Below are 113157 nucleotides of genomic sequence, written 5' to 3' on the forward strand. Positions count from 1 at the left end.
GCAGCACGGATGCCATCGGGCCGGGAAGGGTCGCACGGTGGGCGAGATCGCCCGCCGCGAAGACCCCGGGGATCGAGGTGCGTCCGAACTCGTCGATCTCGATGCAGCCGGACTCGTGCATCTGCAGGTCGAGCTGCGCGACCAACGGTGACCGCTGGCGCATCGATCCCGCCGCGACGAAGATGCCGTCGGCCACGCGCTCATCGTCGTCCGTGCGGATGCGCACTCCTCCGTCGACCTTCTCGACGGAGGCGACCGGGCTGGTGCTCACGCGCACGCCCTTCGCCTCGAGCATCTGGATGTCTTCGTCGGCGAACATCTCCCCGACGGGGAACACGGTGATGTCCCCGACGATCCGACCCAGCAGCCCGATGAGGTGCGCGGCCCGAGGTGCGGCGCCGAGGATGGCGATCGGTCTTCCCGCGTGCTCGTGTCCGTCGCAGAACGGGCAGCTGAACGCGAGTGTGCCCCACAGGTCCTGCAGGCCGGGGACGTCGGGAAGGTCGTCGGCGACGCCCGTGGCGAGGATGACCCGGCGCCCCTCGACCTCGGAGCCATCGGAGATGCCAACGACGAACGCGTCCTCGTCGCCCGAGACGCTCATCGCTGCGGCGTCGCGGATCTCTACGTCGTCGTAGGCGGAGAGCTCTGCCCGTGCGGTCGCGCGGAGCTGGGCGGGGGCGGTGCCGTCCGCGCCGATCATGTTGTGCATGTGCAGGACGGTGCCGTTGCGGTACTCGCCCGAGTCGAGGAGCAACGTGGAGCGGTGCATCCGCCCGAGGGTCAGAGCGGCCTGCAGTCCTGCCGGTCCTGCGCCGATCACGATGGCGTCGTACATGGTGGTCCTTCCGATGGCGTTGTTGCGTTCCCGGTCAGTCTGTGACTTCATGTCAACATGAAGTCAAGCCATGCGCACCCCTGGTCCGTCGGCGAAGTGGCCGCCCGCGTCGAACTGCCCACGAACGTGCTGCGGCACTGGGAATCGGTGGGTCTGCTCCGGCCGCCTCGAGACTCCGCGGGGCGACGGCGCTATGGCGAAGACGAGGTCGTGCGCATCGCCGTGATCCAGCGCAGCAAGGCCGCGGGGATGACGCTCGAACAGATCGGGGTGCTGCTCGACGACGGCAGCGCCGGGCGCCACCAGGTGCTGCAGCAGCACCTGGACGACATCGATCGGCGCATGGAGGAGATGCGCCGATCCCGCGAGATGACCGAGCACGCGATGGGCTGCCGGGCGCACGACATCGCCACCTGCCCGCGGTTCCGTGCGGGCGTGGACGACGTTCTGGCGCGCTTCTGAGGCCCTCGGCGAGGCGTCCGTTTCCGGCTCGCGCATAGGATCCTCTGCGTAAACTCGGAGTCGTGCCAAGCGATTCGACGGTCCGTCAGATCCGCAGCGGCCGCTCCTCCCGCACCCGGCGTTCGCGCCGTGCGGTCGGTGCCGCGCTCGCTGCGGTGCTCGCCATCGGTCTGAGCGCCTGCGCTCCCGATCCGGTAAGCGAATCGTTCCTGAACGGCGAGAACACCGGTTATGTCGCCGCCGACGGTGCCATCGTCGAGATCCCGGTCTCCGAGCGCGGCGAACCCGTCGTCTTCAGCGGGGTGACCGAGGAGGGCGAGAAGTTCGACAGCGCCGACATCGCCGGACAGGTCGCGGTCGTGAACTTCTGGTACGCCGGCTGTGCACCGTGCCGCCTCGAGGCCGCCGATCTGGAAGCGCTGTGGCAGGACTTCAGCGATGAGGACGTCGCGTTCGTCGGCATCAACACCCGCGACCAGGCAGACACCGCTGTGGCCTTCGCGAACGAGTACGGCGTCACCTACCCCAGCCTGATCGATGTCGACACCGCCCAGGCCAAGCTCGCCTTCGCGAAGGCGGAGGCCACGCCGATCACTGCGACGCCGACGACCCTCGTGCTCGACAAGCAGGGCCGGGTCGCTGCCCGCATCATCGGCCCGATCGACGGCAAGTCGATCCTCTCCACGCTCGTCAAGGACGCCCTGGCGGAGGACTCGTGACCATCAGGGGAGCCTTGTGAACCCCGAAGCGATCATCGGCTCCGGGGCCCTCTGGATCGCGATCCCGGTCGCGATGCTCGCGGGACTCGTCTCTTTCCTCTCCCCGTGCGTGCTCCCCCTCGTTCCCGGCTACCTCGGCTTCCTCGGCGGTGCCGTCGCGCCTCGGTCGACCGCTGCTGCCGGTGCGGAAGGCGGGACGACGACGCAGACGACCGAGACCGCGACGCGAGGGCGACTCGTCGGGGGCGTGCTGCTGTTCATCCTCGGGTTCACGATCGTCTTCATCCTCTACACCGTGCTCGGCGGAACGGCCGGGGTCTTCCTGCTGCAGTGGGGCGACCTGATCACGCGCATCCTGGGGGTCGTGATCATCGCGATGGGGCTGGTGTTCCTCGGGCTCTTCGGTTTCGCGCAGAAGGAGTTCCGCTTCCACGTCGACTCGAAGGTCGGCGTCGTCGGAGCCCCGCTCCTCGGTATCGCGCTCGGCATCGGATGGGCTCCCTGCATGGGCCCGACGCTCGCGGCGATCCTCGCGCTGTCGTTCAACGCCGGTGATCCTGTGCGGGCGGGCTTCCTCGGTCTCGCCTACTCTCTCGGCCTCGGCATCCCCTTCCTGCTCGTCGCCCTCGGCTTCGGCTGGGCCACGAAGGCGATCGGTTTCCTCCGTCGGCACATCCGGGTGGTCAACATCATCGGTGGCGTGATGCTTCTCCTCCTCGGCGTGCTGATGGTCACCGGGCTCTGGACCGACATCATGTCGAGACTGACGGCGGTGATCGGCAGTGTCATCCTCCCGCTCTGACGACCCGGAGGCGGGCGCGCGACCCGATTCCCGCTCCGACAAGCCCACCCGTCCCGAGAAGAACACCCGCACTGAGAAGGCCATGACCAAGAACAAGGGTGCCGCGAACAGCGACTCCAGCGATCCGCTCCGTCCGTCGGACCACGTCGACGGCGACGACTCGATCACCCAGCCGCGGCTCGGGTTCGTCGGCTGGCTGCGCTGGGGCTGGCGTCAGCTGACCTCGATGCGCACGGCGCTCATCCTGCTGCTCGTGCTCGCGATCGCCGCGATCCCCGGCTCGATCTTCCCGCAGCGGATGGCCGACCCGAACGGCGTCACGCAGTGGGAGCGCGACAACCCCGACCTCTTCCCGGTGCTCGACGGGCTGAAGCTGTTCGACGTGTACCTGTCGCCGTGGTTCTCGGCGATCTACCTGCTGCTGTTCGCCTCGCTCGTCGGTTGCGTGATCCCGCGCATCAAGCACCACGCCAAGGCGCTGCGTGCGCGCCCGCCGCGCACCCCCGCGCGACTGCAGCGGCTCGAGGACTACCGCGCGGTCACTCGGGACCCTGCGGCAGACTCCGGCACGAAGACCGGCGATGCCGAAGCCGAGGCCGCCGCATCGATCGACGTCGCCACGAAACAGCTCAAGGCTCTCGGCTACCGTGTGGAGCGCTACGACCGCGGCCGCACGTTCTCGGTCTCCGCGGAGCGCGGCTACTGGCGCGAGACCGGCAATCTGCTCTTCCACCTCGCGCTCGTGGGGGTGCTGGTCACCGTCGGTATCGGCGGCGGGTTCTCCTACACCGGTCAGCGCGTACTCGTCGAGGGCGAGACGTTCGCCAACACGCTCCTCGACTACGACTCGATGAACCGCGGTCGCTTCGTGGGTGACGATGCGTTCGCTCCGTACTCGATGCGCCTCGACTCGTTCGATGTGACGTATCAGCCGTTCGGTGAGCCCGGCTCCGGACAGGCAGGAGACTTCTCCGCCAACGTCACGGTGCAGGAGAACGGCGAGGAGCGCACCGGCTCCGTCAAGGTCAACGAGCCCCTCGGTGTCGCCGACGACGACGTGTTCCTCCTCGGCAACGGCTACGCGCCGACCGTGACCGTGCGTGACCCCGAGGGCAACGTGGTGTTCACCAACAGCACGCCGTTCCTTCCTCAGGACAACAACATGACCTCGCTCGGTGTGCTCAAGGTGCCGGACGGGCTTGCGGAGCAGGTCGGACTCGTCGGGTTCTTCTACCCGACCACGGGCGTGCTCGAGAGCGGTGCGTTCTTCTCCGCCTACGGCGACCTCACCAACCCGACGCTCACTCTCGACGTGTACACCGGAGACCTCGGGATCAACGAGGGGGTGCCGCGTTCCGTCTACGTGCTCGACACCACGGGGATGACCAAGCTCACGGGCCGCACCACCGACGTCGAGTCGATCGAGCTGGCACCGGGGCAGACCGCACAGCTGCCGAACGGCCTCGGCTCGGTGACCTTCGAGGACGAGTCTCCGGCCGGCGCCGCGGACGCCTCCCAGTCGGTGAAGCGCTTCGCGTCGCTCCAGATCCACCGCGACGAGTCCGGCGTGTGGGTGCTCGGCTTCGCGCTGCTCGCCCTCGGCGGTCTCATGATCGCGCTGTTTGTGCCGCGTCGCCGTGTGTGGGTCAAGGCCACAGCGCACGACGGCGAGATCGCCCTCGAGTACGCTGCGCTCGCCCGAGGCGAGGACCCGACCCTCGCCGCAGCCGTGGAAGACCTCGTCGCCGGGCACGCCCGACTGCTCGACGCGGCCGGAGGCACCACGGCGCGCCCCACGATCGATGACACCGCGGATGAGTCCGCCGAGCCGGAAGCCCCGGCAACCGACACCCGGAAAGTAGACTGACACCATGCTCGAGCTCAACGTGATCTCGCCTGTCCTGCTCTGGACGGCGATCGCGATCTACGCGGCGGCCTTCGTTGCCTACGCCTTCGATCTCGCACGGCGCTCGCAGGCGACAGCCGATGCGCAGAACGTCCGCGAGTCGGTGCTCGTCGGAGCAGGTGGCGGGGGCGTCGCCGCATCCTCAGGCACGTCCGGTGCCGGTTCCGCCCCGCAGCGGTTCGTGATGGCCCGGATCGGCACCTCGCTGACCGTGCTCGGGTTCCTCTTCCACCTCGCCGCTGCGATCACCCGTGGCATCGCGGCCGGGCGAGTCCCGTGGGCCAACCTGTACGAGTTCGCCATGATGGGCACGCTGCTCATCATCGCGGTGTACCTCGTCGTGCTCACCCGCATCGACCTGCGGTTCCTCGGCACGTTCATCACGGGCCTCGTCGTGGTGCTGCTCGGCCTCGGGGCGACCAACTTCTACGTCGACGTCTCGCCGCTGATGGACCCGCTCAAGAGCGTGTGGCTCGTCATCCACGTGTTCGTGGCCTCGCTCGCGACCGCGTTCTTCGCTCTCGCGTTCGCACTCTCGGTGATCCAGCTCATGCAGTCGCGCCGCGAGCGACTCCTCGGCGAGAATGCCACGAAGACCGGTCCCGGCTTCCTCCGCACCTTCCCGAACGCGGTGCGCCTGGAGAGCCTGGCGTACATGTTCACGATCATCGGCTTCATCCTCTGGACCTTCACGCTCATCGCCGGGTCCATCTGGGCCTACTACGCCTGGAGCCGCTTCTGGGGCTTCGACGTGAAGGAGACCTGGACCTTCGTGATCTGGGTCATCTACGCCGGATACATCCACGCCCGCGCGACGCGCGGCTGGCGCGGGAACCCCTCGGCGTGGCTGGCGATCGTCGGCTTCTCGGCCGTGATCTTCAACTTCACGATCGTGAACGTCTTCTTCAAGGGCCTGCACGCCTACTCCGGCCTGAGCTGAGCTGAGCTGAGCCGAACCGCGGCGCCGTCAGCGTCGCAGAGAGGGCCTACCGGGGTCAGCCCCGCAGCGGGATGACCTCGGCGTGCTCGATACCGCCCTGGTACCAGACCAGCTCGGCTTCCGCGATGACCTCGGAGGGCGCGGGTGAGAGCGGGCGGACCTCGGCTTTCGCGAAGCGCGACCACTCGGCCCCAGCGAGAGTCTTGCCGTAGAGCACCGACAGGTGGAACGTCCAGTCCTCCAGCGGCAGCTCACCGATACGACGGAAGTCCGTGGCATCCAGTGCGGCGGTCAGCGACGAATACGCCGAGACGAGCGAGGGGCTGCGGGCGAGGCGCACGATCAGGATCTGCCAGGGCACGGGGAACTCGTCGACGGCTTCGGCGGCGACCTCGATCGGGGCCTGCTGCTCTGCCCATGAGCGGATCAGCTCGGTGAGTGCCTCGCGTCGCTCGGGCTCGTAGAACCCTCGCAGTGTGACGTGCCCGGTGTGCGGGCGCCGTGCCGGGACGCCGAGGCGGGAGACGGCGGCATCCTGGACATCGCGATAGACCGTGCCGACCGCCGCGGTGGGCCGGAGCACGAGGTACTGCTGTCCCTCCAGGCTCGCGAGTTGGTCGGGGGTGTCCATGAACGGCCGGCGCATGTCAGGAGCCTAGGACGCGTCGTGAGGATGCGAAACCGGAGGCTGACACACGAACGGCCCGGTGCGTCATACTTCGACGCGCCGGGCCGGTGTGGATGGTCTTCGCTGCGGGACGAGGAGTCAGGCCGTGGCGAGGACCGCCTTGGCCGAGGTCGTGCGCCGCAGCGTCACGGCGAGGGTCGTGGCCACGAGAGACAGCACACCCCAGACGACCAGAGCGGCGACCGCCGAGCCGCTGGCGGTGATCAACCCCGCGAAGGCCGGAGCCGTCGGGAGGGCGGCCCCGATACCGGCGAGCCAGCCGGGCACCGTCGAGATCAGACCCGTCGCGACCGCGAGCACTCCGACCAGGGCCGAGATCCAGCGTCCGATCCCGCCGAACAGGGCGACGAGCGCCTGGTTCACGGCGGCGAACACGACACCGGCGAGCACGGCGGTCCCTGCGAAGGCCCACCAGGTACCCGCATCGTAGCTGGCCACGACCTGCACGATCAGTGAGACCAGCAGTCCCTGACCCGCGCCGATCAGAGCCGCGGGAGCGAACGCCCGCAGCGTGAGCGTCGCCGACGACCGGCGAGAGGTGAGCGTGCGTGCCGTGTGGGCGCGCATCACCACGAAGGTCGCGAGTCCGCCGAACCAGAGCACCACCGCAGCGAGCAGCGGGATCGCGGTCGGGCCGAAGATCGTGTTCATCGACGAGTTCGACGACACCGGGTCGGCGATCACCGAGGCGAGAGACTTCGACTCGGTGTCGGTGAACGAGGGGAGCGAATCGGATGCCGTGCGCAGCCCACCGGCGAGGTCGCCCGTACCGGTCGCCAGGGTGTCGAGACCGGTCGTGAGCTCGGTGGCACCATCGGCGAGAGCGGTCGCTCCGCTGGAGAGCTGGGTCGCACCGGAGGCGAGGCCACGGGCGCCGGTGGCGGATGCGCCGATGCCCTGGTCCGCGAGCTGAGTGAGGCCGGAGGACAGCTGGGTGGCGCCGGCGCCGGCCTGCGTCATGCTGGACACCAGGGTGTCGAGCGTTCCAGGGATCGCGGCGACTCCGGGGGCGGCGCCCGTGAGGTATCCGGAGGCCGTTCCGGCGGAGGTCGCCAGAGTCTGCGAAGCCGTAAAGGCATCGGCGACGCTCTTGCAGAACTCCGGGCCGGAGACGGCGGGATCGCAGGATGCAGCGAGCGTGCCGAGGCTTCCCGCGAGAGCCTTCGACTGGGTAGCGGCGTCCTGCGCGGAGGCGGTACCGGTCTGAACCGCGCCCATGGCATCCTTCAACCCGCCGACGTTCTCTCCGAGCGCGGCACCCCCGGCGGTAAGCCCGGATCCGATCTGCGCGGCACCGGCGGCCGCCTCACGCGTCTTGCCCGCGATCGTGTCGAGTCCCGAGGCGAGCGACGATGCACCCGTCCCGAGCTCACCTGCTCCGGATGCCAGCTTCGCAGCGCCGTCGGGGATCGCGGCGGCTCCGGTGGCGGCATCCCGCGCCCCGTTCGCGAGCTTGAGCGCGCCGTCTGCTGCATCGCCGATCTGGTCGCCGATCGTGGTGAAGCCGACCAGGATGTTCTCGGTCGTCGCCTCGGAGAGCATCGTGCCCATGGTCGACGCGGCGACATCGGCGAGCTGACCCGTGATGAGGTCGTCGGCGACGAGTCCGTCCTTCGGCGTGGTCACCGTGATGGTGGCCTGCTCGGCCTTGCCTCCGCCGTCGGAGATCGCGGTGCCGGCCGACGTGGCCGCTGCGGAGAATTCTTCGGGAATCGTGATGACGGCCTGGTAGGAGCCGTCGGCGAGTCCGTCTGCCGCGTCGTCCTTGTTCGATATCACCCAGGTGAGGTTCGAATCCAGATCGTCCGACCCCTCCACGAGACCCGCGGCGAGCTGGCGTCCGAGCGGAGTCATCTGCCCGTCGATGGTCACGGGCTCGTCGAGATTGACGATGGCCGCGGTCATGGAGTCGAGGCGCTCCGTCGGGTTCTGCAGGGCCGCGACCAGGATGCCGCCGACCGCCGCCGGCAGCAGCAGCACACCGAGGATGGTCAGCCACGTGATGGGCTTGCGGGAGCGCGCGCGCTCGATGGGGAGGGTCATGCGGTCACCTCGGGGGATTCTGCGGTGCTCCGGCGAGGAGCACGCGTGTCGAGAGTCTGTGCGTCGGGCCATCCGGCCTCGGCGAGGGTGGTCCGTGCCGAATCGGCGTCGGAGGCAGTGGCGAACACCGCGAGCGTGCGGGAGGCCGCGGCATCGCGCAGCATCGCCGTCGCCTGGTCGCGCTGTCCGCCGCTGAGGCGGTCGATCCCGTCGATCACGACGATCTGCGACCTTCCGCGCAGGGCTTCGGCGAGGTCGCCGAGCGCGGCATCCGCATCGTCGACCAGCACGCAGCCGATGTGAGAGCGTACCCAGGCTGCGCGTCCGGGGAGCAGATGCCCCGCGACTCTGAGCTTGCCGTCCGCGGGGGTCAGGCGTCCCGCGATCGTCAGGGCCAGAGCCCGGCGGGTGCGCAGGTCGCCACCGGTCGCGATCACGGCACCGCCCTCGGGGATCCTCATCGAGAGACCCTCGATGAGCGGCGCATCGGCGCTGATCTCGAGGTCGTCGGCGGCGACGATCGATCCATCACCCGGCCACGGGGCCAGGTGTCGTTCGCGTTCGACGGCCTCGCCCTCGACGTCGACGCGGGGGAGGATCTTCTCCAGCCAGCGCGGGAGCTCCCAGGCACGTTCGCCCAGGATCGCCATGAGCGCGGGGATCAGCGTCATCCGCACCAGGAAGGCGTCGAAGGCGATGCCGGCGGCGAGGCCGAGCGCGATCGGCTTGAGCGACGAGTCGCCCTCGGGGACGAACGCGACGAACACCGCGAACATGATGAGCCCGGCTGCCGTCACGACCTTCGCCGAGCCGGTGAAACCGCTGCGCACGGCCCGGAGCGCGGCGGCCCGCCGGGTGGCACGGTTCGGGCTCGTCGCATCCTTGTCGTGCACGAAGTCCTCGCGCATGCGGGAGACGAGGAAGACCTGGTAGTCCATGGCGAGACCGAACAGCACGCCCATCAGGATGATCGGCATGAAGCTGATGATCGGCCCGACCTTGGCGACGTGCAGCAGGTCGGCGAACCATCCCCATTCGAACACCGCCCCGACCACGCCGAAGGCGGCGACGATCGAGAGCAGGTATCCGGCGGCAGCCGTGATCGGCACCCACAACGAGCGGAACACGATGGTCAGCAGGATCAGCGAGAGGCCGATCACGAAGATGCCGAACGGCAGCAGCGCGTTGCCGAGCTGGTCGGAGATGTCGATCCCGACGGCGGTGAAGCCGGTGACCTTGAGGTCGATGCCGAATTCGTCGAGCCACTCGTCGTGGTGGCTGCGCAGCTCACGCACGAGGTCGGCCGTCGCCGGATCGTCGGGTGCGGTCTCGGGGATGATCTGCACGATGCCGGTGTCGGCGGTCTCGTTCGGCGTCGCGAGCGCGACCTCCTTGACACCGGGGACCTTCGCGACCGCGTCGCCGAGGTCTTCCATCAGGGTGAGCGGGTCGGTGGAGGTGACGATCGTGCCGGTGAGGATCAGCGGACCGTTGAACCCGGGTCCGAACTGCTCGCCGACGAGGTCGTAGTTCTGCCGGGCTTCGGAGTCCTTCGGGAGCACACCGGCATTCGGCAGCGCGAGGTCGAGGCTCAGTGCGGGCACGGCCACGATCCCGAGTCCGAGGACGACGGCGAGCGACACCAGCACCGGGTGCTTCATGACGCCCCCGACCCAGCGGGCGCTGCCCTTCGCCGGGGCCGCGACGGGCTTCGGCTCCTCCGACGCATCGGATGCCGCGCTCTTCTTCGCCTTCGACGCCTTGACCTTCTTCGGGCGACCGACGACCTTGCCCTTCATGAATCCGAGCAGAGCGGGGGTCAGGGTGACGGCGATCGCGACGGCGACGGCGACGGCGGCGGAGGCCGCGATACCCATGGTGGTGAGGAACGGGATGCCGGCGAAGCCGAGGCCGATCAGCGCGATGAGCACGGTGACGCCGGCGAAGACGACGGCCGATCCGGCGGTGCCGACGGCACGGGATGCCGATTCCTCCGGATCCACGCCCTCGCGCACCTGGTCCTGATGTCGCGCCATGATGAACAGCGCATAGTCGATGCCGACCGCGAGTCCCAGCATGAGCGCCAGCAGCGGGGTGGTCGAGGAGACGGTGGCGAAGGCGGTCGCGGTGAAGATGCCGGCCATCGAGATGCCTACGCCGAGGATCGCGGTGAGCAGGGGGAGCCCGGCCACCACGAAGGAACGGAACGTGACGATGAGCACGAGGAGCGCGATCAGGAGCCCGACCGCCTCGGTGAGGGTGACGCCGGGGATCGAGATCGCGAAGAGGTCGCCGCCGAGCGAGGTCTGCGAGCCCGAAGGAAGCACGGAGTCGAGGTCGCTCACTGCCGAGCGCAGCGCATCCTTCGTCGTGTCCGAGACGTCGGTGGCCTCGCCGTCGAACTGCACGCGCACGATGGCCGCCGTGTCGTCCTCGTTGATCATGCCCTTGACCATCTCGTCGTAGGGCGAGGTGGCAGCGAGCACGCCGTCGAGGTCGCCCAGCTCGTCGACGGCATCCTCGATGTGCTCGCGGTAGTCGTCATCCGTGATCTTGTCGCCGTCGGCGGCGACCACGATGAACTGCGCATTCGTGCCGCTCACCTGCGGGAACGAACGGGAGAGCTGCTCGAGACCGGCCTGCGATTCGGTTCCGGGGATGGAGAACGTGTTGTCTGTTCCCGCTCCCAGCACGAGTGCCCCGGCGCCGGCGATGCCGAGCGCGAGCAGCCAGGATACGAGGACTCGCCACGGATGCCGGAAGGACCAGCGTCCGAGCGAGGACAGGAGTGTGGACACGCGATCCTCCGAGGGGTGCGGGGTGGATACACAGGTGTATCCGATACATAGATGTATCGTAAGGTGACCCGCCCGGCCAAGCCTGTGTGCGGGGTGTGAATCATGCGAGAGTGAAGGGTCAGGAGGTTTCGATGTCGACACCCGCAACCCGCAGCCGTGAGAACACGCGTGCCCGTCTGCTCGAAGCGGCGGCGCAGGTCTTCGCCGAGGTCGGGCTCGACGGAGCCTCGGTCGAAGCGGTCTGTGAGCGAGCCGGCTTCACCCGCGGCGCGTTCTATTCGAACTTCGAGTCCAAGGACGAGCTGTTCCTCATGCTCGCCGCCAGCGTCTCCGAGGTGCGGGTGAACGCGGTGCGCACCCGTGTCGAGGAGCTGACCGCCGCCGGTGCCCTGGTCGAGGGATGCGATCCGATCGATCTCGTGCAGCAGATCATGGAGCTCGGCGGAGACGACCGCCTCGGCGTCATGCTGCTCAGCGAGATCCGCATCCGCGCCCTGCGCGACGCGAGGTTCGGCGAGGCGTATCTCGCGCAAGAGCGCGAGATGGTCTCGAGCATCGCGCACATCGTCGACGACATCATCTCGGCAGGCCTGCTGCGGCTGCGGCTCCCCGCCGAGATCGCCGCGCGCATGCTCATGATCATCTGGGAGGGCATGACCGTGCGAGGAGCGATGGCCGGCCAGGATGACGCGCAGCTTCGGCACTCCGGTGGCGAGGAGCTCGGCCGCCTGGTGCAGCTGCTCATCGAGCCGTAGTCGGCGTCGCCGTTCCCCGAGCCCTCGCGGTGTGACGACTCGCTGCGAGGGAGAGCAGTGCGGCACCGGCCAGGAGCGCAGCCGTCACGAGGAACGTCACCTTCAGTGCTGCGGTGAGCGCCTCCGGAGACGCTGTCGCGATCTCTGCTGCGCCGGAGGCTGCGGCGAAGAGCGCCGCGAGCACGGAGGCGCCGGTGACGAGCCCGAGGTTGCGGGACAGGCCGAGCAATCCTGATGTGACGCCGCGGTGCTCTGTCGGCGTCGCACTCAGGACTCCGGTGTTGTTCGCCGCCAGGAACAGCTGGTACCCGGGGGCGAGCAGCACAGTGCCCGTGATGTAGCCGATGAGCCCCCACCAGGAGGGCAGCAACGCGAGCGCGAGGGCTCCGACGACCATCGCCGAGAGCCCCGCTGTGGTCATGAGCCGCGTGCCGAACCGGTCGACCGCGCGGCCGGCGATCACACCGGTGCAGATGGAGGCGAGTGGTCCCGCGGCCATGGTCGCCCCGATCGCGGCCGGAGCGAGGTGCAGCCCTCCCGCGAGGAAGAAGGGGCCGACCACGAGAGTGCTCATCATGACGGTGCCCACGATCAGGTTGAGCACCGCCCCGATCGAGACGTCGCGAGTGCGGAGCAGAGCCGGCGGCAGGAGCGCAGAGGAAGCGCGGGCCTCCCGGAGGGTGAACAGAGCGGCAGTGACGATCGCGCCGCCGAGGAGCGGCATCGTCGGCCAGGATTCGTCGGCACCGGGCGAGGTCACGCCGAGCGTGTAGAAGGTGACGGCCGCCGTCAGCAGCAGCACGCCGCCGATGTCGAACCCGCGTCGGGGCCCGCTCGCCGCGGACGTATCGCGATCGGTCATGCCGGTCAGAACCGCGACCAGCACGCCGAGCGGCGCCATGGCTGCGAAGATCGTCGGCCACCCCGCCACCGTGATCAGGAGGCCGCCGAGCGCGGGACCGGAGGCGGTGCCCACGGCGGCCGTCGTCCCCAGCAGACCCATGACGCGCCCCAGGCGCTCCGGCGCGACCACGTCGCGGGCGCGGGCGAGAGGGAGTGCCATCATCACGGCAGCGCCGACGCCCTGCAGAGCGCGGGCGCCGATCAGCACCCCCAGCGTCGGAGCGAGCGCGCAGAGCACGGCGGCGAGGGTGAAGATGACGACGCCGATCCCCAGGATGCGTCTTCGCCCGAGGAGGTCGCCCAGGTATCCCACCGTGAGGCTGGTCGCTGTCATCGCCAGCAGGTACGCGAGCGCCACCCACTGTGTCTGGGAGAAGGTGCCGTCCAGGTCTCGGGCGATCGTGGGGAGCGCCATGTTGGCGGCGCTGGTGCCGAGGGACGCGACCAGAACGCTGAGAGCGAGCCCGGCCGTGCCTGAGCGAAGGGGGGAAGTCGTGGCCACGGTCATGTCCTCAGCATCGATCGCGCCATCGCTGAACAGCAACTCAGGTTGCCGAAAGCGGGATGGCGGTGATGGGATGAGGCCATGGACGAACACGAGGCGGTCATCGACGCGACGCTGGAGCAGATCGGTCCGAGGCTCCAGGCGCTGCGCCTTCGACGAGGAGCGACACTCGCCGAGGTCGCCTCGGCCACGGGAATCTCGAAGAGCACTCTCTCGCGCCTGGAGACGGGTCAGCGGCGCGCGAGCCTGGAGCTGCTCCTGCCGCTCGCGCGCATGTACCGGGTGTCGCTCGATGACCTCGTGGGCGCTCCCGAGACCGGCGACCCGCGGGTGCGGCTGCGTCCGCGGCGCGTCAACGGGCGCACTGTGGTGGCGCTCACGCGCCAGCCGGGTGAGAGGCACGCGTGGAAGATCATCGTGCCTTCCGAGGCCTCGGAGCCGAAGCTCACCTCGCATGAGGGGTCGTCATGGATGTACGTGCTCACCGGCCGCATCCGGCTCATCGTTGGTGACCGCGACATCGTGCTCGAGGCGGGGGAGGTCGCGGAGTTCGATACGCGCACGCCGCACTGGTTCGGCGCCGATGGGGAGCACGACGCCGAGATCCTCACGATCTTCGGCGCGGAAGGCGGCCACGGTCCGCGCAGCACCGACCTTGCGACGCGCCACCTCGCCGAGGTGCTCGGCGGGCCTCCGCAGTGACGTGCGAAGGGGGCCACGCCGCGGCAGTCGGCCTCAGTGTGCGGCGGTCGAGAGCTCATAGTGGCAGCGGGCGAGGCGCGCGAGCCACCATTCGCGTCGTTCGTCCGATGCGGCGAGACGACTGAGTGCCTCCGCATCGGGTGTCACTCGGCCGACCGGGATCGAGCCGTCGACCGGGCGCAGGTCGGCCACGTCGTCGAGGAACAGTGATGCCGTGCCGAGCCCGCAGTCGTAGTCGAGTGTCGGGAGGGCCGCAGCGAGGGCGGCTCCTTGAGACAGGCCGATCGCGGTGTCGAGGGCGCTCGAGACCACGACGGGGAGCCCCGCGGCGGTGACGATCTGCAGCGCGTGAGTGATGCCGCCGAGGGGCTGTGCCTTGATCACGAGCAGGTCGGCCGCGCCGGCACGGGCGACCGCGAGCGGATCGGACGACTTGCGCACGCTCTCGTCGGCGGCGACCGGGATGCCCATGTACTTCACGCGCCGACGGAGATCCGCCAACTCGGGCACCGTCGCGCAGGGCTGCTCCACGTATTCCAGGTCGTACTCGCCCAGCGCGTGCACGGCGTGCTCGGCCTCGTCGACGTTCCAGGCTCCGTTCGCGTCGATCCTGATGCGGCCCTCAGGGCCCATCGTCTCGCGCACGGCGCGAACGCGCGCCACGTCGTCGGAGAGGGTCTGCCCCGGCTCGGCGACCTTGACCTTCGCCGTGCGGCATCCGGGGAATCGCGCGAGCAGCTCGGGCACGCGCGACGCCTCGATCGCGGGCACCGTGGCGTTCACGCCGATCCGATCTCGCAGCGGCTCGGGCTGCTCGCGCCAGGCGAAGTCGATGGCGGCCGCGAGCCATGTGGCTGCCTCCGCATCGTCGTACTCCGCGAACGGTGAGAACTCCGCCCACCCCTTCGGTCCCTCGAAGAGCAGGGCCTCCCGCACGTCGACGCCGCGGAAGCGACTGTGCATCGGGAGGGCGACGACCCTGGCCGAATCGAGCAGGTCTGAGAGCGGCGGGATCATGTCAATCGTTCTCCAGGATCTTGGGGAGATGCCCCAGTTCGTTGAGGCGGCGGATGAGGCGTGAAGCGAGTGGCCCTCTGCTCAGTGAGAGCTGATAGAAGCGGGGACCGTCTTGCGCCTGGCGGAGCAGCCCGCGATCGAGGAGTGCGCGGATGACCCGGGAGCGTTGGGAGGCGGTGCCGGGGATCACCGATTCGAGATCGCCGGCCTTCACGACGCCGGCCGCGAGAACCGCGCGTAGCACCGTCTCGTCGGCGCGGCTGAGGATCCCGTCCCGCGTCAGCTGCGCCAGCGCCGGGCCGACGAGCGCGGCCTCGACGAACTCATGGTCTTGTAGCTGGACGAGTCGGGCGAGGTCGTCGCGGATGCCGCGTGCGAAGAAGGTGATCCACGAGACGGTTCCCTCGTCATCCAGCGCATCGGCGGATTCGAGGGCCGCGATGTAGGCCGACCGATCGTTGCCGAAGACCGCGGCCGGATTCAGTGCGCTGTAGCCGCGCGTGGCGAATACCGTCTTGCGGAGCATCGCGTATGTGAAGAGCCGGGATACGCGTCCGTTGCCATTGCGGAACGGGTGAATCCAGACGAAGCGGTGATGCGCGAGCGCGATCTGCATTATCTGCTCGTGCATCGGACGGTCATGGTTGGCGAAGGCGAGCAGGTCTGAGATCTCGGCGTGCACCGTGACCCAGGATGGAGGCACGTGGCCCGAACCGGAGATCGCCACATCTTGCTCCCGGTAGGCCCCCGGGGTGGGATCCCCTTCTCTGATGAGCCCGTCGACGGTGCGTGCGTGCAGATCTCGAACGAGCCCATGTGTGAGCGGAAGGGAAGGATCGAGGGTGTCGAGGTATCGCACTGCCTCGACGATGTTGGAGATCTCGCTGAGATGATCATCGAATGATCGCGCTTCTGCCGCGCCGATGGTCTCGACGGCTTCGTACACGGTTGTGTGATTGCCTTCGATGCGCGCGGAGATCACACTCATCACCGTGTCGAAGAGGAGATGCAGTTCAGTGACGATCTCACGGTGAGTCGTTCCGGTGCCGATGTCGGCGCGGAGCCGCTCCACTTCGAAGAGGAGCGGCACGAGGTCGGAATCGAATGCGGGCTGCGGGAGTCGATAGAGGTTGTTCATCGATGCTCCTCCGATCCACTGCGAACTTCTTTGATTGTGTCAGACTTATTGCCGAAGTTGCGGTCAAGAACCTTGATTCAGGTGGGATCTGACGAGTTTCTCCTCTTTAGGAATTTGCGCCTGCAGCGCAGGCCTTCTTGCGCGAGAGGCCTGCGACCGCTGCACGTCAGGCCAGGTGTTTCTGCAGCTCGCCCATCCGCTCGGTGGGAACGAATCCGAGCAGCGTGTTCACGGCGAGCATGTGTGCGTTCGATTCCGCGTTGTACGTGTAGACGGCAGGTGCGTGAGGAGCTCGGTGCTGCAGCAGGCGGAGGTTCGCGATCTTCACTGCCGTGCCGAGGCGGTGTCCACGGTCGGCCCGGCGCACGAGCGTGCCCCATTGGTACGCATTGCCGTCGTCGCCCGACACGACGAGCTGGGTGTAGGCGGCGACCTGGCCCTCCGGCGTCAGCGCGACGGTGCCGATCGGAAGACGGTTCTGCCGGACGAGGAGCTCCTCCTGCTCGCGGATGCTCTCCACATCGGGCTTCGCGGGTGCGATGTCGAGATCGCCGCTGGGGGCTTCGGTATCGATCGAGGCGTCGAGGATCGCCCAGCCTTCGACGACGTCATCCGGCACCGGTCCGATCCAGCTCCGGACCGAGTAGCCCCTGGTCGCCGCAGCGATGTCGGCGTCGATCCGGTCGAGCACCTCGAGGTCGAGCGGGAGTGCGAGCCGGTTCTGCACGTCCCCGAGCGCGAGCGCGTAGCCGTGGCGGCGGGCGAACTCGCGACCGGGTGCGCCCTTGCCGTCGGATCCGAGCTCGTACGGCCACGAGGTGTCGCCCTGCGCGGTGGTGCGTCCGGCCTCGGCGGCTTCTGCCTCGAGGAAGTCCAGGGCGGTGCTGCCGACTCCGCGTCGTCGATGCGCCGGCGGCACATGGACGGCGAGGTGCGCGACGTGTGTGTTGTCCTTGAGAGGGAGTGCGAGGCCCGCTGCGCCGACGACGGTGCCGCCGTCGCGCAGCAGGAGGGGGCGTCGCTCGAGGGTCCGGGACTGCTGCTGCATCGCGTTGCGCGTCTCCTCGCGGGACCAGACCGGGATGTCGGCTCCGCGGTCGGCACGTTCGGCGGCTGCATAGGCATCCCACCAGGCGTCCACCTCCGCGGCGTCGAACGGGTCGATGCGCGTGATCTCGAGCGTCATGACTCCACGCTACTTCCCCCTTCCCGTCCGTCCGGGACTGTCCCAAACGTACGCTGGACAATAGCGTGTGACGCACAGTAATGTGGGCTGCATGAACGAGACGCTCGACACGCATCTGCAGGAGCTGCGGCGCGGCACCGTGGTGCTGGCCTGCCTGCAGCTGCTGCGCACGCCGGGCTACGGCTATTCGCTGCTCGACCAGCTCGAGAAGCGCGGCTTCGCGACGGATGCGAACACCCTGTATCCGCTGCTGCGCCGCCTGGAGAAGCAGGAGTACCTCACGAGCGAGTGGAACACCGAGGAGGCGAGGCCGCGCAAGTTCTACCGCACCTCGGACGCCGGCGTCCGCCTCGCGGACACCCTCACCGACGAGTGGCGATCGCTCACCACGGCGATCGCGTCCCTCACTGCAGAGGAGAACTGACATGACCACCACCGCCACGCTCACCGAGCGGTACATCAGCGCCACGATCCGCAGTCTTCGACCGGATGCGCAGGACGATGTCCGCGCCGAGCTCGAAGCCTCCATCACCGATGCGGTCGAGGCGCGAGTCGAGCAGGGTGAGGCGCCGGAGGCCGCCGAGCGCGCGGTCCTCACCGATCTCGGCGACCCCGGGATCCTGGCCGCCGGGTATGCGGATCGCCCGCTGCACCTCATCGGCCCCCGCTACTACCTGACCTGGTGGCGGCTGCTCAAGCTGCTGCTCATCATCGTTCCGGCCTGCGCCGCCGTCGGTGTCGCGATCGCGAAGTTGATCGAGGGGGCACCGGTCGGAGACGTGATCGGTGCGATCGTCGCCGTCACCCTCTCGGTCGTCGTTCACATGTGCTTCTGGGTGACGCTGGTGTTCGTCGTGCTCGAGCGCACCGGTGCCGACGCGGGGGAGGAGTGGGACGTCGATCAGCTGCCCGTGCCGACCGAGAACGGCGCCGCGCGCAGCGACATGATCGCCACTCTCGTCCTCCTCGGCATCGGCATCGCCGCGGTGGTGTGGGATGCGACCCGCGGGTTCTTCCCGACCGGCGGCGATCCGATCCCGATCCTGAACCCCGGGCTCTGGCCGTGGGGGATGACCGTGCTCATCGCCATCATGCTCGCCGACGCCGTCCTGGCGGTCGCCGTGTACCGCCGACGCCGGTGGACGGTCGGTCTCGCCGTCGTCAACACGGCGCTCTCGATCGCGTTCGCCACCTGGGCGGTGACACTTCTCGTGCGGGACGAGCTGCTGAACCCGGAGTTCGTGCAGTTTGTGTTCGCCGACAACGGGGTGGACGCCGACACGTTGCGCATCCTCGCGGTGATCACCGGAGTCGGCATCATCGCCGTCCAGACCTGGACCATCATCGACGGCTGGGTGAAGGCCTGGCGCGCTCGCCGCGGGCGCGAGGAATAGGCTGGATGCCGTGACCACCGCATTCGTCTCCGACCTCTTCGACCCGGCCGAATGGGTGCTCGCGCCCGGTGCTGAGGACTACACCGACATCACCGCGCACGTCTCACGCGACGGCGGAGTCGCACGCATCGCGTTCAACAGGCCCGAGGTGCGCAACGCGTTCCGTCCGCACACCGTGGATGAGCTCTACCGCGCGCTCGACATCGCTCGTCAGGATGCGCACATCGGTGCGGTGCTGCTCACGGGCAACGGCCCGAGCCCGAAGGATGGCGGCTGGGCGTTCTGCTCGGGCGGTGACCAGCGCATCCGCGGTCGCGACGGCTACAAGTACTCCGACACGGAGACCGCGATCGTCGACGGCGCGGGCCGTGCCGCCGTCGGCCGCCTGCACATCCTCGAGGTGCAGCGGCTCATCCGCTTCATGCCGAAGGTCGTCATCGCGGTCGTGCCCGGATGGGCGGCCGGCGGCGGACACTCCCTGCACGTGGTCTGCGACCTCACGATCGCCTCCGCAGAAGAGGCGCGTTTCAAGCAGACGGACGCCGACGTGGGCAGCTTCGACGCCGGCTACGGCTCCGCCTACATGGCTCGCCAGACGGGGCAGAAGTTCGCCCGCGAGGTGTTCTTCCTCGCGGAGGAGTACTCCGCCCAGCGTGCGTACGAGATGGGGGCGGTGAACCGCGTGGTGCCGCACGCCGAGCTCGAGCGCGAGGCGCTGAAGATGGCGCGCACGGTGCTGACCAAGTCGCCGACGGCGATCCGCATGCTGAAGTTCGCCTTCAATGCCGTCGACGACGGGCTGGTCGGTCAGCAGGTCTTCGCGGGAGAGGCCACCCGTCTCGCCTACGGCACCGACGAGGCCGTCGAGGGTCGCGACTCGTTCCTCGAGAAGCGCGACCCCGACTGGTCCTCCTTCCCCTGGCACTACTGAGTCGGAGACCCGCATGACCGCCCTGATCCCCACGGATGCCGAAGATCCGGTTCTGCTGCGGGAAGCCCTGCGGCGTGCGCTCGACGGGGGCCCTGCTCTGGGGCTCGGGATGGTGGACGGCGCCCCGGAGAACGTGGCGGACGGCCTCGCCGCCGTGATCGCCACGTCGGGATCGAGCGGCATCCCGAAGCGGGTCGCCCTGAGCGGGGAGGCCCTGCGGGCGAGTGCCGAGGCCACGGCGGCGCGCATCGGCAGCGGACGCTGGCTTCTCGCGCTGCCGGCCGGCTATGTCGCGGGGCTTCAGGTGCTGGTGCGGTCGATCCTCGCCGACACGCGACCGGCGCGGATAGAGGGCCGGTTCTCGCCGGTGTCGTTCGCCGAGGCGACTCTCGAGATGCTGCGGCCGGCGTCGAGCGCGGGGATCCCCGACCTGTACACCTCTCTCGTCCCCGCTCAGGTCGCGACCCTGCTCGACGCGGCGGATGACACCGCCGTGCGGGCGGCGCTGCAGGCCTATCGGGCGATCCTGGTGGGCGGCCAGTCCCTCCCGGAGCCGCTGCGGGAACGGGCGGCCGACCTCGGCGTGCGGCTGGTGCGCACCTACGGTTCGACCGAGACCAGCGGAGGATGCGTCTACGACGGCGTGCCCCTCGACACGGTCGGCGTGCGAACGGTCGACGGGGAGCTGCGCATCGCCGGTCCCATGCTCGCCGAAGGGTATCTCGGCGACGGGTCGCTGACCGCCCGCACGTTCGTGCGCGATGAGCACGGCATCCGCTGGTACCGCACGGGCGATCTCGGCCTCGTCGAAGACGGTGTCGTCCGTGTGCACGGCCGCGCCGACAACGTGATCGTGTCCGGGGGGATCAACATCTCCCTCGATCGGGTGGAGCGGATCGTCCGGCGGATCGCGGGCCTTCATGAGGCCGTGGTCGTCGGTGTGGAGGATGAGCGCTGGGGCGAGGCGTCCGTGATCGTCGCGGCTCGGGGCGAGGTGCTCCGCCGCAGCGAGTCGGAGCAGCTCGCGCACGCTCGCGACGCCGTCGAGGACGAACTCGGCAGACACGCCCGTCCCGTCCGGCTGATCATGGTGGACGAGATCGAGATGCTCTCCTCGGGCAAGCCCGACCGCGAGGCCATCCGTCGCATGGTCGCCGACCTGCGCTGAGCGCACGCTCTGCCAGACTGGGCCGCATGGCCTCGTACACGCATGGACATCACGAATCCGTCCTCCGCTCGCACAACGTGCGCGACATCGCGAACTCCGCCGAGTACCTTCGCCCTCATCTCACCCCCACGACTCGTCTTCTCGACGTGGGCGCGGGGCCCGGCAGCATCACGGCCGACTTCGCCGGCATCGTCGCCCACGTCACGGCCACCGAGATCGATGAGAGCGCCCTGTCGCTCTCGCAGGGGCTCGTGGCCGAGCGAGGCCTCACCAACCTCTCGTTCTCGATCGAGGACGTGCACGCGCTGAGCTTTCCCGACGACTCGTTCGATGTCGTGCACGCGCACCAGGTGCTCCAGCACGTCGGCGACCCGGTGACGGCCCTGCGCGAGATGCGCCGCGTCGCCGTTCCCGGGGGGATCGTCGCGGCGCGAGACGCGGACTACGCGGGCTTCGTCTGCTTCCCGGAACTGCCGGAGCTCGATCGCTGGCTCGCCCTGTACCGTGCGGCGGCGCGGGCCAACGGCGGGGAGCCGGATGCCGGACGCCGGCTGCTGTCGTGGGCGCGCGCGGCGGGCTTCACGGACGTCACCGCGACGGCATCCACGTGGTGCTACGCGTCTCCCGCCGAGCGGGCTTGGTGGGGTGGCATGTGGGCCGACCGCATCCTCGAGTCGGCGCTCGCGCGGCAGCTCGTCGACAGCGACATGGCGACGCGGGCCGATCTGCACGAGATCAGCGACGCTTGGAAGCGCTGGGCCGATGACGGCGACGGGTGGTACCTGGTGCCGCACGGCGAGATCATCGCCCGGGCCTGACGCGGCGGAGATACATCCCGCGACGGATGCCCGCGGCCAGGCCCTCGCGTAGCGTGGGGGAGTGATCCGCCCGCTCTCCCGCACCGCGCTGATCCTCGACATCGTCGGGGCGGCGCTGCTGTTCCTCGTACTCGTGCCGACCTCGCTCGTGTTCTACGGGCCGGGGACGGGCAACGACGCGATCGGGGGGTTCGCGGTCGTGGGCGTCTTCATCGCGAGCGTGCTGATGTGCGGTGGCGTCGCGATCGGCCGGCTCGCCCCGGGGTGGGCTCTCGCCGCGGCGTGGGCCGGTGCCGTACTGCAGATGCTGTCCGGCTTCGGGCCGCTCCCGGTGAACTTCGCGATCCTGCTCGTGCTCTACGCCACCTCCGCGTGGGGCACGCGCCGCGTGCTCTGGTGGGGCTTCGGATCCGCGTTGTTCGGAGGGTTCGTCGCGGCCATCTTCATGATCATCGTCAACGGTGTCGCCTTCGGAACCGGATCCGGCTGGGAGAAGGTCACCGCGGGCACGCTCCTCCTCGTCATCTCGGTCATGGCGCTCGGTTTCGCCTGGGTGTGCGGACTGCTGTGGCGTGTGGTGCTGCGCGCTCGCCGCACCAGGTCGGCCCAGCTGCAGGCGGAGGCGCTCGCCGCGGAGGAGCAGGAGCGCGTGCGCATCGCGCGCGACATGCACGACGTCGTCGCGCACTCGCTGGCGGTCGTGATCGCGCAGGCCGACGGCGCCCGATACGCCGCCGCCGTGAAACCCGAGGTCGCGACCGAGGCACTCGGGACCATCGCCCAGACGGCACGCGGCGCTCTGAGCGACGTGCGGATGCTCCTCACGCAGCTGCGGCACCGGCAGGGCGACGGTCCGCAGCCGACGCTCGCCGATCTCGAAGCGCTGTTCGCGCAGGTGCGGCAGGCGGGTATCGAACCGCGGGTCACGGTCGATCCGACGCCGCCGGGGGAGCCGCCCGCCGCCATCCAGCTCGCGGTCTACCGCATCCTGCAGGAAGCCCTCACGAACGCGATCCGACACGGCGACGGCGCGGTCGACGTGAACCTCGCCTGGCTGCCGGATCGTGTCGACGTCGACGTGCGCAACACGGTCGCAGGCGAGGCGACAGTCGCGCCGGGCGGACACGGAGTCATCGGCATGCGTGAACGCGCGCAGCTCGTCGGCGGTAGTCTGCAAGCCGAGCGCCGAGGGACACAGTTCGTCGTCCACGCCACGCTCCCGATCGGAGTCTCCGAATGATCAGAGTCGTGCTCGTCGACGACCAGGCGCTCTTCCGTGCCGGCATCCGGATGCTCGTCGCCTCCCAGCCCGACCTCGAAGTGGTGGGGGAAGCCGGCGACGGGAAGGAGGCGCTCGACGTCGTCCGCATGACCCGGCCGGACGTGGTGCTGATGGACATCCGGATGCCGGTCATGGACGGGCTCACCGCGACCGCCGAGATCCTGGCACGTCCGGAGCCGCCGCGCATCGTCATGCTCACCACGTTCGACCTCGATGAGGCGGCGGCGCGGGCCATCCGTCAGGGGGCGAGCGGCTTCCTCCTCAAGGACGCCGACCCCGAGTTCCTGCTCGCCGCGATCCGCACCGTGCACTCGGGATCGAGTGTGATCGCCGCCTCGGCGACACGCGACCTGTTCGAGCACTTCGCCGAGGCGCCCAAGCCCGTGCCCGCGCAGTACACCGAGCTCACGGACCGTGAGCGGGAGATCTTCGCGCTCGCCGCCCGCGGGCTCTCGAACTCCGAGATCGCCGCTCGCGAGTATCTGAGCGAGGCGACCGTGAAGACGCATATCAGTCGCATTCTCAGCAAACTCGCGCTGCGCGATCGCGTGCAGCTGGTGGTCTTCGCCTTCGAGCACGGCCTCGCCTGATCCCCCGCGCGCTCCGGCGGGCCCCGCAGATCATCCTTGCGATGTATGCCGAAGGGTCCCCGGGAGCGATGACCCGCGCGGGCCCGCGGAAATAACGTCGGAGTCATGGAGATCACGACCACCGACCTGGGGCTCGCCGCCCGCGTCCAGCACCTGAAGAAGACCTACGGCTCCGGCGAGGGCACCGTCCGCGCGCTGGACGATGTGAGCGTCGGCATCCGCCGCGGGCAGTTCACCGCGATCATGGGGCCGTCCGGTTCCGGCAAGTCCACACTGATGCACATCATGGCGGGACTCGACAGTCCCACCGAAGGGCGTGCCTGGATCGGAGACACCGAGATCACCGGCCTCGGTGACATCGACCTCACGATCCTGCGGCGTCGACGCGTCGGCTTCATCTTCCAGGCGTTCAACCTGGTCCCGACGCTCGATGCGCTCGGCAACATCATGCTTCCGTTCGAGCTCGACGGTCGTCGGCCGAGTGCGATCGAGCGGGCGCGCATCGACGGACTGGTCGAGACGCTCGGGCTCGGTTCGCGTCTCGCTCATCGTCCGCACCAGCTGTCCGGCGGTCAGCAGCAGCGCGTGGCGATCGCCCGTGCCCTCGCCACCGCACCGGATCTGGTCTTCGCCGACGAGCCCACCGGCAACCTCGACTCGAAGACCGGGCGCGAGGTGCTTCGACTGCTCGCCACCGCGAGCCGCGAGCACGGCCAGTCCATCGCGATGGTCACGCACGACGCGATCGCCGCGAGCCACGCCGACCGCGTGCTCTACCTCGGCGACGGCCGCATCGTCGCCGACCACCCGCGCCAGAGCGCCGAGGAGATCTCGGCCTACATGCTCGCTGCCGAGGTGGCGGCATGACCGCCGTCGCCACGGTCGTCCCCGAATCGCGGGCGACCGGCCCCCGGCTGGCGTGGCTGCGCGACCGGGGGATGGGCGCGAGCATCCTGGTCGCTGCGTTGTCCGCCGCGTTCGGTGTGCTCCTCGTCGAGATCACCGCCTACATCGGTGCCGTGCTGCAGGCTGACCCCTTCATCGGTGACAGCGGGACGCTCGCCTTCGTGGTGGCCCTGCTGTCGGTGCTGCTGACCGTGGTCGCGATGTATGTCGCCGCCATCGTCACCGCGAACACCTTCTCGACGATCATCGCCGGACGCACCCGTCAGATCGCGCTCATGCGTCTGATCGGGGCGACCGCGCGTTCGCAGCGGTCGGAGGTCGGAAAGCAGGGACTCGTCGTCGGGCTTCTCGGCGCGGCGATCGGTCTGCTCGCCGGCCTCCTGCTCGCGGTGATCGGGGTGCAGATCGGCGGGCAGCTGATCGACAACGCCCCCTCCGACTTCTCGCTCGCCCAGCCGTTCGTGGCGCTGCCGGCGATCGGTGTCGCCCTCACCACCTGGGCGGCGGCGTGGGCAGGCTCCCGGCGCGTGCTGTCGGTGACCCCGCTGCAGGCACTCGGCGGTTCGGTCGAGCGCACGCACGACGAGGTCTCCGGCAAGGCGGGGCGGCACATCGGCGCCTGGGTGCTGCTGATCGCCGGCGCCGCGCTCCTGGTGGGCGGCGTGCTGGTCGGACTCCTCACACCGCTCGGTGTCGTGGTCGCCTTCTTCGGAGGCGTGCTCTCGTTCACGGGCCTCGCTCTCGGATCCGTCCTGTTCATGCCGCCGGTCCTGCGCCTGGTGGGACGCATGTTCGGCTCGAGTGCGACCGCGCGCCTCGCCGCCGAGAACGCGCTGCGCTACCCGGAGCGCTCGTCGCGGATGGCGATCGGCGTGGTGATGGGGGTGACCCTGGTGACGATGTTCGCCGTGGCCCTCGAATCGGCCAAGCGTCTGATGATGAGCCAGGTCACGGGCGAGGTCCCGGAGGAGTTCTTCGCCCCGATGGACGCGTTCGCTGCGGTGATGATGGTGCTGGTCGCCGTCTCGGCCGTGATCGCCGCGGTCGGTCTGGTGAACCTGCTCACGATCGGGGTGGTGCAGCGGCGCCGGGAGCTGGGACTGCTGCGCTCGATCGGTCTGTCCAACCGCCAGGTGCGACGGATGGTGCTGCTCGAAGCCACGCACATCACGGTTGCGGCGACTCTGACGGGGCTCGTGCTGGGCGTCGTGTACGGCTGGATCGCCGCGCAGTCGCTGCTGGGCTCGGTGCCGACCCTGCCGGAGTTCACCCCGGCGGGGCTCGTGGCTCCGCAGATCCCGTGGATCCCCGTCGCCATCATCGTCGTCGCGACGGCGGTGCTCACGCTGGTGGCGGCGGCGACGCCCACGAGGCTGGCCACCAGGGTGGCTCCGGTCGAGGCGCTCGCAGCGGATTGACGCCTCTAGGCTGGTCGGATGCCGTCGCCGTTCGATCAGTCCACGTACCAGGTCCGCCTCGACTGGGGCACTGCGGGTCTCGCCCGTCTCGCCACCGCCGATGTCGTCGTGGTCGTCGATGTGTTGCGGTTCTCCTCCACGGTCATCGATGCCACGGCCTCGGGTGTCATCGTCGCCCTGGAAGAGGCGCAGCGCTGGTCCCGCAACGGTGCAGCCGTGGTCGCCGCGGCCTCCACGGACTCGACGGTGCTCGTGGGAGGCCTCCGCAATGCGGCGGCTGTCGCGCGGGCGGTGCAGACCATCCAGGAACGACGGCAGGCACGCACTTCGGTCGCCGTCATCGCGGCGGGTGAGCTCGACTCCGCGGGGACGCTGCGGTTCGCGGTCGAGGACCAGCTCGGAGCCGGAGCGATCGTGTCGGCGCTGTCTGCGCGGGGCATCGATCACACGGCTCCGGATGCTGCGGTGGCCGCGGAGGGGTTCCACGCGCTCCGTGGCGCCGTGCGGCACATTGTCGGTGCGAGCGGTTCCGGCCGCGAGCTCGCCGACGAAGTCACAGCGACCGCCCGCATCGAAGCGTCGGGGCTGGTGCCCACATCGGTGGCGGACGCCGCGGTGCTCGACGCGGTCGATCTCGTGCCGGTACTGCGCGACGGATCGTTCACGCGTTTCGAGTGACGCCCGCTTCGTGTGCGGTTATTCCGCCGGATGCCGCGGGGCGGGCGCTGCTTCGGTTCGAGGCACGTAGGGTCGTGGCATGAGGTACCTTCCCGCTGTCGTCGTCGATGTCGTGCTCGTGCTGATCTTCGCCGCGATCGGCCGCGCCTCCCATGATGAGAACCCTGCCGGGTTCCTGCTCACGGCGTGGCCCTTCCTGATCGCCCTGCTCATCGGGCATCTCCTCGCCGCGCTGCTGCCCGGTCGGCCACGCCGCCCCTGGTCCGTGCTGTGGGGTGCCGTGGTCTGGATCGTGACGGTGGCGGGAGGAATGCTCATCCGGGTGCTCAGCGGCGATACCGCCGAGGTGCCGTTCATCGTCGTGGCGACGCTCGTGCTCGGGACGTTCCTGGTGGGCTGGCGCGCGATCACCGCGCTGCTGCGTCGCCGGCGCAGTTCTCCTGATGCGGCCGAGGCCACACGGGCCGAAAGCCTCGACGAGCCGAACGACTGAGTCGCCGTCAGCGCGGCATCTGCGCGGCGAGGCGCACGTCGGTCGAGATCTCGCGTCGGGTCCAGGCGAACAGATGCCGGGAATCGAACGTCCGTGAGCAGCGCGCGCACGATGTGGGTCTCGTGGGGCGACGGTGCCGGTAGGTCACGTGCCCCGCGGGGCAGCTGCCCACCCAGGGAGCGAGCTCCACGGCCGTCTCACCGTGATGGGTCGTGCCGCCGACGTAGCCGAGGTCGCGGGCGACGCGCTTCCATACCGGTCCATGCGCTGCCGCGTGGCCGGCGAGGGCGTGCGCGACCTCGTGCAGCAGCACCTGGTGGATGTCGTCGTCTTCGAAGCGTGCGGCGAGGTAGCGCGACACGGTGATGCGCTTCTTCGTGTAGTCGCATTGGCCGGCCCGACGCTTGGCATTGTCGAAGCCGAAGGACCAGCTGTCGTCGAGATGCAGCGTGATCAGTGCTTCGCCCCAGACGCGCACACGGTCAAGTTCCGCCATGCGATCAGGCTAAGCCATGCCGCCGACATCGTCGCGGCACGGATCAGCCCGCGATGAGCTGCGGCGGGCGACGTCGCTCGACGGCCTCGATGGCCAGGAGCGCGGTCTCGAGCTCGCTGTCCTGCGCGCCGGACTCGCGCCGAAGGAACAGCGACTGCTTGAAGCTCTCCCTGGCGGTCTCGTAGTCGCCCGCGTCGTAGGCGTTCTTGCCGTGGTGCTGGTAGGCGAAGGCGGCGATCGAGAGCCAACGCTGCCCTTCCGCCTCGGTCGCGCAGGTCGAGAGCTCCTGCTCGGCCGCGGCATGCGCGCCACGGTACTGCAGGATCGTCGCGTGCAGCACGCGGGCGCGCAGAACGTCCTTGCGAGTGCCGGCCATGCGTGCCTGGCGCACCGTCTCATCTGCCAGATCGAGCGCCTCGTCGAGGCGGTCGAGCACCTTCAGCAGCCACACGCGCTCCAGCAGAGCGGGCAGGCTGCGCTGCGAATCGATCTCCGCGAGACGTGTCTCGCACTCATCGAGATCGACCTTTTCGCGGAGGGTCTCCTGGTCGTATCCCCGGATGAAACTCATTGCTCTCCTTCCGCAGCGTCCCCCACCAGTCTGCCTTCCGGTCGCGGGCTCGTCGGGGCGGCGCGCCCTGGTCTCGGCATCCTGTCCGCGACACGCCGTCGCCCCGCTGCGTCGGTTCTTCCCGGGGTGCCGGATGACCGCGTCGTGGCTCAGCGCAGGAAGAGTGAAGCGTCCGGTCGAGGGGAGGCGACGGCGTCGACGTCGGTGACGATCCGTGCGCCCTGGATGAAGGCGTCGACCTCTGCGCCCTGCGCGATCTTCGCGGGGTGGGGGCCTGCGGCCAGGATGCGCGGCAGCCACTCCGTCGGCAGGGGAGTGGCCGAAGCGGCGATGACGAGGTTCCCGAAGCGTCGCCCCTTGAGCACCTGGGTGTCGGCGAGGATGCCGATCTCGGGGAGCACGTGCGCGATCGTCGCGGCCTGCCGGCGGGCGAACGCGAGCCCGGGACCGTCGGCGACGTTGACGAGGAGCACACCGCCGGTCGACAGCAGCTGCGCCAGCTCGCGGTAGAACTCGACGCTGGTGAGGTGGGCCGGCGTCTGCGCCCCCGAATACACGTCGGAGACGACGAGGTCGCACTGTGCCCGCAGCGCGCTCGGCAGCTTCGCGACTCCCTCGCGGGCATCGCCGATCCTGATCCGGATCGGTGCGCCCTTGGGCAGGGGGAGGTGCTCCCGCACCAGCTGCGCGAGCGGGGCTTCGAGTTCGATGACCTGCTGACGCGAGCCCGGGCGCGTGGCCTCGATATAGCGAGGGATCGTCAGCGCACCGGCACCGAGGTGCACGGCCGTCAGCGCACCCGGTGCGAGCTGGTCGATCACCGCTCCCATGCGCACGATGTACTCGAAGTGCAGGTGCGTCGGGTCGTCCAGGTCGACGTGCGACTGCGGGGTGCCGTCGACGATCAGCTCGAAGCCGCTCGTGAACTCCGACGGAATGATGCTGGCGATGCCGCCGTGGTCGAGTCGCGCCTGGGGGTGCTCGGTGTCTCGCGATCTCGTCCGGCCCATGGGCACGAGCCTACGCGCTGGGGGCGAGCGTCAGCGCTGCCTGCCGTTCGCGCAGGTCTCCTGCTCCGCCGTCTGCCCGGAGATGGCGGAGTCGAGCGTCGCGCGCGGCGCCGGAGCCTCCGTCCCCGAGGCGTCGGTCGCGGGAGTGTCGGTCGAAGGATCCGTCGCCGGAATCTCCGCCTCGGTGCCCGGTGCTGGTTCGACGAGCTCGACGCCTCCGTTGTTGCTGACATCGCCGGTGAGCTGCACGGGCTGGCCGGCCTTCAGGGCGTCCCAGATGGTGGCCGCGGCGTCGCGGTTGGGGATCACGCGGTCGGAATCGTCGGGGTCGGCGAACACCGGGTACTGCAGGAAGACGAACTCCGAGAACGGCACATCCTTGACCGACAGTGCGAGCTGGGCGAGCCGGACCGGGTTGGCCAGCTTGTCGCTCGGGTCGATGTTGTCGACGACGGTGTTCGCGAGCCCCAGCACCTTGCCCGGGTCGGAGAGCACCTCGTCGCTCATGATCTTCTTCACCAGGCGAGACATGTACTGCTGCTGGTTCGACACCCGTGCCATGTCGCTCTCATCGCCGACGCCGTGCCGTGTGCGGATGAACTGGAGCGCCTCGTAGCCCGAGACGGTGCGCGGTCCCGGCCCCCAGTCGATGGCCGTCTGCTCGTCGCGGATGCCCTCGCCGCCGATGCACACCTCGACCCCGCCGATGGCGTCGGTGACGTCGATCACCCCGTCGAAGTCGATCTTGGCGGCGAAGGGGATCTCCACACCGGTGAGGTCGGTGACGGTCTTCGCCACGCACGAGATGCCGGCGCGCTGGAAGATCGAGTTGATCTGCGTCTTGCGCGTCGCCGAGGCGACGGAGCCGTCGGGCAGGGTGCACTCGGGGGTCTCGAGCATCAGGTCGCGGGGGAACGAGATCACGGTGACCTTGCGCGGTTCCGCCGACACATGCACGAGCAGGTTCACGTCGTTGAGGATCCCGCCGTCCGCTTCCGAGCAGCGCTCGCCCAGCAGGCCCGTCGACACTTCGCCGCACTCGTCGGTGCCGATCAGCAGCACGCTGAACTCGCCGGGGAAGGCGCTGATGGAGGGGGGTTCGACCTCGGGAGCGTCTTCCAGCGTGACGGCGCCCTCGTTGAAGCGGTTGAAGTAGTCGGTCACGACGAACGCGGCGACAGCGATCGCGGAGACCAGCACGACACCCAGCGTGATCCCGGCGATCTTCAGGAATCCTCTGGCGGGCCCGGGGGAGGGGAGCGTCGCGTGGCGGGCGACCGTCGAACGGTCCTTGTCAGGGGTGCGGCGAACCATCCGGGGAGCCTACCGGGGGAACCTGATGTTACGGCCGCGTGACGATTGTGGGAGGAACTTGCAGGTAATTAGTTAGTCGTGGATACTTTTTCCTAACCCCCGGTGAGTACCCGATGCTTGCCAGGACTTTTCAAAGAGGAGATCCCCGCAATGCACAAGCGCATTCTCTCGGCCGTGGCGCTCGGCGCCGTGGCCACGCTCGCCCTCGCCGGCTGCGCCGGCGGCACCGACGCCGCCTCCACCGACGGCAAGGGCCAGGAGCTCACCGTCTGGATCATGAAGGGCACCAACCCCGACGCCTCCGCCTTCTACGACAAGGTGTCCGACGCCTTCGAGGAGGAGACGGGCGCCACGGTCAAGATCGAGGAGATCCAGTGGGCAGACGCCCACGACCGCTTCGTGACCTCCATCGCCGGTGGCACGACTCCCGACATCGCCGAGACCGGAACCACCTGGACCGCCGAGTTCGCCGACGCCGGCGCTCTGCTGCCGCTCGACGAGTACGTCGACGCCGAGAAGGGCCTCCGCGGCGACCTCGTCGAGGGTCTCGAAGTCGCCGGCACCTACGACGGAGAGCTGTACGGCATGCCGTGGTACGCCGGCGTCCGCTCGCTCGTGTACCGCGCCGACGTGTTCGAGGAGCTCGGACTCGAGGCTCCGAAGACGTGGGACGACATCGTCGCCGCGGGTGAGGCCATCAAGGCCGCCAAGCCCGACATGCTCCCCTTCCCCGTCCCCGGTGACGCCGAGTTCCAGGTCTACCCCTGGGTCTGGGGCGCCGGCGGCGAGATCGCCACGAAGGACGGCAAGACCTGGACGAGCGAGCTCGACAGCAAGGAATCGCAGGCGGGCATCGAGTTCTACACGGGCCTGGCCACCGAGCACGGCTTCTCCTCCGCAGGTGCCACCACCTGGAAGGAGACCGACCTCCGCGACGCGTTCACGCAGGGCAACGTCGCCATGATGCTCTCGGGCTCGTGGACGCCGAAGTCTCTCATCGAGGCGAACCCCGACCTCGAGGGCAAGATCGGCGCAGCCGTCATCCCGGGTGAAGACGGCGGCATCGCTCCCTCCGTGCTCGGCGGATCGCACCTCTCGGTCTTCAACACGACCAAGAACGCCGACCTGGCGTGGGAGTTCGTCAAGCTCATGTCCACCGGCGAGTTCGCCGAGCAGTGGTCGAACGAGACCGGGTACTTCCCGGGCGTCCAGTCCGCGATGGAAGAGGCACTGGCCTCGACCGACCCGCTGGTCGCACCCTTCGCCGAGCAGATGGTCGACGGCGGCGCATCCGTCCCGGTCACCCCGAACTTCGGCGCCGTGCAGGCGAAGAAGACGACCAACTCCATGATCCAGGCCATCCTCAGCGGGCAGAAGGACGTCGCGACCGCGACGAAGGATGCCGCAGCCGAGATGACCGAACTGCTCAACCAGAAGTAAGGAAGCACTCCTTCCATGTCGATGGTGCAAGCGCCACTGCCGGCCACGAAGGCGGAGTCCACCTCCGCCTCCGTGGCCGGCGGCCGGAAGCGACGCGGTCTCTCGATCGTCGCGGCCCGCCCCTGGCTCCTTCTCGCGCCCGGGCTGGCCATCCTCGCGGTGCTCATGCTCTGGCCGCTCATCCAGGTGTTCATCTACTCGCTGCAGGACTACGGCCTGCGCGAGATCAACACCGGGGAGAACAACTGGATCGGTCTCGACAACTACGTCGAGGCGCTCACCAACCCGACTCTCTGGACGGTGGTGCTGCCCAACACGGTCGGCTTCGCCGCCGTGGCGGTGTTCGTCACCGTCGCCGTGGGCACGCTCGTGGCTCTGCTGCTCGCGCGTCTGGGCACCACCTGGCGCGTCATCGTCTCCAGCTGCATCATGGTCGCCTGGGCGATGCCCGCCGTGACCGGCACCTACGTCTGGACCTTCATCTTCGATGCCGACCGCGGTATCTTCAACGCCGTGCTGCGTGACCTCGGTCTCATGGACGACCCGGTCAACTGGTTCACGAACCAGTGGTCGTTCTATGCCATCGTGCTCCTGAACGTGGTGCATCACGGTTTCCCGTTCGTCGCCATCACCGTGCTCGCGGGATTGCTCGGCGTCTCGAAGGAGATGCTCGAGGCTGCGGCCCTCGACGGCGCCGGCGCCTGGCGCCGATTCTGGAAGATCATCTTCCCCACGCTCAAGCCCGTTTTCTCGGTCGTGATCATCCTCTCCACCATCTGGGACTTCAAGGTCTTCGCCCAGGTGTACCTGATGCCCGGCGGTGGCGGTGGCAACCGTCAGGTGCTGAACCTCGGCGTCTGGTCGTACGTCGAGTCCTTCGGTCAGAACCGCTACGGCTTCGGTGCGGCGCTCGCCGTGCTGCTCACGCTCGTCCTGATCGGCATCACGATCGTCTACATCCGCTCCCTCATGAAGGAGGACGAGCTGTGAACCCGCGCCCGAGGCTCCGCTCCCGCATCGGAATCGGAATCGCGGTCGCCGCGGTCCTGATCTTCACGCTGTTCCCCGTCTACTGGATGGTCTCCAGTGCCTTCGACGGCAAGGCCTCCAGCGGTGGGCAGTCGCTGCTCCCGCAGGAGTTCACGTGGGACAACTTCGCGTTCGTGCTCACCGACGGCGGATTCGGCACCTACCTGCGCAACTCGGCGATCGTGGCCCTGGTCACCGTTCTCGTGAGTGCGCTCGTGTGCCTGCTCGCCGCCGTCGCGGTCGCGCGGTTCAAGTTCAAGTTCCGCACCACGATCCTGATGATGATCCTCATCGTGCAGATGGTGCCCCTCGAGGCGCTCGTCATCCCGCTGTTCCTGCAGGTCAAGAGCCTGGGGCTGCTCAACAGCATCCTCGGCCTGATGGTCGTCTACGTCGCGCTGTCGCTCGCCTTCGGGATCTGGATGCTGCGCGGCTTCGTGGCCGCCGTCCCGGTCGAGCTCGAAGAGGCCGCGTACATCGACGGTGCGAGCTGGTGGCGCATGTTCCGCTCGGTGCTGCTGCCGCTCGTGATGCCCGGCCTCGTGGCGACCAGCATCTTCAGCTTCATCACGGCGTGGAACGAGTTCATCTTCGCGATGACGATCCTCGGCGCTCAGACCGACCAGTACACGGTCTCGATCGGTCTGAAGTCGTTCTTCGGACTGCACTCCAACGACTGGGGCAGCATCATGGCCGCATCGACCATCATCACCGTCCCCGTCATGATCTTCTTCGTGCTGGTGCAGCGCAAGCTCGCCTCCGGCATGGTGGCAGGAGCGGTGAAGGGATGACCGACGACCTCGAACGTCTCGCCAACGGCGTGCTCTGGCCGGGCTTCTTCGGCACCGAAGCGCCCCAGTGGCTGCGTGACGAACTGCGTGAGGGCCTGGCCGGAGTCGTGTACTTCGGGCAGAACGTCGGCGAGGGGCTTCCGGCTCTCAGCGCGGCGATCCTCGACGCGAACCCCGATGCCCTGATCGGCATCGACGAAGAGGGCGGCAGCGTCACCCGGCTGGAGTCGGCCACCGGATCCACCGTCCCCGGAGCCGCCCAGCTCGGTCTGCTCGACGACCTCGTCGCCTCCGAGAAGACCGGTGCGGAGCTGGCCAGACGTGTGCGGGCGGTCGGCGCCAACGTGGTGCTCGGTCCGGTCGCCGACGTCAACACCGACCCCCGCAACCCGGTGATCGGCGTGCGGGCGTTCGGTGATGACGAAGCGCTGGTCTCCCGTCACGTGGTCGCGACGATCGACGGCATCCAGGACGGGGCGGTCGCCGCCTGCGTCAAGCACTTCCCCGGCCACGGCGACACCCACATGGATTCGCATCACTCGCTCCCCGAGATCACGCTCGATCTCGAGGAGTTCGAGCGGGTGCACCTGGAGCCCTTCCGTGCGGCGATCGACGCCGGAGTGGACGCCGTCATGACCGCGCACATCGTCGTCCCGGCGTGGGGGGAGCAGCCCGCGACGCTCAACCCGCGGGTGCTCGGCATGCTGCGCGAGTGGGGCTACGACGGCGTCATCATCACCGACGCGCTCGACATGGCCGCGATCCGAGAGACGGTGGGACTCGGTGGGGGAGCAGCCCTGGCACTCGCCGCCGGAGCAGACCTCCTCTGCATCGGGAACCCCACCAATCCCGGTGATGCCGCTCTTCCCGATCAGGACGAGCAGGACTTCCGTGCGGCCAGAGACGGCATCGTCGCCGCGCTGCGTGACGGTTCGCTCTCACGCTCGCGCGTCGAGGAGGCCGCCGGACGGGTCGCGGCTCTCGCGGCCAAGCTCCGTGCGGCAGCCGCTGCCGCCGACGAGGAGGAGCCGACGGACGACTTCGACGCGGCCGAGATCGTGCGCCGTGTGGTGACGGTCTCCGGCGGCGCCATCGAGGCAGCATCCGAGCTCGCCGTGATCGATGCGCGTCGCCGATCGACGCTCGCCGTCGACAGCGCCGGTTCCTACGTCGCGAACGCGCTCGCGGGGGACGGACTGCGCGTGCGCCTCGACGTGGCCTCCGCACCGGAGTCCGAACAGGATCGTGTGCTCGACGAGGTCACCGCGGCGGCAGGGACAACCGTGCTCCTGATCGATCGGCCCGATACGGATGCCGCGCAGCGTGCGCTCGTCGAACGCGCTGCTGTGCGTGATCCCCGCGCCGTCGTCGTCAACGTGGGCCTTCCCACCGTGAGTCCGTTGCCGTTGTCGACCGTGGAGGTCGCCGCAGCCAGTAGGCTCGGTGCGCAGACGGCGCGTGACGCACTCCTGGGGTGCTTCACGGCACAGCAGAGGATGACCAGCGCCGGCTGAGACAGGGATCCCTCATGGACGATGACGTTCTCGCTCGGGTGCGACGCTCGCTCCCCAAGGTGAGCGCTGCCGAGGCGCGCGTCGCGGAGACGATCCTGGGAGACCCGACACTCGTCGTCGATCTGGCCATCAACGATCTCGCCCAGCTCTGCCACACCTCGCTCTCGACGGTCGCCCGCTATGCCCAGTCGCTCGGGTACAGCGGGTACCGCGAGCTGCGGGTGGCTGTGGCACGCGCGGTCACGCTGGAACAGGCGCAGCAGGCCCGGTTCGGTCTCGACACCACGGCGATCGACCCCGACGACGGTCCGACGGCGATCGCCGCCAAGCTCGCCGCGCAGGAGATCGACGCGATCGAGAAGACGGCGCTCGCCCTCGATGCGGTCGCCCTCGACAGGGTCGCGCGTGCGGTGGTCGAGGCCCGTCACATCGATCTCTTCGGACAGGCGGCGTCATCATTGACAGCGCAGGATCTGCTGCTGAAGCTGTCGCGCATCGGCTGCTCGGTCTCGCACTCGTCGGACCCGCACCTCGCGGTCACCACGGCCTCGCTGCGGACTGCGGACGATGTGGCGATCGCGTTCTCCCACGGCGGCGAGACGGCCGAGACTCTGCGCGCGCTCGAGGTCGCCCGCGATGCCGGCGCCCTCGCAGTGGCGGTCACCAGCGCCCCCGATTCGCCGTTGGCGCTGGCTGCGGATGTCGTGCTGCTCACGCACGCGCACGAATCCCCGTTCCGGATGGCGGCCATGTCGAGCCGCATCGCTCAGCTCGCCCTCGTCGACGTGCTCTTCGTGCGCGTCGTGCAGCACCGCGGCGAGCCGGTCGCGGTCTCGCTGCAACGGACGCACGACGCAGTCCCCGCGCGCCGCCGCACCTGACCTTCCGGATTCTCCGTCCGGCCCGGGCGTCAGTCGACGTGGTCGCGGGTGCTGACCAGGGCACGCGTCGCGATGCGGTGTCCCCGCGCAAGGCTTCCCGTGAGCGACAGGCCGGTGAGGACGCCGGCGAGGAAGCCGGCCGCGAAGGCGTCTCCTGCTCCGATGGTCTCCACCACGGGGGCGTCGAGGGCGTCGCTGTCGGCGGTCTCCGTGCCGTCGAAGGCGACCGCACCATTCGGGTCGGTCACGAGCAGGTACCGCGGCCGGGGGAACAGCGAGCGCAGCCGGTGCGGGTCACTCGTTCCGAAGACGACCTCCGCATCGGTGCGCGTGCAGAACACGATGTCCGCGCGACCGGCGAAATCGGAGACGATCCTCCGACCCTCCTCTTCGCGGCCTCGCCAGAGCGCGGGTCGCCAGTTCAGGTCGAAGCTGAGCAGCCGGTCGGGGTGCCGTTGTGTGTACAGGGCCTCCTGGGCAGCGAGCGCCGAGGCAGACAGCGCGGGGGTGATCCCCGAGGTGTGCACGAGCGCCGCGTCGGCGAGGAGAGCGGATGCCACCGGCGTGGTCAGAGTCTGCGGCGAGAGCGCCGCAGCGGCCGAGCCGGCGCGGTAGTAATGCATGGTTCCGTCGACCGCGCCGTCGTCTCGAGCCGAGAGCTCTTTCACATACAGGCCGGTGGGCGCATCTCCGTCGACCTCGACTGCGGAGTCGTCGACGCCGTGGTCGCGCAGCTCGGCGGTGAGGAAGCGCCCGAAGCCGTCGTCTCCCACACGGGAGAGGACCGAGGTGCGGATGCCCGCCGATGCCAGGGCGATCGCGGTGTTCCACTCGGCCCCTGCCAGGGAACGGTGGAAGGTCCGGCATCCCTCGAGAGGACCGGCGGTGGCGGCGACGAGGGCGACCATGCCCTCGCCGAAGCAGACGGCGAGCGGGGTGGTGTCGGGCACGATCTGGACACTACCGGATCGATGTCTGTCGCGCCGATATCGGATTGCAACCTGGATGCGTTTGGCATCTGAGGATCTGCTGGGTACCGTCGAGTCATCACCGTCCCCGAGGCGAAGAAGCCTCGGGACGCGCAATGAAGCGCCCGACAGGGAAGGTCACACAATGCACCAATCAGTCAAGCGTCGGCGAGGACTCATCGCCGTAACCGGAGCCACGATCGCGGCGCTCGCCCTCGCGGGCTGCGTCGCCAGCGAGCGTGGCGATGAAGGGTCCGAGGGCTCGGGCGACGTCGACGGGACGTTCGTCTTCGCCGCCTCCTCCGACCCGGCGAGCCTCGACCCCGCCTTCGCTCAGGACGGCGAGAGCTTCCGCGTCTCGCGTCAGATCTTCGAAGGCCTCGTCGGCACCGAGCCCGGCACCGCAGACCCCGCGCCGCTGCTCGCCGAGTCGTGGGAGTCGTCGGAGGACGGCATGTCGCACACCTTCAAACTGAAGGAGGACGTCACGTTCCAGGACGGCACGCCGTTCAACGCCGAGGCCGTCTGCGTGAACTTCGACCGCTGGTTCAACTGGACCGGTCTCGCCGCGTCCGAGGCGTTCGGCTACTACTACAACAAGCTCTTCAAGGGGTACGCCTCCAACCCGGCCGACGCCGTGTACAAGTCCTGCACCCCTGACGGCGACTACTCGGTCACGATCGACCTCAACAAGCCGTTCGCCGGCTTCGTCGCCTCGCTCTCGCTCCCGTCCTTCTCGATGCAGAGCCCTTCGGCGATGCAGGAGTTCGGTGCCGACGAGGTCAGCGGCTCGGCGGAGGCCCCGCAGCTGTCCGAGTACGCGATGGGTCACCCGGTCGGTACCGGTCCCTACGCGTTCGACGAGTGGGCACCGGGCGAGCAGGTCACGCTCAAGGCCTACGACGGCTACTGGGGAGACGCCGGACAGATCGACGAGATCATCTTCCGCACGATCGACGACCCGACCGCTCGCCGTCAGGCGCTCGAGTCCGGCTCGATCGACGGGTACGACCTCGTCGGACCGGCCGACACCAAGGCCCTCGAAGACGACGGCTTCACGATGGTGTCGCGCCCGCCGTTCACGATCCTCTACCTCGCCTTCAACCAGGCGGTCCCGGAGCTGCAGGACCCGAAGGTCCGTGAGGCGCTGTCCTACGCGGTCGACAAGGACGCGCTGATCAGCCAGGTGCTCCCTGAGGGCACCCAGAAGGCGATCGAGTTCGTGCCCGAGGTCGTCAACGGCTACAACCCCGATGTAACGACCTACGACTACGACCCGGAGAAGGCCAAGGCGCTGCTGGCCGAGGCCGGATACACCGAGGCGAACCCGTTGAAGCTCACCTTCAACTACCCGGTCAACGTCTCGCGTCCCTACATGCCGGACCCCGAGCAGATCTTCACGGTGCTCTCGTCCCAGCTGTCCGAGGTCGGCGTCGAGACCACCCCGGTCTCGGAGGAGTGGGTCGAATACCTCGACCGCACCACCGGCACCACGGATCACGGCATCCACCTGCTCGGCTGGACCGGCGACTACAACGACACCGACAACTTCGTCGGCGTCTTCTTCGGCCAGCAGAGCTCCGAGTGGGGCTTCGACAACCCCGAGCTGTTCCAGAAGCTGAACGAGGCGCGCGGTGTCTCCAACCTCGAGGAGCAGACGGCGCTGTACGAGGAGATCAACGAGATGGTCGCCCAGTTCATCCCTGGCGTCCCGCTCGCGCACCCGGCGCCGACCCTGGCGTTCGACCCGCGCGTGAAGAGCTACCCCGCCAGCCCGGTGAACGACGAGGTCTTCACGGACATCGTCCTCACCAAGTAGGCCTGACCACTTGATATGTCGGCCCCCGGTCCCGCGCATTCGGCGGGACCGGGGGAACGGCGTACCTTCTGATCGACGGAGATCTTCGTGCTGCGCACCATCGGCAGGCGACTGCTGTTCCTCATCCCCACCCTGTTCGGGCTCAGCATCCTGCTGTTCGCCTGGGTCAGGGCCCTCCCTGGCGGCCCCGCGGTCGCCCTGCTCGGCGAGAAGGCCACGCCAGAGGCCGTCGCGAGAGTCAACGAGCTCTACGGCTTCGACAAGCCCCTCATCGAGCAGTACTTCATCTGGATCGGACGCCTCCTCCAGGGAGACTTCGGCACTTCCATCCAGACCAACAGGCCGGTGACGGAGGAGTTCCTCCGCCGGTTCCCCGCGACTCTGGAGCTGAGCGTCATGGCGCTCATCTTCGCCGTCGGCATCGGCATCCCGCTCGGATACTGGGCGGCACGCCGTCACGGCAAGTTCACCGACCACGCCTCGGTCGTGCTGAGCCTGATCGGCATCACCATCCCGGTGTTCTTCCTCGCGTTCATCCTGAAGTACGTCTTCGCGGTGCAGCTGGGATGGCTGCCCTCGGACGGACGCCAGAATCCACGAATAGATGCCACCCATCCCACCGGGTTCTATGTGTGGGACGGCATCATCACCGGAGAGTTCGATGCTGCCTGGGATGCGATCCTGCATCTGATCCTGCCGGCGCTCGCGCTGGGCACCATCCCGCTCGCGATCATCGTCCGCATCACCAGGGCGAGTGTGCTGGAGGTGCAGAACGCGGACTACGTGCGCACGGGGCGGGCGAAGGGCGTCGGGTCGCCGACGCTGCGCAACCGCTTCATCCTGCGCAACGCCATGCTCCCGGTGATCACCACGATCGGCCTGCAGACGGGGCTGCTGATCTCGGGGGCGGTGCTCACCGAGACGGTGTTCGCCTTCCCTGGCATCGGCTCGTTCCTGGCGAGAGCGATCTTCACCAGGGACTTCCCCGTCCTCCAAGGGTTCATCATCTTCATCGCGATCGCCTACGCGCTGATCAACCTGGCGGTGGATGTCTCCTACAGCTTCATCGATCCGAGAGTGAGGGTGCAGTGATGTCACTCCCCACCGTGCGAAAGGAGGCGGTCGCATGAGCATCGCGCTCCCACCCGCCCAGGGCCCTTCGGCCGAGAGCGGCGGCAACATCGACACCGTCGCGATCGCCCAGGCCGATCTGAAGAACGGCTCCGGCGGATTCTGGCGGGACGTGTTCCGTCGCCTCCGCCGGAATCCGACCGCGTGGATCGGCGCGGCCATCGTCGTGGCGTTCCTGCTCATCGCCGCCCTCGCGCCCCTGCTCGCTCCCTATCCGGAGACGGCGCTGCCGGGTGCGAAGTACATCACGCCCACCTACATCCCTGGCCCGGGAGAGCTGCCGCAGTTCCCTCTGGGCCTCGACCGCTTCGGCGGCGACGTGCTGTCCAAGCTCATCTGGGGCGCGCAGGCATCGCTCATGATCGGCGTCATCTCCACCGCGATGGGTCTGGTCGGGGGCATGATCCTCGGCCTGCTCGCCGGCACGTTCGGCGGATGGGTGGACACCCTCATCATGCGCATCGTCGACATCATCCTGTCGGTGCCGAACCTCCTGCTCGCGGTGTCGATCGCCGCGATCCTCGGTCAGACCCCGTTCGCGATCATGATCGCGATCGGAGCATCGCAGGTGCCGATCTTCGCTCGCCTCCTGCGCGCGTCGATGCTGCAGCAGCGTTCGAGCGACTACGTGCTCTCCGCGCAGACCCTCGGTCTCGGTCGCGGCAAGATCACCATGTCGCATGTGCTGCCCAACGCCATCGGTCCGGTGATCGTGCAGGGGACCCTGACGCTGGCCACCGCCGTCATCGATGCGGCGGCGCTGTCGTTCCTCGGTCTCGGCGGCGGACGCCCGGAGACGGCGGAGTGGGGCCGCATGCTCACCTACGCGCAGTCCGAGCTGGCCATCGCGCCGTGGCTCGCCTTCCTTCCCGGTATCTGCATCGCGGTCACCGCGCTCGGCTTCACCCTGCTGGGTGAGGCGCTGCGCGAGGCGATGGATCCCCGGACGAGGGCACGATGAACGCGCGGGAGGACGGCGCCGTGAGCGCCGCGAAGGAGAAGCAGATGTCGACCGAACCGCTGTTGTCGGTCCAGGGGCTGGCCGTGGACTTCGCCACCATGGACGGTGTCGTGCACGCCGTGGAGGGCGTGGACCTCGAGATCCGCCCCGGCGAGACCGTCGCGATCGTGGGGGAGTCCGGTTCGGGCAAGTCCACCACCGCGATGGCGATCATCGGACTGCTCGCCGGGGGCGGCAAGATCGCCTCCGGCAGCATCCGCCTCGACGGGAAGGAGATCTCGCGCGCGTCGGAGCATGAGATGCGCACGATCCGTGGTCGCGACATCGGTCTCGTGCCCCAGGACCCGATGTCCAACCTGAACCCGGTTGCGAGGATCGGCACTCAGGTGGCGGAGACGCTGCTCGCGCACGGCCTCGCCACACGGCAGAACGTGCAGACCAAGGTGGTCGAGGCTCTGACCGCCGCGGGCCTTCCCGACCCGGCGCGACGCGCGAAGCAGTATCCGCACGAGTTCTCCGGCGGCATGCGCCAGCGCGCGCTCATCGCGATCGGGCTGGCGTGCAAGCCCCGACTGCTGATCGCGGATGAGCCCACGAGCGCGCTCGACGTCACCGTGCAGCAGACGATCCTCGACCAGATCGGGCAGATGACGCGCGAGCTGGGAACCGCGGTGCTGCTCATCACGCACGACCTGGGGCTCGCGGCAGAGCGTGCGGAGCGAGTGATCGTGATGCACCGCGGCAAGGTGGTCGAGCAGGGCGATGCCCGGCAGATCCTGGAGGACCCGCAGCATCCGTACACGCAGTCGCTCGTGAAGGCGGCGCCCTCGGTCGCCGCGGCCCGCCTGCAGCCGGAGGCGTTCCGCGTGCAGGAGAGGGCAGCGGAGGCGAGCGCCGTCGCCGAGACGGCTCCCGCCGACAACATCGTCGAGATCGAGAACCTCACCAAGGTGTATCCGGTGCGCGGACGCGGGGAGGACTTCGTGGCCGTCGACGACGTGTCGCTGGTGATCCCGCGCGGCGAGACCGTGGCGATCGTGGGCGAGTCCGGCTCAGGCAAGACCACGACGGCACGGATGCTGCTCAAGGTGATCGAACCGACGAGCGGTCTGATCCGCTACGAGGGCAAGGACATCGCGTCGCTGACTCGAGCGGAGACGAAGGAGTTCCGGCAGCAGGTGCAGCCGATCTTCCAGGATCCGTACTCGAGCCTGAACCCGATGTTCACGATCGAGCGCTTGATCGCCGAACCGCTGGAGTTCTACAAGAGGGGAAGCGGCGCCGACCGACGCAGGCGCGTGCGGCAGCTGCTGGATGACGTGGCTCTGCCGCAGTCGATGCTGCGTCGGTACCCGTCCGAGCTGTCAGGTGGGCAGCGGCAGCGCGTCGCGATCGCCCGTGCCCTCGCCCTCTCGCCCGATCTGATCGTGTGCGACGAACCTGTGTCGGCGCTCGATGTGCTCGTGCAGGACCAGATCCTGAAGCTGCTCGGCGACCTGCAGAGCGAGTACGGGTTGAGCTATCTGTTCATCTCGCACGACCTCGCGGTGGTGCGACTGATCAGCGACTACGTGTGCGTGATGAAGGACGGCAAGCTCGTCGAGGCCGCCACCTCGGAGGAGATCTTCACGAACCCCCGCGACCCGTACACCCGGCGTCTGCTGGCGTCGATTCCCGGCAACGAGCTGGGCATCGCCTCCTGACGACGGTCGTCCGCCGAGACCCACCCCGCTCGTCGAGACCCATCTCCGCAGTCGTCTGCGGGGGTGGGTCTCGACACAGAAGGTGGGTCTCGGCGTCCCCGCAGGGGCACTCATACCGCAGCTTCCGAGATTGGTCAAGGACTGCGCTTGCCATGTCGCATAATCGTGCGTATAGTAGGTAGTTGCGCTCGCTTCTCCCTGCCCTCATATGGTGGTCGGCATCTGTTGAGTTCCCGGGCGCACACTCCACCTGACGACAAAGGAATCGAGAAGCCCTGCGGGGCTCACGGAGGTTATTCCCTTGGCTGCTGCTCGCAACGCATCCACATCCACCACCACCAAGAACGGACGCGGAGCATCCCGTCTTTCGTTCGCCAAGATCTCCGACACGCTGACGGTCCCTGACCTTCTCGCTCTGCAGACCGAATCCTTCGGATGGCTCGTCGGCAACGACGCCTGGAAGGCTCGTGTCGCAGAGGCCAAGAAGCAGGGTCGCACCGACGTCAACGAGAACAGCGGTCTGGGCGAGATCTTCGAGGAGATCTCTCCTATCGAGGACCTCGGCGAGACGATGCAGCTGTCGTTCACGAACCCCTACCTCGAGCCGGAGAAGTACTCGATCGAGGAGTGCAAGGAGCGTGGCAAGACCTACGCCGCTCCGCTGTACGTCGAAGCCGAGTTCATGAACCACCTCACGGGTGAGATCAAGACCCAGACGGTCTTCATGGGCGACTTCCCGCTGCAGACCGACAAGGGCACGTTCATCATCAACGGCTCTGAGCGCGTCGTCGTGTCGCAGCTCGTGCGCTCGCCGGGTGTCTACTTCGACAAGACCCCCGACAAGACGAGTGACAAGGACATCGTGTCGGCTCGCGTCATCCCGAGCCGTGGAGCATGGCTCGAGTTCGAGATCGACAAGCGCGACCAGGTGGGCGTGCGCGTCGACCGCAAGCGCAAGCAGTCGGTCACGGTCTTCCTCAAGGCGCTGGGCATGACCAGCGAGGAGATCCTCGCCGAGTTCGCCGGCTACACCTCGATCGAGGAGACGCTCGCGAAGGACACGATCGTCACCAAGGAAGATGCGCTCCGCGACATCTACCGCAAGCTCCGTCCGGGCGAGCAGGTCGCCGCCGAGGCCGCGCGCGCGCTGCTGGACAACTTCTACTTCAACCCGAAGCGCTACGACCTGGCCAAGGTCGGTCGCTACAAGATCAACCACAAGCTGGGCCTGGACCAGCCGCTGACCTCTTCGGTGCTGACCGTCGAGGACATCGTGGCCACGATCAAGTACCTCGTGCGTCTGCACGCCGGTACCGAGGAGACCTTCACGGGTATCCGCGGCGGCAAGAAGGCCGAGATCCGTCTCGCGACCGACGACATCGACAACTTCGGCAACCGTCGCATCCGCGCGGTCGGCGAGCTGATCCAGAACCAGGTCCGCACCGGTCTGTCCCGCATGGAGCGCGTCGTCCGCGAGCGCATGACCACGCAGGACATCGAGGCGATCACCCCGCAGACCCTGATCAACGTGCGCCCCGTCGTCGCCGCGATCAAGGAGTTCTTCGGAACGTCGCAGCTCTCGCAGTTCATGGACCAGAACAACCCGCTCGCGGGTCTGACGAACAAGCGTCGTCTGTCCGCGCTCGGCCCCGGTGGTCTCTCGCGTGACCGCGCCGGCGTCGAGGTCCGTGACGTCCACCCCTCGCACTACGGCCGCATGTGCCCGATCGAGACTCCTGAAGGCCCGAACATCGGTCTGATCGGTGCTCTCGCGACCTTCGCGCGCATCAACTCGTTCGGTTTCATCGAGACCCCGTACCGCAAGGTCGAGGGTGGCGTCGTCACCGACCAGATCGACTACCTGACCGCTTCCGAAGAGGTCGACTTCAACATCGCGCAGGCCAACGCCCCGCTCGATGCCAAGGGTCGCTTCATCGAGAGCCACGTCCTGGCCCGGCCCAAGGGCGGTAGCGGTGAGGTCGACATGTTCCTCCCGGAAGACATCGGCTACATCGACGTCTCGCCGCGCCAGATGGTGTCGGTCGCGACCTCGCTCGTGCCCTTCCTCGAGCACGACGACGCACAGCGCGCCCTCATGGGTGCCAACATGCAGCGTCAGGCTGTGCCGCTGCTGCGCAGCGACTCGCCGCTCGTCGGAACCGGTATGGAGGGCTACACGGCCATCGACGCCGGTGACGTCATCACCGCCGAGAAGGCCGGTGTCGTCTCCGAGGTCTCCGCAGACCGCGTCGTCGTCATGCTCGACGAGGGCGGAACGCAGGAGTACCACCTCCGCAAGTTCGACCGCTCGAACCAGGGCACGTCGTACAACCAGAAGGTCGTCGTCAACGCCGGTGAGCGCGTCGAGGTCGGAGAGGTCATCGCCGATGGCCCCGCCACCGAGAACGGTGAACTGGCCCTCGGAAAGAACCTCCTCGTCGCCTTCATGACGTGGGAGGGCTACAACTTCGAGGACGCGATCATCCTGAGCCAGGACCTGGTGAAGGACGACACCCTCTCCTCGATCCACATCGAGGAGTACGAGGTCGATGCACGCGACACCAAGCTCGGCAAGGAGGAGATCACCCGTGACCTCCCCAACGTCAGCCCGGAGCTGCTGAAGGACCTCGACGAGCGCGGCATCATCCGCATCGGTGCCGAGGTCCGCCCCGGCGACATCCTCGTCGGCAAGGTCACGCCGAAGGGTGAGACCGAGCTGTCGGCCGAGGAGCGTCTGCTCCGCGCGATCTTCAATGAGAAGAGCCGCGAGGTCCGCGACACGTCCCTGAAGGTGCCTCACGGCGAGCAGGGCACGATCATCGCGGTCAAGGAGTTCAACGCCGAGGACGGCGACGACGAGCTCGGCTCGGGCGTCAACCGCCGCGTCGTGGTCTACATCGCCCAGAAGCGCAAGATCACCGAGGGTGACAAGCTCGCCGGCCGTCACGGCAACAAGGGTGTCATCGCGAAGATCCTCCCGATCGAGGACATGCCGTTCATGGCGGACGGCACCCCGGTCGACATCGTGCTCAACCCGCTCGGTATCCCCGGTCGAATGAACTTCGGTCAGGTCCTCGAGACCCACCTCGGGTGGATCGCGAAGCAGGGCTGGAAGGTCGAGGGCACCCCGGAGTGGGCATCCCGTCTGCCGGAGCAGGCCTTCGAGGCCGCTCCCGGCACGAAGGTCGCCACCCCGGTGTTCGACGGTGCGAGCGAGGAGGAGATCGCAGGTCTCCTCGACGCGACCATCCCGACCCGCGACGGTGTGCGTCTGATCGACTCCACCGGAAAGGCCCAGATGTTCGACGGCCGCTCCGGCGAGCCGTTCCCTGCCCCGATCTCGGTCGGCTACATGTACATCCTGAAGCTGCACCACCTGGTCGACGACAAGATCCACGCACGTTCCACGGGTCCGTACTCGATGATCACCCAGCAGCCGCTCGGTGGTAAGGCGCAGTTCGGTGGACAGCGCTTCGGTGAGATGGAGGTGTGGGCCCTCGAGGCCTACGGCGCCGCATACGCGCTCCAGGAGCTCCTCACGATCAAGTCCGACGACATCCTCGGCCGCGTCAAGGTGTACGAGGCGATCGTCAAGGGCGAGAACATCCAGGAGCCCGGCATCCCCGAGTCCTTCAAGGTGCTCATGAAGGAGATGCAGTCGCTCTGCCTGAACGTCGAGGTCCTCTCGGCCGACGGCACGCTGGTGAACCTCCGCGACACCGACGATGAGGCGTTCCGCGCCGCAGAAGAGCTCGGTATCAACATCTCCAGCCGCTTCGAGGCCGCCTCGATCGACGAGATCTAATCCGCAGGTGTGCCCGGGATCCAACTCCCGGGCACACCCCCGCAGACTTCTCAAAACGAATTTCCGACACAGGAGAACTAGTGCTCGAGTCCACAACTTTCGATGAGCTTCGCATCGGCCTGGCGACCGCAGACCACATCCGCGCGTGGTCCTACGGCGAGGTCAAGAAGCCCGAAACCATCAACTACCGCACCCTGAAGCCGGAGAAGGATGGTCTCTTCGGAGAGCAGATCTTCGGCCCGTCCCGCGACTGGGAGTGCGCCTGCGGCAAGTACAAGCGTGTCCGCTTCAAGGGCATCGTCTGCGAGCGCTGCGGCGTGGAGGTCACCAAGAGCTCCGTCCGTCGCGAGCGCATGGGTCACATCGAGCTCGCCGCTCCCGTCACCCACATCTGGTACTTCAAGGGCGTGCCCTCGCGTCTGGGCTACCTGCTCGACATGGCGCCGAAGGACCTCGAGAAGGTCATCTACTTCGCCGCCTACATGGTCATCTCGGTCGACGAGGAAGCTCGTCACCGTGACCTGGGCACGCAGGAGAACAACATCCGTCTCGAGCTGAAGACGCTCGGCGACCGCCGCGATGCCAAGATCGCGGAGCGCCTGGCCAAGCTGGAGGAGGAGCTCGCCGCTCTCGAGGCCGAGGGTGCCAAGGCCGACGCCAAGAAGAAGGTCAAGGACGCCGCCGAGAAGGAGATGTCGCTCATCCGCAAGGGTGCCGACGAGGCGATCCTGAAGCTGGAGCGCGTGTGGGAGGACTTCCGCACCCTCGAGGTCGGTGCCCTGCGCCCGGAGGACGACGTCTTCCACGAGCTGCAGGACCGGTTCGGACAGTACTTCGAGGCCTACATGGGTGCCGAGTCGATCCAGCGCCGCCTTGCGGCCTTCGACCTCGTCGCCGAGGCGGAGAACCTGCGTCTGCAGATCTCCGAGGGCAAGGGTCAGCGCAAGATCCGTGCGATCAAGCGCCTCAAGGTCGTCAGCTCGTTCCTCGAGACCGGCATGAGCCCGGCCGCGATGGTCCTCGACGTCGTCCCGGTGATCCCGCCGGAGCTGCGCCCGATGGTCCAGCTCGACGGTGGCCGCTTCGCGACCAGTGACCTGAACGACCTGTACCGCCGCGTGATCAACCGCAACAACCGTCTTCGTCGTCTGATCGACCTCGGTGCCCCCGAGATCATCGTCAACAACGAGAAGCGCATGCTGCAGGAGGCCGTCGACGCGCTGTTCGACAACGGTCGCCGTGGTCGCCCCGTCACCGGTACCGGCAACCGTGCCCTGAAGTCCCTCAGCGACATGCTGAAGGGTAAGCAGGGTCGTTTCCGCCAGAACCTGCTCGGAAAGCGTGTCGACTACTCCGGCCGTTCGGTCATCATCGTCGGCCCGCAGCTGAAGCTGCACCAGTGCGGTCTGCCCAAGCAGATGGCTCTGGAGCTCTTCAAGCCGTTCGTCATCAAGCGCCTGATCGACCTCGGTCACTCGCAGAACATCAAGGCGGCCAAGCGCGCCGTCGAGCGCACCCGTCCCGAGGTCTGGGACGTGCTCGAGGAGATCATCCGCGAGCGTCCGGTGCTGCTCAACCGTGCACCCACGCTGCACCGTCTGGGCATCCAGGCGTTCGAGCCTCAGCTCGTCGAGGGCAAGGCCATCCAGCTGCACCCGCTCGTCTGCGCGGCGTTCAACGCCGACTTCGACGGTGACCAGATGGCTGTCCACCTGCCGCTGTCGGTCGAGGCTCAGGCCGAGGCCCGCGTGCTGATGCTCGCGTCGAACAACATCCTGAAGCCGTCTGACGGTCGTCCGGTCACCCTGCCTTCGCAGGACATGATCATCGGCCTCCACCACCTGACCACGGTCAAGGAGGGGGCAGCCGGTGAGGGACGTGCGTTCGGTTCTGTGGGCGAGGCGATCCTGGCCAAGGACGAGGGTTCCCTCGACCTGCAGGCGAAGATCCGCATCCGCATCCCCGGTCTGACCTTCCTCGAGGGCGAAGCTCCCGAGGGCTACGAGCGTCACGGTCTCGTCGACGCCTCGCTGGGTCAGGCGATCTTCAACGACACGCTGCCCAAGGGCTACCCGTTCGTCCGCGAGCAGGCTGACAAGAACAAGCTGTCGCAGATCGTCAACAAGCTGGCCGAGGAGTACCCCAAGGTCGAGACGGCTGCGTCGCTGGACCGCATCAAGGACGCCGGTTTCTACTGGGCCACGCGCTCCGGTGTGACCGTCGCCCTGAGCGACATCCTCACCCCGCCGAACAAGGCGGAGATCGTCGCCGGCTACGAGAAGCAGGCCGCGAAGGTCCAGTCGCAGTACGAGAAGGGTCTGACGACCGACTCCGAGCGTCGCCAGGAGCTCATCAAGATCTGGACCGAGGCGACCGACGAGGTTCAGGCCGCCATGAAGGCGAACTTCCCCGAGGACAACACCATCAACCGCATGGTGTCGTCGGGTGCTCGTGGTAACTGGCTGCAGATCCGGAACATCGCCGGTATGCGTGGTCTGGTGAACAACCCCAAGGGTGAGATCATCCCGCGTCCGATCATCTCCTCGTACCGCGAGGGTCTGTCGGTTGCGGAGTACTTCATCGCGACGCACGGTACCCGTAAGGGTCTGGCCGACACCGCTCTGCGTACCGCCGACTCGGGTTACCTGACCCGTCGTCTGGTGGACGTCTCGCAGGACGTCATCATCCGCGAAGAGGACTGTGGCACGTCGAAGGGCCTCGAGCTCCCGATCGCCGCTCCGAACTCGCAGGGTGAGCTCGTGCGCGACGCGAACGTCGAGAACTCGGTGTTCGCTCGTACGCTGGCCTCCGACGTCGTGAACGAGTCGGGCGAGGTTCTCGCCTCGGCCGGTGACGACGTGGGCGACGTGCTGATCGACAAGCTCGTCGGACTCGGTGTCGAGAGCATCAAGGTGCGCTCGGTCCTGACCTGCGACTCTGCTGTCGGTGTCTGCGCGCAGTGCTACGGCCGTTCGCTCGCGACCGGTAAGACGGTCGACATCGGAGAGGCCGTCGGCATCATCGCGGCACAGTCGATCGGTGAGCCCGGTACCCAGCTGACGATGCGTACCTTCCACACGGGTGGTTCGGCATCGGCGGATGACATCACGCAGGGTCTTCCCCGTGTGCAGGAGCTCTTCGAGGCGCGTACCCCCAAGGGTGCGTCGCCGATCGCCGAGGCCGATGGCCGCATCACGATCGACGAGACCGACAAGGGCAAGAAGGTCATCCTCACGCCCGACAGCGGTGATGAGCCGGTCATCTACCCGGTGCTGAAGCGTGCGACGCTTCTCGTCGAGGACGGGCAGCACGTCACGGTCGGTCAGCCGATCCTGGTGGGCACGCTCGACCCCAAGGAGATCATGCGCGTCATGGGTGCTCGCGAGGTGCAGCGTTACCTCGTCGGCGGCGTCCAGGGCGTGTACCGCTCGCAGGGTGTGCCGATCCACGACAAGCACATCGAGGTCATCGTCCGCCAGATGCTCCGCAAGGTCACCGTCGTCGATCACGCCGACACGACCCTGCTGCCGGGTGAGATGGTCGACCTCAAGCGCTACCAGGCGATCAACCGCGAGGCTGTGGCAGAGGGCAAGCGCCCCGCGTCGGGCCGTCCGGAGCTGATGGGTATCACGAAGGCGTCGCTCGCGACCGAGTCGTGGCTGTCGGCCGCCTCCTTCCAGGAGACGACCCGCGTGCTCACCGAGGCTGCGATGCAGGGCAAGCGCGACCCGCTGGTCGGTCTCAAGGAGAACGTCATCATCGGTAAGCTCATCCCCGCCGGAACCGGTCTCTCGAAGTACCGCGACGTCACGGTCGAGGCCACCGAGGAAGCCAAGAGCGAGCGCTACCCGAACCGGATCTTCGCATCCGACGGCGCGTACGCTGACGGTGACTTCGGCTACGTCGACTTCGACGCGTTCTCGACGGACGACATCACCCCCGGTACTTACAACTGAGTACTGAGTGACGGAGAAGGCCCCAGGCGATTCGCCTGGGGCCTTCTTCGTGCCCTGGCGCAGTCGCGTGGCGCCTGGCAGCCGCGCGGTGGACGCGGTCAGTCGAAGAGGTGCTCCACGATGCTCGAGGTGTACCCGCTCGGCGCCAGGTTCGAGTAGCGCGTGTCGATGAGCACATCCTCCCGCCAGAAGAGGGTGCGGCCGTCGGTCACCGGGTACTGCGCATTGGGCCACGTCTTCTCACAGCGCGTGCCGCCGTCCGGGGTGAAGCAGGAGAAGCCCTCATCGTTCGCGAGAGCGTTCAACATGTCGAGCGCGGGTCCGCGATTCATCCGGGAGATCGTGGTCGTGAGACCGGTCGTGTCGGCGCCCGGGTCGGCCCAGATGCACGTCAGAGTGCCGTCGGAGCCCACGCCGGAAGGGCCGAAGGCGGCGTCGTTGAGCGGTGTCTCACCGAGCTCGGCCAGGACGGCGTCCGACAGGATCGCACGGCAGTCGGTCGGGAGCGCGACGGGGGCGCTGGTCGGCGTGGGGCTGGGCGATGGGGAGCCTGTCTGCTCGGGGTCGGCCGTCTCGCTCCCTGTCGGGCTCGGCGAAGCGCTCGCGCCGCCCGTCTGCGGGGTGCAGGCGGTCAGTGCGACGAGGAGGAGGAGTGCCGCGGCAGCGCCGGTGAGTCGGGGCTTCATGGCCACACCGTACTGCGCATCGGTGTCGGGATGACAGAGGATCGCGGTGTTGCCGTCGGCTCCCCGTGCCGCGATAGTGTCGGCGGGTGAGCAACCAGACTTCTTCCGCCGGTTCCGTGGTCGTGATCGGCGATGCCTTGATCGATGAGATCCGCGACGATTCGGGGGTGCGCGAGCTCGTCGGCGGTGCCGCACTCAACGTCGCCGTCGGACTGCGGCGCCTGGGAGTCGTGACGACGCTGATCGCGATGGTGGGAGACGACGAGGCCGGCGCGCACATCCGCGAATACCTTTCCGATCACGGCGTGAGGCTGATCGGGAGTGAGGCCCCGCTCGGGTCCTCGCGGGCGATCGTGCAACGCGCGGCGAACGGTGAGCCGCAGTACGTCTTCAACGACGCCGCACAGAAGCGCAGCATCCGGTACTCCGACGAGGCTCGACAGGCGATCGCCGACGCCGGGCTCGTCGCGATCAGCTGCTTCCCCTTCGATGTGCCGGTCGAGGTCGACGCCCTGACCGATGCCCTGGCGGACGCGCGCGTTGCCGTCGACCCCAACCCGCGCACCGGAATGCTCAGCGACCGTGAGGAGTTCGTCCGCGGATTCGAGCGGCTCGCGGCTTCGGCCGCCATCGTCAAAGTCGGCGCGGATGACGCGGCGATCCTCTACGACGGCGACCTCGACGCCCTGCGCGTCCGTCTGCGGGCCCTCGGCGCTGCTGCCGTCCTTGCGACCGCGGGTGCCGATGGCGCCACAATTGATGCGGATGCCGGTATCGTCTCTGCGCCCATCGCGCAGCTTCCCGGTGTCGTGATCGATACCGTCGGCGCAGGGGACGCGACTCTCGCGGCGGTTTCCGAGGGCCTGGTCACCGCGTCTCCGTCCGACCTGGGGGAGTGGCGTGCACTGCTGCTGCGCGCGATGGACGTCGCCGCCGCGACCTGTCGCGCCGAGGGTGGTCTGCTGCGGACGCCCGAGTCGTTGGAGGACTCCAGGCGCGGCGCGAACGGCAGCTGACCGTTCGATTTCTTGCACCCGCCTCCGGCAGGTATGCTTGTCTCTCGTGCCCCCGGTTGGCTGTCCAAGTCGGACGGGTGCGCTCTGGCGAGTTACCCAAGCGGCCAAAGGGATCTGACTGTAAATCAGACTGCTCAGCATTCGGGGGTTCGAATCCCTCACTCGCCACCAACACCTCCGCGGAACACTGCGGAGCTCGAAGGCCCACGCGATCGCAGCGGGGGCCTTCTCTCGTCTCGGTAGCCTTCACCGTGAATAGGGTGGTCATATGCCACCGACGACCTGTGCTCGCCCCGACCTCCGAGATCGTTCGTGACCACGCCCGCGGGTTGGCATGTCGACGACAAGGGTGCGACCCGGTGGTGGGACGGTTCCCGGTGGGGTGAGGACTCTCCGGTCGCAGCGCCATCGACCGAGTTCCCCTCGGTCCCGGAGGGGACGAGCACGACCACGGTGTGGGTGTGGCTGATCGTGCTCCTCCCCGTGCTGAGCGCGATCGCCACCATCGGCTACCTCGTGCAGATGCAGCAGGGAATGTTCGACATGCTTGCGGCCGTGCCGCTGGACGACTCATCGTCACTCGACGTGGAGAGACTCATCGCCGCGGAGCTCAACGCCATCCTCACGCCGTGGTACCTGGTCCTGACGCTGTCGGGCTGGGTGATCTACGGGCTTTCCGTCTGGTTCGCCGCCCTCGATGCCCGACAACTCACCGCGAGAGGGTTCGACCGGCCCTTCCCCTGGGTGTGGACCTTCCTGTCCTCTCTCGTCTACGTGATCGGCCGACATGTCGTGATCCGTCGACGCGGAGGGCGGACTCTGGCGCCGCTGCTGGTGACGATCGCGATCCAGGTCGTCGTTCTTCTCGCTGCATCCGTCTGGGCATCCGTGTTCGTCGCCCAGACGTTCGAGACCGTGTTCTGGATGGTCACGACGCGGCAAATGTGACGTGGCCCCGGGACCGCGAACGATTCATAGACTGGAGCGATGCGACCGCTCACCGAAGCCGACGTCCGCGCATCGTTCGTCAATGCGGATGCCGACGAACTGCGCCTCATGGAGATGCCGCACGACTTCCTGCTCGTCGATTGGGACTACCTCGACTTCTTCGCCTGGCAGGATCCGGGTGCGAGCCGTCGAGGTTACGTGGTGATCCCTCACGACGACGAGGTGGTCGGCATCGTGCTGCGCGCGACGGAGCCCGGCCGCGCCCGGTCGGGCATGTGCAACATCTGCCACACGATGCAGCCCGGCAACCAGGTCGCGCTCCTCTCCGCACGTCGGGCCGGTGAAGCGGGCAGGCGCGGTGACTCGTTCGGCACCTACATGTGCGCCGACCTCTCCTGCCACGAGAATGTGCGCCTCGCCCACCCGCTCGCGCCCAACGAGGTGCGCACTCCGGGGCAGGTCGACTTCCGCCTGGACGGCACCCGTCGGCGGATGGAGAGCTTCGTCTCGCAGGTCTGGGAGCGGGTCTGATCGCGGTTACGCTGGTCCCACACGTCCTGCGCTCGAAGGAGAAGCCATGAGTGATGCCATCCTGTTCGCCGTCGAAGAGGGAATGGCCCGGCTGACGCTGAACCGCCCCGCTCGCCTCAACGCCTTCAACGCCGACCTGGCGCACGCCTGGAAGGATGCGACGGCCGAGGCGACCTCGAGGGCCGACGTGAAGGCGATTCTCATCGATGCCGCCGGCCCCGCGTTCTGCGCCGGTGGCGACGTGATCGACATGGCGACGACGATGGGGGCGTCCGGTGGGGAGATCACCGCGCTCGCCGAGGTCATCAACTCCGGTATCCGCTCGCTCACGGAGTCTGCAGTGCCCGTCGTGGCGGCGGCCCACGGCACGACCGCAGGCGGAGGCCTCGGCATCCTGCTGTGCAGCGACTACGCCGTCGTCGGCTCACGGTCGAAGCTCGGCAGCCTCTACGCGAACATCGGTCTGACCCCGGATCTGTCCGTCTCCGCTCAACTCGCCCGCGCCGTGGGCCAGCGCCGCGCCCTGCAGCTCGTGCTGCAGGACCGACTGCTCTCATCGGCGGAGGCCGTGGAATGGGGGCTCGTCGCCGAAGCAGTCGAGGGCGCGGACGCCGTCTCCGAGGCGGAGAGCGTGCGAGCACGCGGTGAGGAGATCGCGCGGTTCTGGCTGGCAGGGGCTGCCGAGGCCTACGGTCAGGCGAAGCGGTTGGTGCGCTCCCAGCCCGAGCGCTCCTTCGTCGAGCAGCTGAGCGAAGAGGCGCGTTCGATCGGTGCGGCTCTGGAGACGCCCGACGCGCAGGCCAGGGTCGCGGCCTTCGCCGCGGCGTCGGCGAAAAAGGCGGGCTGACGACCTCTCCTGCCCAGGCGCGGGGGAGGAGCGAGGTTCCCCCGGATGGAGCGGGAGCCATGGTAACCGTCGACACGCGTGGCAGGATGAAGGCATCGCTGCTCGACGAGAGGATCGCCATGTCCCATCCGGACATCACCACGCATCAGACGCAGGGTGAGAAGAAGAACATGTCGCTGCTCATCAGGGGCTCTCTGTGGATCGCCATCGGTGCTCTGATCGCTGCGGCTCTCGTGTGCGTGGTCTGGGTGCTCGTCGGAGATCAGGACGGTCTGATCGGTCGGGCCTTCCTCACGATCCTCCTGCTGGCGGCTTTCGCGGGGATCGCGATCCTCGAAGCAGGGCTTGCGCCGAATCGCCCCGACTGGCTGCAGCTGGCGAGCATGGTGAGCTGGATCGTCGCTCTCCTCGTCGGTGCTGTGAAGATCTGGCTGCCGGAGGACGGCTTCTACTTCGGCGCGGAGCGGTTCTTCCAGCTGCTCCTCGTCATCGGAATCCTCCAGCTCGCCCTGCTGCATGTGCGCCTGTTCACTCCGGCCGCGCAGAGACATGTCACGACGTTCACGCGCGTCATCTACATCGTCACCGTCACGTTCCTCGTCGGCCTGGTCGGCATGCTCGTGTTCTTCCTCGCCTTCCCGAACACCTTCGAGTACGGCGAGCTGTACTGGCGCATCGTGGTCGCGCTCACGATCCTCGTGGCCGTCGGCACGACGCTGATCCCGCTGCTGAACGCGCTCTTCGCGCCGAAGAAGAAGACGCCTGCCGATCGTGCGGTGGCGGCGGCGCCGGCGTGGCCCACCTATGCAGACGGCATCACGCCGCTCCCTGCTCTTCCCGACGCGACTCCGGATTGGAACGCCTACTACACCGGGTATCCGACCGTCGCTCCGCAGCAGGCCCTCGGTCAGGTTCCCGCCTCGGCCTTCCCGGTCGCGCCCCAGCCCCTGCCCCCGCAGCCTGCCCCGCCGCTCCCGGCTGCCCCGCAGTTCGCGCAGCCTGTCGTACCTGCACCCGTCGCTTCCGGAGAGCACCCGGTGCCGCCGGCGCCGACCGCCGCGCAGCCGACGGCATCTCCTCAGGAGTCGTCGCCGGCCTTCCCGCCGCCTCCGCCCGCCCCGCAGCACCCTGCACAGTGACACTCGAACTCGAACTCCGCGAACTCGCCACCGAGATCGCTGAGGAAGCCGGACGACTCGCGCGCACACGGCGACAGGAGGGCGTGCGCCTGGCGGCCACCAAATCGTCCCTGGCCGACATCGTCACCGAAGCCGACCGAGAGGTCGAGGCGCTGATCCGCGCACGTCTTCGTGCAGCACGAGCCGACGATGGGTTCCTCGGCGAGGAGTCGGGCGCCGAGGTCGGCAGCAGTGGGATCACCTGGGTCGTCGATCCGATCGACGGCACCGTCAACTATGCCTACGGCATCCCGGCGTACAACGTGAGCATCGCCGCCGTCCGGGGTGAACCCGACCCGGCGACGTGGGAAGCGCTCGCCGGGGCCGTCAACGCGCCAGCACTGGGGGAGACGTTCACGGCTGCCCGCGGCCACGGCGCGTGGGTGAACGGGAGCCGGCTCGCGGTGACCGCCGCGACCCCGGCAGGCGCTCTGCTCGCGACGGGGTTCGGCTATGACCCCGCCACCCACGAGGGGGACATCGCGACCGTGGCCCGAGTCATGCCGATGGCCCGTGACCTCCGTCGCATGGGCGCTGCGGCGCTCGACCTCGCGTTCGTCGCGGCCGGACGGCTCGACGGGTACTTCGAACGAGGACTCCGCCCCTGGGACTTCGCCGCCGGCGCCCTCCTGGTCGAGGAGGCGGGTGGCGTCGTTTCGCGAATCGACGTCGACTCCCCGCGTCCGATGCTGATCGCGGGTGGACCCGATGTGCACGCCCGAATGCTCGCGATCCTCGACGAGAAACCGTGAACGATTCATGGCATTCCCAGCCTGGTCAGGGTAGGGTTTACGGGATCGTTACTTTCGCCACCCGAAGGTGAAAGTCAAAGTTTGCGCCCCCCGAGCTTGACGCACGACCGAGAGAAACGCTTTGCCCTTCGAGAATTCCCAGGCTGCCTCTGCGCCCACGCGCCGGTCCAGCCGACTCCGCACTGCGGCCTCTGAGGCCCCCGCGGCGGGACCGACGGCACCCATTTCTGCCGCGGAGTCCACCGTTATCGCCCTCGCTGCCGTCGCTCCTCTTTCCCGACGCGCCGCCCGTCAGCGCCAGGCGCCCGACGAGGTCGCGGCCGAAGCGCTGATCGAGCCCTTCACGGCGGCGAGCCCCGAGCCGATCATCGCCGATGTTCCCGCCGTGCCCGTCGCGGCCGAGAACGTCGACGAGACCTTCGAGCTCGTCGAAGCCGACGTCGAAGCTGAAGAGCCTTCCGAGCCGATCGAACCCTCAGCTTCTCCCGAAGACGCCCCGTATGCCGTTTCCGGGAATGACGACGAGGTCGATGCTTTCGAGCGCGCATCCCGCGCCTTCCGCACCACCGGTTCGGTTCCGAGGGTTTCCGCCGCCGCCGACCCGTCGCAGCCGGAGCAGGGGGCGAGCGACGAGCCTGTCGCTTCCGCGCACGTGGCGCCTCGTCGTCCTCGCAGCATCCGTAAGGCCGTCACGTTCGGCGCGACCGTCGGCGTGATGAGCCTCGCCGGTCTCCTCGCGGTGTCCATGACGCTCCCCGCGGAGGCCGTTGCCGGCGTTCAGGGAGCCTCGGCGGCATCGATGTCGTTGGTCTCCTCCTCCGCGGCCGCCGCGAAGGACGCCGCCGACGACGAGATCCAGGCTTTCGTCGCCCCGTCCGGTGTCGAGAGCGAATCGCTCACTCGCGCCGATGACTTCAGCACGGTCTCGCTCGCCGAGGTCGCGGCAGAACAGGGCATCAACTACTCGGGTGAGATCTTCACGAACGACCCGGACGCCGCGATCCAGTGGCCGTTCCTCGTCGGCGTGGGTATGAGCTACGGGTACGGCATGCGCAGCGGCCGCCTCCACGAAGGCATCGACTTCGTGCCCGGCGACGGGGCCCCCATTCAGGCGATCGCCGACGGCACGGTGCGCATCGCGACCGAGCAGGGCGGCGCCTTCGGTGTCACCGTCTACATCGACCACGTCATCGACGGTCAGGTCATCACGAGCCACTACTCGCACATGCAGTACGGCTCCCTCAACGTCAAGGCCGGCGACACGGTGAAGGTCGGCACCGTCGTCGGCAAGACCGGCAACACGGGCCGTTCCTACGGCGCGCACCTGCACTTCGAGCTCATCGTCAACGGATCGACCATCGACCCGATGCCGTGGCTCAAGGAGAATGCCGGTCGAACGTCGTACTGACCGGCTCGATTTCATGAGGACGCCACAGTGATGGTATTCTCGTACGGTTGCCCCGCGAGGGGCAGCACGCCCCGATAGCTCAGTGGCAGAGCACTTCCATGGTAAGGAAGGGGTCGTCAGTTCAATCCTGACTCGGGGCTCGCAAGCATTCTTCTCACGCGGACGGATGCCTCGCGGCAGGGTAGCTCAGCTGGTTAGAGCGCACGACTCATAATCGTGAGGTCGCGGGTTCAAGCCCCGCTCCTGCTACAGATCAAAACCCCTGGGATTCCGGGGGTTTTGTCATGTGCGGGCGACGTACTGGCACGGTGGCGGCTGTGCCGGGCTTGTGCCGGTTGAGGCGTCGAGAACAGATCGCACTGGCCCGTCATGGATCCGCCGAGGTACACTTATAGTACGGCGGGCAGTAGCCCTCGGAGCCTGGCAGTCTTCCGGACGGTAGACGAGCCAGGCTCACGTGTTTCTAGAGCCGGGTGACCCGGGACTCCACGATCGCATCGACGCGACGGATCCAGTCACCGCCGTTCGAGTAGCACCAGGCGACGGCATCACTCACCCAGAGCAGCGGATGCTCGTGCGGCGCGACATGCCGATACTGCATCTCCGATGATCCAGCACGGCGGATCGCATCGGCGATCAGACGTCGATCGGCACGTTCGAGGGACTCATCTCGTTCGATGATCAGCTGCGCTACTCCAGCGCTCACGGCTGCTTCGGCGAGTGCGCCGAGGGTCAGTGGCCGCGACTCTTTGTCTGACCGCTGCTTGACGACCCACACGGACACGCGGACGTCGAGACCGCACATGCGCGAGAGGATCTGGCGGCGTCGACTGTCACTCTCACTCTTGAAGTGGATGCGTCGCTGGCCGGGCTTGAGGAGATCTCGCAGCGCCCGATCAGAGGCTTGCACATCTCCGACCACAGAGGCGGTCGCAACGACGTAGTAGCCTCGCGCCTTCGACTCATCGACGTAGACGCGGTCAGCAGGGCGGAAGCTCACACTTCAACCGTAGACTGCAAGTCTGACCTTGCTCGTGGCGGCATGCGCGACTTGTTGATACCTACGGAGTCGGGAGCTGTGAGAACTTTCTTTGCTCTTTCAAGGCCGGCCTCCGGCCGACCGCGCCGCCTGCGGTGCGTCCGGTCCTCGCTTCGCTGCGGTCCGGGCGCTCCTCGGCAAGGCGCTTCCATGGCCGCGGCCTATTGCGATCTAATGTCCGAAGCAACCACCATAATCAAGCGCACACCGGCCAGCGCCGATTGGAGGAGCCATGGTTTCGCATGATGCTTCAAGCAGCGCAATAGGTTACCTGTACCAAGTTCGCTGGGCACTACTAGAGTTGCTGCGCGGGGCACGCGAACGGCCAGACATGGCGCTTACGCTGGAGAAGTTCGACGACGTAGCGTGGGAGGACTCGGGAGGGGATCCCCAAGCGCTCCTTCAGCTAAAGCACCACAAGCACTCCAACGGTTCACTGACGGACAAGAGTGCTGACGTTTGGCGGACGCTGAAGGTGTGGATGGATGACCCGCAACTTCGTGATGTCAGCGGACCGGATCTGTCGATCGTGACCACCGCCATTGCGCCCGTGGGTATGGCGGCGTCGTACCTTCGACGCGACGGACGAAATGTCGCCAAAGCGGTGGAGCTCCTAGATGAAGCCGCAAAAAGCTCCAAGGAGAAACACCACACGTCCGCTGCGCGGGCACAATGGCTCAGACTCTCAGATGCTGACCGGATAGGAATCGTCCAGCGCACCTACGTGCTCGACGGCCATCTACCGATCGAACAGCTAGACGCTGCCCTCGAAGACGCCCTCTGGTTTGCTGCTCCACAGGGGCGTACCGCCGATTTTCTCGCTGTGCTGGACTCATGGTGGATGGGAGTCGCGATCGATCTGTTGCGCAAGGCGCGCAGGTCAATACGCGCAGATGAGCTCAAGGCGAAGCTCGATGACATACGGGACGGGTTCCACCCCGACAACCTTGTCACCACGGTTCCTCGTGTCGACGGTACTGATGTCATGGATCAGTACGGGGAACGAGCGTTTGTGACCCAGCTGTACTGGATTGATGCCACACCGGTGGCGCTCAAGCGTGCGGTGGCTGATTTCCATCGCGCGGTGACGCAGACGACCCACTGGGTAGATCGAAATCTCCTAGAGATGTCTGAATTTGATGAGTTCAAGGACGCGTTAATGGACGAATGGGAGCTCGCATTTGACGACATGATGCAGGATCTGCCTGAGGAGGCCAGCGAGGGCGACAAGAAAAAGGCCGGCGCTGCGCTGTATCGACGTCTGCGGGATTCGACTGCGGTGCAAGTGCGTCCGCGCTATACGGAGGAGTTCTATGCGCGGGGCATCCGTCACGAGTTGGCGGACGGGTGCAGGAAGGGCTGGCACCCAGATTTTGAAGAACTCGTCCAGGCCCTGACGATAGGGAACGACTAATGGCCAACGCCTCTAGTGGCCCCTCGACTATGGAACTCGCGAACTGGGAGAACCGATCGTGGGTCACCGCAAACATGATCAACCCTGCGTTTGTCGCAACAATCCTCGTAGCCGCGACTGAGATGTACGAGAACGAATCGGGCGATTGCATGCCCTGGGAGCTTGTGTTTCTTGCAGCGCCGATGGCGTTGCATCGCGACACGCGAGAAGCTTTGCCGATCCGTATCAACTCGTACGCATCAAAGTGGGTCACTGAGAACAGTGCGCTGCTGGCTTCACTTCCCAAGCGTGTTGTGAGCATGCGTCCCTACACGAGAGAGGGCTTGCGTTACGCGCTCCGCGCTGGATCGCTCGAAGTGGTTGAGGGCGATCGATTGCGTGGTCGGTCGGCCTGGAAGCTAGACAAGGATCGCGACGCAGAGCTTGCTTACATCATCCAGCGAGCAGCCTTTCTTGGACGTTGGTTTGCAGCGGCTGGATCTCCCGCAACCCTGTATGCGCTGTTTGGTGTGACACCATGATGCTGTGCAACTGATCAGTCTCGCTCTGTACCACTCGGATGGTCGTCGTCGTCCCGTCGACTTCAAACCCGGAAGCCTGAACATCGTGACCGGGTTCTCGAAAACTGGAAAGAGCGCGCTTCTGGACATTGTTGACTTCTGCCTCGGGCGCGACGACGCTCCGATTCCGCGGACGAAGGTGTTCCGTTCGGTCGCATGGTATTCGACGCTGTGGGAGTTTGCCGACGGCTCACGGGCGATGCTCGCGCGCCCAAAGATTAAGCCCGGCAACAGCTCGATTACTCAAGCTATGTTGCAGCTCGGCGGGCCTGAGCTTGGCTTGCCAGCCTTCGAGGACCTATGGGCGAACACGGATTCGAACAGTATGCGCGATCAGATCTCCGCGAGACTCGGCATCGACGGTGCACGCCTCAGTCCGCCTGAAGGGTCGACGAAGACCCCGTTCAAGGTTGGCCTCGGTCAGGCAGCGATCTTTCTCTTCCAGACGCAGAACGAGATTGCTAACAAGTCGCTCCTGTTCCACCGCCAGGACGAGTCTGGGATGCGGGATTCGATCAAGGACTCATTGCCGTTCTTCCTTGGGGCCGTCAAGGGTGACCATGCAGAGAAGCACCAGCAGCTTCGCGCAGCAAGACGCCTGCTACGACGATCAGAGATTGCGCTCGAAGCGGCCGAAGCCGAGGCATCCGAGCATGACAGCCAGATGCAATCACTCCTAGCTGAAGCATTCGCGGCTGGACTCGTTGATGTGGACAGGGCGCCGACCACCGAGATTGCCGTGGAGGTCTTGCAAGGTGTGCTAACTGCTGCACCTGTAGACGCTGAGCCGAATATTGACCTCCGAACCCAGGACCATCACCGCAAGCTGAGGTCAGAACGACTTCGACTTCGTGCGGACATTGGTCGCCTTCTTGACGACCGAAGTGCGCTCTTGGAGTCAACCGCGACTGAGGGCAGCTACGAAGCAGCGATCGCTCAGCAACTCCAACGTCTTCGAAGCGTGGAGCTCATACCTGCTCCGCACGATACGATTGCTGACATTTGTCCCGTCTGCAATCAGACACTCGCGGACGCTGATCCCACAGTCAGCCAGCTAACCTCTCGTCTCAAGGACCTCTCCAACGAGCTCGAAACGATGGCGTCGGTGCAACCCGGACGAGAGCGGGCGCTGTCTGAGCTCGGTGTAGAGATTCAAGAAGCTCGTGAGCGTCTGACTGCTGTCGAGGAGGCTTTGGCCGCAACCGAAGCTGCGACGACGCTGGATGGACCGGTAGTCGATGCCAAGAGGCAGCAATTTGTACGCGGGCGTATCGATGCGACCGTTGGTCGTTTAGCGATGCGTCGGGATCTCGGCATTGACCAATTGCGTGAGGCGGCCGCGACCGCGCGGTATCGAGTCGAAGCTTTGGAACGCGAACTGGATGATGACGCTGCCCGTGAGCGGCTGATGTCAGCGCTCATCTCCTTGGGGCGGAAGATGACCAAGCTCGCCCAAGAACTGAACCTCGAGAACTCCGAGGAGAGTGTGCGCCTAGATTTGGCAAAGCTAACAGTGGCGACTGACACGCCAGAAGGCCCTGTTCAGCTGTCGTCGTTGGGCTCCGGGGCAAACTGGCTCGGGTATCATCTTGCTACCCATCTGGCGCTCCACAAAACGTTCGTGGAACAGAACGCGTCCGTTCCTCGAATACTGATGCTCGATCAGCCAACACAGGTGTTTTACGAGTCGAAGCCCAAGGTTGTTAGAGACGAGATCGAGGAAACCGGCGTGCCGGCAGACGAAGATCATGAATCGGTCACGCGCATGTTTAGGTTGCTGCACGACTTCGTGCAGGAGCTCGCGCCAGACTTCCAAGTGATCGTCAGCGATCACGTCGATCTAACGGAAGAGCCGTGGTTCCAGGACTCAATCGCCTACAACTGGCGCGGAGATGCGCTTGTGCCTGCCGATTGGGTTGAAGAGTACTGAGTGCCGGTTCTGTGCCGGTAGCTCTGCTGAAACCACCCTCACTCAGCCGCGACCAACTGTGACCTCTCCCGCGGAATCACGCGGCAAACGGCGACCAACAAGTACTCGTCAGCCCACGGAATCTAACTCATAATCGTGAGGTCGCGGGTTCAAGCCCCGCTCCTGCTACAGATGAAAACCCCGGTTCGCCGGGGTTTTTCTGCTTCCGGCGGAGTTTTTCCCGGCGACCTGCGACCTATTCCGCGGGCGAGTGCGAGGGCTGTGCCCTGGGCGCTCTCGCGACGGGAGGCCACACGACGAGCAGAAAAGCGGCGATCGGGCCGAACAGGAGCGTCAGAAGGAACCACGCCCACGCGGACCTGTTGCGCGTCCGGGCGAATCCGCCGGCGAGGATGGCGACGGTCAGCCACATGGACGACACGACGACCCCGAGGTACTCGACAGTCATGCCCTCGAGGCTACGACGGTGTTCCGACACCTCCCGCAGGTGCCGGGGCGTGTCGGTGGTGTCGCGCGCCCGCCCGCGGCAGACCGGCGGGGGGCCTATCGTGGCAGGGGAATCGATTGAGAACGAACAAGGAGCGGCATGCGCATCGCACTGCACTCGGTGATCGCAGAAGGTGCGATCGACGACTACCGGACCCACCATGCCCGCGTCCCCGATGGGCTGCGGGACCTGTTCGGGGTCGCCGGGATCGAGGATTGGACCATCTGGCGCTCCGGTCGCAACCTCTTCCACATCGTCGAGTGCGAGGACTTCGACGCGGCCATGCGGGTAGTCAACGCCTCGCCGGCGAACGATGCGTGGCAAGCCGACATCGGCCGTTTCGTCGACGGGTTCCACGGGCCTGACGGGGAAGACGGGTTCACTCCGATCGAGCAGGTGTGGGCGCTGTCGACGCAGCGGAGTTCCGAAGGCTGAGATCCGCGCCACCCATCAGTATCTTTTGGATACTAGGAGCGCTTGCGGGTAACTAGAGGGCTTCGGATAGCGTGGCGCGCATGGCAACCACGAACCTTCCGGAGTCCTCTTCCACCCCGCTGTCCCTCCCTGAGCGGATGCCCGCGATCGGCGCCCGCGGCAGCCGTCCCGTGTCGGCCCCCGACGCGCTCAGCGATATCGTCCTCCCCGTACCGAGGCCTGCGGGCCGTGATGTGCTCGTCGAGGTGCAGGGTGTCTCGGTGAACCCCGTGGATGTGAAGGTGCGTGCTGGAGCCCCAACCACGGGGGAGCCCCGGGTCCTCGGGTACGACGCGGCGGGAGTCGTGGTGGCCGTCGGCGATGAGGCCACGCGCTTCGCGGTGGGGGACCGTGTGTACTACGCGGGTCAGATCGACCGCCCCGGCACCAACGCCCGGTTCCATCTCGTGAACGAGAACATCGTCGGGCATGCCCCACGCACTCTCTCGGTCGCCGAGACGGCCGCTCTGCCGCTCACCGTCATCACTGCGTGGGAGAGTCTCTTCGACCGGCTCGCGCTCACCCGGGAGAGCGAGGGCGTGCTCCTCGTGATCGGGGCCGCAGGCGGCGTCGGCTCGCTGATCATCCAGCTCGCGAAGGCCCTCACGCGTCTCGAGGTCATCGCGGTGGCCTCCCGGCCGGAGACCGCGGAGTGGGTGCGGCAGATGGGGGCCGACCACGTCGTCGGCCGCGACTTCGCCTCCGAGGTCTCGGCGATCGCTCCCGCCGGCGTCGACTACGTGTTCACGTCATTCACCCCCGGCAACGTCCGGGCGATCGCCGACGTCATCCGTCCTCGCGGGCAGGTCGTCTCCATCGACGAGACCGGTGGCAGCATCGACGCGCTCAAGGCGAAGAGCGTGACCTGGCACTGGGAGCTCATGTTCACCAGGCCCGTCACCGACCCCGCCGACCACTACCAGCACGATCTGCTGGAGGCCGTCGCCGCGCTAGTGGACGACGGCACGCTGCGCACGACCGTGACGACCCACCTCACGCCGCTGGATGCGGCGACCATGCGTCAGGCGCACGAGATCGTCGAGGCCTCCCGCACCATCGGCAAGGTCGTCGTCACCGACTGGCCCGAGGGGAATCGATCGGCCTGAGGATCGTGGGGACCGCGGCCGCTCGGCATCCGTCAGGCGGCGCGGTCCTCGACGAAGGAGGGGTCGGCGTCGCCCACCCGGCCGCGGATGAAGAAGATCAGCACGGCCGCAGCGACGATGACGACGATATTCCCGAAGCCGGCGAACGCGGTGAGAGCGCCTTCGGCAGGGTGCGCGGTCTGCAGGAAGATGCTCGGATCGGTGCTGGCGTGCAGCAGGATCGGCGCGAGGATCGTCCCGGTGACCCGGAGCGCGAGGTACATCAGGATGCCGAACGCGAAGGTGTACACGAGCTGGAACGCGGTCGCGAACACCGACTGCCCGTTCAGGAGGTTCCCGGCGTGCAGGCCGGCGAACACGGCAGCCGAGAGCACCGCGACGACGATCTCTCGGTATCCGGCCTTGCGGGCGAGGTTCACGACCAGCCCCCGGGTGAGCACCTCTTCGGCGAATCCGATGAGGAGTCCGGCCAGCAGCCAACTGGCCACGACGTCGAACCCGACATCGCCGTAATCGATCGTGGCGAAGCGCAGGATGTTGAACAGGAGCACGACCACGATTGCGATCCACATCCATCCGCGTCCTCGGATCGGCTGCGGACCGAGGACATCGCGCCACCACCCGACCGACGCGATGAAGCCGACGAGCAGCAGGCCGCCGACGACGAGCGGCAGGACGTAGTACACGACGACCGCGGCGGCGCCGGTCGGATCGTCGAGCTGAAGAGCGAGGGGAGTGAACGCGAGCGAGAGCAGGTCATAGAGCACGAAGTACACGGCCGCGAGGACGAGCGCACGCGACCAGCCGCCCTTCTCCCAGAACCTCTTCCAGGGGGACGTGTCTGCGGGGGTCGACATGGGGAGGCTCCAGACCGTCGGCGGGTGGGGGCGGCCGACTACCCGTCAGTTTGACGCACCACGGCGGTCAGCGTCCATCCGGAGGATCCGGCGAGTGTCGCACGGCTCACCCGCGCAACCCCCTCGGGCCACGCGCCGGGGGCAGGTGGGGGATCGGGATCGGACGTGTGGCGCGGGAGCTGTCCTGGAACCTACGCACGGCCTCGAGAACGTCGGCGGCCGAGGAATAGCGCAACGCGAGCGGCAGGTCGCGGCGCCACAGGACCTCGACCTCGGTCGGGGCGTCCTCGAAGATCGTGCAGACGACGCGGCGGTGGTCGTTCTCCGGGTACTGCAGATCGTGGATGGTCCAGTCGGTCGCGCTGACCTCGACCAGCGTGAACCTGCGATCAGGATCGTGCTCCATCATTCTCCTCGCTGTCCCCACCGTGAAGAATGCGGGATCCACGCCCGGAACGGGAGCCCCTTGACAGACGGCGGCCCCTGCCCACGTCGGGGCAGGGGCCGCCCTTCTCAGCTCGTGCGCGGTGTGGTGTCGGTGTCCGTCGGGTCGGCATCGGCCGCCACGGCGGTCGCCGAGATGCCGTCTGCGCGCCCGACCCCGCGCTGTGCGGCCTCCAACCTCTCGGCCTCGTCGCCACTGACGGCTTCGCCGCGTGCGACGAGTCCTGCCTGATCCGACAGCGGGATCTGCTTGAGGAACAACGAGAGCAGCAGCGCGAGCACGACGAACGGCACGAGGTACCAGAAGACCGGCGCGAGAGCGTCCGCGTAGGCGGTGACGATGCCCTCCCGTACTTCGTCCGGCAGCGAGTTGAGGGTCGACGGATCGATGGTCGATGCGGCCTCGGAGGCGGCTTCGGGGGAGGCGCCGGCGTCGGCGAAGACGCCGAGCAGGTTCTCGGTCAGACGTGTGGTGAAGATCGTCCCGAACACCGCGGTTCCCAGAGACGCCCCCACCTCGCGGAAGTAGTTGTTCGTGCTCGTCGCCGTGCCGATCTCGCCGGCGGGGACCGCGTTCTGCACGACGAGGACGACGACCTGCATGATGAGGCCGAGCCCGGCGCCGAACACGAACAGGAACACGCAGATCAGCCAGATCGGCGTCGACGCCGACAGGGTGGTCATCGAGACCATGGCGATGCCGGTGATGATGGTGCCGAGGATCGGATAGAGCCTGTACTTGCCGGTCTTCGAGATCGCGATGCCGGAGAAGATCGAGGTGCCCATGAGGCCCACCATCATCGGGATCATCAGCAGTCCGGATTCCGCTGCAGATGTGCCGGAGGACATCTGCAGGAACGTCGGTACGAAGCCGATCGCCGCGAACATCCCGATTCCGAGCACCAGCCCGATCGCGGTGGCGTTGACGAAGATCGGGTTGCGGAACAGGCTCAGCGGGATGATCGGGTCCTGAACCCGCGATTCGGTGATCACGAAGGCGGTCGCGGCGACGACCAGCCCGGCGCCCCAGGACCAGGTCGCGAGCGAGTCCCAACCGAATTCCTTGTCTCCGCCGAAGTCCGTGAAGAAGATCAGGCACGTGGTCGCGATCGAGAGGAAGATGACGCCGAAGATGTCGATCGGCTTCTCGGCCTTCTTGCTCGGCAGCTTGAGTGCGACCAGCGCGATGATGAATGCCGCGATCCCGACGGGGATGTTGATGTAGAACGCCCACTGCCAGGTCAGGTGGTCGACGAAGTAGCCGCCGAGGAGCGGGCCGGCGACGGCGGACAGCCCGAAGACCGCACCGAGCGGCCCCATGTACTTGCCGCGCTCGTTGGCAGGGACGATGTCGGCGATGATCGCCTGGGACAGGATCATCAGGCCGCCACCGCCGAGGCCCTGCAGAGCGCGGAAGACGACGAACATCCAGAAGTCGGTGGCGAATGCGCAGCCGATCGAGGCCAGGGTGAACAGAGCGATCGCGATGAGGAACAGCGTGCGTCGACCCAGTACGTCGCCGAACTTGCCGTAGATGGGCATCACGATCGTGGTGGCCAGGAGATAGGCGGTGGTGATCCACACCTGGTGGTCGACACCGCCGAGCTGCCCGACGATCGTCGGCATGGCGGTGGACACGATGGTCTGGTCGAGGCTGGAGAGCAGCATGCCCGCGATGAGGGCGCTGAAGATGATCCAGATGCGGCGCTTCGTGAGCAGGAAGGGGGCGTCCTTCGTGGCGGTGGCGGACATTCAGTGCGCTTTCTGTGACGGTGCGTAGAGCGAGCGGGCGACGTCGAGGCGTCGGGTGAGGAGATCGGCGAACGGCTCGGTCGACTGGCGATGCAGCAGCTCGTCCATACTCATGCGCACGAGCGCGCCGACGGTGTGCACGACCACCTCGGCCCGCAGCTGGGCGTCGGGGGCGTCGGCGGTGCGATCGGCTTCGGCCGTTCTCCGGAGGATCAGCCCCACATCGCGCCTCTCGTTCTTCGCGAGATGCTCGAAGGCGGCCTTGAGCAGCCGCGGCTCCTGCTCGATCACGGCGAACATCGCCGGGGCGTCCTCGACCGGGTCGAACAGGTCGAAGCGGCGGAGCGTCAACCGGAGGAAGTCGTCGAGCAGATCTCCGCGTCGGGCGGCGAACTCCTCCTCGAGCGCCTCCTGGGACGAGTCGATCGTCGCGAACCCGAAGACCGCGCTCTCCTTGCTCTCGAAGTAGTTGAAGAACGTGCGTCGGGAGACTCCCACCTCGGCGCACACCTCTTCGATCGTGAACCCGGCGAACCCCTTCTCCGTCGTCAGTCGTCGCGCGGCGTCGGTGAGGGCGCGGGACGTCTCTCGCTTGCGCTGCTCTCGCAAGGAATCTGCACGTTCTCTCATGGAGTGCAATATTGCACTCTCAACCTTTGAGTGCACCGTGAGTGCTCCGTCCGGGCGGTCCGGAGATTTCTTTCGACGGATCTGTGACATCTGCCGTTCGGTATACGTCCTAGTGGTGGCGTCGCCGACCGCGACCTGCGCTTCGCACTGCGAGCGGCATGAGGAAGAAGGAGCTCACGATGACGAACACGACAGGTGGCACTCAGCCCGAGATTCAGGTCGTCACCCCGCCGCAGGGGGCTGCGGTGGGGACGACCACGATCGAGGATGCGGTGGTCGCGAAGATCGCCGGCATCGCTGCGCGTGACGTCAGCGGAGTCCATGCGCTCGGCGGGGGCGCCGCACGCATGGTGGGCGCGATTCGGGACGCGCTCAACACGACCGACCTCTCGCAGGGGATCAGCGTCGCGGTCGGCGAAGCACAGATCACCGTCGACGTGACGATCGTCGCCGAGTACCCCGTCGCGCTCCAGAAGGTCGCGGACGACGTCCGCGCCGCAATCCACCGGGACATGGTCGATCTGGTCGGGGCGGGAGTGGTCGAGGTCAACGTCACCATCGACGACGTGCACGTCCCCTCGGACGACGAAGGCGACACCGCAGACACGGACGAGGCACCGACGGCTTAAGCCGCCTCGTCGAGGACTCGGCCCCGAGACGCGGGGTCGGTGGAGAAGGAGAAGGAGAAGCCATGAGCGCTGAAGACAAGATCAAGGCCGCAGCCGAGAAGATCGCCGGCAAGGCGAAGGAGACCGTCGGCAAGGTCATCGACGACGACAAGCTCGTCGCCGAGGGCAAGGCGGAACAGGCCAAGGGCAACGTCCGCGATGCCGCCGAGAACGTGAAGGATGCGTTCAAGAAGTGACGATGCGGGGGAGAGGCCCGCACGGCCTCTCCCCGATCACTCACAGGTGGGTGAACGATGATCCGATCCAGTGGGGCATCTGTTCCGAATCCCTCAGGGGATCGGATCGAGGGGTGGGGTAGATGGAAGACGAACGCTTTCGCACAGCGCTCGAACACGCGGACGACGGCATCGTCGCCGGACGCGCGATGGATGGTGACGTCGAGGCCTTCGCGGTGCTGGTGCGCAGGTACACGCCCATGATGCGCGCATACACGCAGCGGATGCTGAATGCATCCGCTGATGTGGACGACATCGTGCAGGAATCCTTCGTCACCGCCTGGCAGCGGTTCGGCGAACTCGAGGATCCGGCCAAGGTCAAGAGCTGGCTGATGAGGATCGTGAGCCGGAAGGCCGTGGATCGCATCCGCGCGATCCGCCCGGCCGTCGACATCGATTCGATCGAGCGTCCGGCTCCGCTGCATGCCTCACCGACCGCGGTCGTCGAGGCGCGTGCGGGCGTCGCCGCGCTGGGGGCAGCGCTTCGAGAGCTGCCGGACGCGCAGCGCGAATGCTGGGTGCTGCGGGAGATCGGCGGCTACTCCTACGAGGAGATCTCCGAGGAGCTCGACATCCCCGTCTCGACCGCGCGCGGCCTGCTCGCGCGGGCCCGAAAATACATGATCGTACGGATGGAGGAGTGGCGATGACCGACGAGAGAGAGACTCGTGAAGTCCGCCGGCTCGGCCTGGAACCGACCGATCTCGACGGGCACACGCTCGACGAGCTCACCGACTATCTCGACGCGGGGCGACAGCCCACCGATCGCTCGATCGACGAGTCGCCCGGCTGTCAGCTGGCGCTGGACGCACTGGAACGGCTGCAGGGGCTCGGTGCTGAGCTCATCGCCGCAGAGGCCGCAGCCGAACCCCCGGTCGACGAGAACTGGGTCGATCGCATCCTCAGCGGCATCGCGATGGATGCGCGCGCCGGACGCCGCATCCCCTTCGAGTCGCCGGATCCGCACCTGGATCTCGCGATCACCGAGGGAGCGGTGCGCGGCCTCATCCGCTCGGCGGAGAACGCCGTGCCGGGACTCCTCGTCGGGCGCTGTCGACTCGACGGGGACGTGACGCAGGCGGGTGCGCCGATCCGGATCGAGATCGACGCGAGCGCTCTGCACGGTCAGTCGATTCCGAAGGTCGCCGACGAGTTGCGGGCCGAGGTCGATCGAGGCCTTCGCGCGCATACCGAGTTGAACGTGATCGCGATCGACATCGCGATCAAGGACGTCCGGGAGGTGTCGTCGTGGGCGGGAGAGAGCCGATGAGGGCGGAGGAGCGCGACGAGCTCGCCGCGGCGATCGAGGCGACGCTGCGATCGACACCCGGCGTTCGCAGCGTCTACCGATCGGGTTCCCTGATCTCCAACCTGCTGCGCGCAGGCGCCGAGGCGATCGGCGTGCGCAAGGACGACGAGCCGATCGTGTCGGTGGTTGCCGCGGGCGACGGGGTGGCCGTGGAGGCGACGATCGGTGTGGACTCCGGCGCGAAGTCGGCAGAGATCCTCCGCGCTGTGCACGCGGCCATCGATGCATTGCTCGGGGCGCGCGGCATACGGCGGGAGAGCATCACGCTCACGGTCGCGCACGTGCAGGCCGGCGCGTACGGGCAGGCGCACGTGGGTTCCTGAACCCGTGCCTACGACCACCGAGTGCCGCCGTCCGGGGGGACGGCGGCACTCGGTCTTGCGGAAGCGATCAGGCGGAGGCGGCGCGCAGTCCTTCGATGAGCGGGGTCGTCGGGCGACCGATCAGACGCGAGAGCGTGCCGTCGGTGTCGGCGAGTGCCCCGTCCTTGATGCCGGCGTCGAGCGCGGCGACGAATCCGGCCGTGCCCTCGTCGAAGCCGGCCTCACGCAGCGCCGCGACCTGGTCGTCGAAGCCGAGACGCACATACGAGACCTCGCGTCCGGTCAGTTCGGAGAAGGTCGCAGCGAGGTCGGAGTACGTCCAGGCGACGTCGCCCGCCAGCTCGTACACCTTGCCGATGTGCCCGTCTTCGAGCGCCACTGCGGCCGCAGCGTCGGCGAAGTCCCTGCGGCTCGCCGAGGCGACACGTCCGTCCCCGGCGCCGGCGGCGAGCACACCCGTCTCGGCAGAGCGGGTGAGGTCGGCGATGTAGTTCTCGGTGTACCAGTTGTTGCGGAGGATCACCGCGGGCACGCCTGCAGCGGCGATGAGCTCTTCCGTGGCCTTGTGCTCCGGCGCCAGGACCAGGTCGCTCGTGGTGGCTTTCGGCACACTCGTGTAGACGAGCTTGGAGACGCCGGCGGCCTTCGCCGCATCGATGACCGCTCGGTGCTGGGCAACGCGCTGACCGACCTCGGAGCCGGAGACCAGCACGACGGTGTCGATGCCTTCGACGGCGGTCGCGACCGAGGTGGGGTCGGAGTAGTCGAGGTGCACGACACGCACGCCCAGATCGGCGGCCTTTTCCGTGTTGCGAGCTCCGGCGACGATCGACTGCGGGTCGGCGCCGCGCTCGAGGAGGCCGGCGATGATGAGGCGGCCGAGGTTGCCGGTCGCACCGGTGACGAGGATGGTCATGAGGGTCCTTTCGTAAGTGACATCCTCGACAACCCGAGAGCGGGTATCCCGCATTCCAACCAGCGGGTACCCACTTTGAAGTAAGGTACCCACATGTCGGTTAGTTTCGCGCAGATAAAGGAATCCACTCCGTTCGTCTTCGATCAGAACTGCGGCACGCGCGTCATCCTCGATCACATCATGAGCAAGTGGGGCGTTCTCGTGCTCTCCTGCCTCTCCGACGGCACCCACCGCTGGGGCGCGCTGCGACGGGAAGTCGACGGCATCAGCGAGAAGATGCTCGCCTCCACCCTGCGTACGCTCGCCGACGATGGATTGGTGCACCGGGAATCCCTCCCGACCGTGCCGCCGCACGTGGAGTACAGCCTGACCCCGCTCGGGCGTGACCTGATGGAGAGGATGCTGCCGTTGATGGAGTGGGTCGCCGACCATGCTGACGGCATGCTCGAAAGGCCCTGATTCCACGGATTCCGTCGTGAAGGTCCATTCTGCGCTTCGGATTCAGATGGTCGAAGAAACCCGTTGACGCGATAACCGCAGTGGCTCTACTGTTCTGACATGGCAGCAACGACGCCGATTCATCTGGAACGACCCGACGGCAAAGGTCTGGCTGCGGGAACACTGGGGCTCTGGGGCTCGACCGTCATCGGGCTCGCCTCGACGGCGCCTGTCTACTCGCTCGTCGCGACGCTCGGCTTCGTGGTGCTCGCCGTGGGTGCCCAGGCGCCGATCGCCTTCATCATCGCCTTCGTCCCGATGCTCCTGATCGCATTCGCCTATCGCGAGCTCAACAATGCGGTCCCCGACTGCGGGACGACCTTCACGTGGGGGACCAAGGCCTTCGGCCCGTGGGTCGGGTGGATGGGCGGCTGGGGTGTGGCTGTGGCCGGCATGGTCGTGCTCGCCAACCTGGCCCAGATCGCCTCGGTCTACTTCTGGTCCCTGATCGGGCAGGACCTGGAGAACAACGACTGGCGGGTCGTCGCGGTGGCCGTGCTCTTCATCGCGGCGATGACCTGGGTCAGCTGGCGCGGGGTCGAGATCGGCGAGCGCATCCAGAACATCCTGCTCGGCATCCAGTACCTCGCGCTCGCGATCTTCGTCGTCACCGCGCTGTGGCAGTTCTTCGCCGGCACCGCACCCAATCCGACCCCGTTCGACTGGGAGTGGATGAACCCGTTCGCGTTCACCGACTGGTCGGGGTTCACCGAGGCCATCCTGCTCGCACTCTTCATCTACTGGGGGTGGGACACCTGCCTCGCCCTGAACGAGGAGACGAAGGACCCGAAGCGCATCCCGGGCCGCGCAGCGCTGCTGACGACCGTGATCCTGCTGTTCACCTACGTCGCCGTGACCATCGCGGCCATGATGTACGCCGGTCTCGGAGAAGACGGCACGGGCCTGGGCAACGAGGCGAACGCCGACGACTTCTTCCTGGCGATCAAGGACGGGCTGCTGGGACCGTTCGGCTGGGTGCTGGTGGTCTCGGTGATCATCTCGGCGATCTCGTCGACCCAGACCACGATCCTCCCCACCGCTCGCGGCACGCTCGCGATGGGTGTGTACCGCGCTCTGCCCGCCCGGTTCAAGGAAGTGCACCCGACCTACAAGACCCCGTCGTTCTCGACCATCGTGATGGGCGTGGTCGCATCGCTCTACTACGTCGGCATGACGCTGATCAGCGACAACATCCTGCAGGACTCGATCCTCTCGCTGGGACTCGCGATCGCGTTCTACTACGCCATCACCGGGTTCGCCTGCGTCTGGTACTTCCGCAAGGCCCTGACCTCCTCCGCCCGCGAGCTCTTCTTCAAGGGCCTGTTCCCGCTGCTGGGCGGGCTCATGCTGGCCTGGGCGTTCATCCAGTCGGCGATCGACATGTGGGACGTCGACTACGGCTACACGGTCCTGTTCGGCATCGGCGGCACGTTCGTGATCGGCGTCGGCTCGCTGGCCTTCGGTCTGGTGCTGATGTTCCTCTGGTACCTGTTCCCGCGATCGAAGCGGTTCTTCCGCGGTGAGAGCCTGAACCGGGAGACCCAGGTGATGGTGCCGGACGAGCCCGCCGTGACGATCCGTTCCATCGACGGAGGCATCTGAGGATGCCGGTCGCGACGGCGGATCTCTACGACGAGCTCGAAGAGGGGATCCAGTCGCTTTCGCTGCAGCTGCGCTCGTTCGGCCGCAGGTCGGCATTCGACGGTCCGATCCGCACGGTCCGCTGCTTCGAGGACAACGCGCTCGTGAAGTCCGTGCTGGCGACACCCGGTGCGGGCGCCGTGCTCGTCGTCGACGGTGCCGGCTCGCTCGAGACGGCGCTCATGGGTGACCTGATCGCGGCGTCGGCGGTGGCGAACGGATGGGCGGGCGTCGTGATCAACGGGGCGATCCGCGACCGCGTCGCGATCGATGCACTCGACCTCGGTGTCAAGGCGCTGGGCACGAATCCGCGCAAGAGCGCGAAGCTCGGTGCGGGCGAGGTCGACGTCACGCTCGTGATCGCTGGAGTGGTCTTCCGGCCCGGGGTGCATCTCTACAGCGATGAGGACGGCATCCTGGTCGAGCGCTGAGGGTCGCCCGGTGCTACCGGGGCGCTTGTCCTAGGCTTGCTGCGTGCGCATTCGGCTCGACATCGCCTACGACGGCACCCACTTCCGCGGGTGGGCGAAGCAGCCGACTCTCCGCACGGTCCAGGGGACGCTGGAAGCCGCGCTCGCGCGCATCGTCGGCTCCGACGTGCAGTTCGTGGTGGCAGGCCGCACCGACGCCGGAGTGCATGCGAGCGGGCAGGTCGCGCACGTCGACCTCGACGAGAAGCAGTGGTCGCGCATCGAAGCGAGGCAGGGGCGCGCACCGCTGGAGCCAGCCGAGACCATCGCCGGGCGCATGCGGGGGGTGCTCGGCGCCTACTCCGATGTCACCGTGACCCGCACGTCGATCGCTCCTGAGGGGTTCGACGCCCGGTTCTCCGCCGTCTGGCGACGCTACCGTTACCGTCTCGCCGATGGTCAGGCGGGCTACGATCCGCTGCGCCGCCACGACACGACCGTCGTCCGCGGTCGCCTCGACGAACGCGCCATGGATGCCGCGGCGAGGACCCTGATCGGACTGCACGATTTCGCGGCGTACTGCAAGCCGCGTGAGGAGGCGACGACGATCCGCACCCTGCTCGACTACCGCTGGGAGCGCGATGCCGACGGCGTGCTCGTCGCCGAGGTCAAGGCCGATGCGTTCTGCCACAGCATGGTGCGCGCGCTCGTGGGCGCCTGCGTGGCCGTGGGCGAGGGGCGCCTCGGCGTCGACGACCTCGTGGTGCTGCGCGATGCGCTCACCCGGACCAGCGAGTTCAAGGTGCTCGCTGCTCGCGGCCTGATCCTCACCGAGGTCGGCTACCCCGCAGACGAGCTGCTCTCGTCCCGCGCCACTCAGACCCGAGCCCGTCGCGATCGAGCGAGCGGCTGAGATGACGGCGCCGACCGGTGACCGGCGTCGTCGCCGGCATCGTGACGTTCGCGCGCTCTCGGTGCGGGCATTCTCGGAATCCGCTGGGGATACGACGACGATCCGGAGCCGGGGCACAGCAGGGGCGAGTAGCGTGGAACGGTCATGAAGGTCATCTCGTACAACCTCCAGAAGCACCGGGCCGCCGGCGAACTCGCGGCGCTGGTGGGCGAGCACGATCCCGACATCCTCTGCCTGCAGGAGTGCGATGTGCCTGAGCTGCCGGCGCAGATCGGCGATCTCGTGCTCGCGGACGCCACCCAGGGCAACCGCCTCGGACTCGCGCTCTTCTATCGTGCGAGCACGTTCCGCCTGCAGGCGATCCGCATGCTCGGCCTCAAGAAGTCGCTGCACGACCGCATCGCGAAACCGGCGCACGAGCGCGTGCTCGGCGCGCGACTGAGCGACATCGACGACCGCCAGGATTTCATCGTCGCCTCGTTCCATGCGGCCCCGCTGACCGCGTTGAACTCCCTGCGACGCCACCAGATCCGTGCCGCGCTCACCGAGCTCGCGGCACTCGGCGAAGGTCTGCCCCAGCTGATGGTGGGGGACTACAACTACCCGATCTTCAAGGAGAACCTCGGCCAGGCCGTGCGCGATCACGGATACGCGCTCTCGCTCAGCGACGACCACACCTACACGCGCTACCGCGTCTTCCGCGGGCACTACGACTTCGCCACCTCCACCGGGTTCGAGATCGAGCGCATCACCACGCTGCCGCAGGGGGCGAGCGATCACCGGCCGATCCTCGTGACGGTCAAGCCCGACTGAGCCCGTGGTTTGGGCATACGGCGCGGCGTGGCGTATGATTTCTCTTTGGTGCCTTTCCCCGCTCGCGGAGAAGGGGCATCGTCCGAACGTGAGCCCTCCACTGGCGTGTTCCTCCCTGTCGGGAAGAACCACCCCGGAGTGGGATTCACGAACTTCTCCGTTCGACACAAGAAAGCAGCACTATCGTGACGCGCACTTACACCCCCAAGGCTGGCGAAGTCCAGCGCGATTGGGTCGTCATCGACGCCACCGACGTCGTTCTCGGCCGTCTGGCTTCGCACGCCGCTACGCTCCTGCGTGGCAAGCACAAGCCGACCTTCGCCAACCACATCGACTCGGGTGACTTCGTCATCATCGTGAACGCGGAGAAGGTCGCGCTCACCGGTCAGAAGCTCCAGAAGAAGATGGCCTACCGCCACTCCGGTTACCCGGGCGGCCTGAAGTCGGTCACCTACGCCGAGCTCCTCGAGAAGAACCCGGTCCGCGCTGTCGAGAAGGCCATCCGTGGCATGCTCCCCAAGAACAGCATCGGCCGCCAGCAGCTGTCCAAGCTCAAGGTGTACGTCGGTGCCGAGCACCCGCACGCCGCGCAGCAGCCGACGCCGTACACCCTCGACCAGGTCGCCCAGTAAGCGCCGTAAGACTTAAAGGACATACTCGTGGCTGACATCCAGGACACCACCGAAACCCCCCAGAACTTCTCGACGTCGACTCCCGAGACCGACGTGGTCGAGGCGGCTCCCCGCCCCGTCCTCAGCGTCCCGGGTGCCGCTGTCGGCCGTCGCAAGCAGGCCATCGCCCGCGTGCGCATCGTCCCCGGCTCGGGAACGATCACGGTCAACGGCCGCACGATCGAGGACTACTTCCCGAACAAGCTGCACCAGCAGCTGATCAACGACCCGTTCACCGTGCTGAACCTCGCCGGTGCATACGACGTCATCGCGCGCATCTCCGGCGGCGGCCCCTCGGGCCAGGCCGGTGCGCTTCGCCTCGGCATCGCCCGTTCGCTGAACGGCATCGACGAGGAGAACAACCGCCCGACCCTGAAGAAGGCCGGCTTCCTCTCGCGCGACGCTCGCGTCAAGGAGCGCAAGAAGGCTGGACTCAAGAAGGCCCGTAAGGCGCCTCAGTACTCGAAGCGTTAAGGTCAACTGCTCCGATGCCGATCTTTGGCACGGACGGTGTGCGAGGACTCGCCAATGGCATCCTCACCGCCGACCTGGCGCTCACCCTGGCCCAGGCGACTGCTGTCGTCCTGGGCCAGGGCCGTACTGCGGAGGCTCGCAAGGCCGAAGGCAAGCGACTCACCGCAGTGGTCGCCCGAGACCCCCGGGTCTCCGGACACTTCATCGCCGCGGCCGTCGCCGCAGGTCTCGCCTCCTCCGGAGTGGACGTGCTCGAGGCGGGAGTCATTCCGACGCCCGCGCTCGCATTCCTCGTCGCCGACCGTGACGCCGACTTCGGCGTGATGATCTCGGCGTCGCACAATGCTGCGCCCGACAACGGGATCAAGATCTTCGCCCGCGGAGGCCGCAAACTTCCCGACGTGGTCGAGCAGCGCATCGAAGAGGCCATGGCCGGCGACAAGCTGCGCCCCACGGGCGCCGGAGTCGGTCGCATCGATCGGTTCTCCGACGCCGAGGACCGCTACGTCATGCATCTCCTCGGATCGCTCCCGAACCGCCTGGACGGCATCCATGTGGTGCTCGACTGCGCCCATGGCGCGGCATCCGGCGTCTCGCCGGAGACGTTCCGCGACGCCGGCGCCGAGGTGACCGTCATCGGGGCCGACCCCGACGGCTGGAACATCAACGACGGTGTCGGCTCGACCCACCTCGACAACCTCGCCGAGGCCGTCGTGCGTCTGGGCGCCGACATCGGCATCGCCCACGACGGCGACGCCGACCGCTGCCTGGCGGTGGATGCCGAGGGAAACCACATCGACGGCGACCAGATCATGGCCATCCTCGCGGTGTCCATGAAGGAGCGCGGTCACCTCACCGACGACACCCTCGTCGCGACGGTGATGAGCAACCTCGGTCTGCACGTCGCGATGCGCGAGCACGGGATCACCGTCCGACAGACCGCTGTCGGAGACCGCTACGTGCTCGAAGACATGAACGAGGGCGGCTACGCGCTCGGCGGCGAGCAGTCCGGTCACGTCATCATGAGCGAGTACGCCACCACGGGTGACGGAATCCTCACAGGCCTGCATCTGGTGGCCGAGATGGCGCGGCAGAAGAAGTCGATCGCCGAGCTCGCATCGGTGATGACCGTCTATCCGCAGGTTCTCATCAACGTGCGCGATGTCGACAAGGACCGCGTCGCAGACGACGAGGTCGTGCAGCAGGCCGTGCGCGACGTCGAGATCGAGCTGGGTGATTCCGGACGCGTGCTGCTGCGCAAGTCCGGCACCGAGCCGCTGGTGCGTGTCATGGTGGAGGCGGCCGACGCAGAGTCGGTGCATGCCTATGCCGGACGACTCGCGGCGGTGGTGCAGGAGCGCCTGTCGCTCTGACGCCCGCGCAGATTCAGTGACGGCCGACCGCTGTGATCAGCGGTCGGCCGTCTCGTTCTGGGGGCGTTGCGCGGCCTCGCGGTGCGCGCGGAGCGCGCGGGGAGTGGCGCCGTACTCCTCCTCGAGTGCGCGACGCAGGCTGATGGGGGACGGGAAGCCGGCGCGCTGCGAGATCTGCTCGATGCTCAGCGAGTCGAACCGGCTGTCGAGCAGGAGCGACTTGGCCAGACGCGCCCGCTGGTGCCTGATCTCGCCGGCCACGCTGTTCTCCGCCTCCGCGAAGACCAGCTGCAGCTGGCGCAACGACGATCGCACTTCCCGGGCGACCCGTGCGGGGTTCAGCGCGGGGTCGCTGCACTGCTGCGCGATGACGGCGACCGCCTTGTCGCGCAGAGCGGCGTGGGGGGAACGGTGCCCGGATGCCCCGTCGGTGCGGTCGAGCAGGATGGCCCCGCTCATCTCCACGATCAGGCGCTCGATCGCGTACCGTTCGGTCGCGGTTGCCGTGTCCTCGACGGCCAGGACCTGTTCGACGAAGGCCTGCATCGCGCGGTCCAGGGGGCGTCGCTCCTCGAGGACCTGAGCGGAGGCGGGCAGGGCCGCGACGAATGCTCCGAGCGTGGCCCGGGGGACATACGCGGCGGTGATGCTCCAGGAGCCTGCGCACCGCACGTGCTGGGCGATCCCCGGCGGCGCGACAACGAGTCCGCCCTCGACGGGCATCCACGGGCCGTTCGGCTCTTTCGTCACGAGTCTGGCGGCATCGACGAAGGCGAAAACGGCGTGGTCGGGGCGTGCGGTGACGGTGTCGATGGACAGTTCACTGGCTGCCCCCTGCATCGACAGCAGGATTACGGGGCCGGGCGTTCGCTGCGTCGCCGTGATCCTCGTGCGATCGTCGACGACGTGCACGCCGTGTGAGAGCAGCTCTCCGGAGCCGATCTCCCTCACATCTCCCGGACTCACGCGGCCTCCCCCGACGCCGATGACCATGGGGCGTCCCCGACACTGGGCCGGTGCTCGCCGGGCTCGTGCCTCCCGCGCCCCGTTTCGACCGGCCGGGGGAGGTGCTCGCTTGGTCAGAGGATACCCGCGGCGACGGAGGCGGCAACAGAGGCCGTCCCTCCGTGCGCCCGGTCGCTCAGCGTCGGGATTCGTTCCAGCCCAGCTGCTCGATGTACCGCAGCAGCACGCCTTCACGCAGCGCCCACGGCGACACCTCGAGCTCGTCCACGTCCAAGGCGGTCATCGCGGCGTGCAGCGACACGGCGGCGGCGACGATCTGGAACGTGCGATCCGGAGTGATGCCGGGCAGCTCCTGACGCGCGGAGGCGGGAAGGCGTGCAAGGCGTGGGATCCACGATCCGAGCGATGCGCGCGGGAGCAGCATCCGCTCGCTTCCCGACCACCCCGGTGCCGGGTAGCCCACCAGTCGGGCCAGAGAGCGGATGGCCTTCGATGATCCCACCACGTGATCAGGCCGGGGGAGCGCGACGAACCGCGGGAGGACATCGGCCAGGGTCGTCGCCGCGTGGGCCCGCAGTCGTTCCACATCGCTCTCGCCCGGGGGATCGTTCGGCAGGAACTGCACCGTCATGCGCCCGGCGCCGAGGGGGACGGATGCCGCGGCGTCGGGCATCTCCTCCGCGCCTGCGGCGATCTCGAGTGAACCGCCGCCGATGTCGAGGAGCAGGATCTGTCCGGCCGACCAGCCGAACCAGCGTCGTACCGCCAGGAATGTCAGCTCGGCCTCGGTCTCCCCATCGAGCACCTGCAGGGGCTGGCCGAGAGCCGCTTCGATGCGGGCGATGACCTCGGCCCCGTTGCGCGCATCGCGGACGGCGCTCGTCGCCGTGGCCAGCAGCGCGTCGACGCGCTCGCTCTCCGCCACACGCCGCGCCTGCGCGACCGCGGACACGAGGGCGACGACGCCTTCTTCCGAGATGGAGCCGTCGGGCGTGAGGTAGCGCATGAGGCGCAGCACCGTCCTGTCGCTCGTCGTCGCGAGCGGCCGTCCGCCGGGGCGGACGTCGGCCGCCAGCATGTGGACGGTGTTGGATCCGATGTCGAGGACTCCCAGGCGCACGGAAAGAGACTACTCGCCCCCCGATACGATGTACTCCGTGACCACCGCCGACCCCACGCTGCCACTGTCGCCCTATCGGGAGATCGGACGCGCGGAGTGGGCGCGCCTGGCGGCCGGGCTCGACCAGCCGCTCACCGAGACCGAGGTTGTCGAGCTCCGCGGCATCGGGGACCGCCTCTCCCTCACCGAGGTGCGCGAGGTGTACCTGCCGCTGAGCCGTCTGCTCAGCCTGTACGCGACCGCGACGAAGCGACTGGGCGCCGCCACCTCGTCGTTCCTCCAGGAAGATGACACCACGACGCCGTTCGTCGTGGGCGTCGCCGGTTCCGTGGCTGTGGGCAAGTCCACCATCGCCCGTCTGCTGCGCGAGCTCATGAGCCGCTGGCCGGGAACGCCTCGGGTGGAGCTGGTCACCACCGACGGATTCCTGTACCCGAACGCCGAGCTCGAGCGCCGCGGCATCATGGATCGCAAAGGGTTCCCCGAGTCGTACGACCGTCGGGCGCTGATCGAGTTCCTCACCGAGGTCAAGAGCGGCGCCACCGAGGTGCGCGCCCCGTTCTACTCCCACATGCGCTACGACATCGTGCCGGATGCGAACGTCGTCGTGCGCCGGCCCGACGTCGTGATCGTCGAGGGACTGAACGTGCTGCAGCCGCCGCCCGCTCCGAACGATGTCGCCGTGAGCGACCTGTTCGACTTCTCGATCTTCGTCGACGCCGACACCTCTCACATCGAGAAGTGGTACGTCGACCGCTTCCTCGCGCTTCGCCAGGCCGCTTTCAGCAACCCGTCCTCGTACTTCAACGTGTTCGCGCACCTCACCGACGAGGAGGCGATCACCACGGCCCTCGGCTACTGGAACGAGATCAACATGCCCAACCTCGTCGAGAACGTGATGCCCACGCGGCACCGTGCGCGGCTCGTGCTGCGCAAGGGCGCCGACCACGATGTCGAGACGGTGCTGCTGCGCAAACTCTGACGCCGCAGCCGGACCATCGCCGTCCGAAGAATGTACGGACGACTCGCAAAAAAACCGTCTTACTCTTGATCCCATGTGTGGAATCGTCGGATACGTGGGCCCGCGCCCCAGCCAGGACATCCTTCTCGCAGGCCTCGCCCGCCTCGAGTACCGCGGATACGACTCCGCGGGTGTCGCCGTCATCGACGGAGACGGCGCGCTCGGCATGCGCAAGAAGGCGGGCAAGCTCGCTGTGCTGCGCGACTCGCTCGCCGACGCGCCTCTGCCCGACGGGTCGACCGGGATCGGACACACCCGCTGGGCGACGCACGGCGGACCGACCGACGGCAACGCGCACCCGCACCTGGCAGACGACGACAAGCTCGCCGTCATCCACAACGGCATCATCGAGAACTTCTCCGCGCTGCGCGACGAGCTCCTCGCCGACGGCGTGGTGTTCCGCAGCGAGACCGACACCGAGGTCGCCGCTGCCCTGCTCGGACGTGAGTACGCCGGCAACGGCGGCGACCTGCAGCTGGCCTTCCGCAGCATCGTGAACCGCCTCGAGGGTGCGTTCACCCTGCTGGCGATGCATCAGGACCACCCCGGCCTCGTGGTCGGCGCCCGTCGCAACTCCCCGCTCGTGATCGGCCTCGGCGAAGGGGAGAACTTCCTCGGATCCGACGTCGCCGCGTTCATCGAGCACACGCGCAAGGCGCTCGCGATCGGCCAGGACCAGATCGTCTCGATCACGCCGGAGTCCGTCACCGTCATGGACTTCGCCGGCACGCCCGTCGAGCCCGAGCCGTTCGACGTGTCCTGGGATGCCGCCGCCGCCGAGAAGGGCGGATGGTCGAGCTTCATGGCCAAGGAGGTCGCCGAGCAGCCCGAGGCCGTCGCCAACACGATCCGCGGACGCATCCACGACGGCCAGGTCGTCATCCCCGAGCTCGACGGACTGGACGAGCTCTTCGTGGGCATCAACCGGGTCATCATCACCGCCTGCGGCACCGCGTCGTACGCGGCGCTGGTCGGCAAGTACGCGATCGAGCAGTGGGCACGCGTCGCCGTCGACGTCGAGCTGGCGCACGAGTTCCGCTACCGCGACCCGGTGATCGGCGCCGACACGCTCGTCGTCTCGATCAGCCAGTCGGGCGAGACCATGGACACGCTCATGGCGGTCAAGTACGCCCGCGAGCGGGGCGCCCGCACGCTGTCGGTCTGCAACACGCAGGGCGCCACGATCCCGCGCGAGTCGGATGCCGTCGTCTACACCCACGCCGGACCCGAGGTCGCCGTGGCCTCGACCAAGGCGTTCTCCGCGCAGATCACCGCGCTCCTGCTGCTGGGCCTGCACATGGGGCGGGTGCGCGGCGCGATCGCCGACGCCTCGGTCGACGTCGCAGAGCTCGCGGCGCTTCCGGAGAAGATCGCCAAGGTGCTCGAGAGCGAGCAGGAGCACGTCACCCAGCTCGCCGGATGGATGGCGGACACGCGTTCGGTGCTGTTCCTGGGGCGCCACGTCGGCTACCCGATCGCGCTCGAGGGTGCGCTCAAGCTCAAGGAGATCTCCTACATCCACGCCGAGGGCTTCGCCGCCGGTGAGCTCAAGCACGGTCCGATCGCGCTCATCGAGCCGGGGCAGCCGGTGTTCGTGCTGGTCCCCTCCCCGCGTCACTCGGCACTCGTGCACTCCAAGGTCGTCTCGAACATCCAGGAGATCCGCGCGCGCGGTGCCCGGGTGATCGTGATCGCCGAGGAGGGCGACGCCGCGGTGCTGCCGTTCGCCGACGAGGTCATCCACATCCCGCTCGCCGGGGCGATGTTCGAGCCGCTGCTCGCCGTCGTGCCGCTGCAGATCTTCGCGATGGCACTGGCCACGGCCAAGGGCCTCGACGTCGACCAGCCGCGCAACCTCGCCAAGTCCGTCACCGTCGAGTAAGGCTTTTCTCGAATCACCTGAATGGCTTCGTTTCCACGGGAACGGAGCCATTTGGGCGATTTCAACGGAACGCACGCTCGGTAGGCTGAACGGGTGATCATCGGCACCGGCATCGACCTCGTGGACATCCCGCGGTTCGAGCGCACGATGGAGCGGACTCCGAGGCTGCGTGAGCGTCTCTTCGCTCCTTCCGAGCGCACTCTCCGTCTTCCCTCCCTCGCCGCGCGCTACGCCGCCAAGGAGGCGCTGATCAAGGCGCTCGGCGGTTCGGACGGCGTGCACTGGACCGAGATCGAGATCGCCTCCGAGCCCTCGGGGCGCCCGCACTTCGTACTCTCCGGGTCGACGGCCGCGGTCGTCGAAGAACGGGGCATCCTCACGCTGCATCTCACCCTCACCCACGACGCCGGTCTCGCCGCGGCGTTCGTCGTCGCCGAAGGAGCACCGCTGTGACCGCCCCCTTCCGTGAAGCGAGCATCGACCTCGACGCGATCGCCGACAATGTGCGGCACTTCCGACGCCTGACCGGTGTCGAGGTGATCGCCGTCGTGAAGGCCGATGCCTACGGGCACGGCGCGGCGATGGCTGCGGTCGCGGCGCTCTCGGCCGGTGCCACCCGCATCGGCGTCGCCGAGATCCCCGAGGCGCTCGAGCTGCGCCGGCAGGGTGTGCATGCACCGATCATGGCGTGGCTGCACGCTCCGGGAGAGCGGTTCGAGCAGGCGGCGGCCCAGGACATCGAAGTCGGGATCTCGTCGTTCGATCAGCTCGAGGCGGCCGCGACCGCTGCTGCGGTCGACCGCCCGGTCGGGGTGCACCTGAAGTTCGAGACCGGTCTGTCGCGCAACGGCATCGCCCCGGCGGACTGGGGGCGTGTGCTCGCCGAGGCCGCGCGCCTCGAACGCATCGGACGCCTGCGCATCGTCGGACTGTTCAGTCACCTCTCCAACACCTCGGCGGAAGACGACAGAGCAGCGCTCGCGAAGTTCGAAGAGGGGGTCGCCGCCGCAGCGTCCTTCGGCGTCCACCCCGAGATCCGGCACATCGCCGCGACCGCCGCTGCCATCGATCTGCCGGAGATGCGCCTGGACGCGGTGCGCATCGGCGTGGGGCTCTTCGGCCTGTCGCCGTTCGACGATCGCAGCTCCGCCGAGCTCGGCCTGCGTCCGGCGATGACGCTGCGGGGGGCGATCGCCGCCGTGCGCAGAGTGCCGGCCGGGACGGGCGTCTCCTACGGCTACGACCATCGAACGGATCGCGACACGACGCTGGTCCTCGTGCCTCTCGGATACGCCGACGGGGTGCCGCGCAACGCGTCGGGGAAGCTCCCGGTCTCCATTGGCGGACGCCGGTTCGTGAACGTCGGACGCATCGCGATGGATCAGTTCGTCGTCGACGTCGGAGACACCCCGGTCTCGATCGGCGACGAGGTCGTCTTGTTCGGCGACCCCACCCTCGGCGTGCCGTCAGCGGCGGACTGGGCCGATGCCGCCGACACCATCAACTACGAGATCGTCACCCGCATCGGTCCCCGCGTGCCCCGGCGGGCCTCGTGAGCGTGGACCCCGCGTTCCTCGGTCGTCGGGAGATCGCGACTGCCGAGGAGATGGAGCAGCTGGGTCTGCGCATCGGCGAACAGCTGGAAGCCGGCGACCTGCTCGTCCTGACGGGTCCGCTCGGAGCGGGCAAGACCACCTTCACCCGCGGGCTTGCCGAGGGTCTGGGGGTGCGCGGTCCCGTGCAGAGCCCCACTTTCGTGATCGCCCGCACGCACCCCTCGCTGGTCGGGGGAGCGCCACTGGTGCATGTCGATGCCTACCGCCTCGGTTCGGCGGCGGAGCTCGACGACCTCGACCTCGACCTCGACCTCGAGCGCTCCGTCGTGGTGGTCGAGTGGGGCAGAGGCATGGCCGAGGAGCTGGCCGACTCCTGGTGGGACATCGAGGTGGAGCGGCCCGTGGGGTCCTCGGACGACCTCGATCCTTCGGAGCTCGATTCCGACGCGCCGAGGATCGTCACGATCGTGCGCGAGAGCACCGCATGACCTCCACGTCGACGCCCGCACTCGTCGCCGTGATCATCGAAGACGATCCCGACGTGCGATCGCTTCTGGACGAAGTGTTCCTCGCCGCCGGCTTCGAGACGATCCTCACGGGCTCCGGCGTCGAGGGACTCGCTGCCGTCGAACAGCACCATCCGGTGATCACGACCCTCGACATCAACCTCCCCGGCATCGACGGCTTCGAGGTCGCCCGGCGGATCCGGCGGGTCAGCGACACCTTCATCATGATGCTCTCCGCGCTCTCCGAAGAGTCCGACGTGGTCCTCGGGCTCACCTCGGGAGCGGACGAGTACCTGGTGAAGCCGTTCCGCCCGCGCGAACTCCGCGCCCGTATCGAGGCCCTTCTGCGGCGTCCGCGGCTTGCGGCCCCCGGCGTCGCCGACGCCCGCGTGCCCACCCCTCGAGTCCCGGACAACAACCGGTCCGATCCCGGCGCAGAGCAGGCGCTGGACGGAGCGACGGTCCTGACATGGCGTGGCAGGGTGCACCGCGATCTCAGCCTCGACCTCGACACGCGACTGGTCCTGATCGGCCAGCGACGCATAGAGCTCACACCGACCGAGTTCGATCTGCTCGCGATGCTGCTGGAGGCCGGGAAGCGGGTGTGCAGCAAGGCCGATCTCGCCCGAGGCCTGCGCGCTGCGCCGCCGGGGTCGAACGACTACGTGAGCGAGCCGGACAAGCGGGCGATCGAGACGCATATCGCGAACCTGCGACGAAAGCTCGGCGACAGCACGACGCAGCCGCGCTACATCGAGACCGTGCGCGGTGTCGGCTACCGGCTCACGTCGGACGAGGGCTCGTGAAGACCGAGGGGGCGGGGCCGTGGTTCCCCAACCACGGCCCCGATCGCCTGCGAATCCCCACTCGCGCGGCCCCAGCGTCTGCGTTGTGCCCCAGTCGCAGTATCGGCCCCCACTGAGAATGCTAGGGGCGAGAGGCCGCCTGAAGAGCGGGCTCGAACGATCTTTGAGTAATCTTGCGGCAAAGCTGAGGTTCGAAGGGGAGGGTGGACACTGATGGTCCGCACGGTGTCCATCTGGCGCTGGCAGCTCGTCTTCACCGGCAGCATCGTGGCGATCGTCGTCATGATCACCGCTTTCAAGCCCCAGACCTTCGCGAACCCCCTCGTGGTCGCCGGATTCGGTCTCGTCATTCTGACCACGGTGGCGACCCTCGCCGTGCCGTGGCATCGACTCCCGCGCACCGCGGCGACCGCCGTGCCGCTTCTGGATGCGCTCGCCGTGGGGTTCACCACCAACGCCCCCGACATCAGGCTCGGCTTCCTCTGGGTCTTCCCCGTCGTCTGGCTGGCCACCTACTTCACATTGCCGTGGGTGCTCGGCGGCATCGCCTTCATCAGCGCCACCCTCGTGGCGTTCGCGGACCACAACGGCGCTCCGGCCGACATCCTGCTGCGACTGCTCACCCTCGTGATCACACTGGGCTTCCTCGGGGTGACGATCCGCATCGGCTCACAGCGCTCCCGCGCCGCGCGACGGCTGCTGCAGCGTCGTTCCGAGCAGGTCAATCGTGCGGCAGAGCGGGCCGAGGCCAATCAGCGACGGGTCGTCCAGATCGTCGATGCACTGAGGGTCGCGCTCGTGGTCGTGACCACCGGCGGGCGCATCCTCCAGATGAACGACGCCTACCGTGCGCTCTACGGGCGCGACCGCTTCGGCGCGGCGCTGCCCTCGGCCTCCGTCGAGTACGACGCGCGGCGCGGCACCGCGTTGCCGCCCTCGCGCACCTCCCTGGCGCGGGCAGCCAGCGGGGAGCAGTTGCAGGCGGAGCGGGTATGGCTGTTCGACGGTCGGGGGCAGTGGCGTGCACTCGAGGTGAGCACGCAGTCGATGGCCAGCGCGGGGGAGGGGGAGGACATCACGCTCGTCGTGATCGACGACGTGACGGCCCTGCTCGAGGCCGACGAGGAGCGGCGCGCCTTCAACGCCGTCGTCTCCCATGAGTTGCGCAATCCGCTCACGGCGATCATCGGACACGTCGACCTGCTGCGTGAGCGCGAAGACCTTCCCGGGCGCGTGCCCGCGCAGCTGGACATCATCGCGCACGCGGGCGAGCGCATGCAGGATCTGGTCGCGAGCATCCTCCAGCAGACGAGCCGCAGCGCGCAGGAGCCTTTCGCCCCCGTGGACCTGCGCGAGGTCGTCGACGAGGCCGCCGCCTCGTATGCGCCCGTCTTCTCGGGCAACCGGCAGGAGCTGGTCATCGCCGGAGCGACGAGCCTCGTGATCTCCGGCGACCCCTTCCGGCTGCGACAGGTGCTCGACAACCTCCTCAGCAACGCCGCCAAATACACCCCGGCCGGCGGGCGCATCGACGTCGCGATCGATACGGCCGCCACCGGCCAGGCGGAGGTCTCGATCATCGACACCGGGTTCGGCATGACACCCGAGGAGTTGTCACGGGTGTTCGAGCCGTACTTCCGGACGGAGAGCGCGGTGCGCGCCGGCATCAGCGGCACAGGGCTGGGCATGGGGATCGTGCGGGAGATCGTGGCCGCGCACGAAGGCAGCATCGATGTCTCCAGCGAGCGGGGGATCGGCACCCGCGTGACACTTCGATTCCCGCCACGTTCCGCTGAGGAGGTACAGGCGTGAGCCCGCTCGTTCCCGTCAACGTCGACATCACCACCAGCATGGTGGCCGTGGTCACGGTGCTCACGGTCATGGTCGTGGGGCTCGGCACACTCGCCCGCCCGAGCAGGGCGACGGTCGCCTGGGGCGGCGCCTTCGGCTTAGGGATGCTCGGGGCCTACCTCTGGCTCGCCGGCCAGCAGACGGACATCGCGATGCTGCGAGGGGCGGCGTCCGCACTCCTGCTGTGCTTCGAACCTCTCGTCTGGATCGGACTGCGGTTCCACTTCGGGCGGCGGGCGCGTCGGTGGCCGATCGTCCTGTTCGTCCTGGCCGCTCCCACCCTCCTGGTGACCACGGCCGGCACCGGCTGGTACATGCCCGCGTTCCAGCTCGTCTTCCTCAGCAGCGCCGTCTTCGCGGGTCTGGTGGCCTACGAGCTGCTGCGCGATGGACCGGCCGTCAGAGACATCGTGCTGCCGCTGGCCCTCGCGTCGTGCGGCTTCGTGGTGGTCGCCCTCGTGAGCGCCGCGACCGCGCTGATCTCCGGTGGTGCCGGCACCGAGGCCCAACTGAGCGCACTGCGGGGGCTCAACGCGGTCGGCACCGTGGTGGTCAGCACCTGTGCGGCGTTCACCCTGGTGCTGCTGGTGCGATCGGAGCAGAAGAAGGACGATGCCGGTGACATCGCCGAGCGGGCGCGTCGACGGCTGCGCAAGGCCGAGGCGCAGAGCGATCAGCCGTGGTCGATCCTGGACATCCGGCTGGACGATCCCGCCGACCTTCGCGAGGCGTCCACGGGGGCGGCGTTCGCCCTCATCGTCGATCGCTTCCACCAGGACATCGAGGACGCCCTGCCGGCATCGGCCGATGCCGATCGGGTCGCCGACGGCCGTGCGATGGTCATCATCCGCGGCAGCGACGATCTGGTCCGCCATCATCTTCGGGAGATGCTGACGCGCATCTCGGTGATCGACACCGAGACCGCGGTGACGGGCATCCGGTCGTCGGCGAGCATCGGCTGGGCGACCGCATCGGTGTTCGGCTACGACTACGATGCGCTCGTCACGGCGGCGGGCAGTGCGGCGGCCAGGGCGCGAGCTGCCGGCGGCGACCAATGGAAGCGGGCCACGGTGGCGGACCTGGCATCCGCCTGAGGTCGACGTTCTACGAGGAGGGGCGGGCTTCCCGGCGCCGAGCGAGGGCAGCGGCGATGGCCTCTTCCGCACCGGCATCGGTCTCGGCGGCGGCGGACACGTTCTCGGCGACGACGGCCTCGATGATCTCGGTGCGCTGGATGCGCGTCTCGCGGGGCGCCTTCACACCGATCCGCACGCTGTCGCCCTTGATCTCGAGCAGCGTGATCTCGATGTCGCCGTCGATGCGCACGCTCTCACCGATCCGCCTCGTCAAAACCAGCATTCGTTCAGCCTAGTGCTGCAGGGACGACGCCGACCGCAGGGGCGGGGATGTCCCGCACGACCCCGACCGTCTCGATCGTGAGGGCGGCGGCGGTCGCCTCGGTGTAGGAGAGTACGGGAAGACCGTCCGTCTGCGCCGAGACGAGGCGTCGCACGGCCGGCCGCAACGACGGGGCGCACACCAGCACCGGCTCTCCGCCCTCGCGCACCGAGGAGACGGCCTGCTTCACCGATTCGACCACGGCTTCCATGCGCTGCGGGTCGAACACGATCTGGCTGCCCTCGTCGCCCGGACGCAGGCTCTCGAGCATCGCCTGCTCGAGAAGCGGATTGATCATCACCACGCGCAGCGTGCCGGCGTCTGCGAACCGGGCGGCGATCGCGGGACCGAGCGCGGCTCGGGCGGCCTCGATCAGGCCCTCGGGGTCGGTGGAGGCCCTGGCGCGCAGTGCGAGAGCCTCGTAGATGCGACCGAGGTCATTGATCGGCACGCGTTCCGCGAGGAGACCCTGCAGCACGCGCTGGACCTCGGCCAACGACAGCAGCGCCGGTGTGAGCTCCTCGACCGCGGCGGGGGAGACCTGCTTGAGGGCATCGGTGAGCTGGCGCACGTCCTCGCGGCTCAGCAGGCGTGCGGCGTGGGCGTGGATCACGCTGGACAGATGCGTGATGATCACGCTCGCGCGGTCGATCACCGTGGCACCGGAGAACTCGGCGCTGTGGCGCATCTCCATGGGGATCCACTTGCCCTCGAGCCCGAAGACCGGGTCGAGCGTCGCGGTGCCGGGGAGGGTGTCCAGGCCCTGACCGAGCGCGAGCACGGACCCCGCCGGTGCGGTGCCGCGGCCGGTCTCGACCCCGGCGATGCGGATGACGTAGGTCGCTTGCGGCAGCTCGATGCTGTCGCGGGTGCGCACCGGCGGGGTGATGAGGCCGAGATCGAGGGCGATCCGGCGCCGGAGGGCCTTCACACGCGCGAGCAGGTCGTCAGGGCCCCCGGTGACCATGTCGACGATGTCGGGGGCGAGCAGGATCTCGAGTGGATGCACACGCATCTTCTCGATGAGCTCCTCCGGCTGGTCGGTCGGCACGCTCGAAGGGCTCTGCGCGGCCGCTGCGGCCTCCTCCCGCTTCTGGGTCGCCTTGATGCGCTGTGCGATGAGCAGGAGCAGCGCCCCGATCGCGACGAACGGCAGCATCGGCATGTGCGGGATGAGCGACATGATGATCGCGGCGCATCCGGCGATGATCAGCGCGTTGCGGGACTGGCCGAGCTGGGCCGACGCCGCCGTGCCCATCTCCACCTCAGCCGTGGAGCGGGTGACGATCATGCCGGTGGAGACGGCCATGAGCAGGGCGGGGATCTGCGTCACGAGCCCGTCGCCGATCGTGAGGAGGCTGTAGGTGCTCACCGCTTCGTCGATGGTCATCCCGTGCTGCACGATGCCGATCGCGATGCCGCCGACGACGTTGATGATGATGATGACGAGACCGGCGATCGCGTCGCCCTTCACGAACTTCGACGCACCGTCCATCGCGCCGTAGAAGTCGGCTTCGGCTGCCACCTCGGCGCGGCGCTCTCGGGCCTCGGCGTCGGTGATGAGGCCGGCGTTGAGGTCGGCGTCGATCGCCATCTGCTTGCCGGGCATGGCATCGAGCGTGAACCGCGCGCCGACCTCGGCCACGCGCTCGGCTCCCTTGGTCACGACGACGAACTGGATGACGACGAGGATCAGGAAGACGACCGCGCCGATGATGAGCGAGCCGCCGACGGCGATCGCGCCGAACGCCTCGATCACCTGCCCCGCATACGCCTCCCCGAGCACGAGACGGGTCGAGGCGACGTTGAGTCCGAGCCGGAACAGGGTCGCCACGAGCAGGAGCGATGGGAACACCGAGAAGTCCAGCGGCTTCTTCACGAACATCGACGTGAGCAGGATCACCAGCGCGAACATGATGTTCAGGATGATGAGGATGTCGAGCAGGAACGGCGGCACCGGCACGACCAGGAGCATGATGATGCCCACGACTCCGATCGGCACCATCAGCTTGGTCATCAGCTGTCTCATGCGGTCCTCCGGTAGGGAAGGGAGTGGATGCCGCGCGCGGCTCCGCGTCGTCGCAGCGAGTCGACGAACACGAGCACGCGTGCCACGGCGTTGTACAGGTCTTCGGGGATCTCCTGGCCGAGATCGCAGGCGGCGTGCAGGGCCCGGGCCAGGGTGATCTCGCGCACGAGCGGCACGCCGGCGCGCACGGCCTCGTCGCGGATGCGTTCGGCGATCACACCGCTGCCCTTGGCGACCACCTTGGGGGCGGCGCGGCCGGGCTCGTAGCGCAGTGCGACCGCGATGTGGGTCGGATTGACCACGACGACGTCGGAGCCGGCGACCGCGGCGATCATCCGGTTGCGACTGACGGCGAGCTGCCGCGAGCGTCGCTGCTGGCGGATCAGCGGGTCGCCTTCGGAGTTCTTGCTCTCGTCGCGGATCTCGCGCTTGGTCATGCGCGTGTGCTTGCGGTTGCGCCGCATCACCACGAACATGTCGATCGCGGCGAGGGCGAGGCCGACGCCGATCGCGGTCTGCAGCAGCGCGGTGGTGCCCTCGCTCGCGGTGCCGAGCAGGCGGGAGATCGAGTGCGCGCCGCTCGCCGTCAGCACGGGCATCAGGCTCGCGATCACGAACCATAGCGCGATGCCGATGGCCGCGGTCTTCATGAGCGCCTTGGCACCCTCCCAGAGGGCCTGCATGCCGAACACCCGCCGGATCCCGGTGACGAGGTTGAACTGCTCGAAGCGTCCGGTGAGCGGCTTCAGATGCACGCCGCCTTGGACGACGGCTCCGATGAGGGTGACGATCGCGACGGCGGCCAGCATCACGGTGATGGTCGGGAGCACGGAGGCGAGGCCACGGCCGAGGGCTGCGAGTGCCGCCTGCGGCGTCGGGGCATCGACCAGGGAGGTCAGAGTGAGCATCTGCTCGCTGCCGGCCGATGCGCCCAGGGCGATGGCCGCAGGCATGGTGACCGCCGCCGCGCCGATCCCCAGCCAGGCGGTGAGATCCTGGCTGCGGGACAGGCGTCCCTTCTTGCGTGCTTCGCTGAGGTGCTTGTCGGTCGCCTTCTCGCTGCGTTCGCCGCTGTCGGTGCCGCTCACTGGTGCACCCCCTGCATCATGCGCAGGGCCTGCGCGGCGAGGGCATCGACGATGCCGGGGAGCACGGCGTACACTGCGCCGGCGAGCAGCAGCGTCAGCAGGATCTTCACCGGGAAGCCCATCGCGAACGCGTTCAGGGCCGGGGCGACGCGGGTGATGAGTCCGAGCCCGACGTCGGCGAGGAACAGCACCAGCACCAGCGGCCCCGCGATCTGCACGGCCGCGAGCACCATCTGGGAGACCCCGTCGACGAGGAGCTCGGCCGGGCCCGCCGCCTGGAACATGCCGTCGACCGGCACGGCCTCGAAGCTGCGGGCGAGCCCGGCCAGGATCAGCTGATACCCGCCCGAGGCGAACAGCAGGGTCAGCGCGGTCAGATGGAAGAGCCGGGTGAACTGGGCGCCGTTCACGAGCGAATGCGGATCGAACGCCTGAGCGAGCTGGAAACCGCCGAACACGTCGATCAGGCTTCCGGCCGCCTGCAGCGCCGAGAAGCACAGCAGCACGAGGAATCCGAGCAGGGCGCCGGTGACCAGCTGCAGCACCAGGGCGCCGAGGAACGGCCCGGTGTCGAGGTTCTCGTAGCCGGGAGCGACGGCCGTGCCCACCGCGAGCGACAGGCCGATCGCGAGCATCGCCTTCACCCGCACCGGGATCGCCCCGTAGGAGAACGGCGGAGCGATCATGATGAACGCCGTGATGCGCACGGCGGCGAGCATCGTGGCCTCCAGCCAGGCGAAGTCGATCGGGATGTACACGGGGTCATCCGCTCAGCAGCGAGGGGATTCGGGCGAACATCTCATTCGTGAAGGCGATCATCTCCGCGATCATCCAGTTGCCGGCGATCAGCAGCGCGATGCCGACGGCGACGATCTTCGGCACGAACGACAGCGTCACCTCCTGCACCTGGGTGATGGACTGCAGCAGCGAGATGGCGAAACCCACCACGAGGGCGGTGACCAGTACGGGCGCGGCGAGCTTCGCGGCGATGATCAACCCCTGCGTGCCGATGTCGATGACGGCTTCGGGACTCATCCGACCCCTCCGTAACTCTCCAGGAGGGCCCGGATGATGAGCCCCCAGCCGTCGACGAGGATGAACAGCAGGATCTTGAACGGGAGCGAGATCATCACGGGCGGGAGCATCATCATGCCCATCGACATCAGCGCCGCGGCCACGACCAGATCGATGACCAGGAACGGGATGAAGATCACGAAGCCGATGATGAACGCGGCCCGCAGCTCGGAGATCATGAACGCGGGGATGAGGGTGTACATCGGGACGCTCGAGGGATCCTCGGGGTTGGGCTGACCCGCCATCCGGGTCATCAGGGCGAGGTCCTCCTCGCGCGTGAAGCGGAGCATCCACTCCTGCAGCGGAAGCTGGCCGACGTCGATCGCCTGCGTGAAGGTGAGGCCGCCGTCGATGTAGGGCTGCACCGCGACGGTGTTGATCTCGGTCAGCACCGGCCACATGATGAACAGCGACAGGAAGAGGGAGAGGCCGGCCAGCACCTGGTTCGGGGGGATGGTCGGCAGGGAGAGGGCGTTCCTGGTCATCGCCAGCACCACGAAGATCTTCGTGAACGACGACATCATCAGCAGAAGCGCCGGGGCGACCGAGAGCAGCGTGATGCCCAGCAGCGTCAGGATGGAGCCCGAGGGGCCGCCGTCGACGCCGTTGATGTCGATCGTGACGCCCTCGCCCTGGTCGTCCGGGGTCACCTGTGCCTGGGCGGCCGTGCCCGTGACGAGTGTGACGACGACGACCAGCGCGAGGGCCGCGGCGATGAGCAGGGCGATCCGTCGCAGCGCGCGAGCGTCGCCGACCACGCGGGCGACGCTCATCGGTTGCGCCGGATGGCCTCGGCGGTCTGCCGCCAGGTTTCAGGGGAGAGGATGGAGCCGCGCAGCGGATCGTTGCGGTGCCGCACCCGACGCTGCGGCGTCGGCGACGCGGGTGAGACGGTCGTCGACGCGGTCAGGGCGGTGGCCGCGAGGATCCGGTCGAACTCCTCGGCGTCGGACGCCGCCTCGGCGCTCGCCGCCGACCACGTCGGATGCGCGGGGTCGTCCTGCTCCTGCGTGGGCACGATCGGCAGGCGGTCGACGACGTTCACGCCGTGCTCGGTGACGCCGAGCACGTACCGGGCATCCGCCGTCTGGATCACGACGATCTGCGCCTTCGGGCCGACCCCCTGGCGTCCGAGCACCGTGATCGCCTCGCTGTCGCGACGACGCGCCTGCGTGCGTGCGACGCGGCGCTGGAGGAACCACAGCACCCCGAGCACTGCGGCGAGCGAGAGCACGACCCGCAGGCCGAGCAAGAGGTCGTCCAGGGTCAGGCCTCGACGTTCTCGAGGATGCGGGTGATGCGCACCGCGTAGTCTTGGTCGACGACGACGACCTCGCCGTGCGCGATGATGCGTCCGTTGAGCTTGATGTCGGCGGGTGCGCCGGCCGAGCGGTCGAGTTCGACGATGCGCCCTGGTTCCAGATCGAGCACGTCGCGCACCGCCATCCTGGTGCGTCCGATCTCGACCGTGAGCTCCATCTCCACGCCCGCGATGCGGTGCAGTCGGCGCGAGGAGTGGGAGGCGCCAGCCGGCGCGCGCGTGACGACGACGGCGAGTCGGCCGACCGTGTGGCCGGCATCGTCCTGCAGATCGAAGAGCTGCACAGCCGGATCGGCGAAGAGCGTGGAGGCATCGCCGGTCGTCGCCTCACCGAGGGCGCCGGAACCCAGTGCGCTGGTCGCGGTGTCGAGGGCGTCGCGCAGACGGTCGGCCAGGGGGGTGCCGCCGAGTCCGTCGACCAGGATCTCGGGCTCGAACAGCTGTACCGCCAGGTGCGCGCTCGCCTCGCCCACGAACGGCACGATCAGGGCATCGCCGGTGTCTCCGGAGACCTGCGAGGCGCGTGCGACGAGAGGAGAGGCCGTCGGCAGCGACGCGGCGAAGGCGGCGGCGACGGCGGACTCGTAGGTGGTGGTGCTGGTCACGCGGGCTCCTCGGCGAAAGCGGGATCGGGGACGATGGTGGTCACGACGCAGGCCAGTCGTGCGCCTGCGGTGCCGACGGCCGCCGTGGCGACGCTCTGATCACCGACGACGAGGGTCATCGGTCGGTCGGCGGAGTGCGGGAACGCGATCACGTCGCCGACGGACAGATCCAGCACCTCACGCGGCAGCACGGCGCGGGGCGCGAGTCGCAGCGCGAGCTCGACGGGGGCGAGATCGACCTGACGACGGATCCGGGCCGGGGCGGCTGTGCGCTCGTCCTCGGAGGGGCGCACGGTGAAACCGGCGAGCACGGAGGCCGGCAGCATCACACTGGTCGGCACCGTGCGACCGGCGAGGCGCATCGAGAAGCGCGCGACGATGACGGGCTCTCCGGAGGCCGCGACCTGGGCGAACTGCGAGCTGTACTGGATGCCGCTGAAGGAGACCCCGGTCGGGAGCAGCCCGTCGAGCGCTCCGGTGAGATGGTCGATCGCATCGACGATGAGCGAGCGGATGAGCGCCTGCTCGATCGGGGTGAAGGTGCGCTCCTCCGACGCGGCGGATACCCGTCCGCCCACCATCTGCACGATCCAGGCGGTCGCGGCCGATGTCGGCAGCTGCACGATGAGACGCTCTTCCGAATCCGGAAGCGCGCACACGATCATGGTGGTCGTGGTCGGCAGGGACTCGGCGTACTCGCCGTAGGTCATCATCCCGACATGCTCGACCGCGATGGTGGCACGCACGTGGATCTTCGCCGACAGCTGCGCGGACCATTGCCGGGAGAACGTCTCGAAAGCCAGTTCCAGGGCACGGGTGTGTTCACGCGAGAGGGTCGCCGAACGGCCGAAGTCGTACACCTCGACTTCGGCGGTCCTCTCCACCGTCCCTGCGCGCGCTTCGGAGCGCACGCTGTCCTCGATCACCACGAACCCGACTATCGGGCGGCGATCGGCGTGCGTTAGGTGAGGGGGCGGGTCAGGAAGACGGCTTTCCCGCCTGTGCCTGGGGGATGAGCGCGCGCACCTCCTCGTTCGCGTCGGAGAGCACGACGATGTCGACCCGTCTGTTCTGGGCCAGCGCCTCGGGAGCGTCGCCCGCGGCGACCGGGCGGGTGTCGCCGAAGCCGACCGACTTCAGGTGCGCCGGCGGAAGCCCCGAGGCCTCGACGAGGTGCCGCAGCACCTGGGTGGAGCGACCGGCGGACAGCTCCCAGTTGGTGGGGTACGGTGCGACCGATCCGCGGACGTCGGCGTGACCTTCGACCGAGATCTCGTTGGTGGCGGTGACCAGCACCGAGCCGAGCGCGTCCAGGACCAGGACCGCCTTCGCACTGAGGGTCGTGCTGTTCGTGTCGAAGAAGGTCTCGGCGCTCACGAGGCCGATCGTGAGGCCGCGCTCGTCGATCGTGAAGGTGACGTCGGCTTCGAGCCCGTTCTCGGCGAGGACCTGACGCAGCCGCTCACGCAGAGCAGACAGCTCGTCGAACTCGGTCTGCGCCGCGGCCAGGTCGACGTCGGCGAAGTCCTCGCCCTTCTCATCGACCAGCTCCGGTGGCACGACCACACCTGTGGTGGCGTCGATCTCGTCCGACGGCTCCTGCCCGAAGCCGGTCGCGAGGGAGGCGCTGAGAGCCTCGAACTTCTCCTGGTCGACCGTGGACATCGCGAACAGCACGATGAACATGCACATCAGCACGGTCACCATGTCCATGTACGACGCCATCCACCGCTCATCCGGACCGCTGTGCTCCTCTTGCGGCACGCGGCGACGGGCACGGACGCTCATGACGCCTGCTCCGTCTCCTCGGCTGCTCGGGTGCGGGCGCGACGGCCAGAGCGGGCGGAGGAGCGCTCGGACACGAGGGCTCGCAGGCGCTCTCCGACGAACTGCGGCGGGGCGCCGGCCTGGATCGCGAGCATGCCCTCCATGAGCACGGTCATGCGTTCGAGCTCGAGCTCGCCGAGACGCTGGAGGCGTCCGCCGATGGGCAGCCAGATGAAGTTGGCCGAGAGCAGACCCCACAGCGTCGCGACGAATGCTGTCGCGATCATGGGGCCGAGCGTGTCGGGCTTGTCGAGCTTCTCCAGCACGTGCGTGAGGGAGACGACGGTGCCGATGATGCCGACCGTGGGCGCGAAGCCGCCGAGCGTCATGTAGAAGCGTGAGGCGGTGCGGTTGCGGGCGGCGGTCGAGGTGAGCTCATCCTCCAGCAGCGTTCGCAGGTCTTCGGCGTCGGTGCCGTCGGCGATGCTCTGCAGTGCCTGGCGCAGGAACGGGTCCTTCTCGTCCTCGAGTCCCTGCTCGAGGGCGAGGAGCCCTTCGGCGCGCGCCTTCTCGGCGTAGCCGACCACCGTGTCGATCATGCTCGACGCGGTGCGGCGCTCGCCGCGGAAGGCGCGGGGGAGCGACTTGACCGCATGCAGCGCATCGCGCACAGTGCCGCTCGCGATGCCGACGGCGATCGTGGCTCCGAAGACCAGCACCATCGGGGCGGGGATCAGCAGCGATCCGATGGTCGCGCCTTCGAGGTTGATCATGGCGATCAGGGCGCCGAACGCGAGGACCAGTCCGAGGATGAGAGACGGATCCATCAGAGACCGACCTCGGAAGCGTGGGCGTCTGCGTCCGTTCCGGCGGTGCTGATCAGGGCGGCGGCCGTGGCGAGCACGCCGGCGCGGAACCGGGTGATCTGGGCGATCACGTCATCCATCGTCTCGGTGACCACGAAGGTCGCACCGTCGACCATGATGAGCGTCGTGTCCGGCGTTGCCTGGACGCGTTCGATCAGGTCGGGGTTCACCGCGAACCGCGAACGGTTCAGGCGCGTGAGGACGATCATGGGCTCCATCCTGGAAAGATCCGTCCGCGTTCCGGGGAGCGCGGACCCGACGGCCCGTCCTGGGCTGTCGGAGGTGACTGTCGGCTGGAGGGCGTCAGTCGTTAGTCGTGCCCGTGGCGGAGGATCCTCCGTGAGGGAGGACGATCAGCGCTCGGCGAGGAGGTGGTCCCGCACCTGCCGACGCAGCACCTTGCCGATGAGGGAGCGGGGGAGGTCGTCGACGGCGGTGATGCGGCGCGGCACCTTGTAGGGCGTGAGCCGGGTGCGGCAGAAGTCGCGCAGCGCGTCCACGTCGAGAGCCGCGCCGTCGCGGAGCACGACGGCGGCGGCGACCTCTTCCCCGCCATGAGGTCGCGGAAGACCCACGACTGCGGCAGCCACGACATCGGGGTGCGCGATGAGGGCGTCTTCCACCTCGCTCGGCGACACGTTGAAGCCGCCGGTGATGATGAGCTCCTTCAGGCGGTCGACGATGCTCACGAACCCGTCGGGGGAGACCTGGGCGATGTCGCCGGATCGGAGCCAGCCGTCCGGCAGCAGGGCGTCGGCCGTCTCGCCGGGACGCCCCCAGTACCCCTGGAAGACCTGCGGGCCGCGGATGAGGAGCTCACCGGGTTCGCCGGAGGGCACGTCGACCGTCGGGTCAGCGGGGTCGACGACGCGGATCTCCGTGCTCGGAAAGGGCACGCCGACGGTGCCGGGACGACGGGTGGGACCCATCGGGTTGCCGAGCGCGACCGGTGAGCTCTCGGTCATGCCGTAACCCTCGACGAGCAGACCGCCTGTCGCCTCCTCCCAGCGCTTCACGGTGGCCACCGGAAGACTCATCGCTCCGGAGATCGCGAAGCGCACGGTCGAGAGGTCGATGGTCCCCCGGGAGGCTGCGCGGGCGAGAGCGTCATAGATCGGCGGCACAGCGGGAAGGAAGGTGGGAGGCGTCGAGCGCGCCGCCGCCGTGACCAGTCCCAGATCGAACGCCGGGAAGAGCACGAGCCGGGCCCCGATGCTCATCGCGAAGGTGAGGCACAGCGTCATCCCGTATGCGTGGAACAGCGGCAGCACACCGTAGAACGTCTCCTCGCCGTCGACGAGTCCCGGCACCCACGCTCGTCCCTGCATTGCGTTGGCCCGGAGGTTCGCGTGCGTGAGGATCGCTCCCTTCGGGACTCCCGTCGTTCCGCTCGTGTACTGCAGTAGGGCGACGTCGTCGAGTGTCGGCGCCGGCACCCGCCGTGAGATCCGCCGGTGATCGGCGAGGCTCTTCCAGGTGACGAGATGCCGCGCCTTCGGGGTGCCGGTGAGCTTCGCGCGGGCCTCGCGTGCCCGGGGCAGGGGCAGTCGCAGGGCGAGGCGCTTCGACAGCGGCATCGCCGCGGTGATGTCGACGCTCACGATGTGCTCGACCCTGACGTCGGTGGGGAATCCGGCGATCGTGTCGACGGCCTTGTCCCACACGATGGCGACGCGTGCGCCGTGATCCTCGAACTGGTGTCGCAGTTCGCGCGCGGTGTAGAGCGGGTTGTGCTCGACCACGATCGCACCCAGTCGCAGGATCGCGTAGAACGCGACGACGTGCTGCGGGCAGTTCGGCAGCACCAGAGCGACGCGGTCGCCGGCACCGACCCCGAGCCGGCGCAGGCCCTCAGCGGCGCGCTCGACCTGCTCTCCGAGTTCCCGGTACGTGGTCACCGCTCCGAAGAAGTCCAGCGCCGGGCGTCGGCCGAACGCCTTCACGCTCGCCGACAGCATCTCCGGCAAGGTCTGCGACGGATCCTCGATCTGCGCGGGGACGCCCTCCGCGTAGGAATCGAGCCAGGGCCGGGAGGCGAGGGGAGAGTCGGGCATGTCTCCATCCTCCCCCGGGATCGCGCTTCGCGGGTGCTGTGCCTCAGCCGACGAACAGCAGGATGATCGACACGGCGACCGCGGCCGCGCCGACGCCGGCCAGGGTGATCCCGAGCACCTGGAGCGCGTGGAGGAGGGGTCGTCGGGGTTCGAACCTCATCAGGCGCGGGTGTCGGGCGCTGATGAACGCGTCGGCGTCCTCCCTGCCGCGCCAATGGACCGACTCCTCCGCGCGGAGCGGCCGCTCCCAGAAGTCTCCGGCGGTGAACCAGCGGGCGCGCGCCCGGCCGTCCTCCTCCTCGACGATGATGACCTCGTGGGGCAGCCAGGGACCGTCGTGCACCTTCACCAGCAGCACGATCGTGAGCAGGGGGAGCCCGACACCGAGTCCGACCCATGAGAGGATCTCGGCGATCATCCCGACAGCATCGACCGCGTCCATGACCGCCTCCGTTCTCCCAGAGACGACAGTACCGGCGAAGTCGGGCGTCCTAGGCTGACGAGATGAACGAAGATGTGCGGAATGTGCAGGCGGCGCTGGCGACCATGACCGAGCATTGGCAGCCGCACCGGCTGACGAGCGTCAACGACTACGACGTCAAGGTCGTGAAGCTGCTCGGAGAGTTCGTCTGGCACACCCATCCCGATACCGACGAGCTCTTCATGGTGGTGCACGGGCGTCTGACGATCCAGTTGCGCGATCGTGATGTGGTGCTGGGGCCGAACGACGTCTTCGTCGTTCCGAAGGGCGTCGAGCACTGCCCGCGAGCCGACGAGGAGGTGCAGGCGATCCTGTTCGAGCCGAAGGGCACCGTCAACACGGGCGATGCCGGGGGAGAGATGACGTCGGAGCTCCGGGAGTTCGGATAGGTCGCGGGGCACGGCTGCGGCGGTGCGGTGGTGCGGTGATGCTCAGACCGCGCGGAGCGCGGCGGCTGCGGCCTCCATCGCGTCGGCGTTCAGCGCGAAGTACGCCCACTTGCCGCGCTGCTCTCGCGTGACCAGACCGGCTTCGGTCAGGAGCTTCATGTGATGGGAGACCGTTCCCTGCGAGAGGCCGACGGGCTCGGTCAGGTCGCAGATGCAGGCCTCACCGCCGGACCCGGCGGCGATGAGCGACAACAGTCTGACCCGCGTCGGGTCTCCCAGCGCCTTGAACACCCGGGCGACGCGCTCTGCATCCTCGACGGTCATCGTCGCGGTGACAGGAGGGACGCAGCAGGTGCGGGCTTCGATCGTCGTCGGCAGGGTCACCCGTCCATCCTGTCACGTATTGACAATCTTCGATAGGTGGGGGACAGTCTTCATATTGAAGATTCTCAATCTGAGGAGATGTGATGTCTGAGCTTCCCGTCGTCGTCATCGGAGCCGGCCCCCAAGGCCTCGCCGCCGCGGCGCATCTCGTCGAACGCGAGGAGGACGTGGTCGTCGTCGAGCGCGGCCGTGGTCCCGCGGCCGCCGTATCCGAGTGGGGTCACGTGCGCCTCTTCTCTTCGTGGCCGGAGCTCACGGACGCGGCCGCGCGCCGCGTTCTCGAGCCGACCGGTTGGACCGCGCCCGCGGCGGGGTATCCCACGGGGGCGGAGTGGGTGAGCGGCTACCTCGCGCCGCTCGCGGAGGTTCTGGGCGAGCGGATCCGGTACGCGACGACAGTCACAGGAGTCGCACGTCAGGGACGCGACAAGGTCGTCGACGGAGGGCGCAGGAGCCAGCCGTTCGTCGTGCATACGGTCGACGCCGATGGTCGGGAGTCCCGACTCCTCGCTCGCGCCGTCATCGACGCGAGCGGCACCTGGGGTCTTCCCAACCCGGCCGGGGCCGATGGCTTCCCGGCTCTCGGAGAGGCCGCGGCGGCCGGCGCGATCTCCTATCGGATCCCGGCCGATGTCTCGGAACTCGCGGGTTCGCACGTCGTCGTCGTGGGGGCCGGGCACTCCGCCACGCATGCCGTGCTGCGCCTGAGCGAGCTGGCACGGCGCGCCCCGGGAACACGGGTGACGTGGATGCTGCGCCGGGGGAGCGCCGCGAACGTGTTCGGTGGCGGTGCCGGCGACGAACTGCCGGAGCGCGCGGCTCTCGGCTCTCGCGCACGAAAGGTGATCGACGACGGAGTCGTCGACCTGGTGACCGGATTCCGCGTCGCCGAGTTCCGGCAGGAGGCCGACGGTCTGACGGTCATCGCCGAAGACGGGCGCGTCGTCAGGGGCGTCGGGCGCATGTTCGCGCTCACGGGTTTCCGGCCTGACCTGCAGATGCTGCGCGAGCTCCGGACCGACCTGGATCCCACGCTCGAAGCCGTCGCCGGTATCGCATCCGAGATCGATCCGAACATCCACTCCTGCGGATCCGTGGGTGCGACCGGGGCGCGTGAGCTCGTGCAGCCGGAGCGAGGATTCTTCATCGTCGGCGCGAAGTCCTACGGTCGGGCGCCGACCTTCCTCGCGCTGACGGGCTTCGAGCAGGTGCGCAGTGTCGCCGCTCACCTCGCCGGCGATCACGAGGCAGCTGATCGCCGCGAACTCAGGCTTCCGGACACCGGGGTCTGCGGAGGGTCCGGCGACTTCGATGACAGCGCGGGCAGCTGCTGCGCCGCCCCCTCCACGCTTCAGATCGGTGCGCGGCCCGTCGTCGTCGGCTGAGGGTGGGTGGGCGATGCCTGTGCGCCAGGTGACGAACAGGTGAACTGCTCCGGCAGCGGTTGCCCTCGATATCGATGAGTGTCAATATAGACGCATGTCGATTCAAAAGGTTGAGCTGGTCATCATCGGGTCCGGCCCGGCGGGGTACACCGCGGCCGTGTATGCCGCACGGGCGGGGCTCGCGCCCGTGGTGCTCGCCGGTTCCGTGACCGCGGGCGGCGCGCTGATGACCACGACCGAGGTCGAGAACTTCCCCGGGTTCGTCGATGGCGTGCAGGGGCCCGAGCTGATGGAGTCGATGCGCGCGCAGGCGGAGCGCTTCGGGGCCCGCATCCTTCTCGACGACGCGATCCTGGTCGACCTCGACGGCCCCGTCAAGACCGTGGAGACGGGCTCCGGCGAGACCTTCCTCGCTCGCGCCGTCATCCTGACCATGGGCTCCGCCTACCGCAAGCTCGGCATCGCGGATGAGGAGAGGCTCACCGGCCGCGGCGTCTCGTGGTGCGCCACGTGCGACGGCTTCTTCTTCCGCGAGCAGGAGATCGTCGTCGTCGGCGGCGGGGATTCTGCGATGGAGGAGGCGCTGTTCCTCACCCGCTTCGCCTCGAAGGTCACCGTCGTGCACCGTCGGGGTGAGTTCAGGGCCTCGAAGATCATGGCGCAGCGCGTGCTCGACCACCCCAAGATCGAGATCGCGTGGAACAGCGAGGTGGCAGGCCTCATCGGCGCGGAGAAGGTGGAGGCGGTGGAACTGCGCGACACCGTGACCGGTGCCGAGCGGAAGCTGCCGGCCACGGGAGTCTTCGTCGCCATCGGGCACGATCCGCGCTCCGAGATCGTCGCCGGACTCATCGACACGGATGCCGACGGCTATGTGCTCGTCGAGCACCCCTCCACTCGCACGAACGTATCGGGAGTCTTCGCCGCCGGTGATCTGGTCGATCACACCTACCGCCAGGCGATCACCGCCGCAGGCACCGGATGTGCTGCAGCACAAGACGCCCAGCACTACCTCGCGGCTCTCGACGAGGCAGAGCCCGTCATCGCGGAGAAGCGGGAGGCGCTCCTCGCATGAGCACCGCAACCGTACCCACCACCGCACCTTCCGCGCGCCGACTGTCGACCCTCGACCGGTGGTTGCCGCTCTGGATCGGCCTGGCCATGATCGGCGGCATCGTCATCGGCCGCTTCATCCCCGGCGTCTCCGACCTCCTGGCCCGCCTCGAGGTCGGTGGGATCTCGATCCCGATCGCCCTCGGCCTGCTGGTGATGATGTACCCGGTGCTCGCGAAGGTCCGCTACGACAAGGTCGCTGCTGTCACCGGAGACAGAAAGCTTCTGATCTCGTCACTGGCGCTCAACTGGCTCGTCGGCCCGGCGCTGATGTTCGCCCTCGCCTGGGCGTTCCTGCCCGACCTGCCCGAATACCGCACGGGCCTCATCATCGTGGGGCTCGCGCGCTGCATCGCCATGGTCGTCATCTGGAACGACCTCGCCTGCGGCGACCGCGAAGCGGCGGCTGTTCTCGTCGCCATCAACTCGGTCTTCCAGGTCATCGCCTTCTCGCTGCTCGGCTGGTTCTACCTCACCGTCCTCCCGGGTTGGCTCGGGCTCGACTCGCAAGGGTTGGACATCTCGATCGGACAGATCGCGCTGAACGTCCTGATCTTCCTCGGCATCCCCCTCGTCGCGGGATTCGCCTCCCGCTTCATCGGGGAGCGTACGAAGGGACGCGACTGGTACGAAGAGAAGTTCCTTCCGAAGATCGGCCCCTGGGCGCTCTACGGCCTGCTGTTCACCATCGTGCTGCTGTTCGCCCTGCAGGGTGAGCAGGTCACGAGCCGTCCGTGGGATGTCGCCAGGATCGCACTCCCGCTGCTGGCGTACTTCGCGCTCATGTGGTTCGTCGGCCTGTTCACCGGCAAGGCGCTCGGCCTCGGATACGCACGATCGTCGACCCTGGCGTTCACGGCCGCCGGCAACAACTTCGAGCTCGCGATCGCCGTCGCCATCGGCACGTTCGGTGCGACATCCGGCCAGGCCCTCGCCGGGGTCGTGGGCCCGCTGATCGAAGTCCCGGTGCTGGTCGGGCTCGTCTACGTCTCGCTCTGGGCCGCCCGGCGCTGGTTCCACACCGACCCGTACACCGCTGAGAGGATCTCGTCATGAATGTCACCCCGACGATCGCAGACGACACCTGCAGTCCCGTCGCCACGCATGCGATCGGGCAGGAGGCTGCCTCCTCGGTTGCTGCGACGTTGAAGGCGCTGTCGGATCCGCTGCGGCTGCGGATGCTGTCGGCCATCGCGTCCGACCCGCGCGGAGAATCGTGCGTGTGCGACCTCGCCGAGCTCGCCGAGGTGTCGCAGCCGACCGTGTCTCACCACCTCAAGGTGCTCAAAGGCGTCGATGTCCTCACCTCCGAGCGGCGAGGAACCTGGGTCTGGTACCGGATAGCCCCGGGCCGGCGCCGCGCGGTCACGGCATTGCTGGACTCGTTCGCACCCGCCACGGTCGCGCCCTGGAGCGTCTCCGCCGACGACGAGGGTCGGCGCCCCGACTTCGACGCGCGCGTCACCCGTCTCGCCCATGAGCTTGCCGCGGAGGTTCCGGAGCTGGATTCCGACGTCGTGCTCACGACCGTCCGCGAGTCGTACACGGCGCTCGCGCGCAGCGCCCGCGTCACCTCCGCTCTCGTGCCGCTCACGGAGCGCTTCGCGCGTCAGCGCCTCGCCGACCTCACCCGCGATCGCGATGCCGCGGTCCCGCAGGTGCTCTTCGTCTGCGTCGCCAACGCGGGGCGTTCGCAGCTCGCCGCCGCGCTCGTCAACAAGCTGGCGGCCGGCAAGGTCGTGGCTCGCTCGGCAGGATCGGCCCCCGCCGACGTCATCCACCCGCACGTCCGCTCGATCCTCGCGGAGATCGAAGGCGACCTGGCCGCCGAGCGCTTCCCGAAGCCTCTCACCGACGACGCGGTCCGTGCAGCCGATGTCGTCATCACCATGGGGTGCGGCGACGTCTGCCCGATCATCCCCGGCGTCCGCTACGACGACTGGGCCGTCGGTGATCCCGCCCTCGCCTCGCGGGAGGGCGTCGAAGCCATCCGCGACGACATCGCCGCACGCGTGCGCGCGCTCGTCGACGACCTTCTTCCCTGACCACATCTCTCACCAGGAGTCACCATGACCGACACGACCACCACGCCCTCCGTCCTCTTCGTCTGCGTGCACAACGCCGGACGCTCCCAGATGGCAGCCGGGTTCCTCCGCGATATCGCGGGCGACCGCATCGAGGTCCGCTCCGCCGGCTCCATGCCCGCCGACCAGATCAACCCCACCGCAGTGGAAGCCATGGCGGAGCTCGGCATCGACATCACCGCCGAGCAGCCCAAGGTGCTCACGACCGAGGCCGTGCAGGCGTCGGATGTGGTGATCACGATGGGCTGCGGCGACGCGTGCCCGTTCTTCCCCGGCAAGCGCTACGAGGACTGGAAGCTCGACGACCCGGCCGGCCAGGGGATCGACGCCGTGCGGCCGATCCGCGACGACATCCGGGCGCGCATCGAGCAGCTGGTGAGCGAACTGCTCTGACCGCAGGCGGCGGCGCGGCGGTGCGTGACCTCACGCGCCGCCGCGCCGCCCCACGGCTCAGCGCTTCAGGTTCGTGAGCTCCTGCAGCACCTCGTCGCTGGTGGTGATGATGCGGGCGTTCGCCTGGAAACCACGCTGCGCGACGATCAGATTGGTGAACTCCTGCGACAGGTCGACGTTGGACATCTCGAGCGCGCCGCTGATGATGCCGCCGAGGCCGTCGGTGCCCGCCTGCCCGAGCGTCGGCTCGCCGGAGTTGCCGCTCGGGCGGTACTGCGACGAGCCCGCCTTCTCGAGTCCTCCCGGGTTGACGAATCCTGCCAGGGCGACGCGGGCGAGCACCTCGGTGTCGCCGTTGCTGAAGGTGCCGACGAGGCTGCCGTCGTTCATCAGCGCGTACGAGCTCAGGGTGCCGGCCGGCTTGCCGTTCTGCTCCTTGATCGCGACGTCGCTGACATCCGCGAACCCGGTGACGGCGGAGAGGTCGACCGTGACACCGCCGGAGACGATGGCGGAGGCCGCCGCCTGCTTGCCGTCGGTGAACGTGAGGGCGGTGTTCGTGCCACCAGGCTCGGTGACGCTCCAGCCCGTGGCGGTGCGGGTGAAGGTGAGGCGCAGCGACGTGGCCGTGCCCTCGGCGTCGTAGGTCTTGATGTCGCGCACCAGCTGCTCGCCGACCGCTGCGCCGGAGGGCAGGTTGCCGGTGACGCGGGCGGTGGTGGTCGCGGTCGCGGGGCTCAGCGCGCCGACGGGGAGCCTGATGTCGCCGATGCCCTGACCGGGGACGATCACGCCGTTCTGGGCCGTCCAGCCCTGCACGAGCGCGCCGTCTGCCGAGACCAGCTTGCCGCTCGCGTCGAACGAGAATCCGCCGTTGCGGGTGTACAGGGTCTCGCCGCCCGAGCGGACGACGAAGAAGCCGTCGCCCGCGATCATGAGGTTGGTCGGCACGCCGGTGGGCTGCGGTGCCCCGGAGGCGAAGTTCGTGCTGATGCCGGCGACCTGCACGCCGAGACCGACCTGGGCGGGGTTCTGACCGCCGACCGCCTGCTGCGGCATCATCGAGTTGCGCACGAGCTGCGAGAGCGAATCCTGGAACTGCACGGCCGAGGCCTTGAAGCCGGTGGTGTTGACGTTGGCGATGTTGTTGCCGGTGACGTCGAGCATGGTCTGGTGCGAACGCAGACCCGAGATTCCTGCGAACAGAGAGCGGAGCATGGTGATGCCTTTCTGGAAGGGACTGGTCAGGACTGCGAACGGGGGGGCGAGGGAGACGCCGGAGACGGCGTCGAGAGGGATGGATGCGTCGCCGATGGTGACGAGCGGAACGGCGCCGGCGTAGGAGACCGAGGTGACGATGCCCTTCTGGGTGACGCCCTTCTCATCGACGTACTGCGCTTCGTGGCCGATCAGCGCGGCGGCCGTCTGGCGCATGCTGAGCGCGAAGCTCTCGGTCGAGGTCGCCGTGAGCGCGGTGAGCTGCTCCATCGAGGCCAGCTGGGTGGTCTGCGAGATCATCTCGTTGGTGTTCATGGGCGAGCTGGGGTCCTGGTTGGTCAGCTGCGTCACCAGGAGTTTCAGGAAGACCTCCGAGTCGAGCGTCTTCTTGCGCTCGGTCGGGGGAGTCGTGCTGCCCGTCTGCACTGCGGAGGGCGGGATGGTGCCGGAGATGGGGTCGACCGTGGTCATGGATTCCTCTCGGATCAGGCGAAGACGTCGATGCCGCCGTGCGGCGAGATGAGGGGGATGGGGGATGCCGGATCGGTCGGCGATGTCAGCTCGGCGGACGCTCTGTCGCCGGACGAGGGATGTGCTGCGTCTCGGCCTCTCGCGTCACCGGCTCCCGGCTCGCCGCTGCTCGTTCCGGTCGTGGCACCGTTCGAGGAGCCGGTCCCGCCTCCGGAGCTGTGGGGCCCGGAGTGCTGCGGGTTCGAGGATGCGGGCCCGTCGTCCGAGGTCGACAGCAGGAGCGAGGCCTGCGGTGCCGCGGCTGCGAGGTCGCGGCGCAGGTCGACGAGGATCGCGCGCAGCGCCTCGCGACCGAGGTCGTTCGGGGCGTGCAGCTCGATGTGGATGGCCCCACCCGAGATGTGTGCGCGCACGGTCACAGGACCGAGGTTCTCCGGCGACACCGTCAGGGTGAGGCTGTGGTCTCCGTCCGGAGCCTGCGCGAGCGAGATCACGGGTGCGGTGATCTGCGGGAGCAGTGCCGGCCGTGGGGCGGCGGCAGCGGCCGGGACTGCGGCGGCGACGGGCATCGGCGAAGGAGTACTGCCGACGGCCGCGGGCGGAACGGGCGCGTCACCGGTGGATGCCGAGGCCGCGGGGGCGGGAATGGACGTCGAGATCGCGGGCGCGGCGGTCGTCCGGGCGTCCGGGGAGAGTGCGGGAGGCACCGCGTCCGTCTCTGGTGCTCCTGCGTGAGCGGTCGGGACGGGGCCGCTCGGCGCTCCGGTGGCGACGGGGATCCCGCTGATCGGACCACTGCTGACGCCGAGGCGGGAGGCCGTCGAGGCAGTCCGGGGCAGGGCCTGCTCCGCCGTGCCGCGCACGGCCGTCGCCGTGGGCCCGGCGGGGTGCGACGCAGCCGTGGCCGGAGCATCGAGGGCGGAAGTCGTCGTCGCGAGTGGGAGGCTCTTCGTCGTCGCGGAGACCGCGGTCTGGGCGGGGGCAGTCTCGACGGGGCCGGCCGGTGCGGCCGTTCCCCCGGTAGCGGCAGGTGCTCCGCCCGAACCGGCGGATGCGGCGGACTCCGCTGCCACGACCGCGACCGTGACCGCTCCTTCGGGGGCATCCGCCGCCTCGGCCCCCTGTGGTGCCGGCATCATCGCGGCGGGCACCTCGCCTCCGGTGTCACCGATCGGGACCGCGCTCGCGGGGAGCACGAGAGCCGGCTCGGGCAGCGGGACGATCGCCGGCGGGGTGTTCGTGGCGGGGGTGGAAGGAGCGGCGGGGGAGGCATCCGCGGCGTCGGAGTCCGTCGATGCTCCGGCGAACGTCCCCTCCGCGGCGTCGGAGTCGACGCGGGAGGCGTCCAGGATCACGTCGGCGAAGGCCGCGGCCCCCGGGGTGATCTGCCGGGAGGGCGAGGGGGAAGCCGCTGCGCGCTGGAGCCGCGGATCGAGCAGGTCCACGATGCCGAGAGAGGTCATGCCTGGTCCTCCGCACGGATGCGCGAACCGATCTCGTCGCGCTCCGCCTGTTCTGACTGCAGCTCGGCCGTCCGCACCTGCAGAGCGTGCGCCTGGGAGAGACGGTCGAGTCCGCGCATCGCCCTCCTCGCCTCGGCGTGCTCCGTTCGGGCCAGATCGACCGTCTGCTCCTGCAGCTCCGAGAGGGTCGTGAGATCGGCCAGAAGGGTTCTGCCGGCCACTCTGGCTGCGGCGAGGGCGGCGAGGGAGCGCACATCGACGGCCTCGCTCCCGACGCCCGACAGGTGGGCGCGCAGCGACCGGTCGCGGGCCTCGGTGTGTTGGGCGTCGATCACCGCGCGGGAGAGTCGCTGGGCGGCTGCGCGCTCCTGGATCTCGCGCACGCGCAGGAGCCCGGCCAGGGAGAAGGACCGCGTCATGACACTCCTTCGAAGGAGGCGACGAGATCGTCGAGACGGCGCCACGATTCGCCGATCTCGCTCGTCTCGTCGAGGGGCTGGGTGAGGAAGGCGCTGATCGCCCTCTCGTGGGCGATCGCCGCGTCGATGCGGGGGTCCGCTCCGGGCTGATAGGCGCCGATGTCGATCAGGTCGTTCGCACGACGACGAGCCGCGAGCACGGCTCGGAGCGTGGCGGCGTGCGCTCTGCGCTCGGGGCCGGTGATCTTGCCGGCCACCCTCGAGACGGAGCCGAGCACGTCGATCGCCGGATGGTGACCCGACAGCGCGAGTGCGCGATCGAGCACGACGTGGCCGTCGAGGATCGACCTGACGGTGTCGGCGATCGGCTCGTTGTGGTCGTCGCCGTCGACGAGCACGGTGTAGATGCCGGTGATCGAGCCGCGCGTGTCCGTGCCCGCCCGTTCGAGCAGTCCCGCCAGGAGTGAGAACGTGGAAGGAGGATAGCCGCGGGTGGCAGGAGGCTCCCCGGCCGAGAGGCCGATCTCGCGCTGCGCCATCGCCACGCGGGTCAGCGAGTCCATCATGAGGATGGCATGGGCCCCGTCGTCGCGGAAGGCCTCGGCGATCCTCGTGGCGGTGTACGCCGCACGGATGCGCGCCATGGCCGGTTGGTCCGATGTCGAGACCACGACGACGGAGCGGGCGAGCCCTTCCGGTCCCAGGTCGTCTTCGATGAACTCGCGCACCTCGCGACCGCGCTCGCCGACGAGGGCGATCACGGTGACCTCCGCCTCGGTGCCGCGCGCGATCATCGACAGCAGGGAGGACTTTCCGACCCCCGATCCGGCGAAGAGTCCGACGCGCTGGCCGCGGCCCACGCTGACGAGGGTGTCCAGGGCCCGCACGCCCAGCGGAAGCGGTGAGTCGATCCGGTCGCGGCCCATGATCGAGGGCGGCGCGTGATCGAGGCTCACCGGGATGACGCCCGTCAGTGGTCCCTTTCCGTCGATCGGCCGGCCGAGGCCGTCGAGGACCCGTCCGAGCAGAGCAGCACCGGTCGGTACGCGCAGCGCCCCTCCGCGTGATCGCGCGGGGGCGCCGACCGTGAGACCTGCGACCGGGGCGAGCGGCATGCAGCGCAGTCCGCCCTCGCCGATCGCCACGACTTCGGCATCCATGCCGTCGAGTGCCACGACGTCGCCGACCGCGCCCTCGAGACCGCGCACCTGCACGCTCAGCCCGCGCACCTGCGACACCTCGCCGATGCGCTCCGGCCGCACCGCTTCGCGCACCGCCGCCCAGACACTCATACGCCGGCCTCGGCGACGGCGTGGCGGGCGCGCTCGAGCGCACCGGCGACACGGGCATCGATGCGACCGTGGGCCAGGACCGCGACGGCGTCGCCCCGGTCGAGGGCGTCGTCGGCGACGAGGGCGATCCCGGCGAGGTCGCCGGCGGATTCGCGGAGTGTGCGCAGGTCGTCCGGGTGCAGTCGTACCTCGCGGACCTCGGCGGGGTCGGCGCCGGAGAGAGCGCGCCGTGCGGCGACCGCGGCGGAGGCGCCGGCGTCGGAGAGTTCGCCGACGACGATCAGCTCGGCGAGCTCGATCGCACAGCGCACCACCTGGTCGTGCGCGGCGGCTGTCAGCTCGCGTTCCCGATCGCCCAGCGAACGTGCGGCCGCGTGCAGCGCCGCCACAGCGTTCTCGAGCTCCCGGGCCGCAGCCGCCTCGCGGGCGGTCCTGGCCTCTTCCGCCGTGCGCTGCGCGACCTCGGCCTCGGCGCGGCCGACACGGAAGCCCTCCGCATGTCCGTCGGCATAGCCGCGCATCCGCGCCCTGGCATGCTCCTCGCCGCCCTCGCGTCCGTCGAGACGCGGGAACAGCACCGGCGAGAACGCGTCAGTAGACATACTCGTCCTCGTCGGCGCGTTGCACCGTGATGTCCCCGGCCGCCTCGAGCGCGCGGATCGTGCGGACGATCTCGGCTCTGGCCTCTTCGACCTGCGACACGCGCACGGGGCCGAGCGTGCGGGCCTCCTCGTCGAGGTTCTCCCTGTTGCGTTCCGAGACGTTGCGGCGGATGAGGTCGGCGATCGGCTGGTGCGCGCCCTTCAGCGCCAGCGCGAGCGAGCGGATGTCCATGCCCCGCAGCACACGCTGGGTGTCGCGGTCGTCGAGTTTGACGATGTCGGCGAAGGTGAACATGCGCGAGCGGATGTCCTCCGCGAGGGCGCTGTCCCGGTCTTCGATGCTCGCCAGCAGTGCCTTCTCGACTGTTGCTCCCGAACGGGCGATGATCTCGACCAGAGGCTCCACCCCGCCCAGCACCTCGGGGGTGTCGCGTGCGGCGAAGGTCCCGGTCCGCGCCTTGAGCGCATCGGCCACGATCGCGATCGCCTCCTGCGACGCGGTCCCCATCGTCGCGATCGCGTGGGCGACATCGGTGCGCGTGGGGTCGGGCAACGCGGCCAGGACCGCTGCGGCGCGGTCGGTCGGCAGATGGGCGAGCACGAGGGCGACCGTCTGCGGGAGCTCGCCGTCCAGCAGCGTCGCCAGCTGCGCAGGATCGGCGGACCCGAGGAACTCGAAGGAGGAGTTCATCGAGGACGAGCCGACCCGGCCCAGCACGGCAGCCGCGCGCTCGGCGCCGAACGTCGCCTCCAGCAGTCCCGCGGCGATGTCGCGGCCGC

General features: G+C 68.2%; 112 protein-coding genes, 3 tRNA genes and 1 pseudogene (2 of these 116 cut by a window edge). 71 read left to right on the forward strand and 45 right to left on the reverse strand.

What is annotated here, in order from left to right; genetic code table 11:
* A protein-coding gene (locus tag D514_RS20525; RefSeq protein WP_236610890.1) for an NAD(P)/FAD-dependent oxidoreductase crosses the window boundary here: on the reverse strand, positions 1 to 889 show its 5' portion. 68 nt of this gene lie to the left of the window's left edge; the window shows 889 of its 957 coding nt (coding positions 1-889); the start codon lies at positions 887 to 889; its stop codon lies beyond the left edge, outside the window.
* 6 nt (positions 890 to 895) lie between these two features.
* Here D514_RS20525 and D514_RS20530 point away from each other — a divergent pair, with 6 nt between their 5' ends.
* From D514_RS20530 to ccsB, 5 genes are all read left to right on the forward strand, one after another.
* The gene (locus tag D514_RS20530; RefSeq protein ID WP_031205340.1) at positions 896 to 1300 is read left to right on the forward strand and encodes a MerR family transcriptional regulator; all 405 of its coding nucleotides are present in this window, start codon (positions 896 to 898) and stop codon (positions 1298 to 1300) included.
* A 62-nt stretch (positions 1301 to 1362) separates the two neighbouring features.
* Positions 1363 to 2019, forward strand: a complete 657-nt coding sequence (locus D514_RS20535) for a TlpA disulfide reductase family protein (RefSeq protein ID WP_017828141.1) — start codon at positions 1363 to 1365, stop codon at positions 2017 to 2019.
* Positions 2020 to 2035: 16 nt separating this feature from the next.
* A complete protein-coding gene (locus D514_RS20540; RefSeq protein ID WP_017828142.1) occupies positions 2036 to 2821 on the forward strand; it encodes a cytochrome c biogenesis CcdA family protein in 786 nt (261 codons plus the stop codon).
* 82 nt (positions 2822 to 2903) lie between these two features.
* Positions 2904 to 4688 carry a cytochrome c biogenesis protein ResB gene (locus D514_RS20545; RefSeq protein WP_081603838.1) on the forward strand — a complete coding sequence of 595 codons (1785 nt, stop codon included), beginning with the start codon at positions 2904 to 2906 and terminating at the stop codon, positions 4686 to 4688.
* 4 nt (positions 4689 to 4692) lie between these two features.
* Positions 4693 to 5667 (forward strand): c-type cytochrome biogenesis protein CcsB, encoded by a 975-nt coding sequence (ccsB, locus tag D514_RS20550; RefSeq protein WP_017828144.1) that lies wholly within the window; start codon positions 4693 to 4695, stop codon positions 5665 to 5667.
* Between the two features lie 55 nt (positions 5668 to 5722).
* Here ccsB and D514_RS20555 read toward each other — a convergent pair whose 3' ends face one another.
* The 3 genes from D514_RS20555 to D514_RS20565 form a co-directional block, all read right to left on the reverse strand.
* The gene (locus D514_RS20555; RefSeq protein ID WP_144052904.1) at positions 5723 to 6313 is read right to left on the reverse strand and encodes a 2'-5' RNA ligase family protein; all 591 of its coding nucleotides are present in this window, start codon (positions 6311 to 6313) and stop codon (positions 5723 to 5725) included.
* A gap of 120 nt (positions 6314 to 6433) precedes the next feature.
* Complete coding sequence (locus D514_RS20560) at positions 6434 to 8398, reverse strand: YhgE/Pip domain-containing protein (protein ID WP_017828146.1); 1965 nt, start codon at positions 8396 to 8398, stop codon at positions 6434 to 6436.
* Positions 8395 to 11196 carry an efflux RND transporter permease subunit gene (locus D514_RS20565; protein WP_017828147.1) on the reverse strand — a complete coding sequence of 934 codons (2802 nt, stop codon included), beginning with the start codon at positions 11194 to 11196 and terminating at the stop codon, positions 8395 to 8397. The genes D514_RS20560 and D514_RS20565 overlap by 4 nt, the downstream gene beginning before the upstream one ends.
* 131 nt (positions 11197 to 11327) lie before the next feature.
* Here D514_RS20565 and D514_RS20570 point away from each other — a divergent pair, with 131 nt between their 5' ends.
* The gene (locus tag D514_RS20570; protein WP_017828148.1) at positions 11328 to 11951 is read left to right on the forward strand and encodes a TetR/AcrR family transcriptional regulator; all 624 of its coding nucleotides are present in this window, start codon (positions 11328 to 11330) and stop codon (positions 11949 to 11951) included.
* On the opposite strand, the gene D514_RS20575 is transcribed toward D514_RS20570, so the two are convergent.
* The gene (locus tag D514_RS20575) at positions 11938 to 13356 is read right to left on the reverse strand and encodes an MFS transporter (RefSeq protein WP_186004800.1); all 1419 of its coding nucleotides are present in this window, start codon (positions 13354 to 13356) and stop codon (positions 11938 to 11940) included. The two genes, D514_RS20570 and D514_RS20575, sit on opposite strands and share 14 nt — an antisense overlap.
* 84 nt (positions 13357 to 13440) lie before the next feature.
* Here D514_RS20575 and D514_RS20580 point away from each other — a divergent pair, with 84 nt between their 5' ends.
* Positions 13441 to 14061, forward strand: a complete 621-nt coding sequence (locus tag D514_RS20580) for a helix-turn-helix domain-containing protein (RefSeq protein WP_017828150.1) — start codon at positions 13441 to 13443, stop codon at positions 14059 to 14061.
* A gap of 33 nt (positions 14062 to 14094) precedes the next feature.
* Here the strand turns inward: D514_RS20580 and D514_RS20585 are convergent, their stop codons facing one another.
* The 3 genes from D514_RS20585 to D514_RS20595 form a co-directional block, all read right to left on the reverse strand.
* The gene (locus D514_RS20585) at positions 14095 to 15078 is read right to left on the reverse strand and encodes an o-succinylbenzoate synthase (RefSeq protein WP_017828151.1); all 984 of its coding nucleotides are present in this window, start codon (positions 15076 to 15078) and stop codon (positions 14095 to 14097) included.
* Position 15079: 1 nt separating this feature from the next.
* The gene (locus D514_RS20590; RefSeq protein ID WP_017828152.1) at positions 15080 to 16216 is read right to left on the reverse strand and encodes a Fic family protein; all 1137 of its coding nucleotides are present in this window, start codon (positions 16214 to 16216) and stop codon (positions 15080 to 15082) included.
* 166 nt (positions 16217 to 16382) lie between these two features.
* A complete protein-coding gene (locus D514_RS20595) occupies positions 16383 to 17402 on the reverse strand; it encodes a GNAT family N-acetyltransferase (RefSeq protein WP_017828153.1) in 1020 nt (339 codons plus the stop codon).
* A 91-nt stretch (positions 17403 to 17493) separates the two neighbouring features.
* On the opposite strand from D514_RS20595, the gene D514_RS20600 reads away from it, so the two are divergent.
* The 11 genes from D514_RS20600 (at position 17494) to D514_RS20650 (ending at position 27080) form a co-directional block, all read left to right on the forward strand.
* Positions 17494 to 17826, forward strand: a complete 333-nt coding sequence (locus D514_RS20600; protein ID WP_017828154.1) for a PadR family transcriptional regulator — start codon at positions 17494 to 17496, stop codon at positions 17824 to 17826.
* Between the two features lies 1 nt (position 17827).
* Complete coding sequence (locus D514_RS20605; RefSeq protein ID WP_017828155.1) at positions 17828 to 18796, forward strand: permease prefix domain 1-containing protein; 969 nt, start codon at positions 17828 to 17830, stop codon at positions 18794 to 18796.
* Between the two features lie 10 nt (positions 18797 to 18806).
* The gene (locus D514_RS20610; RefSeq protein WP_017828156.1) at positions 18807 to 19727 is read left to right on the forward strand and encodes a 1,4-dihydroxy-2-naphthoyl-CoA synthase; all 921 of its coding nucleotides are present in this window, start codon (positions 18807 to 18809) and stop codon (positions 19725 to 19727) included.
* 13 nt (positions 19728 to 19740) lie between these two features.
* The gene (locus D514_RS20615; RefSeq protein ID WP_017828157.1) at positions 19741 to 20895 is read left to right on the forward strand and encodes an AMP-binding protein; all 1155 of its coding nucleotides are present in this window, start codon (positions 19741 to 19743) and stop codon (positions 20893 to 20895) included.
* 26 nt (positions 20896 to 20921) lie between these two features.
* Entirely contained in the window at positions 20922 to 21713 is a 792-nt protein-coding gene (locus D514_RS20620) for a class I SAM-dependent methyltransferase (RefSeq protein ID WP_017828158.1), read from the forward strand.
* 61 nt (positions 21714 to 21774) lie between these two features.
* A complete protein-coding gene (locus D514_RS20625) occupies positions 21775 to 22953 on the forward strand; it encodes a sensor histidine kinase (RefSeq protein ID WP_017828159.1) in 1179 nt (392 codons plus the stop codon).
* A complete protein-coding gene (locus D514_RS20630) occupies positions 22950 to 23585 on the forward strand; it encodes a response regulator transcription factor (RefSeq protein ID WP_017828160.1) in 636 nt (211 codons plus the stop codon). Before D514_RS20625 ends, D514_RS20630 begins: the two co-directional genes overlap by 4 nt.
* A 105-nt stretch (positions 23586 to 23690) precedes the next feature.
* Positions 23691 to 24452: an ABC transporter ATP-binding protein gene (locus D514_RS20635; protein ID WP_017828161.1), complete on the forward strand. Its 762-nt coding sequence runs from the start codon at positions 23691 to 23693 to the stop codon at positions 24450 to 24452.
* Positions 24449 to 25909: an ABC transporter permease gene (locus D514_RS20640; RefSeq protein WP_017828162.1), complete on the forward strand. Its 1461-nt coding sequence runs from the start codon at positions 24449 to 24451 to the stop codon at positions 25907 to 25909. Before D514_RS20635 ends, D514_RS20640 begins: the two co-directional genes overlap by 4 nt.
* A gap of 18 nt (positions 25910 to 25927) precedes the next feature.
* Entirely contained in the window at positions 25928 to 26587 is a 660-nt protein-coding gene (locus tag D514_RS20645; protein WP_017828163.1) for a 2-phosphosulfolactate phosphatase, read from the forward strand.
* Between the two features lie 79 nt (positions 26588 to 26666).
* Positions 26667 to 27080, forward strand: coding sequence for a DUF3054 domain-containing protein (locus tag D514_RS20650; RefSeq protein WP_017828164.1), 414 nt, complete (start codon positions 26667 to 26669; stop codon positions 27078 to 27080).
* 7 nt (positions 27081 to 27087) lie between these two features.
* Here the strand turns inward: D514_RS20650 and D514_RS20655 are convergent, their stop codons facing one another.
* The 4 genes from D514_RS20655 to D514_RS20670 form a co-directional block, all read right to left on the reverse strand.
* Positions 27088 to 27576, reverse strand: a complete 489-nt coding sequence (locus D514_RS20655; protein WP_017828165.1) for a SprT-like domain-containing protein — start codon at positions 27574 to 27576, stop codon at positions 27088 to 27090.
* Positions 27577 to 27619: 43 nt separating this feature from the next.
* Positions 27620 to 28147, reverse strand: coding sequence for a hypothetical protein (locus tag D514_RS20660; RefSeq protein WP_017828166.1), 528 nt, complete (start codon positions 28145 to 28147; stop codon positions 27620 to 27622).
* Positions 28148 to 28296: 149 nt separating this feature from the next.
* Positions 28297 to 29157 (reverse strand): spermidine synthase, encoded by an 861-nt coding sequence (locus tag D514_RS20665; protein WP_017828167.1) that lies wholly within the window; start codon positions 29155 to 29157, stop codon positions 28297 to 28299.
* Positions 29158 to 29187: 30 nt separating this feature from the next.
* A complete protein-coding gene (locus D514_RS20670) occupies positions 29188 to 30471 on the reverse strand; it encodes an LCP family protein (protein ID WP_017828168.1) in 1284 nt (427 codons plus the stop codon).
* 150 nt (positions 30472 to 30621) lie between these two features.
* On the opposite strand from D514_RS20670, the gene D514_RS20675 reads away from it, so the two are divergent.
* From D514_RS20675 to D514_RS20695, 5 genes are read left to right on the forward strand one after another with little or no spacing between them, the layout of a single operon-like run.
* On the forward strand, positions 30622 to 31911 hold the full coding sequence (locus D514_RS20675; protein WP_017828169.1) for a sugar ABC transporter substrate-binding protein: 1290 nt from the start codon (positions 30622 to 30624) through the stop codon (positions 31909 to 31911).
* Positions 31912 to 31926: 15 nt separating this feature from the next.
* A complete protein-coding gene (locus D514_RS20680) occupies positions 31927 to 32901 on the forward strand; it encodes a carbohydrate ABC transporter permease (protein ID WP_017828170.1) in 975 nt (324 codons plus the stop codon).
* Positions 32898 to 33731 carry a carbohydrate ABC transporter permease gene (locus D514_RS20685; RefSeq protein ID WP_017828171.1) on the forward strand — a complete coding sequence of 278 codons (834 nt, stop codon included), beginning with the start codon at positions 32898 to 32900 and terminating at the stop codon, positions 33729 to 33731. Before D514_RS20680 ends, D514_RS20685 begins: the two co-directional genes overlap by 4 nt.
* Positions 33728 to 35245, forward strand: coding sequence for a glycoside hydrolase family 3 N-terminal domain-containing protein (locus tag D514_RS20690; protein ID WP_017828172.1), 1518 nt, complete (start codon positions 33728 to 33730; stop codon positions 35243 to 35245). Before D514_RS20685 ends, D514_RS20690 begins: the two co-directional genes overlap by 4 nt.
* Before the next feature lie 14 nt (positions 35246 to 35259).
* The gene (locus D514_RS20695) at positions 35260 to 36126 is read left to right on the forward strand and encodes a MurR/RpiR family transcriptional regulator (protein WP_017828173.1); all 867 of its coding nucleotides are present in this window, start codon (positions 35260 to 35262) and stop codon (positions 36124 to 36126) included.
* A gap of 29 nt (positions 36127 to 36155) precedes the next feature.
* Here the strand turns inward: D514_RS20695 and D514_RS20700 are convergent, their stop codons facing one another.
* The gene (locus tag D514_RS20700; RefSeq protein ID WP_017828174.1) at positions 36156 to 37076 is read right to left on the reverse strand and encodes a sugar kinase; all 921 of its coding nucleotides are present in this window, start codon (positions 37074 to 37076) and stop codon (positions 36156 to 36158) included.
* Between the two features lie 163 nt (positions 37077 to 37239).
* Here D514_RS20700 and D514_RS20705 point away from each other — a divergent pair, with 163 nt between their 5' ends.
* The 6 genes from D514_RS20705 to rpoC all read left to right on the forward strand — a co-directional run bounded on the left by D514_RS20705 (position 37240) and on the right by rpoC (position 50469).
* Complete coding sequence (locus tag D514_RS20705) at positions 37240 to 38913, forward strand: ABC transporter substrate-binding protein (RefSeq protein ID WP_017828175.1); 1674 nt, start codon at positions 37240 to 37242, stop codon at positions 38911 to 38913.
* Between the two features lie 87 nt (positions 38914 to 39000).
* The gene (locus D514_RS20710; protein ID WP_017828176.1) at positions 39001 to 40005 is read left to right on the forward strand and encodes an ABC transporter permease; all 1005 of its coding nucleotides are present in this window, start codon (positions 39001 to 39003) and stop codon (positions 40003 to 40005) included.
* 34 nt (positions 40006 to 40039) lie between these two features.
* Complete coding sequence (locus D514_RS20715; protein ID WP_017828177.1) at positions 40040 to 41005, forward strand: ABC transporter permease; 966 nt, start codon at positions 40040 to 40042, stop codon at positions 41003 to 41005.
* Positions 41002 to 42708: an ABC transporter ATP-binding protein gene (locus D514_RS20720; RefSeq protein WP_017828178.1), complete on the forward strand. Its 1707-nt coding sequence runs from the start codon at positions 41002 to 41004 to the stop codon at positions 42706 to 42708. The genes D514_RS20715 and D514_RS20720 overlap by 4 nt, the downstream gene beginning before the upstream one ends.
* Positions 42709 to 43009: 301 nt before the next feature.
* Positions 43010 to 46513 carry a DNA-directed RNA polymerase subunit beta gene (locus D514_RS20725; protein WP_017828179.1) on the forward strand — a complete coding sequence of 1168 codons (3504 nt, stop codon included), beginning with the start codon at positions 43010 to 43012 and terminating at the stop codon, positions 46511 to 46513.
* A gap of 80 nt (positions 46514 to 46593) precedes the next feature.
* Positions 46594 to 50469 carry a DNA-directed RNA polymerase subunit beta' gene (gene rpoC / locus D514_RS20730; protein ID WP_017828180.1) on the forward strand — a complete coding sequence of 1292 codons (3876 nt, stop codon included), beginning with the start codon at positions 46594 to 46596 and terminating at the stop codon, positions 50467 to 50469.
* A 98-nt stretch (positions 50470 to 50567) separates the two neighbouring features.
* On the opposite strand, the gene D514_RS20735 is transcribed toward rpoC, so the two are convergent.
* Positions 50568 to 51155: a hypothetical protein gene (locus D514_RS20735; protein ID WP_017828181.1), complete on the reverse strand. Its 588-nt coding sequence runs from the start codon at positions 51153 to 51155 to the stop codon at positions 50568 to 50570.
* 86 nt (positions 51156 to 51241) lie between these two features.
* Between D514_RS20735 and D514_RS20740 the strand changes: the two genes are divergently transcribed.
* From D514_RS20740 to D514_RS20785, 10 genes are all read left to right on the forward strand, one after another.
* Complete coding sequence (locus D514_RS20740) at positions 51242 to 52171, forward strand: PfkB family carbohydrate kinase (RefSeq protein ID WP_017828182.1); 930 nt, start codon at positions 51242 to 51244, stop codon at positions 52169 to 52171.
* An 86-nt stretch (positions 52172 to 52257) separates the two neighbouring features.
* Positions 52258 to 52342 (forward strand) — tRNA-Tyr (locus D514_RS20745).
* A gap of 141 nt (positions 52343 to 52483) precedes the next feature.
* A complete protein-coding gene (locus D514_RS20750; RefSeq protein ID WP_017828183.1) occupies positions 52484 to 53119 on the forward strand; it encodes a hypothetical protein in 636 nt (211 codons plus the stop codon).
* A gap of 39 nt (positions 53120 to 53158) precedes the next feature.
* A complete protein-coding gene (locus tag D514_RS20755; protein WP_017828184.1) occupies positions 53159 to 53650 on the forward strand; it encodes an FBP domain-containing protein in 492 nt (163 codons plus the stop codon).
* 46 nt (positions 53651 to 53696) lie between these two features.
* Complete coding sequence (locus tag D514_RS20760; RefSeq protein ID WP_017828185.1) at positions 53697 to 54497, forward strand: enoyl-CoA hydratase/isomerase family protein; 801 nt, start codon at positions 53697 to 53699, stop codon at positions 54495 to 54497.
* Between the two features lie 59 nt (positions 54498 to 54556).
* Positions 54557 to 55636 (forward strand): hypothetical protein, encoded by a 1080-nt coding sequence (locus D514_RS20765; RefSeq protein ID WP_144052906.1) that lies wholly within the window; start codon positions 54557 to 54559, stop codon positions 55634 to 55636.
* Entirely contained in the window at positions 55633 to 56427 is a 795-nt protein-coding gene (locus tag D514_RS20770; protein WP_017828186.1) for an inositol monophosphatase family protein, read from the forward strand. Before D514_RS20765 ends, D514_RS20770 begins: the two co-directional genes overlap by 4 nt.
* Positions 56428 to 56548: 121 nt before the next feature.
* Positions 56549 to 57835 (forward strand): M23 family metallopeptidase, encoded by a 1287-nt coding sequence (locus tag D514_RS20775; protein WP_017828187.1) that lies wholly within the window; start codon positions 56549 to 56551, stop codon positions 57833 to 57835.
* Between the two features lie 68 nt (positions 57836 to 57903).
* A tRNA-Thr gene (locus tag D514_RS20780) sits at positions 57904 to 57975 on the forward strand.
* Positions 57976 to 58010: 35 nt separating this feature from the next.
* Positions 58011 to 58084 (forward strand) — tRNA-Met (locus D514_RS20785).
* A 214-nt stretch (positions 58085 to 58298) separates the two neighbouring features.
* Here the strand turns inward: D514_RS20785 and D514_RS20790 are convergent.
* The gene (locus D514_RS20790; RefSeq protein WP_017828188.1) at positions 58299 to 58835 is read right to left on the reverse strand and encodes a hypothetical protein; all 537 of its coding nucleotides are present in this window, start codon (positions 58833 to 58835) and stop codon (positions 58299 to 58301) included.
* Positions 58836 to 59106: 271 nt separating this feature from the next.
* Here D514_RS20790 and D514_RS20795 point away from each other — a divergent pair, with 271 nt between their 5' ends.
* Genes D514_RS20795 through D514_RS20800 form a run of 3 tightly spaced genes read left to right on the forward strand, consistent with a single transcriptional unit; the run spans position 59107 to position 62778 of the window.
* Positions 59107 to 60288 (forward strand): ABC-three component system protein, encoded by a 1182-nt coding sequence (locus tag D514_RS20795; RefSeq protein ID WP_031205345.1) that lies wholly within the window; start codon positions 59107 to 59109, stop codon positions 60286 to 60288.
* A gap of 29 nt (positions 60289 to 60317) precedes the next feature.
* Positions 60318 to 60809 carry a three component ABC system middle component gene (locus tag D514_RS38620; RefSeq protein WP_186004801.1) on the forward strand — a complete coding sequence of 164 codons (492 nt, stop codon included), beginning with the start codon at positions 60318 to 60320 and terminating at the stop codon, positions 60807 to 60809.
* A gap of 4 nt (positions 60810 to 60813) precedes the next feature.
* Positions 60814 to 62778, forward strand: a complete 1965-nt coding sequence (locus tag D514_RS20800) for a DUF3732 domain-containing protein (RefSeq protein ID WP_017828190.1) — start codon at positions 60814 to 60816, stop codon at positions 62776 to 62778.
* Positions 62779 to 63013: 235 nt separating this feature from the next.
* Here the strand turns inward: D514_RS20800 and D514_RS20805 are convergent, their stop codons facing one another.
* A complete protein-coding gene (locus D514_RS20805) occupies positions 63014 to 63226 on the reverse strand; it encodes a hypothetical protein (protein ID WP_017828191.1) in 213 nt (70 codons plus the stop codon).
* A gap of 138 nt (positions 63227 to 63364) precedes the next feature.
* Here D514_RS20805 and D514_RS20810 point away from each other — a divergent pair, with 138 nt between their 5' ends.
* Complete coding sequence (locus D514_RS20810; RefSeq protein ID WP_017828192.1) at positions 63365 to 63700, forward strand: L-rhamnose mutarotase; 336 nt, start codon at positions 63365 to 63367, stop codon at positions 63698 to 63700.
* An 80-nt stretch (positions 63701 to 63780) separates the two neighbouring features.
* Positions 63781 to 64845 (forward strand): zinc-binding alcohol dehydrogenase family protein, encoded by a 1065-nt coding sequence (locus D514_RS20815; protein WP_201764746.1) that lies wholly within the window; start codon positions 63781 to 63783, stop codon positions 64843 to 64845.
* A 32-nt stretch (positions 64846 to 64877) separates the two neighbouring features.
* Here the strand turns inward: D514_RS20815 and D514_RS20820 are convergent, their stop codons facing one another.
* The 4 genes from D514_RS20820 to D514_RS20835 all read right to left on the reverse strand — a co-directional run bounded on the left by D514_RS20820 (position 64878) and on the right by D514_RS20835 (position 68528).
* Positions 64878 to 65702 (reverse strand): CPBP family intramembrane glutamic endopeptidase, encoded by an 825-nt coding sequence (locus D514_RS20820; protein WP_017828194.1) that lies wholly within the window; start codon positions 65700 to 65702, stop codon positions 64878 to 64880.
* A gap of 106 nt (positions 65703 to 65808) precedes the next feature.
* Complete coding sequence (locus D514_RS20825; RefSeq protein ID WP_236610891.1) at positions 65809 to 66111, reverse strand: hypothetical protein; 303 nt, start codon at positions 66109 to 66111, stop codon at positions 65809 to 65811.
* Between the two features lie 104 nt (positions 66112 to 66215).
* On the reverse strand, positions 66216 to 67898 hold the full coding sequence (locus D514_RS20830) for an MDR family MFS transporter (protein ID WP_017828196.1): 1683 nt from the start codon (positions 67896 to 67898) through the stop codon (positions 66216 to 66218).
* Positions 67899 to 68528 (reverse strand): TetR/AcrR family transcriptional regulator, encoded by a 630-nt coding sequence (locus D514_RS20835; protein WP_051056532.1) that lies wholly within the window; start codon positions 68526 to 68528, stop codon positions 67899 to 67901. It lies immediately after the preceding gene.
* Positions 68529 to 68707: 179 nt separating this feature from the next.
* Between D514_RS20835 and D514_RS20840 the strand changes: the two genes are divergently transcribed.
* The 5 genes from D514_RS20840 (at position 68708) to D514_RS20860 (ending at position 71064) form a co-directional block, all read left to right on the forward strand.
* Positions 68708 to 69157 (forward strand): Asp23/Gls24 family envelope stress response protein, encoded by a 450-nt coding sequence (locus D514_RS20840; protein WP_236610892.1) that lies wholly within the window; start codon positions 68708 to 68710, stop codon positions 69155 to 69157.
* Between the two features lie 62 nt (positions 69158 to 69219).
* On the forward strand, positions 69220 to 69393 hold the full coding sequence (locus D514_RS20845) for a CsbD family protein (protein ID WP_017828199.1): 174 nt from the start codon (positions 69220 to 69222) through the stop codon (positions 69391 to 69393).
* Positions 69394 to 69515: 122 nt separating this feature from the next.
* Positions 69516 to 70082, forward strand: a complete 567-nt coding sequence (locus tag D514_RS20850; protein WP_017828200.1) for an RNA polymerase sigma factor — start codon at positions 69516 to 69518, stop codon at positions 70080 to 70082.
* Positions 70079 to 70702, forward strand: coding sequence for an Asp23/Gls24 family envelope stress response protein (locus D514_RS20855; protein ID WP_017828201.1), 624 nt, complete (start codon positions 70079 to 70081; stop codon positions 70700 to 70702). Before D514_RS20850 ends, D514_RS20855 begins: the two co-directional genes overlap by 4 nt.
* Positions 70699 to 71064, forward strand: a complete 366-nt coding sequence (locus tag D514_RS20860; protein ID WP_017828202.1) for a hypothetical protein — start codon at positions 70699 to 70701, stop codon at positions 71062 to 71064. Before D514_RS20855 ends, D514_RS20860 begins: the two co-directional genes overlap by 4 nt.
* A gap of 67 nt (positions 71065 to 71131) precedes the next feature.
* Here the strand turns inward: D514_RS20860 and D514_RS20865 are convergent, their stop codons facing one another.
* A complete protein-coding gene (locus D514_RS20865) occupies positions 71132 to 71980 on the reverse strand; it encodes an SDR family oxidoreductase (RefSeq protein WP_017828203.1) in 849 nt (282 codons plus the stop codon).
* Between the two features lie 93 nt (positions 71981 to 72073).
* Here D514_RS20865 and D514_RS20870 point away from each other — a divergent pair, with 93 nt between their 5' ends.
* The 8 genes from D514_RS20870 to glmM all read left to right on the forward strand — a co-directional run bounded on the left by D514_RS20870 (position 72074) and on the right by glmM (position 78773).
* Positions 72074 to 72439: a helix-turn-helix domain-containing protein gene (locus D514_RS20870; protein WP_017828204.1), complete on the forward strand. Its 366-nt coding sequence runs from the start codon at positions 72074 to 72076 to the stop codon at positions 72437 to 72439.
* Between the two features lie 99 nt (positions 72440 to 72538).
* On the forward strand, positions 72539 to 74080 hold the full coding sequence (locus tag D514_RS20875; protein ID WP_017828205.1) for an APC family permease: 1542 nt from the start codon (positions 72539 to 72541) through the stop codon (positions 74078 to 74080).
* 2 nt (positions 74081 to 74082) lie between these two features.
* The gene (gene rraA / locus D514_RS20880) at positions 74083 to 74550 is read left to right on the forward strand and encodes a ribonuclease E activity regulator RraA (protein WP_017828206.1); all 468 of its coding nucleotides are present in this window, start codon (positions 74083 to 74085) and stop codon (positions 74548 to 74550) included.
* Positions 74551 to 74593: 43 nt separating this feature from the next.
* Positions 74594 to 75442: a tRNA pseudouridine(38-40) synthase TruA gene (gene truA, locus D514_RS20885; protein ID WP_017828207.1), complete on the forward strand. Its 849-nt coding sequence runs from the start codon at positions 74594 to 74596 to the stop codon at positions 75440 to 75442.
* 144 nt (positions 75443 to 75586) lie between these two features.
* Positions 75587 to 76255, forward strand: coding sequence for an endonuclease/exonuclease/phosphatase family protein (locus D514_RS20890; protein ID WP_017828208.1), 669 nt, complete (start codon positions 75587 to 75589; stop codon positions 76253 to 76255).
* A gap of 185 nt (positions 76256 to 76440) precedes the next feature.
* Complete coding sequence (gene rplM, locus D514_RS20895; protein WP_017828209.1) at positions 76441 to 76887, forward strand: 50S ribosomal protein L13; 447 nt, start codon at positions 76441 to 76443, stop codon at positions 76885 to 76887.
* A 27-nt stretch (positions 76888 to 76914) separates the two neighbouring features.
* Positions 76915 to 77400, forward strand: coding sequence for a 30S ribosomal protein S9 (gene rpsI / locus D514_RS20900; protein ID WP_017828210.1), 486 nt, complete (start codon positions 76915 to 76917; stop codon positions 77398 to 77400).
* Between the two features lie 14 nt (positions 77401 to 77414).
* Positions 77415 to 78773, forward strand: coding sequence for a phosphoglucosamine mutase (glmM, locus tag D514_RS20905; RefSeq protein WP_017828211.1), 1359 nt, complete (start codon positions 77415 to 77417; stop codon positions 78771 to 78773).
* Between the two features lie 36 nt (positions 78774 to 78809).
* Here the strand turns inward: glmM and D514_RS37935 are convergent, their stop codons facing one another.
* Both D514_RS37935 and D514_RS20925 read right to left on the reverse strand, forming a co-directional pair.
* The gene (locus D514_RS37935) at positions 78810 to 79739 is read right to left on the reverse strand and encodes a helix-turn-helix domain-containing protein (RefSeq protein ID WP_144052908.1); all 930 of its coding nucleotides are present in this window, start codon (positions 79737 to 79739) and stop codon (positions 78810 to 78812) included.
* 175 nt (positions 79740 to 79914) lie between these two features.
* Positions 79915 to 80859 (reverse strand): Ppx/GppA phosphatase family protein, encoded by a 945-nt coding sequence (locus D514_RS20925; protein ID WP_017828213.1) that lies wholly within the window; start codon positions 80857 to 80859, stop codon positions 79915 to 79917.
* A 28-nt stretch (positions 80860 to 80887) separates the two neighbouring features.
* On the opposite strand from D514_RS20925, the gene coaA reads away from it, so the two are divergent.
* From coaA to D514_RS20965, 8 genes are all read left to right on the forward strand, one after another.
* On the forward strand, positions 80888 to 81841 hold the full coding sequence (gene coaA / locus D514_RS20930; protein ID WP_017828214.1) for a type I pantothenate kinase: 954 nt from the start codon (positions 80888 to 80890) through the stop codon (positions 81839 to 81841).
* Between the two features lie 73 nt (positions 81842 to 81914).
* Positions 81915 to 83762 (forward strand): glutamine--fructose-6-phosphate transaminase (isomerizing), encoded by a 1848-nt coding sequence (gene glmS / locus D514_RS20935; RefSeq protein WP_017828215.1) that lies wholly within the window; start codon positions 81915 to 81917, stop codon positions 83760 to 83762.
* Between the two features lie 93 nt (positions 83763 to 83855).
* On the forward strand, positions 83856 to 84215 hold the full coding sequence (locus tag D514_RS20940) for a holo-ACP synthase (RefSeq protein WP_017828216.1): 360 nt from the start codon (positions 83856 to 83858) through the stop codon (positions 84213 to 84215).
* Positions 84212 to 85318, forward strand: a complete 1107-nt coding sequence (gene alr / locus D514_RS20945; protein ID WP_017828217.1) for an alanine racemase — start codon at positions 84212 to 84214, stop codon at positions 85316 to 85318. Before D514_RS20940 ends, alr begins: the two co-directional genes overlap by 4 nt.
* Positions 85315 to 85806, forward strand: coding sequence for a tRNA (adenosine(37)-N6)-threonylcarbamoyltransferase complex ATPase subunit type 1 TsaE (gene tsaE / locus D514_RS20950; protein WP_031205348.1), 492 nt, complete (start codon positions 85315 to 85317; stop codon positions 85804 to 85806). Before alr ends, tsaE begins: the two co-directional genes overlap by 4 nt.
* Entirely contained in the window at positions 85803 to 86630 is an 828-nt protein-coding gene (locus D514_RS20955; RefSeq protein WP_017828219.1) for a response regulator transcription factor, read from the forward strand. The genes tsaE and D514_RS20955 overlap by 4 nt, the downstream gene beginning before the upstream one ends.
* Positions 86631 to 86843: 213 nt before the next feature.
* Complete coding sequence (locus tag D514_RS20960; protein ID WP_017828220.1) at positions 86844 to 88442, forward strand: cell wall metabolism sensor histidine kinase WalK; 1599 nt, start codon at positions 86844 to 86846, stop codon at positions 88440 to 88442.
* A complete protein-coding gene (locus D514_RS20965) occupies positions 88439 to 89575 on the forward strand; it encodes a hypothetical protein (RefSeq protein WP_017828221.1) in 1137 nt (378 codons plus the stop codon). Before D514_RS20960 ends, D514_RS20965 begins: the two co-directional genes overlap by 4 nt.
* A gap of 10 nt (positions 89576 to 89585) precedes the next feature.
* Here D514_RS20965 and csrA read toward each other — a convergent pair whose 3' ends face one another.
* The 14 genes from csrA to D514_RS21035 form a co-directional block, all read right to left on the reverse strand.
* Complete coding sequence (gene csrA / locus D514_RS20970) at positions 89586 to 89840, reverse strand: carbon storage regulator CsrA (RefSeq protein WP_031205349.1); 255 nt, start codon at positions 89838 to 89840, stop codon at positions 89586 to 89588.
* Positions 89841 to 89844: 4 nt separating this feature from the next.
* Positions 89845 to 91908 (reverse strand): flagellar biosynthesis protein FlhA, encoded by a 2064-nt coding sequence (locus tag D514_RS20975; protein WP_031205350.1) that lies wholly within the window; start codon positions 91906 to 91908, stop codon positions 89845 to 89847.
* Positions 91905 to 92996, reverse strand: a complete 1092-nt coding sequence (locus tag D514_RS20980) for a flagellar biosynthesis protein FlhB (RefSeq protein WP_017828224.1) — start codon at positions 92994 to 92996, stop codon at positions 91905 to 91907. Before D514_RS20980 ends, D514_RS20975 begins: the two co-directional genes overlap by 4 nt.
* Positions 92993 to 93754 carry a flagellar biosynthetic protein FliR gene (locus tag D514_RS20985; protein ID WP_017828225.1) on the reverse strand — a complete coding sequence of 254 codons (762 nt, stop codon included), beginning with the start codon at positions 93752 to 93754 and terminating at the stop codon, positions 92993 to 92995. The genes D514_RS20980 and D514_RS20985 overlap by 4 nt, the downstream gene beginning before the upstream one ends.
* Before the next feature lie 4 nt (positions 93755 to 93758).
* The gene (gene fliQ, locus D514_RS20990; RefSeq protein WP_017828226.1) at positions 93759 to 94031 is read right to left on the reverse strand and encodes a flagellar biosynthesis protein FliQ; all 273 of its coding nucleotides are present in this window, start codon (positions 94029 to 94031) and stop codon (positions 93759 to 93761) included.
* Complete coding sequence (gene fliP / locus D514_RS20995; RefSeq protein ID WP_017828227.1) at positions 94028 to 94843, reverse strand: flagellar type III secretion system pore protein FliP; 816 nt, start codon at positions 94841 to 94843, stop codon at positions 94028 to 94030. Before fliP ends, fliQ begins: the two co-directional genes overlap by 4 nt.
* Complete coding sequence (gene fliO / locus D514_RS21000) at positions 94840 to 95322, reverse strand: flagellar biosynthetic protein FliO (RefSeq protein ID WP_017828228.1); 483 nt, start codon at positions 95320 to 95322, stop codon at positions 94840 to 94842. The genes fliP and fliO overlap by 4 nt, the downstream gene beginning before the upstream one ends.
* A 14-nt stretch (positions 95323 to 95336) precedes the next feature.
* A complete protein-coding gene (fliN, locus tag D514_RS21005; protein ID WP_017828229.1) occupies positions 95337 to 95996 on the reverse strand; it encodes a flagellar motor switch protein FliN in 660 nt (219 codons plus the stop codon).
* Positions 95993 to 96925, reverse strand: a complete 933-nt coding sequence (locus D514_RS21010; protein ID WP_017828230.1) for a flagellar motor switch protein FliM — start codon at positions 96923 to 96925, stop codon at positions 95993 to 95995. Before D514_RS21010 ends, fliN begins: the two co-directional genes overlap by 4 nt.
* 49 nt (positions 96926 to 96974) lie before the next feature.
* Positions 96975 to 97784, reverse strand: a complete 810-nt coding sequence (locus D514_RS21015) for a flagellar motor protein MotB (RefSeq protein ID WP_031205354.1) — start codon at positions 97782 to 97784, stop codon at positions 96975 to 96977.
* Positions 97781 to 98590, reverse strand: coding sequence for a motility protein A (locus D514_RS21020; RefSeq protein WP_017828232.1), 810 nt, complete (start codon positions 98588 to 98590; stop codon positions 97781 to 97783). The genes D514_RS21015 and D514_RS21020 overlap by 4 nt, the downstream gene beginning before the upstream one ends.
* Positions 98590 to 98838, reverse strand: coding sequence for a flagellar FlbD family protein (locus D514_RS21025; protein ID WP_017828233.1), 249 nt, complete (start codon positions 98836 to 98838; stop codon positions 98590 to 98592). Before D514_RS21025 ends, D514_RS21020 begins: the two co-directional genes overlap by 1 nt.
* A 144-nt stretch (positions 98839 to 98982) precedes the next feature.
* Complete coding sequence (locus D514_RS21030; protein WP_017828234.1) at positions 98983 to 100683, reverse strand: long-chain-fatty-acid--CoA ligase; 1701 nt, start codon at positions 100681 to 100683, stop codon at positions 98983 to 98985.
* Positions 100684 to 100726: 43 nt separating this feature from the next.
* Positions 100727 to 101125 (reverse strand): hypothetical protein, encoded by a 399-nt coding sequence (locus D514_RS21035; protein WP_017828235.1) that lies wholly within the window; start codon positions 101123 to 101125, stop codon positions 100727 to 100729.
* Positions 101126 to 101187: 62 nt separating this feature from the next.
* On the opposite strand from D514_RS21035, the gene D514_RS21040 reads away from it, so the two are divergent.
* Positions 101188 to 101553, forward strand: a complete 366-nt coding sequence (locus D514_RS21040; RefSeq protein WP_017828236.1) for a cupin domain-containing protein — start codon at positions 101188 to 101190, stop codon at positions 101551 to 101553.
* Positions 101554 to 101595: 42 nt separating this feature from the next.
* On the opposite strand, the gene D514_RS21045 is transcribed toward D514_RS21040, so the two are convergent.
* On the reverse strand, positions 101596 to 101877 hold the full coding sequence (locus tag D514_RS21045; RefSeq protein ID WP_036322669.1) for a helix-turn-helix transcriptional regulator: 282 nt from the start codon (positions 101875 to 101877) through the stop codon (positions 101596 to 101598).
* 143 nt (positions 101878 to 102020) lie between these two features.
* Between D514_RS21045 and D514_RS21050 the strand changes: the two genes are divergently transcribed.
* From D514_RS21050 to D514_RS21070, 5 genes are all read left to right on the forward strand, one after another.
* Entirely contained in the window at positions 102021 to 103322 is a 1302-nt protein-coding gene (locus tag D514_RS21050) for an NAD(P)-binding domain-containing protein (RefSeq protein ID WP_017828238.1), read from the forward strand.
* A gap of 94 nt (positions 103323 to 103416) precedes the next feature.
* Positions 103417 to 104397, forward strand: a complete 981-nt coding sequence (gene trxB, locus D514_RS21055) for a thioredoxin-disulfide reductase (RefSeq protein ID WP_017828239.1) — start codon at positions 103417 to 103419, stop codon at positions 104395 to 104397.
* Complete coding sequence (gene arsB / locus D514_RS21060) at positions 104394 to 105491, forward strand: ACR3 family arsenite efflux transporter (protein ID WP_017828240.1); 1098 nt, start codon at positions 104394 to 104396, stop codon at positions 105489 to 105491. Before trxB ends, arsB begins: the two co-directional genes overlap by 4 nt.
* On the forward strand, positions 105488 to 106480 hold the full coding sequence (locus D514_RS21065) for a metalloregulator ArsR/SmtB family transcription factor (RefSeq protein ID WP_017828241.1): 993 nt from the start codon (positions 105488 to 105490) through the stop codon (positions 106478 to 106480). Before arsB ends, D514_RS21065 begins: the two co-directional genes overlap by 4 nt.
* Before the next feature lie 24 nt (positions 106481 to 106504).
* A complete protein-coding gene (locus tag D514_RS21070; protein ID WP_017828242.1) occupies positions 106505 to 106912 on the forward strand; it encodes an arsenate reductase ArsC in 408 nt (135 codons plus the stop codon).
* Positions 106913 to 106969: 57 nt separating this feature from the next.
* Here the strand turns inward: D514_RS21070 and D514_RS21075 are convergent, their stop codons facing one another.
* From D514_RS21075 to fliG, 7 genes and pseudogenes are all read right to left on the reverse strand, one after another.
* On the reverse strand, positions 106970 to 108130 hold the full coding sequence (locus D514_RS21075; RefSeq protein ID WP_031205357.1) for a flagellar hook protein FlgE: 1161 nt from the start codon (positions 108128 to 108130) through the stop codon (positions 106970 to 106972).
* 252 nt (positions 108131 to 108382) lie between these two features.
* Positions 108383 to 108601, reverse strand: a pseudogene (locus D514_RS39135) (flagellar hook capping FlgD N-terminal domain-containing protein); the annotation flags it as partial.
* 14 nt (positions 108602 to 108615) lie between these two features.
* The gene (locus D514_RS21080; RefSeq protein WP_031205359.1) at positions 108616 to 110064 is read right to left on the reverse strand and encodes a flagellar hook-length control protein FliK; all 1449 of its coding nucleotides are present in this window, start codon (positions 110062 to 110064) and stop codon (positions 108616 to 108618) included.
* Positions 110061 to 110483, reverse strand: coding sequence for a hypothetical protein (locus D514_RS21085; protein WP_017828244.1), 423 nt, complete (start codon positions 110481 to 110483; stop codon positions 110061 to 110063). The genes D514_RS21080 and D514_RS21085 overlap by 4 nt, the downstream gene beginning before the upstream one ends.
* Positions 110480 to 111775: a FliI/YscN family ATPase gene (locus tag D514_RS21090; RefSeq protein ID WP_017828245.1), complete on the reverse strand. Its 1296-nt coding sequence runs from the start codon at positions 111773 to 111775 to the stop codon at positions 110480 to 110482. Before D514_RS21090 ends, D514_RS21085 begins: the two co-directional genes overlap by 4 nt.
* On the reverse strand, positions 111772 to 112377 hold the full coding sequence (locus D514_RS21095) for a FliH/SctL family protein (protein ID WP_081603822.1): 606 nt from the start codon (positions 112375 to 112377) through the stop codon (positions 111772 to 111774). The genes D514_RS21090 and D514_RS21095 overlap by 4 nt, the downstream gene beginning before the upstream one ends.
* On the reverse strand, positions 112367 to 113157 hold the 3' portion of the coding sequence (gene fliG, locus D514_RS21100) for a flagellar motor switch protein FliG (protein WP_017828247.1). The gene runs 214 nt beyond the window's last position; 791 of the gene's 1005 nt are visible here — the last part of the coding sequence; the start codon falls outside the window, past its right edge; its stop codon occupies positions 112367 to 112369. The genes D514_RS21095 and fliG overlap by 11 nt, the downstream gene beginning before the upstream one ends.

It is taken from the genome of Microbacterium sp. UCD-TDU (assembly GCF_000340625.1).
Lineage (GTDB): Bacteria > Actinomycetota > Actinomycetes > Actinomycetales > Microbacteriaceae > Microbacterium > Microbacterium maritypicum.

What these genes read in the sequence shown, in the direction of transcription:
- D514_RS20975 (WP_031205350.1), bottom strand. Translation starts at nt 91,908, where the DNA reads ATGAGACAGCTGATGACCAAGCTGATGGTGCCGATCGGAGTCGTGGGC.
- D514_RS21065 (WP_017828241.1), top strand. Translation starts at nt 105,488, where the DNA reads ATGAATGTCACCCCGACGATCGCAGACGACACCTGCAGTCCCGTCGCC.
- D514_RS20580 (WP_017828150.1), top strand. Translation starts at nt 13,441, where the DNA reads ATGGACGAACACGAGGCGGTCATCGACGCGACGCTGGAGCAGATCGGT.
- D514_RS20680 (WP_017828170.1), top strand. Translation starts at nt 31,927, where the DNA reads ATGTCGATGGTGCAAGCGCCACTGCCGGCCACGAAGGCGGAGTCCACC.
- fliP (WP_017828227.1), bottom strand. Translation starts at nt 94,843, where the DNA reads ATGAGCGTCGCCCGCGTGGTCGGCGACGCTCGCGCGCTGCGACGGATC.
- D514_RS21035 (WP_017828235.1), bottom strand. Translation starts at nt 101,125, where the DNA reads ATGGACGCGGTCGATGCTGTCGGGATGATCGCCGAGATCCTCTCATGG.
- D514_RS20850 (WP_017828200.1), top strand. Translation starts at nt 69,516, where the DNA reads ATGGAAGACGAACGCTTTCGCACAGCGCTCGAACACGCGGACGACGGC.
- D514_RS38620 (WP_186004801.1), top strand. Translation starts at nt 60,318, where the DNA reads ATGGAACTCGCGAACTGGGAGAACCGATCGTGGGTCACCGCAAACATG.
- D514_RS20635 (WP_017828161.1), top strand. Translation starts at nt 23,691, where the DNA reads ATGGAGATCACGACCACCGACCTGGGGCTCGCCGCCCGCGTCCAGCAC.
- D514_RS20620 (WP_017828158.1), top strand. Translation starts at nt 20,922, where the DNA reads ATGGCCTCGTACACGCATGGACATCACGAATCCGTCCTCCGCTCGCAC.
- D514_RS20555 (WP_144052904.1), bottom strand. Translation starts at nt 6,313, where the DNA reads ATGCGCCGGCCGTTCATGGACACCCCCGACCAACTCGCGAGCCTGGAG.
- D514_RS21070 (WP_017828242.1), top strand. Translation starts at nt 106,505, where the DNA reads ATGACCGACACGACCACCACGCCCTCCGTCCTCTTCGTCTGCGTGCAC.
- D514_RS20545 (WP_081603838.1), top strand. Translation starts at nt 2,904, where the DNA reads ATGACCAAGAACAAGGGTGCCGCGAACAGCGACTCCAGCGATCCGCTC.
- D514_RS21095 (WP_081603822.1), bottom strand. Translation starts at nt 112,377, where the DNA reads ATGTCTACTGACGCGTTCTCGCCGGTGCTGTTCCCGCGTCTCGACGGA.
- D514_RS21030 (WP_017828234.1), bottom strand. Translation starts at nt 100,683, where the DNA reads ATGCCCGACTCTCCCCTCGCCTCCCGGCCCTGGCTCGATTCCTACGCG.
- D514_RS21075 (WP_031205357.1), bottom strand. Translation starts at nt 108,130, where the DNA reads ATGCTCCGCTCTCTGTTCGCAGGAATCTCGGGTCTGCGTTCGCACCAG.
- D514_RS20955 (WP_017828219.1), top strand. Translation starts at nt 85,803, where the DNA reads ATGACCTCCACGTCGACGCCCGCACTCGTCGCCGTGATCATCGAAGAC.
- D514_RS20870 (WP_017828204.1), top strand. Translation starts at nt 72,074, where the DNA reads ATGTCGGTTAGTTTCGCGCAGATAAAGGAATCCACTCCGTTCGTCTTC.
- D514_RS20570 (WP_017828148.1), top strand. Translation starts at nt 11,328, where the DNA reads ATGTCGACACCCGCAACCCGCAGCCGTGAGAACACGCGTGCCCGTCTG.
- D514_RS21020 (WP_017828232.1), bottom strand. Translation starts at nt 98,590, where the DNA reads ATGGATCCGTCTCTCATCCTCGGACTGGTCCTCGCGTTCGGCGCCCTG.
- D514_RS20825 (WP_236610891.1), bottom strand. Translation starts at nt 66,111, where the DNA reads ATGATGGAGCACGATCCTGATCGCAGGTTCACGCTGGTCGAGGTCAGC.
- D514_RS20695 (WP_017828173.1), top strand. Translation starts at nt 35,260, where the DNA reads ATGGACGATGACGTTCTCGCTCGGGTGCGACGCTCGCTCCCCAAGGTG.
- D514_RS20720 (WP_017828178.1), top strand. Translation starts at nt 41,002, where the DNA reads ATGAACGCGCGGGAGGACGGCGCCGTGAGCGCCGCGAAGGAGAAGCAG.
- D514_RS20765 (WP_144052906.1), top strand. Translation starts at nt 54,557, where the DNA reads ATGGTAACCGTCGACACGCGTGGCAGGATGAAGGCATCGCTGCTCGAC.
- D514_RS20890 (WP_017828208.1), top strand. Translation starts at nt 75,587, where the DNA reads ATGAAGGTCATCTCGTACAACCTCCAGAAGCACCGGGCCGCCGGCGAA.
- coaA (WP_017828214.1), top strand. Translation starts at nt 80,888, where the DNA reads ATGTACTCCGTGACCACCGCCGACCCCACGCTGCCACTGTCGCCCTAT.
- D514_RS20650 (WP_017828164.1), top strand. Translation starts at nt 26,667, where the DNA reads ATGAGGTACCTTCCCGCTGTCGTCGTCGATGTCGTGCTCGTGCTGATC.
- D514_RS21050 (WP_017828238.1), top strand. Translation starts at nt 102,021, where the DNA reads ATGTCTGAGCTTCCCGTCGTCGTCATCGGAGCCGGCCCCCAAGGCCTC.
- D514_RS20735 (WP_017828181.1), bottom strand. Translation starts at nt 51,155, where the DNA reads ATGAAGCCCCGACTCACCGGCGCTGCCGCGGCACTCCTCCTCCTCGTC.
- D514_RS20840 (WP_236610892.1), top strand. Translation starts at nt 68,708, where the DNA reads ATGACGAACACGACAGGTGGCACTCAGCCCGAGATTCAGGTCGTCACC.
- D514_RS20585 (WP_017828151.1), bottom strand. Translation starts at nt 15,078, where the DNA reads ATGATCCCGCCGCTCTCAGACCTGCTCGATTCGGCCAGGGTCGTCGCC.
- D514_RS20560 (WP_017828146.1), bottom strand. Translation starts at nt 8,398, where the DNA reads ATGACCCTCCCCATCGAGCGCGCGCGCTCCCGCAAGCCCATCACGTGG.
- csrA (WP_031205349.1), bottom strand. Translation starts at nt 89,840, where the DNA reads ATGCTGGTTTTGACGAGGCGGATCGGTGAGAGCGTGCGCATCGACGGC.
- D514_RS20960 (WP_017828220.1), top strand. Translation starts at nt 86,844, where the DNA reads ATGGTCCGCACGGTGTCCATCTGGCGCTGGCAGCTCGTCTTCACCGGC.
- D514_RS20755 (WP_017828184.1), top strand. Translation starts at nt 53,159, where the DNA reads ATGCGACCGCTCACCGAAGCCGACGTCCGCGCATCGTTCGTCAATGCG.
- glmM (WP_017828211.1), top strand. Translation starts at nt 77,415, where the DNA reads ATGCCGATCTTTGGCACGGACGGTGTGCGAGGACTCGCCAATGGCATC.
- D514_RS20835 (WP_051056532.1), bottom strand. Translation starts at nt 68,528, where the DNA reads ATGAGAGAACGTGCAGATTCCTTGCGAGAGCAGCGCAAGCGAGAGACG.
- D514_RS20815 (WP_201764746.1), top strand. Translation starts at nt 63,781, where the DNA reads ATGGCAACCACGAACCTTCCGGAGTCCTCTTCCACCCCGCTGTCCCTC.
- D514_RS21085 (WP_017828244.1), bottom strand. Translation starts at nt 110,483, where the DNA reads ATGACGCGGTCCTTCTCCCTGGCCGGGCTCCTGCGCGTGCGCGAGATC.
- D514_RS21090 (WP_017828245.1), bottom strand. Translation starts at nt 111,775, where the DNA reads ATGAGTGTCTGGGCGGCGGTGCGCGAAGCGGTGCGGCCGGAGCGCATC.
- D514_RS20810 (WP_017828192.1), top strand. Translation starts at nt 63,365, where the DNA reads ATGCGCATCGCACTGCACTCGGTGATCGCAGAAGGTGCGATCGACGAC.
- D514_RS20595 (WP_017828153.1), bottom strand. Translation starts at nt 17,402, where the DNA reads ATGACGCTCGAGATCACGCGCATCGACCCGTTCGACGCCGCGGAGGTG.
- D514_RS20530 (WP_031205340.1), top strand. Translation starts at nt 896, where the DNA reads ATGAAGTCAAGCCATGCGCACCCCTGGTCCGTCGGCGAAGTGGCCGCC.
- trxB (WP_017828239.1), top strand. Translation starts at nt 103,417, where the DNA reads ATGTCGATTCAAAAGGTTGAGCTGGTCATCATCGGGTCCGGCCCGGCG.
- D514_RS21025 (WP_017828233.1), bottom strand. Translation starts at nt 98,838, where the DNA reads ATGATCGTCCTCACGCGCCTGAACCGTTCGCGGTTCGCGGTGAACCCC.
- ccsB (WP_017828144.1), top strand. Translation starts at nt 4,693, where the DNA reads ATGCTCGAGCTCAACGTGATCTCGCCTGTCCTGCTCTGGACGGCGATC.
- D514_RS21040 (WP_017828236.1), top strand. Translation starts at nt 101,188, where the DNA reads ATGAACGAAGATGTGCGGAATGTGCAGGCGGCGCTGGCGACCATGACC.
- D514_RS21015 (WP_031205354.1), bottom strand. Translation starts at nt 97,784, where the DNA reads ATGAGCGTCCGTGCCCGTCGCCGCGTGCCGCAAGAGGAGCACAGCGGT.
- D514_RS20630 (WP_017828160.1), top strand. Translation starts at nt 22,950, where the DNA reads ATGATCAGAGTCGTGCTCGTCGACGACCAGGCGCTCTTCCGTGCCGGC.
- D514_RS20605 (WP_017828155.1), top strand. Translation starts at nt 17,828, where the DNA reads ATGACCACCACCGCCACGCTCACCGAGCGGTACATCAGCGCCACGATC.
- D514_RS20865 (WP_017828203.1), bottom strand. Translation starts at nt 71,980, where the DNA reads ATGACCATCCTCGTCACCGGTGCGACCGGCAACCTCGGCCGCCTCATC.
- D514_RS20655 (WP_017828165.1), bottom strand. Translation starts at nt 27,576, where the DNA reads ATGGCGGAACTTGACCGTGTGCGCGTCTGGGGCGAAGCACTGATCACG.
- D514_RS20675 (WP_017828169.1), top strand. Translation starts at nt 30,622, where the DNA reads ATGCACAAGCGCATTCTCTCGGCCGTGGCGCTCGGCGCCGTGGCCACG.
- D514_RS20645 (WP_017828163.1), top strand. Translation starts at nt 25,928, where the DNA reads ATGCCGTCGCCGTTCGATCAGTCCACGTACCAGGTCCGCCTCGACTGG.
- D514_RS20665 (WP_017828167.1), bottom strand. Translation starts at nt 29,157, where the DNA reads ATGGGCCGGACGAGATCGCGAGACACCGAGCACCCCCAGGCGCGACTC.
- D514_RS20690 (WP_017828172.1), top strand. Translation starts at nt 33,728, where the DNA reads ATGACCGACGACCTCGAACGTCTCGCCAACGGCGTGCTCTGGCCGGGC.
- D514_RS20830 (WP_017828196.1), bottom strand. Translation starts at nt 67,898, where the DNA reads ATGTCCGCCACCGCCACGAAGGACGCCCCCTTCCTGCTCACGAAGCGC.
- D514_RS20820 (WP_017828194.1), bottom strand. Translation starts at nt 65,702, where the DNA reads ATGTCGACCCCCGCAGACACGTCCCCCTGGAAGAGGTTCTGGGAGAAG.
- D514_RS20615 (WP_017828157.1), top strand. Translation starts at nt 19,741, where the DNA reads ATGACCGCCCTGATCCCCACGGATGCCGAAGATCCGGTTCTGCTGCGG.
- D514_RS21080 (WP_031205359.1), bottom strand. Translation starts at nt 110,064, where the DNA reads ATGACCTCTCTCGGCATCGTGGACCTGCTCGATCCGCGGCTCCAGCGC.
- D514_RS20855 (WP_017828201.1), top strand. Translation starts at nt 70,079, where the DNA reads ATGACCGACGAGAGAGAGACTCGTGAAGTCCGCCGGCTCGGCCTGGAA.
- D514_RS21045 (WP_036322669.1), bottom strand. Translation starts at nt 101,877, where the DNA reads ATGACCGTCGAGGATGCAGAGCGCGTCGCCCGGGTGTTCAAGGCGCTG.
- D514_RS20660 (WP_017828166.1), bottom strand. Translation starts at nt 28,147, where the DNA reads ATGAGTTTCATCCGGGGATACGACCAGGAGACCCTCCGCGAAAAGGTC.
- arsB (WP_017828240.1), top strand. Translation starts at nt 104,394, where the DNA reads ATGAGCACCGCAACCGTACCCACCACCGCACCTTCCGCGCGCCGACTG.
- fliQ (WP_017828226.1), bottom strand. Translation starts at nt 94,031, where the DNA reads ATGAGTCCCGAAGCCGTCATCGACATCGGCACGCAGGGGTTGATCATC.
- D514_RS20760 (WP_017828185.1), top strand. Translation starts at nt 53,697, where the DNA reads ATGAGTGATGCCATCCTGTTCGCCGTCGAAGAGGGAATGGCCCGGCTG.
- D514_RS20705 (WP_017828175.1), top strand. Translation starts at nt 37,240, where the DNA reads ATGCACCAATCAGTCAAGCGTCGGCGAGGACTCATCGCCGTAACCGGA.
- D514_RS20860 (WP_017828202.1), top strand. Translation starts at nt 70,699, where the DNA reads ATGAGGGCGGAGGAGCGCGACGAGCTCGCCGCGGCGATCGAGGCGACG.
- glmS (WP_017828215.1), top strand. Translation starts at nt 81,915, where the DNA reads ATGTGTGGAATCGTCGGATACGTGGGCCCGCGCCCCAGCCAGGACATC.
- D514_RS20875 (WP_017828205.1), top strand. Translation starts at nt 72,539, where the DNA reads ATGGCAGCAACGACGCCGATTCATCTGGAACGACCCGACGGCAAAGGT.
- D514_RS20715 (WP_017828177.1), top strand. Translation starts at nt 40,040, where the DNA reads ATGAGCATCGCGCTCCCACCCGCCCAGGGCCCTTCGGCCGAGAGCGGC.
- D514_RS20805 (WP_017828191.1), bottom strand. Translation starts at nt 63,226, where the DNA reads ATGACTGTCGAGTACCTCGGGGTCGTCGTGTCGTCCATGTGGCTGACC.
- D514_RS20795 (WP_031205345.1), top strand. Translation starts at nt 59,107, where the DNA reads ATGGTTTCGCATGATGCTTCAAGCAGCGCAATAGGTTACCTGTACCAA.
- rraA (WP_017828206.1), top strand. Translation starts at nt 74,083, where the DNA reads ATGCCGGTCGCGACGGCGGATCTCTACGACGAGCTCGAAGAGGGGATC.
- D514_RS20590 (WP_017828152.1), bottom strand. Translation starts at nt 16,216, where the DNA reads ATGAACAACCTCTATCGACTCCCGCAGCCCGCATTCGATTCCGACCTC.
- D514_RS20845 (WP_017828199.1), top strand. Translation starts at nt 69,220, where the DNA reads ATGAGCGCTGAAGACAAGATCAAGGCCGCAGCCGAGAAGATCGCCGGC.
- D514_RS20600 (WP_017828154.1), top strand. Translation starts at nt 17,494, where the DNA reads ATGAACGAGACGCTCGACACGCATCTGCAGGAGCTGCGGCGCGGCACC.
- D514_RS20640 (WP_017828162.1), top strand. Translation starts at nt 24,449, where the DNA reads ATGACCGCCGTCGCCACGGTCGTCCCCGAATCGCGGGCGACCGGCCCC.
- D514_RS20670 (WP_017828168.1), bottom strand. Translation starts at nt 30,471, where the DNA reads ATGGTTCGCCGCACCCCTGACAAGGACCGTTCGACGGTCGCCCGCCAC.